General features: G+C 68.6%; 100 protein-coding genes and 1 pseudogene (2 of these 101 running past the window's edge). 31 read left to right on the top strand and 70 right to left on the bottom strand.

Annotation, left to right across the window (positions count from 1 at the left end; all coding sequences use genetic code 11):
* A protein-coding gene (locus E5F05_RS01800; protein ID WP_146719772.1) for a hypothetical protein crosses the window boundary here: on the bottom strand, nucleotides 1–137 show its start. 202 nt of this gene lie to the left of the window's left edge; only the first 137 of its 339 coding nucleotides appear in the window; the start codon lies at nucleotides 135–137; its stop codon lies beyond the left edge, outside the window.
* A 125-nt stretch (nucleotides 138–262) separates the two neighbouring features.
* On the opposite strand from E5F05_RS01800, the gene E5F05_RS01795 reads away from it, so the two are divergent.
* Entirely contained in the window at nucleotides 263–1,774 is a 1,512-nt protein-coding gene (locus tag E5F05_RS01795; RefSeq protein WP_146719771.1) for a hypothetical protein, read from the top strand.
* A 1,015-nt stretch (nucleotides 1,775–2,789) separates the two neighbouring features.
* Nucleotides 2,790–4,493: an NPCBM/NEW2 domain-containing protein gene (locus tag E5F05_RS01790; RefSeq protein ID WP_244944470.1), complete on the top strand. Its 1,704-nt coding sequence runs from the start codon at nucleotides 2,790–2,792 to the stop codon at nucleotides 4,491–4,493.
* A gap of 552 nt (nucleotides 4,494–5,045) precedes the next feature.
* On the opposite strand, the gene E5F05_RS01785 is transcribed toward E5F05_RS01790, so the two are convergent.
* A complete protein-coding gene (locus E5F05_RS01785; RefSeq protein ID WP_146719769.1) occupies nucleotides 5,046–5,306 on the bottom strand; it encodes a hypothetical protein in 261 nt (86 codons plus the stop codon).
* 176 nt (nucleotides 5,307–5,482) lie between these two features.
* Between E5F05_RS01785 and E5F05_RS01775 the strand changes: the two genes are divergently transcribed.
* Both E5F05_RS01775 and E5F05_RS01770 read left to right on the top strand, forming a co-directional pair.
* Nucleotides 5,483–5,818 carry a hypothetical protein gene (locus E5F05_RS01775; protein ID WP_184117669.1) on the top strand — a complete coding sequence of 112 codons (336 nt, stop codon included), beginning with the start codon at nucleotides 5,483–5,485 and terminating at the stop codon, nucleotides 5,816–5,818.
* A gap of 15 nt (nucleotides 5,819–5,833) precedes the next feature.
* On the top strand, nucleotides 5,834–7,468 hold the full coding sequence (locus E5F05_RS01770) for an IS1182 family transposase (protein ID WP_146719768.1): 1,635 nt from the start codon (nucleotides 5,834–5,836) through the stop codon (nucleotides 7,466–7,468).
* Here the strand turns inward: E5F05_RS01770 and E5F05_RS21095 are convergent.
* On the bottom strand, nucleotides 7,458–7,712 hold the full coding sequence (locus tag E5F05_RS21095; protein ID WP_184117670.1) for a hypothetical protein: 255 nt from the start codon (nucleotides 7,710–7,712) through the stop codon (nucleotides 7,458–7,460). The two genes, E5F05_RS01770 and E5F05_RS21095, sit on opposite strands and share 11 nt — an antisense overlap.
* Before the next feature lie 269 nt (nucleotides 7,713–7,981).
* Entirely contained in the window at nucleotides 7,982–9,175 is a 1,194-nt protein-coding gene (locus tag E5F05_RS01760; RefSeq protein WP_146719767.1) for a sigma-70 family RNA polymerase sigma factor, read from the bottom strand.
* Nucleotides 9,176–9,904: 729 nt separating this feature from the next.
* Between E5F05_RS01760 and trxC the strand changes: the two genes are divergently transcribed.
* Entirely contained in the window at nucleotides 9,905–10,324 is a 420-nt protein-coding gene (trxC, locus tag E5F05_RS01755) for a thioredoxin TrxC (protein ID WP_146719766.1), read from the top strand.
* Nucleotides 10,325–10,365: 41 nt separating this feature from the next.
* On the opposite strand, the gene E5F05_RS01750 is transcribed toward trxC, so the two are convergent.
* The 7 genes and pseudogenes from E5F05_RS01750 to E5F05_RS01720 all read right to left on the bottom strand — a co-directional run bounded on the left by E5F05_RS01750 (nucleotide 10,366) and on the right by E5F05_RS01720 (nucleotide 17,599).
* Nucleotides 10,366–11,250, bottom strand: coding sequence for a cytochrome c oxidase assembly protein (locus tag E5F05_RS01750; RefSeq protein ID WP_244944469.1), 885 nt, complete (start codon nucleotides 11,248–11,250; stop codon nucleotides 10,366–10,368).
* Entirely contained in the window at nucleotides 11,211–11,678 is a 468-nt protein-coding gene (locus tag E5F05_RS01745) for a DUF2243 domain-containing protein (RefSeq protein WP_146719765.1), read from the bottom strand. Before E5F05_RS01745 ends, E5F05_RS01750 begins: the two co-directional genes overlap by 40 nt.
* 55 nt (nucleotides 11,679–11,733) lie before the next feature.
* Nucleotides 11,734–13,416: a thiol reductant ABC exporter subunit CydC gene (gene cydC / locus E5F05_RS01740; protein WP_146719764.1), complete on the bottom strand. Its 1,683-nt coding sequence runs from the start codon at nucleotides 13,414–13,416 to the stop codon at nucleotides 11,734–11,736.
* Nucleotides 13,413–14,732 (bottom strand): annotated as a pseudogene (gene cydD / locus E5F05_RS01735) (thiol reductant ABC exporter subunit CydD); the annotation flags it as partial. The pseudogene cydD and the gene cydC, both read right to left, overlap by 4 nt.
* On the bottom strand, nucleotides 14,723–15,058 hold the full coding sequence (locus E5F05_RS01730; protein ID WP_146719762.1) for a 6TM ABC transporter family protein: 336 nt from the start codon (nucleotides 15,056–15,058) through the stop codon (nucleotides 14,723–14,725). The gene E5F05_RS01730 and the pseudogene cydD, both read right to left, overlap by 10 nt.
* Nucleotides 15,059–15,061: 3 nt before the next feature.
* Nucleotides 15,062–16,099, bottom strand: a complete 1,038-nt coding sequence (gene cydB / locus E5F05_RS01725; RefSeq protein WP_146719761.1) for a cytochrome d ubiquinol oxidase subunit II — start codon at nucleotides 16,097–16,099, stop codon at nucleotides 15,062–15,064.
* 69 nt (nucleotides 16,100–16,168) lie between these two features.
* Nucleotides 16,169–17,599 (bottom strand): cytochrome ubiquinol oxidase subunit I, encoded by a 1,431-nt coding sequence (locus E5F05_RS01720; RefSeq protein ID WP_146719760.1) that lies wholly within the window; start codon nucleotides 17,597–17,599, stop codon nucleotides 16,169–16,171.
* A gap of 258 nt (nucleotides 17,600–17,857) precedes the next feature.
* On the opposite strand from E5F05_RS01720, the gene E5F05_RS01715 reads away from it, so the two are divergent.
* Nucleotides 17,858–18,103, top strand: a complete 246-nt coding sequence (locus E5F05_RS01715; protein ID WP_146719759.1) for a LysR family transcriptional regulator — start codon at nucleotides 17,858–17,860, stop codon at nucleotides 18,101–18,103.
* Nucleotides 18,104–18,238: 135 nt separating this feature from the next.
* On the opposite strand, the gene E5F05_RS01710 is transcribed toward E5F05_RS01715, so the two are convergent.
* Entirely contained in the window at nucleotides 18,239–18,967 is a 729-nt protein-coding gene (locus tag E5F05_RS01710) for a type 1 glutamine amidotransferase domain-containing protein (protein WP_146719758.1), read from the bottom strand.
* Nucleotides 18,968–19,029: 62 nt separating this feature from the next.
* On the opposite strand from E5F05_RS01710, the gene E5F05_RS01705 reads away from it, so the two are divergent.
* Nucleotides 19,030–19,638 carry a TetR/AcrR family transcriptional regulator gene (locus E5F05_RS01705; protein ID WP_221274442.1) on the top strand — a complete coding sequence of 203 codons (609 nt, stop codon included), beginning with the start codon at nucleotides 19,030–19,032 and terminating at the stop codon, nucleotides 19,636–19,638.
* Complete coding sequence (locus E5F05_RS01700; RefSeq protein WP_146719756.1) at nucleotides 19,635–20,636, top strand: NADP-dependent oxidoreductase; 1,002 nt, start codon at nucleotides 19,635–19,637, stop codon at nucleotides 20,634–20,636. Before E5F05_RS01705 ends, E5F05_RS01700 begins: the two co-directional genes overlap by 4 nt.
* 311 nt (nucleotides 20,637–20,947) lie before the next feature.
* Here the strand turns inward: E5F05_RS01700 and dgoD are convergent, their stop codons facing one another.
* From dgoD to E5F05_RS01645, 11 genes are all read right to left on the bottom strand, one after another.
* Nucleotides 20,948–22,096 carry a galactonate dehydratase gene (gene dgoD / locus E5F05_RS01695; RefSeq protein WP_146719755.1) on the bottom strand — a complete coding sequence of 383 codons (1,149 nt, stop codon included), beginning with the start codon at nucleotides 22,094–22,096 and terminating at the stop codon, nucleotides 20,948–20,950.
* Nucleotides 22,093–22,740 carry a bifunctional 4-hydroxy-2-oxoglutarate aldolase/2-dehydro-3-deoxy-phosphogluconate aldolase gene (locus tag E5F05_RS01690; RefSeq protein WP_146719754.1) on the bottom strand — a complete coding sequence of 216 codons (648 nt, stop codon included), beginning with the start codon at nucleotides 22,738–22,740 and terminating at the stop codon, nucleotides 22,093–22,095. The genes dgoD and E5F05_RS01690 overlap by 4 nt, the downstream gene beginning before the upstream one ends.
* Entirely contained in the window at nucleotides 22,733–23,779 is a 1,047-nt protein-coding gene (locus tag E5F05_RS01685) for a mannonate dehydratase (RefSeq protein ID WP_146719753.1), read from the bottom strand. The genes E5F05_RS01690 and E5F05_RS01685 overlap by 8 nt, the downstream gene beginning before the upstream one ends.
* Nucleotides 23,780–23,801: 22 nt before the next feature.
* Entirely contained in the window at nucleotides 23,802–24,746 is a 945-nt protein-coding gene (locus E5F05_RS01680; protein ID WP_146719752.1) for a sugar kinase, read from the bottom strand.
* The gene (locus tag E5F05_RS01675) at nucleotides 24,739–25,371 is read right to left on the bottom strand and encodes a bifunctional 4-hydroxy-2-oxoglutarate aldolase/2-dehydro-3-deoxy-phosphogluconate aldolase (protein ID WP_146719751.1); all 633 of its coding nucleotides are present in this window, start codon (nucleotides 25,369–25,371) and stop codon (nucleotides 24,739–24,741) included. The genes E5F05_RS01680 and E5F05_RS01675 overlap by 8 nt, the downstream gene beginning before the upstream one ends.
* Nucleotides 25,368–26,828 (bottom strand): gluconokinase, encoded by a 1,461-nt coding sequence (locus E5F05_RS01670; RefSeq protein ID WP_244944468.1) that lies wholly within the window; start codon nucleotides 26,826–26,828, stop codon nucleotides 25,368–25,370. Before E5F05_RS01670 ends, E5F05_RS01675 begins: the two co-directional genes overlap by 4 nt.
* 20 nt (nucleotides 26,829–26,848) lie before the next feature.
* Nucleotides 26,849–27,670: a carbohydrate ABC transporter permease gene (locus tag E5F05_RS01665; protein ID WP_146719749.1), complete on the bottom strand. Its 822-nt coding sequence runs from the start codon at nucleotides 27,668–27,670 to the stop codon at nucleotides 26,849–26,851.
* A complete protein-coding gene (locus tag E5F05_RS01660) occupies nucleotides 27,667–28,584 on the bottom strand; it encodes a carbohydrate ABC transporter permease (protein WP_146719748.1) in 918 nt (305 codons plus the stop codon). The genes E5F05_RS01665 and E5F05_RS01660 overlap by 4 nt, the downstream gene beginning before the upstream one ends.
* A gap of 4 nt (nucleotides 28,585–28,588) precedes the next feature.
* Complete coding sequence (locus E5F05_RS01655; protein ID WP_146719747.1) at nucleotides 28,589–29,875, bottom strand: ABC transporter substrate-binding protein; 1,287 nt, start codon at nucleotides 29,873–29,875, stop codon at nucleotides 28,589–28,591.
* 28 nt (nucleotides 29,876–29,903) lie between these two features.
* Complete coding sequence (locus E5F05_RS01650; RefSeq protein ID WP_146719746.1) at nucleotides 29,904–30,776, bottom strand: MurR/RpiR family transcriptional regulator; 873 nt, start codon at nucleotides 30,774–30,776, stop codon at nucleotides 29,904–29,906.
* 671 nt (nucleotides 30,777–31,447) lie between these two features.
* Nucleotides 31,448–33,352, bottom strand: a complete 1,905-nt coding sequence (locus E5F05_RS01645) for a glycoside hydrolase family 2 protein (protein ID WP_146719745.1) — start codon at nucleotides 33,350–33,352, stop codon at nucleotides 31,448–31,450.
* 494 nt (nucleotides 33,353–33,846) lie between these two features.
* Between E5F05_RS01645 and E5F05_RS01635 the strand changes: the two genes are divergently transcribed.
* Nucleotides 33,847–35,394: a cation:proton antiporter gene (locus E5F05_RS01635; protein ID WP_146719744.1), complete on the top strand. Its 1,548-nt coding sequence runs from the start codon at nucleotides 33,847–33,849 to the stop codon at nucleotides 35,392–35,394.
* A 211-nt stretch (nucleotides 35,395–35,605) separates the two neighbouring features.
* Here E5F05_RS01635 and E5F05_RS01630 read toward each other — a convergent pair whose 3' ends face one another.
* From E5F05_RS01630 to E5F05_RS01605, 6 genes are read right to left on the bottom strand one after another with little or no spacing between them, the layout of a single operon-like run.
* Nucleotides 35,606–36,280, bottom strand: a complete 675-nt coding sequence (locus tag E5F05_RS01630) for an N-acetylmannosamine-6-phosphate 2-epimerase (protein ID WP_146719743.1) — start codon at nucleotides 36,278–36,280, stop codon at nucleotides 35,606–35,608.
* Nucleotides 36,273–37,193 (bottom strand): dihydrodipicolinate synthase family protein, encoded by a 921-nt coding sequence (locus E5F05_RS01625; RefSeq protein WP_146719742.1) that lies wholly within the window; start codon nucleotides 37,191–37,193, stop codon nucleotides 36,273–36,275. The genes E5F05_RS01630 and E5F05_RS01625 overlap by 8 nt, the downstream gene beginning before the upstream one ends.
* A 31-nt stretch (nucleotides 37,194–37,224) precedes the next feature.
* Nucleotides 37,225–38,103, bottom strand: a complete 879-nt coding sequence (gene opp4C, locus E5F05_RS01620) for an oligopeptide ABC transporter permease (RefSeq protein ID WP_146719741.1) — start codon at nucleotides 38,101–38,103, stop codon at nucleotides 37,225–37,227.
* An 8-nt stretch (nucleotides 38,104–38,111) separates the two neighbouring features.
* The gene (locus E5F05_RS01615; RefSeq protein WP_146719740.1) at nucleotides 38,112–39,065 is read right to left on the bottom strand and encodes an ABC transporter permease; all 954 of its coding nucleotides are present in this window, start codon (nucleotides 39,063–39,065) and stop codon (nucleotides 38,112–38,114) included.
* 59 nt (nucleotides 39,066–39,124) lie between these two features.
* Complete coding sequence (locus tag E5F05_RS01610) at nucleotides 39,125–40,663, bottom strand: ABC transporter substrate-binding protein (RefSeq protein WP_146719739.1); 1,539 nt, start codon at nucleotides 40,661–40,663, stop codon at nucleotides 39,125–39,127.
* 12 nt (nucleotides 40,664–40,675) lie between these two features.
* Nucleotides 40,676–41,407 (bottom strand): FadR/GntR family transcriptional regulator, encoded by a 732-nt coding sequence (locus E5F05_RS01605; RefSeq protein WP_146719738.1) that lies wholly within the window; start codon nucleotides 41,405–41,407, stop codon nucleotides 40,676–40,678.
* 187 nt (nucleotides 41,408–41,594) lie between these two features.
* On the opposite strand from E5F05_RS01605, the gene E5F05_RS01600 reads away from it, so the two are divergent.
* From E5F05_RS01600 to E5F05_RS01590, 3 genes are all read left to right on the top strand, one after another.
* Nucleotides 41,595–42,548, top strand: a complete 954-nt coding sequence (locus E5F05_RS01600) for an alpha/beta hydrolase (RefSeq protein WP_146719737.1) — start codon at nucleotides 41,595–41,597, stop codon at nucleotides 42,546–42,548.
* Between the two features lie 158 nt (nucleotides 42,549–42,706).
* On the top strand, nucleotides 42,707–43,840 hold the full coding sequence (locus E5F05_RS01595) for an N-acetylneuraminate epimerase (protein WP_146719736.1): 1,134 nt from the start codon (nucleotides 42,707–42,709) through the stop codon (nucleotides 43,838–43,840).
* A gap of 74 nt (nucleotides 43,841–43,914) precedes the next feature.
* On the top strand, nucleotides 43,915–45,687 hold the full coding sequence (locus E5F05_RS01590; RefSeq protein ID WP_146719735.1) for an exo-alpha-sialidase: 1,773 nt from the start codon (nucleotides 43,915–43,917) through the stop codon (nucleotides 45,685–45,687).
* A 73-nt stretch (nucleotides 45,688–45,760) separates the two neighbouring features.
* Here E5F05_RS01590 and E5F05_RS01585 read toward each other — a convergent pair whose 3' ends face one another.
* Together E5F05_RS01585 and E5F05_RS01580 are read right to left on the bottom strand one after the other, a co-directional pair.
* The gene (locus E5F05_RS01585) at nucleotides 45,761–46,747 is read right to left on the bottom strand and encodes a Gfo/Idh/MocA family protein (protein ID WP_146719734.1); all 987 of its coding nucleotides are present in this window, start codon (nucleotides 46,745–46,747) and stop codon (nucleotides 45,761–45,763) included.
* A complete protein-coding gene (locus E5F05_RS01580; protein ID WP_146719733.1) occupies nucleotides 46,744–47,661 on the bottom strand; it encodes a Gfo/Idh/MocA family protein in 918 nt (305 codons plus the stop codon). The genes E5F05_RS01585 and E5F05_RS01580 overlap by 4 nt, the downstream gene beginning before the upstream one ends.
* A 259-nt stretch (nucleotides 47,662–47,920) precedes the next feature.
* Between E5F05_RS01580 and E5F05_RS01575 the strand changes: the two genes are divergently transcribed.
* Both E5F05_RS01575 and E5F05_RS01570 read left to right on the top strand, forming a co-directional pair.
* Nucleotides 47,921–49,081: an ABC transporter permease gene (locus E5F05_RS01575; protein WP_146719732.1), complete on the top strand. Its 1,161-nt coding sequence runs from the start codon at nucleotides 47,921–47,923 to the stop codon at nucleotides 49,079–49,081.
* Nucleotides 49,021–49,602, top strand: a complete 582-nt coding sequence (locus tag E5F05_RS01570; protein WP_146719731.1) for a glycosyl-4,4'-diaponeurosporenoate acyltransferase CrtO family protein — start codon at nucleotides 49,021–49,023, stop codon at nucleotides 49,600–49,602. The genes E5F05_RS01575 and E5F05_RS01570 overlap by 61 nt, the downstream gene beginning before the upstream one ends.
* 2 nt (nucleotides 49,603–49,604) lie before the next feature.
* On the opposite strand, the gene E5F05_RS01565 is transcribed toward E5F05_RS01570, so the two are convergent.
* From E5F05_RS01565 to E5F05_RS01465, 21 genes are all read right to left on the bottom strand, one after another.
* The gene (locus E5F05_RS01565) at nucleotides 49,605–51,107 is read right to left on the bottom strand and encodes a phospholipase D-like domain-containing protein (protein WP_244944467.1); all 1,503 of its coding nucleotides are present in this window, start codon (nucleotides 51,105–51,107) and stop codon (nucleotides 49,605–49,607) included.
* Nucleotides 51,104–51,829: an SDR family oxidoreductase gene (locus E5F05_RS01560; protein ID WP_146719730.1), complete on the bottom strand. Its 726-nt coding sequence runs from the start codon at nucleotides 51,827–51,829 to the stop codon at nucleotides 51,104–51,106. Before E5F05_RS01560 ends, E5F05_RS01565 begins: the two co-directional genes overlap by 4 nt.
* On the bottom strand, nucleotides 51,826–52,362 hold the full coding sequence (locus E5F05_RS01555) for a dTDP-4-dehydrorhamnose 3,5-epimerase family protein (protein ID WP_146719729.1): 537 nt from the start codon (nucleotides 52,360–52,362) through the stop codon (nucleotides 51,826–51,828). Before E5F05_RS01555 ends, E5F05_RS01560 begins: the two co-directional genes overlap by 4 nt.
* Nucleotides 52,359–53,261 carry a glucose-1-phosphate thymidylyltransferase RfbA gene (gene rfbA / locus E5F05_RS01550; protein ID WP_146719728.1) on the bottom strand — a complete coding sequence of 301 codons (903 nt, stop codon included), beginning with the start codon at nucleotides 53,259–53,261 and terminating at the stop codon, nucleotides 52,359–52,361. The genes E5F05_RS01555 and rfbA overlap by 4 nt, the downstream gene beginning before the upstream one ends.
* Nucleotides 53,258–54,325 (bottom strand): dTDP-glucose 4,6-dehydratase, encoded by a 1,068-nt coding sequence (gene rfbB / locus E5F05_RS01545; protein ID WP_146719727.1) that lies wholly within the window; start codon nucleotides 54,323–54,325, stop codon nucleotides 53,258–53,260. Before rfbB ends, rfbA begins: the two co-directional genes overlap by 4 nt.
* Complete coding sequence (locus E5F05_RS01540; protein ID WP_244944466.1) at nucleotides 54,318–55,595, bottom strand: glycosyltransferase; 1,278 nt, start codon at nucleotides 55,593–55,595, stop codon at nucleotides 54,318–54,320. The genes rfbB and E5F05_RS01540 overlap by 8 nt, the downstream gene beginning before the upstream one ends.
* A 34-nt stretch (nucleotides 55,596–55,629) precedes the next feature.
* Nucleotides 55,630–56,769: an FAD-dependent oxidoreductase gene (locus tag E5F05_RS01535; protein ID WP_146719726.1), complete on the bottom strand. Its 1,140-nt coding sequence runs from the start codon at nucleotides 56,767–56,769 to the stop codon at nucleotides 55,630–55,632.
* Nucleotides 56,762–57,457 carry a class I SAM-dependent methyltransferase gene (locus E5F05_RS01530; protein WP_146719725.1) on the bottom strand — a complete coding sequence of 232 codons (696 nt, stop codon included), beginning with the start codon at nucleotides 57,455–57,457 and terminating at the stop codon, nucleotides 56,762–56,764. The genes E5F05_RS01535 and E5F05_RS01530 overlap by 8 nt, the downstream gene beginning before the upstream one ends.
* Nucleotides 57,457–58,608, bottom strand: coding sequence for a type III polyketide synthase (locus tag E5F05_RS01525; RefSeq protein WP_146719724.1), 1,152 nt, complete (start codon nucleotides 58,606–58,608; stop codon nucleotides 57,457–57,459). The genes E5F05_RS01530 and E5F05_RS01525 overlap by 1 nt, the downstream gene beginning before the upstream one ends.
* Nucleotides 58,609–58,968: 360 nt before the next feature.
* On the bottom strand, nucleotides 58,969–60,333 hold the full coding sequence (locus E5F05_RS01520) for a hypothetical protein (RefSeq protein ID WP_244944475.1): 1,365 nt from the start codon (nucleotides 60,331–60,333) through the stop codon (nucleotides 58,969–58,971).
* 11 nt (nucleotides 60,334–60,344) lie between these two features.
* On the bottom strand, nucleotides 60,345–61,037 hold the full coding sequence (locus E5F05_RS01515; protein WP_146719722.1) for a VWA domain-containing protein: 693 nt from the start codon (nucleotides 61,035–61,037) through the stop codon (nucleotides 60,345–60,347).
* A 15-nt stretch (nucleotides 61,038–61,052) separates the two neighbouring features.
* Nucleotides 61,053–63,170, bottom strand: a complete 2,118-nt coding sequence (locus E5F05_RS01510; RefSeq protein WP_146719721.1) for a transglycosylase domain-containing protein — start codon at nucleotides 63,168–63,170, stop codon at nucleotides 61,053–61,055.
* A 30-nt stretch (nucleotides 63,171–63,200) separates the two neighbouring features.
* A complete protein-coding gene (locus E5F05_RS01505; RefSeq protein WP_146719720.1) occupies nucleotides 63,201–63,479 on the bottom strand; it encodes a hypothetical protein in 279 nt (92 codons plus the stop codon).
* A gap of 128 nt (nucleotides 63,480–63,607) precedes the next feature.
* Nucleotides 63,608–64,606 (bottom strand): PIG-L deacetylase family protein, encoded by a 999-nt coding sequence (locus tag E5F05_RS01500; RefSeq protein WP_146719719.1) that lies wholly within the window; start codon nucleotides 64,604–64,606, stop codon nucleotides 63,608–63,610.
* A 34-nt stretch (nucleotides 64,607–64,640) separates the two neighbouring features.
* Nucleotides 64,641–65,318 carry a DUF1345 domain-containing protein gene (locus E5F05_RS01495; protein ID WP_146719718.1) on the bottom strand — a complete coding sequence of 226 codons (678 nt, stop codon included), beginning with the start codon at nucleotides 65,316–65,318 and terminating at the stop codon, nucleotides 64,641–64,643.
* The gene (locus tag E5F05_RS01490; protein ID WP_146719717.1) at nucleotides 65,315–66,613 is read right to left on the bottom strand and encodes a sensor histidine kinase; all 1,299 of its coding nucleotides are present in this window, start codon (nucleotides 66,611–66,613) and stop codon (nucleotides 65,315–65,317) included. The genes E5F05_RS01495 and E5F05_RS01490 overlap by 4 nt, the downstream gene beginning before the upstream one ends.
* 11 nt (nucleotides 66,614–66,624) lie before the next feature.
* Entirely contained in the window at nucleotides 66,625–67,296 is a 672-nt protein-coding gene (locus tag E5F05_RS01485) for a response regulator transcription factor (RefSeq protein ID WP_146719716.1), read from the bottom strand.
* Nucleotides 67,293–67,958 carry a phosphatase PAP2 family protein gene (locus tag E5F05_RS01480; RefSeq protein WP_129117265.1) on the bottom strand — a complete coding sequence of 222 codons (666 nt, stop codon included), beginning with the start codon at nucleotides 67,956–67,958 and terminating at the stop codon, nucleotides 67,293–67,295. Before E5F05_RS01480 ends, E5F05_RS01485 begins: the two co-directional genes overlap by 4 nt.
* A 67-nt stretch (nucleotides 67,959–68,025) precedes the next feature.
* Nucleotides 68,026–68,778 carry an ABC transporter ATP-binding protein gene (locus E5F05_RS01475; protein ID WP_129117264.1) on the bottom strand — a complete coding sequence of 251 codons (753 nt, stop codon included), beginning with the start codon at nucleotides 68,776–68,778 and terminating at the stop codon, nucleotides 68,026–68,028.
* Entirely contained in the window at nucleotides 68,775–70,601 is a 1,827-nt protein-coding gene (locus E5F05_RS01470) for a branched-chain amino acid ABC transporter ATP-binding protein/permease (RefSeq protein ID WP_129117263.1), read from the bottom strand. The genes E5F05_RS01475 and E5F05_RS01470 overlap by 4 nt, the downstream gene beginning before the upstream one ends.
* A complete protein-coding gene (locus E5F05_RS01465) occupies nucleotides 70,598–71,647 on the bottom strand; it encodes a branched-chain amino acid ABC transporter permease (RefSeq protein ID WP_129117262.1) in 1,050 nt (349 codons plus the stop codon). Before E5F05_RS01465 ends, E5F05_RS01470 begins: the two co-directional genes overlap by 4 nt.
* Nucleotides 71,648–72,212: 565 nt before the next feature.
* Between E5F05_RS01465 and E5F05_RS01460 the strand changes: the two genes are divergently transcribed.
* A complete protein-coding gene (locus E5F05_RS01460; protein ID WP_129117261.1) occupies nucleotides 72,213–72,530 on the top strand; it encodes a ComEA family DNA-binding protein in 318 nt (105 codons plus the stop codon).
* 265 nt (nucleotides 72,531–72,795) lie between these two features.
* The gene (locus E5F05_RS01455) at nucleotides 72,796–73,593 is read left to right on the top strand and encodes a COG4705 family protein (RefSeq protein ID WP_129117260.1); all 798 of its coding nucleotides are present in this window, start codon (nucleotides 72,796–72,798) and stop codon (nucleotides 73,591–73,593) included.
* A gap of 343 nt (nucleotides 73,594–73,936) precedes the next feature.
* Here E5F05_RS01455 and E5F05_RS01450 read toward each other — a convergent pair whose 3' ends face one another.
* On the bottom strand, nucleotides 73,937–75,268 hold the full coding sequence (locus tag E5F05_RS01450; RefSeq protein ID WP_129117259.1) for a hypothetical protein: 1,332 nt from the start codon (nucleotides 75,266–75,268) through the stop codon (nucleotides 73,937–73,939).
* Nucleotides 75,269–75,894: 626 nt separating this feature from the next.
* Here E5F05_RS01450 and E5F05_RS01445 point away from each other — a divergent pair.
* The 4 genes from E5F05_RS01445 (at nucleotide 75,895) to E5F05_RS01430 (ending at nucleotide 80,246) form a co-directional block, all read left to right on the top strand.
* Complete coding sequence (locus E5F05_RS01445; RefSeq protein WP_164973295.1) at nucleotides 75,895–76,776, top strand: AraC family transcriptional regulator; 882 nt, start codon at nucleotides 75,895–75,897, stop codon at nucleotides 76,774–76,776.
* A gap of 78 nt (nucleotides 76,777–76,854) precedes the next feature.
* Nucleotides 76,855–77,616, top strand: coding sequence for an ABC transporter substrate-binding protein (locus tag E5F05_RS01440; RefSeq protein WP_129117257.1), 762 nt, complete (start codon nucleotides 76,855–76,857; stop codon nucleotides 77,614–77,616).
* Nucleotides 77,617–77,697: 81 nt separating this feature from the next.
* Nucleotides 77,698–78,603 (top strand): dimethylarginine dimethylaminohydrolase family protein, encoded by a 906-nt coding sequence (locus E5F05_RS01435; protein ID WP_129117256.1) that lies wholly within the window; start codon nucleotides 77,698–77,700, stop codon nucleotides 78,601–78,603.
* Complete coding sequence (locus tag E5F05_RS01430) at nucleotides 78,600–80,246, top strand: M20/M25/M40 family metallo-hydrolase (protein ID WP_129117255.1); 1,647 nt, start codon at nucleotides 78,600–78,602, stop codon at nucleotides 80,244–80,246. The genes E5F05_RS01435 and E5F05_RS01430 overlap by 4 nt, the downstream gene beginning before the upstream one ends.
* 101 nt (nucleotides 80,247–80,347) lie before the next feature.
* Here E5F05_RS01430 and E5F05_RS01425 read toward each other — a convergent pair whose 3' ends face one another.
* From E5F05_RS01425 to E5F05_RS01400, 6 genes are all read right to left on the bottom strand, one after another.
* The gene (locus tag E5F05_RS01425; RefSeq protein ID WP_129117254.1) at nucleotides 80,348–81,799 is read right to left on the bottom strand and encodes an NAD-dependent succinate-semialdehyde dehydrogenase; all 1,452 of its coding nucleotides are present in this window, start codon (nucleotides 81,797–81,799) and stop codon (nucleotides 80,348–80,350) included.
* Complete coding sequence (locus tag E5F05_RS01420; RefSeq protein ID WP_129117253.1) at nucleotides 81,796–83,352, bottom strand: amidohydrolase; 1,557 nt, start codon at nucleotides 83,350–83,352, stop codon at nucleotides 81,796–81,798. Before E5F05_RS01420 ends, E5F05_RS01425 begins: the two co-directional genes overlap by 4 nt.
* Nucleotides 83,349–84,035: a GNAT family N-acetyltransferase gene (locus E5F05_RS01415; RefSeq protein ID WP_206732970.1), complete on the bottom strand. Its 687-nt coding sequence runs from the start codon at nucleotides 84,033–84,035 to the stop codon at nucleotides 83,349–83,351. Before E5F05_RS01415 ends, E5F05_RS01420 begins: the two co-directional genes overlap by 4 nt.
* Entirely contained in the window at nucleotides 84,032–85,396 is a 1,365-nt protein-coding gene (locus E5F05_RS01410) for an aspartate aminotransferase family protein (protein ID WP_129117252.1), read from the bottom strand. Before E5F05_RS01410 ends, E5F05_RS01415 begins: the two co-directional genes overlap by 4 nt.
* Nucleotides 85,397–85,603: 207 nt before the next feature.
* A complete protein-coding gene (gabT, locus tag E5F05_RS01405; RefSeq protein ID WP_129117251.1) occupies nucleotides 85,604–86,899 on the bottom strand; it encodes a 4-aminobutyrate--2-oxoglutarate transaminase in 1,296 nt (431 codons plus the stop codon).
* A gap of 104 nt (nucleotides 86,900–87,003) precedes the next feature.
* Nucleotides 87,004–88,554 (bottom strand): PucR family transcriptional regulator, encoded by a 1,551-nt coding sequence (locus tag E5F05_RS01400; protein WP_164973294.1) that lies wholly within the window; start codon nucleotides 88,552–88,554, stop codon nucleotides 87,004–87,006.
* Nucleotides 88,555–88,720: 166 nt separating this feature from the next.
* Between E5F05_RS01400 and E5F05_RS01395 the strand changes: the two genes are divergently transcribed.
* Entirely contained in the window at nucleotides 88,721–90,136 is a 1,416-nt protein-coding gene (locus tag E5F05_RS01395; RefSeq protein WP_129117249.1) for an APC family permease, read from the top strand.
* Between the two features lie 172 nt (nucleotides 90,137–90,308).
* On the opposite strand, the gene E5F05_RS01390 is transcribed toward E5F05_RS01395, so the two are convergent.
* The 5 genes from E5F05_RS01390 to E5F05_RS01370 all read right to left on the bottom strand — a co-directional run bounded on the left by E5F05_RS01390 (nucleotide 90,309) and on the right by E5F05_RS01370 (nucleotide 95,678).
* On the bottom strand, nucleotides 90,309–92,615 hold the full coding sequence (locus tag E5F05_RS01390; protein ID WP_129117248.1) for a xanthine dehydrogenase family protein molybdopterin-binding subunit: 2,307 nt from the start codon (nucleotides 92,613–92,615) through the stop codon (nucleotides 90,309–90,311).
* A complete protein-coding gene (locus E5F05_RS01385; protein WP_129117247.1) occupies nucleotides 92,612–93,592 on the bottom strand; it encodes an FAD binding domain-containing protein in 981 nt (326 codons plus the stop codon). The genes E5F05_RS01390 and E5F05_RS01385 overlap by 4 nt, the downstream gene beginning before the upstream one ends.
* Entirely contained in the window at nucleotides 93,579–94,118 is a 540-nt protein-coding gene (locus E5F05_RS01380) for a (2Fe-2S)-binding protein (RefSeq protein WP_129117246.1), read from the bottom strand. The genes E5F05_RS01385 and E5F05_RS01380 overlap by 14 nt, the downstream gene beginning before the upstream one ends.
* 30 nt (nucleotides 94,119–94,148) lie before the next feature.
* Nucleotides 94,149–94,571 carry a four-helix bundle copper-binding protein gene (locus E5F05_RS01375; protein ID WP_129117245.1) on the bottom strand — a complete coding sequence of 141 codons (423 nt, stop codon included), beginning with the start codon at nucleotides 94,569–94,571 and terminating at the stop codon, nucleotides 94,149–94,151.
* A gap of 510 nt (nucleotides 94,572–95,081) precedes the next feature.
* Nucleotides 95,082–95,678 (bottom strand): BON domain-containing protein, encoded by a 597-nt coding sequence (locus E5F05_RS01370; RefSeq protein WP_241687023.1) that lies wholly within the window; start codon nucleotides 95,676–95,678, stop codon nucleotides 95,082–95,084.
* Nucleotides 95,679–95,874: 196 nt separating this feature from the next.
* Here E5F05_RS01370 and E5F05_RS21090 point away from each other — a divergent pair, with 196 nt between their 5' ends.
* Nucleotides 95,875–96,039, top strand: a complete 165-nt coding sequence (locus tag E5F05_RS21090) for a hypothetical protein (RefSeq protein WP_164973293.1) — start codon at nucleotides 95,875–95,877, stop codon at nucleotides 96,037–96,039.
* A complete protein-coding gene (locus E5F05_RS01365; protein WP_129117243.1) occupies nucleotides 96,036–96,761 on the top strand; it encodes a Clp protease N-terminal domain-containing protein in 726 nt (241 codons plus the stop codon). Before E5F05_RS21090 ends, E5F05_RS01365 begins: the two co-directional genes overlap by 4 nt.
* Nucleotides 96,762–96,833: 72 nt before the next feature.
* Here E5F05_RS01365 and E5F05_RS01360 read toward each other — a convergent pair whose 3' ends face one another.
* The 4 genes from E5F05_RS01360 to E5F05_RS01345 form a co-directional block, all read right to left on the bottom strand.
* A complete protein-coding gene (locus E5F05_RS01360; protein ID WP_244944465.1) occupies nucleotides 96,834–97,715 on the bottom strand; it encodes a carbohydrate ABC transporter permease in 882 nt (293 codons plus the stop codon).
* Nucleotides 97,705–98,658, bottom strand: a complete 954-nt coding sequence (locus E5F05_RS01355) for a carbohydrate ABC transporter permease (protein WP_129117242.1) — start codon at nucleotides 98,656–98,658, stop codon at nucleotides 97,705–97,707. The genes E5F05_RS01360 and E5F05_RS01355 overlap by 11 nt, the downstream gene beginning before the upstream one ends.
* A gap of 81 nt (nucleotides 98,659–98,739) precedes the next feature.
* Nucleotides 98,740–100,026, bottom strand: coding sequence for an ABC transporter substrate-binding protein (locus E5F05_RS01350; protein WP_241687022.1), 1,287 nt, complete (start codon nucleotides 100,024–100,026; stop codon nucleotides 98,740–98,742).
* A gap of 123 nt (nucleotides 100,027–100,149) precedes the next feature.
* Nucleotides 100,150–100,857, bottom strand: coding sequence for a glycerophosphodiester phosphodiesterase (locus E5F05_RS01345; protein ID WP_129117241.1), 708 nt, complete (start codon nucleotides 100,855–100,857; stop codon nucleotides 100,150–100,152).
* Between the two features lie 201 nt (nucleotides 100,858–101,058).
* Between E5F05_RS01345 and E5F05_RS01340 the strand changes: the two genes are divergently transcribed.
* The 8 genes from E5F05_RS01340 to E5F05_RS21085 all read left to right on the top strand — a co-directional run bounded on the left by E5F05_RS01340 (nucleotide 101,059) and on the right by E5F05_RS21085 (nucleotide 110,601).
* Nucleotides 101,059–101,937, top strand: a complete 879-nt coding sequence (locus tag E5F05_RS01340; RefSeq protein WP_164973292.1) for a diacylglycerol/lipid kinase family protein — start codon at nucleotides 101,059–101,061, stop codon at nucleotides 101,935–101,937.
* Nucleotides 101,938–102,166: 229 nt separating this feature from the next.
* Nucleotides 102,167–103,057: an IclR family transcriptional regulator gene (locus E5F05_RS01335; RefSeq protein WP_129117239.1), complete on the top strand. Its 891-nt coding sequence runs from the start codon at nucleotides 102,167–102,169 to the stop codon at nucleotides 103,055–103,057.
* An 87-nt stretch (nucleotides 103,058–103,144) separates the two neighbouring features.
* Complete coding sequence (locus E5F05_RS21815) at nucleotides 103,145–103,267, top strand: hypothetical protein (protein WP_260177014.1); 123 nt, start codon at nucleotides 103,145–103,147, stop codon at nucleotides 103,265–103,267.
* Between the two features lie 586 nt (nucleotides 103,268–103,853).
* Nucleotides 103,854–106,844 (top strand): ATP-binding protein, encoded by a 2,991-nt coding sequence (locus E5F05_RS01330; RefSeq protein ID WP_129117238.1) that lies wholly within the window; start codon nucleotides 103,854–103,856, stop codon nucleotides 106,842–106,844.
* Nucleotides 106,845–107,284: 440 nt separating this feature from the next.
* Entirely contained in the window at nucleotides 107,285–107,578 is a 294-nt protein-coding gene (locus tag E5F05_RS01325) for an antibiotic biosynthesis monooxygenase family protein (RefSeq protein WP_129117237.1), read from the top strand.
* A gap of 73 nt (nucleotides 107,579–107,651) precedes the next feature.
* The gene (locus E5F05_RS01320; protein ID WP_129117236.1) at nucleotides 107,652–108,875 is read left to right on the top strand and encodes a M23 family metallopeptidase; all 1,224 of its coding nucleotides are present in this window, start codon (nucleotides 107,652–107,654) and stop codon (nucleotides 108,873–108,875) included.
* The gene (locus tag E5F05_RS01315; protein WP_129117235.1) at nucleotides 108,872–110,467 is read left to right on the top strand and encodes a serine hydrolase; all 1,596 of its coding nucleotides are present in this window, start codon (nucleotides 108,872–108,874) and stop codon (nucleotides 110,465–110,467) included. Before E5F05_RS01320 ends, E5F05_RS01315 begins: the two co-directional genes overlap by 4 nt.
* Entirely contained in the window at nucleotides 110,464–110,601 is a 138-nt protein-coding gene (locus tag E5F05_RS21085; protein WP_164973291.1) for a hypothetical protein, read from the top strand. Before E5F05_RS01315 ends, E5F05_RS21085 begins: the two co-directional genes overlap by 4 nt.
* A gap of 452 nt (nucleotides 110,602–111,053) precedes the next feature.
* Here E5F05_RS21085 and E5F05_RS01310 read toward each other — a convergent pair whose 3' ends face one another.
* The gene (locus E5F05_RS01310) at nucleotides 111,054–111,716 is read right to left on the bottom strand and encodes a response regulator transcription factor (protein WP_184117626.1); all 663 of its coding nucleotides are present in this window, start codon (nucleotides 111,714–111,716) and stop codon (nucleotides 111,054–111,056) included.
* Nucleotides 111,695–112,602: the 3' portion of a histidine kinase gene (locus tag E5F05_RS01305; protein WP_129117234.1), read on the bottom strand. 1,378 nt of this gene lie beyond the right edge of the window; only the last 908 of its 2,286 coding nucleotides appear in the window; the start codon falls outside the window, past its right edge; it ends in the stop codon at nucleotides 111,695–111,697. Before E5F05_RS01305 ends, E5F05_RS01310 begins: the two co-directional genes overlap by 22 nt.

The following is a 112,602-nucleotide window of genomic DNA, read 5'->3' as shown; positions in this document are numbered from 1 at the left end:
CCGAGGGGAACCAGGGACAGCAGCCGCATGAATCCGCTGGCGAGCTGCTGGAGCAGGTCACTGTTCGCCGTCATCAGTCCGTCGGGGGTGAGCACGTCTACGGCGTGGCCCAGGACATTCAGCGCCAGGCCCGCCACCCCACGGGCAGACGGGCCTGAACAGCCTCAGCACCGCCTTCGAGGACCTGGGCTACAGCTTCGCGGACGGCGCCACCGATACCTTCGGCTACGGCGGCATCGCCTCCTTCAGCAGCACGGGCGGCGTGGGGACCCTGAGTGCCCCGGTCAAAGCCCTGTCCGACCAGCTCAAGCTCAACCCGCTGGACATCAAGCCCGCGCCCTCCCAGGACCTGCCGGTCAATCCCGGGGAGATCAAGCCCGAAGGTAATGCGCCGGGTGGGGTGACGGTCCAGGGGTTGCAGGCGCTCAGCGTCCAACCATTGCAGGCCCCTAAGAGTGTGCTGCCGTCGTCATTGAACACGCTCAATCCACTGGACGTGAAGGGGACGGGCAGCAGCCTGCCGAGCGTGCCGGGGGCGGACACGGTGAAGCGGCCGACGGACGGGGGGATCAAACCGCAGTCGATCATCGTCAACCCGGCCGACACCTACACCGAGACACCGACGGACCTGAGTGGTGCCTGGAGCAGTGACACCGCCGGACAGGCGAGTACCACTGGGAACTATACCTACGACGATCAGTACACCAGCTCCACCAACACGGACTACACTGGTGACATGACGGCCTCTGGCACGGACGCGGACTATTACGCGAGTGCCAACGACACCAGCATGATGGGGGCGAGCAATACGGAGGGGACCTCCACGGCCCGACAGGTGCGCGACGACGTGTACGCGAACGTGCAGTCCGCGTACGCTCAGCGGGGCTTGACCTACACGCCCGATACTGATGTCTCCTCCAGTGAGGCCAACACGGCCATGGGGGCCAATACGGATGTACCGGCGAGCGAGAGCGACACGACGTCTCAGGCAAACCTGGGCGTCAAGTATCAGTACGCTCTGTATCGTTCAGATAAGAGCTATCAGCCGCCGAGCTGGGTTACTGACAACTTATCAAAAATTGGAGGAGATGCAAACGAAGCACTAAGGTACTACAACCAAGGTGAATACGGCAAGGACTGGGGCTTTGGTACAGCTACTACTCCCCTTGGAATATACGAAGATTGGCGGGATGAGAAAGGTCCTGCCGTACAGTTTTATCCACCCGACAGTCCACTGACAGGAGTGGTAAAAAATCTAAGTGGTGTAGGTGTAGCTAGACAGACAGCACAGAAAGGTTCTTTCGGCTCCACTCCACGTCCGTTTGGTCCAGTAGCGTTTACCGACGCAACTCTTGATGTTCTATCAAATTCCCCCGTAAATGTCCAATCTGGCAACTCGCGCTATGAGCAAGGTATGACTGAGCATGTTTTGGGCACTTATACAGTGAGGACCAGCAACCTTGGAAACTCTATAGGATATACCGTGTTCAACAAGACTGGCCAGACATCCTACACGCGCTTCCCATACCCTAGTGGCGATGGGGATCCTATTGAGGTGACCGAGGGACGCGACATGGATCAAGAGTATTATAGTCATCCGTTTGGCCCATTTAATATTGGACTATACTACGGTGATGCATATAGAGTGTATAAACAAACTGGAGTATGGCCCAGATCAGTCCTAGCTGATGAGCCTCGCTCTTCCAGCGGATGCTGCGGCGACATGTACGAGATCTTCTATTGGACAGAGCCAAAGATCGGAGGGGGCAGATGAGTAAGGTCGCTGGCTTTATCGTCATGTGCTCCATTCTGCTTTTTACAACCTCGTGTAAGGATGCTAGTGATTATGCTTCATTAAACGATTTGTACGGCGTATGGTCAACTAAGGGTAACGAAAGAGAACAGATTGTCTTAACTCTAAATAGGGATAACTCATACTCGTGGAAATCACATGATAAAATTGACGGAACCTCCTTCTACGCTAACGGGAAATTTAAATACGAAAAGGACTTAAAGTATGTTATGCTCCAAGATTTTTATTCGAATGGAGACTTCGTAAGGTTAGCCGTAATTTCCGTTCTCTCGAAAAAGAGTTCCCTTAGGTTAATGCGTAATGAGGATCAGCTTTTGGAAAAGATTGAGTAACTGCAAATAGAAATTAACAGGAGTGAGGGAGAGATGGGCAAGGGACAGCGCTCACATGCTGTCCCTTCTTCATCCCCCCCAACCGCGCCCCCGCTCTCCAACCCCAGCCAGGACGGAGGCAGGGGCGTCATCTATTCCATCTCCCCCAAATCGCCCCCTATCCTGCTCCTTCAAGTGGCCTAACCCTCACCACGACCACTGCCGCATCAACCGACTGACCTGCGCCTCTCGCCCTTGCATGAGCACGGCAGGCGGCTGTGCCTATGGATGGTCCTAACTCCCTGTTCTCGGTCACCCGTAAGGGCTTCGCGGTCCATCCTGCCCGAGACGCCAGCTAGACGTCCATTTCTGGCAGCAACTCCCCCCGAAGCCGACGGAAAACCGCGTGTGGACAACTGAATGAGACAACGCTTTGGACTGAATGAAAACTCAGTTCACGAGTGCGCGGCCCATCCTTCTTATGGTCCCCTTAGGACGAACGTTCGTTTGGAACGTGGTCCCCCGCAGCGCGCCCGGTCCCCTGACGCTGCCGGTCCGTTCACAACCCAGCCCCACGAAACGAGGTGACGTCTGCGTCAGCGTTCGGTGCCGCGCCGTGTCCCGCCTGAGTCCTTCCAACACCCGCGAGGATGACCATGCGCCCCATGACTGCCCCGGCCCACCGCTCCACCCTGACCCCCCGCGCCCTGTTCCTGCTCGCCGCCCTCAGCACCGCCCTCTCGGCCTGTGGCAGCGGACCCAGCCCTGCCGCCACCGCCCCCGGTTCGCCCCTCCTGCAACCGCTCTCCATCGACCCGGGCGACAACACCCTCAGCTACGAAACGCCGGTGTCCGCCACCAACGGCTGGGGACCGTACGAGAACAACATGAGCAACGGCGAGAAAGCCGCCGGGGACGGCCGGACCCTCACCCTGAACGGCACGACCTATGCCACCGGCCTCGGTGTCCATGCGAATTCCGACCTGGTGTACAACGTGGGCGCGCAGTGCCGCACCTTCACCGCGCAGATCGGGGTGGACGACGAGGTGGGGGCCAACGGCTCGGTGGTGTTCCAGGTGTTCGTGGACGGGGTCAAGCGCTTCGACTCCGGCAGGATGGACGGGAGCAGCGCGACGCAGGCCGTGAACGTGGACATCGAGGGCGCCGAACGCCTCCGGCTGGTCGTGACGGACGCGGGGGACGGGATCTCGTATGACCATGCGGACTGGGCGGATGCCAAGCTGCGCAACTGCCTCACCTACAGCGCGCCCCTGACCATCACGGCGGGCGGCACCTACAGCGGCAACTGGCGCAGCCTCGACCCGAATGTGCCCGCGGTCAAGGTGGCGACGTCCGCCCCGGTCGTCATCGAGAACTGCACCCTCAGCAGCCGCAACGACAGCGTCAAGGTGTCGTCCGGGAATGCACAGGTGACCATCCGCAATTGCCGGGCGTACGGCCTCAACCCCAACGTGAGCGGCCAGTTCCCGGGGCGCTTCTTCCGGGGCGACTACCTGAAGTCGTTGCGGATCGAGAACAACTTCCTGAACAAGACCGCGGGCATTTCCACCCAGTACTTCCAGGGGTCGCCCTCGGTGGCGGGGGAAACCATCACCATCCGCTACAACCGGGTGAGGAACATCGAGGGCCGAGCCAGCGACGGGGCGGACGGCTGGCAGAGCACCAACGCGGCGGGGACCTTCGACCGGGTGCAGTTCGTGCAGTTCAACAATGTGGACAACATCCAGGGGGCCGAGATCGCCTGGAACCGGGTCGACAACGAGCCGCGCAACAGCCGGGTCGAGGACAACATCAACATCTACGACAGCAACGGCACCGCGACCAGCCCGATCCTCATCCACGACAACCTGATCAACGGCGCGTATGCCACGCCACCGGACGGCGACTACAGCGGGGGCGGCATCCTGCTGGGGGACGGCTGCCACGTCTCGTACGTCGAGGCGTACGGCAACACCGTGCTGGAAACCAGCAACTACGGCATGGCCGTCGCCAACGGGCACCACATGACCATCCGGAACAACACCATCTACGGCCTCGGGAAGCTCTCCGACGGGACGTATCTCGATCAGAACAACGACGCGGGGATTTACCTGCGCAACTACTGCTCGTCCGACACCATTGACCGCACTACGGTCGTCGCGCGGGACAACACCGTGGGCTGGGGGACGCCCTCACCAGGTAACGAGCGCGCCCGCTGGGACATCTCGAACAACGCGGGCACGACGCTCAACAACACCTCGGTCCCCCTCGGGCAGAGCACCCCCATCGATCCAAACCTGATCCAGCAAGCCATCACCGACTGGCAAAACCGGGCGGCCTCGAACGGGGTGGTGGTCGGACCGCGGTAGCGCCCCCCGGGTCAGGCCGCGAGGTGGGGACCGCTGGAAGACCTTGACGCCGCGCAGGCAGGGAGAGCGGGTGGGGGCGCCCCCACCCGCTCTTCTCCCGCCGTGACGGGACCGCTTCCTCAAAGGCCCCGTCCAGGAACTTGGGGGAGAGCGGTGTGGACAGGAACGAGTTGCGGCCTGAAGTGAAAGCCCGCTGCGGAAACAGGCTCAAGGCGGTGGCGAGCGTTGGCATGCGGCGCACGGCGTCCTTCCAGGGTCGGGCTGCCCCGTGCCGCACCGCTGTGGGGAACGGGCAGATGGCCCCTTCGGTCAGGGCTGGTCGCCAGGTCACGGCCACCACCGAAGGGAGGTCCCTCCACCAGGCGGGGCCGGTGAACTTGCCCCCCTCGTTGCTTCCCCGCCTGCTGAGGCCCGGCCACAACGACGAGCCGCGCTGAGCGTGTTCCCGAAAGGCTGTCTGTTATCGAAGCGCGGCCGGGTCCATCCCTCAGCGAAGGAACGGCTGCCGCAATCGGCCTGGCAGGAGCTGAGGGCCCGGGTTTGTCCTGGCTTTCACTGCGGCGGAGTGCCAGGGCAGGTCGACTGGGCCGGTGAGCGCCCGATCCGGCGTTCCTCCAGAAAGCTGTAATCGTCGGCGTAAGCTTCCAGAACGATGTCACCCGGCCAGGTGGTGCTGTCAAGCTGGCTCGCCGTGACGACCGCCAGGTGTTCCTCGCGAAAGATGACGGGGACCGCAGGGTTGGTGGCTTCGGTGAACGGCTTTCCGTTCACCACCAGAACGAAGTACCGAGGGGGGCGCGTCAGAGCCGTCATTTCCTCAAGTCTTGAGAAAGACCTCTCACAACTCTGGCACAGCCTGGGCCAGCATTCCCCGGTCGCCCGTTGTCCCGATGGATCCAGCGTCCATCTCAGGTGGGGGGTGAGGCAAAGGTGCGGCGCAGCCAGTTCAGCAGGTCACGGTCCACCTCGTCCCGGCAGATGTCCAGGCCGTGACCGCACTCAGCCTGAGTTCCTGGCGTACAACTTTTGCAGAATCTTGTAGTCACCCCCTGCGCGGCCTGGCACGGAACCTCAGCCTGCCGGTGGTGGCCGCCCCGGACGTGTGCATGGCCGAAGCGGCGGACTACCCCCTGCTCGACGCGCTGACCTGCGCCCGGCTGGGGATCGACGTACAGACACCGCACCCCGAACGGCCCCGCAACGACGCCCGGCACGTGGGCACACCGGAAGGGTGGGGGGAAGTGTTGCCCTACCCGGACGGGCTGCTGAACGCCCAGAAGGGGATGTGTCAGGGAAGGGATACCGTTGGCGAAGTCGGCGGATGAGGCGCACACTGAGCGATGCTGCGTCCAGACCCACTTGGCCCTATCCCTGAAGACACGCTCCGGATCGCCCGCGCTGCCTTTCCCAAGGGGAACCTCTACCTCAAGCTCCGCGACGAACTGGGCGGGCTGTACGCCGATCAGGACTTTCCCGCGCTGGGTCAACCCGCCTTACCCCCCTGGCGACTGGCGCTGGTCACCGTAGTGCAGTTCCTCGAAAACCTGACAGATCGGCAGGCTGCCGAACAGGTACGGGCACGTCTGGACCTGAAATATCTGTTGGGCCTGGAACTCACCGACCCAGGGTTCGACTTCAGCGTCCTCTCGGAATTTCGCTCACGACTGGTGGCAGGGCAAGCTGAACATCTCCTGCTGGACAGAATGCTCGAACGCTTTCGGGAACAGGGCTTGCTGAAACGGCGTGGCCAGCAGCGAACCGACTCGACCCACGTGCTGGCGGCCATCCGGTACCTGACCCGAATCGAGTTTGTCGCCGAGACGTTCCGGGCCACGCTCAATGCGCTCGGGCGCGTTGCGCCCGAGTGGTTGGCCCCACGACTCGATCCCCGCTGGCGGGAGTGGTATGACCATCGAATCGAGTCGTACCGCTTCCCCCAGGGCAAGGACGCTCGCCTAGCCTACGTCCTGCAAGTCGGCCAGGACGGATTTTCCTTGCTGGATGCCCTCCAGTCCGACCCCAGGGTTGCCCCCTTGCTGAGCTTGCCCGCAGTTCAAACCCTGGCACTGGTCTGGTCGCAGCAGTTCGTTCGCAAGGATGGCGAAGTGCAGTGGAAGCCGGGCACGGCGGTTCCGCCTTCTGCCGAGCGCCCGGAATCGCCGTATGACACCGAGGCGCGCTTCTCGACCAAGCGTGGCCGGGATTGGGTCGGCTACAAGCTGCACCTGACGGAAGCTTGTGAACCCAATCTGCCGGAAGTCATCCTCCACGTTCACATCTCGTCGTCGTGTATCCAGGACATTCAGGTGATGCCCGACCTCCACGACGCGCTCGCTGCCAAGGAGATATTGCCGGGGCAACATCTCGTCGATTCGGGCTACGTCAGCGGGACCCTCCTGGTGGAAAGCCTCGAGCAGTACGGGGTTGAGGTCATCGGCCCCCCACGTTCAGCCACAGGTTGGCAGCAGAAGGACCCGAACGCTTTCAAACCCAGCGACTTCATCGTGCACTGGGACGAACATTACGTGGTCTGCCCTCGCGGTCACCGCTCTTCGAAATGGTGCATGGGGCGAAGTCAGCAAGGGCTTCCATTAGTCAAGGCGACCTTCCGTCGCGGCCTCTGCAACCGGTGCCCAGACAAACCTCGCTGCACCAAGTCAAAGTCCTTGGGCCGGATTCTGATGCTTCAGGACCAGGCAGCCTATGAAGCGCTGCACGCGATGCGGACGCAGCAGGAAACGCCGGAATGGAAGGTCCTGTATCAGCAGCGTGCTGGCATTGAAGGCACCGTGTCAGTCGCGGTGCGTGCCCATGGGGCACGCACCGCTCGCTATCGGGGCAAAGCCAAACTGCGCCTCCAGGGGATGGCCACCGCAGCAGGCATCAATCTGGGGCGCATCTATGCCGGGTGGCAAGGCCGACCCAGAGCGGCGACCAGAACGGCACGTTTCGCTCGTCTTCCGCTCACCGCCTGACTTCGCCAACGGTATCGCTTCCCTGACGCACCCCCTGGTAACGCAGCAGCCCCTCCCCGTCCGAGAAGACCCCCAGGTCTGCCACCAGGCGCCCGTTCACAAAGGCGCCGTACCAGAAGCCCAGCCCCGCGCGCGTCATTGCCCAACGGAGAAATTCACCATGCAGAACGTCGAGACACGGCGGCGGCTCGACGCGGTGGACCGTCTCGCCTGCCGTGGGTGGGCCTCGCCCCAGCGCGCTCATTCAGGGCTCCGGCTTTCTGCGAAGCGGGGAGGCCATCCAGACCTGGCCGGTCCTGACCGTCTGGCACACGCTCTGCTGCTCCAGCAGGAAGGCCAGCATCTCTGCATCAAGCGGTCTGTGAGGTGCATACACCATGAGGCGCACGGTGACGCGCCTGCTCACGGGCGGCTGCGGGGACAGGGCGGTTTCACTCCTCCCCCATTCCCCCCGGCAAAAGGTCAAACCGCCCTCCTGGGAAGGAAGGCGGTTCAGGTTGAGAGGTGTCCTGTTTACTCCAGGAAGTCCCGCAGACCACTGGTGAGGCCTTCCTGGTATTTGAGCCTGCGCAGCGCCTTGCTCTCGATCTGCCGCACGCGCTCGCGGGTGACCTGGAGCTGTTGCCCCACCTCTTCCAGGGTGTGCTCGCGGCCATCCACGAAGCCGTGACGCAGCTTGAGCACCAGGGCCTCGCGCTCGTTCAGGGCACCGAAGGCCCGTTCCAGCGCCTCGCTCAGCAGGGCCTGGCTGGCCGTCTGCACCGGGGAGGCGAAACGTTCGTCCGGCAGGAAGTCCCCGTAGACGCTGTCCCCCTCCTCGCCGATGGGCGTCTCCAGCGAGATCGGTTCCCAGCCGACCTTCTGCGTGTCCTCGACCCTGGCGGCGTCCCAGCCCGGTCCCATCGCCTCGGCGATCTCCCCCGGCAGAGGCTCGCGGGAGAGTTCCATCTCCACCTGGCGGGTGATCCGGGACAGCCGGTGGATGGTCTCGACCATGTGCACCGGCACGCGGATGGTGCGGGACTTGTCGGCGATGGCGCGGGTGAGGGCCTGGCGAATCCACCAGGTGGCGTAGGTGGAGAACTTGTAGCCGCGGCGGTACTCGAACTTCTCCACCGCGCGGATCAGGCCCTGGTTGCCCTCCTGGATCAGGTCCCCCAGCCCCAGGCCGCGGTTCGTGTACTTCTTGGCGAGGCTCACGACCAGGCGCAGGTTGGCCTCGATCATGGCCTGCTTGGCGGCGGCGCCGTCCTCCACCTGGCGTTGCAGGTGGCGGCGGGTGCGGCCCTCGAGGTCCGGGTCGCCGTCAAGGGTCTGGCGGGCCGCCTCGCCTTCCTCGTAGCGGCGGGCGAGGTCCATTTCCTCCACGGGGGTGAGCAGCGGCACCCGGCCGATCTCGTGCAGGTACTGCCGCAGCGAGTCGCCCTGGTACGCGCCCGCATTCGCCTCGAAGGCGAACTCTTCCTCGTCCCGGTCCGTGTCGGCGGGGTCAGGCTGGGCCTCATCGTCCACGGCGAGGTCTTCGTCCAGCTCCTCACTGTCGCCGGGCGACAGGAGCAGGTCGAGGTCGTCGAGGTCCGCAGCAGGCTCCAGCTCGATACGGCCCTCCTGAACCTCAGGCTCAAGGACCGCCGTCTGACCGCCCTTCGGAGCCCGTGTTCGCCGGGACGAAGTCTTCAGGTTGCTGATAATGGATTGGGTTGGCATGGAAAGATCTCCGTTGGCTCTCCGGGCCGCGTTGGCAGTCCGGGCAGTGCGAGGGGGTTGAACACAGCGAGAGGTGGGGAGGCGGAACGCCCCGTTCCCCGCTGCCGCGTCATGGGGTTCAGACCAGAACCTGTTCAGGCTGGCCGAGTTCTTCAATGACCTTTATTTCGGCCTCGATCAGCGCGCGTGTGGCCGGTCCGCCAGGATGGTCCACCGGGTGCTGGTCACAGGCACTCCGAAAGTTCCTGACGTGTTCATGACGCTGGGCACCTGATCAGGGGCTCCAGCGCCGGGGAGGACAGGCTTCAGCCGCGGGAGCCAGAGCACGCGCCTCTGCGGGAAGGCCAGCATGGACCTCCCGCCGGGCGCTCCTCAGAAGAACCCCACTTCTCGCAGCGTTCCCAGAAACCCTCACGTCCCTTGCCCGCTTCAAAGCCGGGCGATCCGGGGCGCACGGGGTTTCCTGCGCGTCATCACCCTGCCCGCCCGCGTGGGGAGGTCCTGGGGTGGCGTGACAGGGGCAAGGCAGGCCAGCGCCTGAAAACTACAGCGGGGGCTGACCCGACCGCAGACCAGGACATGAGTGTCCTACGCGCAGATATACATAGTATAAGAAGCTCAAAAACCTGTCAAGGTCGACATTTGCCAGAACCCTAACGTAGCTGCGGGAACATGACCCTACACACCGCCCCCCGCCAACGTGCGGCTGACCTAAACTGGAGGAACCCTATGAGCGACATCCTGACCTGCCCGAACTGCCACGCCAAGAACCGGGTGCAGAATGTTCCCGCCGGACAGGTGCCGGTCTGCGCCCGCTGCGGTGCCCCGCTGCCCTGGCTGCACGACGGCACCGACGCTTCCTTTGAAGGGGACGTGCAGGCCAGCGTCCCCGTGCTGGTGGACTTCTGGGCACCCTGGTGCGGCCCCTGCCGGGTGATGGGACCCGTGCTGGAGGACATCGCCCGCGAGCAGGCGGGCAAGGTCCGTATCGTCAAGGTCAACGTGGACGAGAACCCGGCTGCTCCGGCCCGCTTCCAGGTGCAGGGCATCCCGACCATGATCCTCTTCAAGGGCGGCCAGCCCGTCGACCGGATCGTGGGTGCGGTCAACAAGAACGCCCTGATGCAGCGCCTGAACAGCCTCGCCTGAGCAGCCTCAATCCCTGAGTGGGGACGGGTGGAAGTCCGCCGTCATCTTCCTGGAGAAGTGACCGCCCTGTTCTGCCCGGCTGATCCCCTGGCCCGCGCCTGCGCCCGCCCACGGCGCACGTACCAGCCCCAGAACACCAGCACGGCCAGCAGCATCTCCGCGAGATCACCCCAGGAGTACATCAGCTTGGCGGCCTGCTGAAGCTGTCCGGGCGGATTTCCCGTGCCGTGCGGCCACCATCCAGCGTACAGCAGCTTGGCGAGCGTGGCGTGGGCCGCCGTGCCGAGAAGCAGCACGGCCACCCGCAGCGCGAAGGGGGCGCGGGCCACCACCGGCTCAATTCCGGCGACGACCACCGTGTACAGCAGGCCAGCCGCGAAGACGTGGAACTGGACCAGGCCATGCACCAGGGGACGGTGCAGCATCAGGGCGTACAGGGGCGTGAGGTACAGCAGGGACAGCCCGCCGACATTCAGCAGCAGGGCCGTCACGGGCGAGGTCAGCAGGCGCAGTGGGGGCGCGTGCAACCAGCCCATCAGCCGCCTGGCCAGCTGCACGGGAAGGTTCCGCAGGAGGAGCGTCAGGGGCCAGGCGAGGGCGAGGGCCAGCGGAGCGAACATCCCGGTCAGGAGGTGCTGCGCCATGTGCGCCCGCACGTCCGCGTGCGCCAGTTCCGTCAGCGCGGGCGAGAACGCCACCGCGAGCAGGAGGCTCCCCAGGGCGAACCATATGCTCCGTGCCGCAGGCCAGCCGCGTCCGGCCCGCACCTGACGGGTGGCCAGCCCGCCGTACAGCATCGCGGCGGCCAGCAGCAGCCCCCAGGGGAGGAGCAGGGGAAGGTCCGCACCCGGTCCGCTGGGCGTGCCCATCCCATGCCCGGCGTGCATCAAGGCCCCGCTCGCCGCCTCCGGCTGGCCCGCCGCCACAGCAGCGCGCCGATCAGCAGCAGCGCCAGCCCGGCCAGGTTCCAGGCCAGGTCATAGAGGAGGATGGGCACCCCGTAGCGCACCTGATGAAGCTGGAGAACCTTGTGGTCCACCACGCCGTCGAACAGTTGAAACGCCGCCAGGCCCAGGAACAGCCCGGCCCAGAAGAAGAGCGGGACGAAGGCCCGGGAGCGCAGCAGGTCCGCCATCATGAACATCCCGGCCACCAGGGCGACCAGTTCCGAAGCGTGCAGCAGCCCGTCACTCAGCAGGCTGACCGCCGGGGTGGAACGGTCGTAGAAGTGGTGCCAGGCGAGAATCTGGTGAAAGACGATCTCGTCCACAGCGGCCATAAAGCCGATCCCCAGCAACACACCGCTCCACAGGGAACGTCCCGGTCCGGTCCGGGTCAGGGCAGGCTGCGCCATCACGTCCTCCTTTCTTCAGGCCTCGTCAAAGCAGGCTTGCCTCTGGGAACCACCTTCACCATTCGGCTTCCCCCAGGACTACCCTGCTCCTGTTTTCCACTTCCAGCCCACCCAGGCGCACCACGCGCCATCCCGGGCCCAGCAGCTCGGGCTGATGGGTGACGAGCAAGGCGGCGCGTCCTGGCGTGCGTTCCTCGACCACGCGCAGCAGCCGCCGGGCATTCGCCGCGTCGAGGTGCGCGGTGGGTTCGTCGAGCAGCAGGATGGGGGCGGCAGGCCGCAGCAGCGCCCGCGCGACCGAGAGCCGGGCCCGCTCCCCCGCCGAGAGCCGCGCCCCGTACTCGCCCACCCAGCCGTCCAAGCCGCCCGGGAGGCGGGCCAGCAGCGCGCCCAGTCCCAGGTCGGCCAGCAGGGCCAGCAACTCGGCATCGGCCACACCCGCGTCGCCCAGACGAAGATTCCCGCGCAGGGTGCCGTCGAACACCTCGGCCTGTTGCGGTGCCCAGGCGAAGCGGGAACGCAGGTCCGCGAGGTGCAGGTCGCGGAGGTCCACCCCGCCCAGAGTCACGTCTCCGCCTGCCGGGTCCCAGAACCGGAGGGCCAGGCCCAGCAGCGTGCTTTTTCCGACCCCCGACGGCCCGACCAGCGCGACACGTGCGCCGGGGGGCAGGGTGAGGTTCACGTCCCGCAGCACCTCGGCGTCATGGTGCGGGTAGCGGAAATGAAGGTGTGCAAAACGCAGGGTGGCGTCGGCGGGCAGGTCGCGCGGTGAGGCGGGGTCCTGTACGGCGGCCTGGAGGAGACGCAGGCCGTCCACACGCCCAGCGGCGGCATGCAGGGCGCCAGACGCGGCCCAGGCGCTCCCCAGGTTGCCGACCGCCTCGAAACTCGCCAGCACACCGAGGGCCGTGGCGGCCAGCAGGGGGCCGGGCGTCTGCCCGCCGGTGACGCCCTGGCCGACCAGCAGCAGGGCGGCGAGCAGACCGAAGCCGCCGAGAGCCTCGCGCGCCGCGTTGGCGCCTGCCGTGACGCGGGCGCGGCGCGTTTCCGCCCCCTCCAGCGTGGCGAGCAGCCCGGCGAAGTGCCGCTCGGCGGCTGGCCCTCCACCGCCCGTCAGGAGGTCGGGCAGGCCGTGCAGGGCCTCCAGCGTGGCGGCCCCGAGTTCGGCGCGGGCGGCATTCTGGACACGCCCGGCGGCGGCAGCGGCGCGCAGGGCGAGCGCGGGCAGCAGCACACCCGCCAGGACGAACAGCGCGAGCAGGAGGAAGGTGAGGCGCGGAGACACCACCCACACCAGCGCCAGCGTCACGAGCGCCACCAGCGCGGCCACCAGCGTTGGGGCGAAGAGGCGCAGGTAGGTGCCCTGCAACTCGTCCACGTCCGAGCGCACCCGCGTCAGAAGGTCGCCGCCCCGTCTTCCCAGCAGCGCGGCGGGCGCGACCTGCGCGAGCCGGGCCAGGACCTCCGCCCGCACCCGTCCCAGCAGCCGGAAGGTGAGGTCGTGCGACACCAGCCGCTCGGCGTAGCGCAGCGCGGCGCGCGAGATGCCGAAGAGCCGCACCGCCGTGATCAGCGGCAGCAGCACCAGCAGCGACTCGGGGCGCAAGGCCGCCCCGGAGATCAGCGCCCCCGACCCGGCCAGGAGGCCCACCGAGGCCAGCACCGTCAGCGTGCCGAGCAGCAGCGAGCCGACCACGCGGGCACGCTGTCCACGCAGCAGGGGCCACAGCCCGTTCACGCCCGCTCCCCCGCCCGTTCGCGGACCCGTCCCCCTGCGAGTTCAACCGTCTGGTCGTGCCCGCCGCGCAGGCCCGCGCGGTGCGAGATGGTCAGCACGGTGCGCCCCTCCCCCAGCCGTTCGAGGGCTCCTTTCACCTGCGCCTCGCTCCCCGCGTCGAGTTGCGAGGTCGGCTCGTCGAGGATCAGCAGCTCAGCGTTCCGCAGGAAGGCCCGGGCGAGCGCGAGCCGCAGGCGTTCACCGCCGCTCAGCCGCGCCCCCTCCGCGCCCACCTCCGTGTCGTAGCCATGCGGGAGGCGCGTGATGAACTCGTGGGCGTTCGCGGCCCGCGCGGCAGCGATGATCTGCTCCTCCGTCGCCTCCGGCTGTCCCAGGCAGATGTTGCCCCGCACCGTGCCGGGAAAGAGGTAGGGGCGTTCGGGCAGATAGGCGACCCGTGCCCGCCAGGCCGCCGGGTCGAGGTCGGTCAGCGGCACGCCGTTCACCCGCACTTCCCCACTGCTCGGTGTCGCGAAGCCCAGCAGCAGGCGCGCGGCGCTCGTCTTGCCCGCGCCGCTCTCCCCCACCAGCAGCGTGCGCGAGCCGGGCGGCAGCCTGAAGCTCACGCCCGAGAGGGCGACCCGCTCCCCGTAACGCAGCGTCACGTCCCGGAATTCGATGTGGAGCGGACCTGCCGGAACGGGGCACCTTCCCCGCGCGGGCACTTCCCGTTCCAGCACCGCGAAGAGGCGTTCGCCCGCCGCCCGCGCCTCCAGGCTGGCGTGGTGGTCGGCCCCCAGGGCACGCAGCGGCGCGAAGAACTCCGGGGCCAGCAGCAGCACGAAAAAGGCCCGCTCGAACGGCAGATCCCCCTCGAACAGCCGCACGCCCACCGTCACCGCCACCAGCGCGGTGCTGAGGGTCGCGCCGAATTCGAGCACGAAGCCGGAGAGAAAGGCCGTCCGCAGCACGCCCAGCGTCACCTGCCGGTAGGCCGCGTCCGCCTCGCGCAGGGCGGCCAGCCGCTCACGGACGCGGCCAAAGACCACCAGCGTCGGCAAACCGCGCAGGGTGTCCACGAAGCCCGCGCTGAGGCGGCCCAGCGTCAGCCACTGCGCCTTCGCCGCCGCGTCCGCCTGCGTCCCCACCAGCCATAAGAGGACCAGCATCAGCGGCCCGGTGAACAGCAGGATCAGCCCGCTGAGGGGGTCGAGCAGCAGCACGGTCACGGCGAGCAGCGGCGGCAGGACGGCGGCGAAGACCAGACCCGGCACGAACCGCCCCACGAACCCGTCGAGCTTCTCCACCCCCTCCCCCACGACCTCGGTCAGTTCGCCGCCCCGCTCTCCGCCACGAACAGCGGGCCGAGGTTCAGCAGATGCGAGAGCAGCCGCCCGCGCATCTCGCGCTTCACGCGGGCGGCGGTCCGCGCGGCGAGGAAGTCACGCAGGCCCGTCAAGGCCGCGCGGGTGAGCCAGATCAGGCCGAGGGCCACGAACGCCGGGAGAAGGGCCGCCGGGGCCTGGCCCCCCAGAAACATCCCGTTCACCAGCCGGGCCACCAGCCCCCACTGCCCCAGCACCAGGCCGAAGGTCAGGAGCGCCAGCCCCGCGCAGGCGAGCGCCAGTGCCCGCACGCCGGGCAAGCGCAGCAGTGGCTTCACGGCTTAGTCGTACCCCTTGTTCAGCCCGCCCTCGTCGGGGCGGACACGCTCACGGAAGACGTAATAGTTCCAGATCTGATACCCGACGATCAGCGGCAGGAAGATGCCGCCCACCCAGGTCATCAGCACCAGCGTGTACGGCTGGCTGGCACTCGCGCGCAAGCCCAGACTGAACGCGGGATCGAGGGTGGAGGGCAAGACGACCTGCCGGGTGTACAGAGCGATGAAGATGGTGACGGTCGAGAACACGATGGTCAGGCTGCTCATCAAAAAGGCCAGCACGTCCCTTTTGGTACTCAGGCCGTACCAGATGCTCCCCAGCGTGAGGGCCGCGAGGATGGGAAAGACCCACGGCAGCACGCCGAACGTCGTGAACAGCCCCTCGACCACGTAGCCCATCACCACGAAGGCCAGGATGGCGACGGTGGCGAGGGCGCCCCAGAAGAGGGCGGCGGCCCGCGCCCGCTCGTACAGCCCGGTGTCCTTGTGGAGCCGCAGCAGCAGGAAGTTCGCGCCGTGCAACATGAAGAGCAGCAGCGTCGCCAGCCCGCCCACCACCGAGAAGGGCGTGAACAGCTGGAGAAAGCCGCTCAGCACCCGCTCGTCGGCGTTGATGGGTAGCCCCTCGATCAGTTTCGCCATCGTGACGCCCCAGAAAAAGGCCGGAATGATGCTGCCCAGGAACGACATCCAGTCCCAGAAGTTGCGCCAGCGTGGCTGGTCCACCTGGTTGCGGTACTCGAACGACACGCCCCGCAGCAGCAGCGCCAGCAGGATGATCACGAAGACCGAATACATGCCGCTGAAGAGCGCCCCGTACCACACCGGAAAGGTCGAGAACATCACGCCCGCCGCCGCGATCACCCACACCTCGTTGCCGTCCCAGAAGGGGCCGATGGTGCCGACCAGCGCCCGCTCCTCCGCCTCGTTCTTCGCCAGGAAGGGCCGCAGGATGTCCACCCCGAAGTCGAAGCCCTCCAGAAAGAAGTACAGCGTGAAGGTCAGCGCGATCAGCCAGAACCAGAGGGCGACGAGGTCCATGTTGTCTCCTTTGAGGGGTTGGGGGTTAGGAATGAGGCGTTAGGGAGGGTTTTTTCTAACGCCTCACTCCTAATCCCTTCTCTCATAGCCCTGGAAGCCCTCGCCCGTGTAACTAGGGGCGGGGGCGGCCAGAATCTGCGCTTCGGGCTTGTCGTGGATGCCCGCCCGCGCCGTCACAGTCAGCAGGTAGATGTCGAGGCCGATCAGGGCGAGGTAGACGACCCACAGGCCGATCAGTCCGACCAGGACTTCAGCGGTCGTGTTGGCGCTGACGCCTTCCTGCACCGTCAGGAGGCCGTAGACCATGAAGGGCTGGCGGCCCATCTCGGTGGTGATCCAGCCGCAGAAGTTGGCGACCCAGGGAAGCGGAATCAGCAGCAGCAGGACGCGCAGGTACCAGCGGGTGCCGTTCAGCGCCTCCCGCTGGCGCCACCACAGGAAGAGGCCGCCGTACGCGGCCAGCAGCAGCAGCGTCCCGATGCCCACCATGATGCGGAAGTTCCAGTACACCCACGGCACGGGCGGGATGTAGTTGCCGGGGCCGAGAGTGCGTTCGTACTGCTGCTGGAGCGGGATGATGCCCTGGTAGTTCCCGTGCAGGCTGTTGTACGCCAGCAGCGAGCCGAGATACGGAATCTCCACCGAAAAGTCGTTGCGCCGCTCGGCCATGTTGATGCTGGCGATGGCGGACCAGGGGGCGGGCGATTCGGAGGTCTGCCACTGCGCCTCCATCGCGGCGAACTTCATCGGCTGGTCATAGCGCGCGACCTGCGCCTCGCGGTGCCCGCTGGAGATGGAAAAGACCGTGCCGGTGGCGGCGAACACCAGCCCGATCCGCAGCGAGCGCGAAAACACGTCCACGTTCTGCCGCCGGAGCAGGTGGTAGGCGCTGATGCCCAGCACGAAAAAGGCCGCGACTGTCCAGGCCGACCCCTGCACGTGCGCGAAGTACAGCCACGCCTTGTAGTTGAAGACGACTGCCGGAAAGCTGGTCAGGAAGGCCTGCTCGCCCACCACCCGGTAGCCGACCGGATGGTGCATCCAGGCATTCGCCAGCACGATCCAGAAGGCGCTGATCTGGGTCCCGATGGCGACCAGCCAGATGCTCCCCAGCCGTGCCCAGGGCGGCAGCCGGTCCTTGCCGAACCACCACAGCGCGATGAAGGTGCTTTCGAGAAAGAAGGCCATCAGCACTTCCAGCGCGAGCGGCACTCCGAAGATGTTGCCCACGAAGCGCGAATACTCGCTCCAGTTCATCCCGAACTGAAACTCCTGCACGATGCCGGTCACGACCCCCACCGCGAAGTTGATCAGGAAGAGGTGCCCGAAGAAGTTGGTCATGTTCCCGTAGAGCCGCGCCCGGTCCTTCCGCACATACGCGAAGGTTTCCATGACGGCGATCAAAAAGGCCAGGCCAACCGTGAGGGACACGAAAAAGAAGTGAAAGATGCTGGTGGAGGCGAACTGGAAGCGGGACAGGCCGAGGACATCCAACTCCATATTTCCCCAGAAACCCGGGCCGGGCCGTTGAAAAAAGGCGAACGCGGGCGACGCTGAAAACACCGTAGCAGTGGGCCGCCCCGTGGTGAATCTCGGAGGTTCACGTGCGCTTGAGCGTTTGTTCACGCGGCCAGGGGATGAAGCAGGCCAGCATAGCGCGAGTGGGAGGCGGCCCCACGTCCGCCAACCAGACCCGGCGCGTGACCGTGTGGCCTTCCGCTCCGTACCAGCAGAGGTTGGGCAGTCAGCCAACCCGCCGTGGATGGGCAACTCCAGGCACCGCAGGAACAGATCGGGCAGCCCCTCTACACCGGGCGGGTGCGGGGGATGGTCCTGAACGACATAGGCGAACGCCTGTTGCCCTACGCGCAGGCCATGAACCGGAACGTGCGGGAGGTCGCTGATCTGTTCAGCGACTTGCGGAAGCGTTCTGCGGGTCGCGTCTCCGTCGCCCTGAGCGCAAGGGCCATCGCTGTGGTTCGTCAGGCCACAAGCGGGTCATAACCACATTCGCCCGAAAGCGTCCGTTAAGGGCATGAATGCTGTCTCAGTCAGTCTCGGATACGGCTCATATCGAAGTGGTAACGCCCAAAGGGGTCGATGTGCTTCCACAGCAGTGGTGTCGTCAGCGCCAGGGCCTCAGCTCAGGTCAGCGACCAGACGCTTGGCAAGCTGTTCAGAGGACGCGGGATTCTGCCCAGTGTAGAGGTTGCGATCCACCACCAGGAAGGGGAGCAGGGGGATGGCGCCCTTGACGTACTCTGCGCCCTCCTCACGCAGGCGGTCTTCCAGGAACCACTTGGCTTTCCAACCAAAGGTGTTCAGGCGCTCCTCGGTGTTCGACAGTCCGGTCATGCGGTAGCCCTCAAACGGCCATGACCCATCGGGATTCCTGGCCGCGAGGGCGGCGGCAGGCGCGTGGCACAGCAGGGCCAGCGGCCTCCCCGAGTTCAGCCTGCGGGTCAGCAGCGCACCCGAAACTTCATCATAGGCCAGGTCTTCCATCGGGCCGTGACCGCCGGGGTAGAACACCAGGTCATAGTCATCGGGATTCACGGTGCCCAGTGACCGGGGATGATCCAACTGGGGTTTGATCGAGAGCAGGTAATCCGCGATTGCGTGCCGTTTGGAGGAAGAACCCGCCGTCCAGTTCATGCTGAGGCGATCCAGCGTGGGGGCCTTGCCGCCCGGTGTGGCGAGGGTGATGTTCCAACCTGCTTCACTGAAAATTTTGTGCGGCATCGCCAATTCTTCGCCCCAGTAGCCGGAAGGGTGGACGGTACCGTCTTTCAGCGTCCAGCGGTCGGCGGCAGTGACGACGAACAGCACCCGTTTCGGTTCGGCGTCTGGGGTATTGGAAGCAGCCATGTGTCCCAATGTAGTCACCGATAGCATTGTTGTCAATGCCTACTTCGCGCTACACTCGCGCCGTGAGCGAAGGACGCCCCTACCATCACGGCAACCTCCGGGCCGAACTGCTCAGACGCGCCTGGGACATCATTGAGCGGGAAGGCGTGGAGAACCTGTCCCTGCGTGCCCTGGCCCGTGAACTGGGCGTCAGTCACGGTGCCTCCGCCCGCCACTTCAAGGACAAACAGGCGCTGCTGGACGCCCTCGCGGTCACTGGCTTTGAACAGCTCAACCAGATCCTCGCCGAGATTTACACCACGACCGAACCCTTTGAAGCGCGGTTTAAGGCCGCCGCCCTTGCTTACGTCCAGTTCGCCGTGACCCATCCCCGCATCCTGCGCCTCATGTACGCTACCAAACACCATCCAGACGCCAGCGGCGCACTCCGCAAAATCAGTTGCTCGACCCTGCAAACCCTCACCACCACCATTGCCGCGGCCCAGCACAGCGGGGAGGTGCAGGCGGGTGATCCCAAACACATCGCCCTGGTGGCGTTCGCCAATTTTCACGGGGTCGCCACCCTCGCCACCGACGACCTGCTCGAAGGCATGTCCTGGCAGGACGCGGCGGCCCTTGCCATCCAGTTCGCCTGGCAGGGAATAGCCCCAGCAAACCGGGAGGAAAAATGAAAGCAGCTTACATAGAACGCTACGGCCCGAACGACGCGGTACAGATCGGCTTTCTGCCTCAACCGCAGCCCGGCCCCCATGACCTGCTGGTGCGGGTGCGGGCCGCGAGTGTCAACCCCATCGACCTCGCTATTCGGAGTGGTCGCCTGCGTCCCATCCTGCCTTACCGGCTCCCCTTGATCCTGGGCAGTGACCTGTCCGGTGAAGTGGTCGCCGTCGGTTCCGCCGTCACCCGCTTTGCCGTCGGTGACGAGGTCTTCGCCCGCCTCGATAAAGACCGCATCGGGGCCTTTGCCGAGTATGCCCTGGTCGGGGAAAAGGAGGCCGCGCACAAGCCCGCACGGCTCACGCACGTCGAGGCCGCGAGTATTCCACTGGTTGGACTGACTGCCTGGCAGGCCCTCACGGAGATTGGACACGTCAGTCCGGGGCAAAAGGTGCTGATTCAGGCCGGGTCGGGTGGCGTGGGCAGCATCGCCATTCAACTGGCCCACTCGCTCGGGGCAGAGGTTGCCACCACCGTCTCAGCGCGCAATGAGGCGCTCGTCCGCGAATTGGGAGCGCAGACGGTGATCGACTACCGCACGCAGCGGTTCGATGAACTCCTTTCAGACCAGGATTTCGTGCTGGATACCCAGGGTGGAGACGTGCTGGCCCGGTCATTCAAGGTGCTGCGCCGGGGCGGAACGCTCGTCACCATCAACGGCGCGCCGACGCCGCAAGCCGTGCGTGAGCGCAACATTGCGTGGCCGGTTCGGTTGGGCCTCGCGGCGACGCATATCAAGGATTACAGGCTGGCCCGGCGTTACCACGTCAAGTTCGCTTACCTGTTCATGCGCCCCGACGGGAAACAACTGGAAGTGCTGGGCGCCATGTTGCAGGACGGCACGATTCGCCCCGTGATTGACCGGGTGTTTTCTCTGGATGAAACACGCGAAGCACTCGCTTACAGCGAAACCGGGCGAGCGACAGGAAAGGTGGTCATCGAAGTGCCGTGACCGGTGATGTTTTTTCTGGCGCCGAGAAAGAATTTCTCCCCAGAATGAGGACCCAAACTGGGCCTCGGGGAATCGCGGAACTGTGCTCATGGCTGGAAATTGACTGACGAACAAAGGCTTCAAGACCTTAACGGGTGTTTTCGGTGGCGGAGGCAGCCTCGCGGCGGTGGGGATCGAGGCCCCTCACGTGTCCGTCTCACATCAGAGTTCGGGGAGTGGCCGCAGGAACTTGATGTGCGGAGCGGGCCGCCGGGCACATCCTGCACGGTAACGTGGCACAACTGCTGGGCCACGGCTGCTGACCTGTGCCGTCACCACTCCGCGACGCTGCCGTCGGCGTGGCGCCAGACGGGATTGCGCCAGCGGTGGCCGGTACGGGCCAGCTCGCGCACGACGTCCTCGTTCACCTGGATGCCCAGCCCCGGCCCCAGCGGCATCTGCACGAAGCCCCCGGCGTATTCAAAAACGGTCTGGTCGGTCAGGTAGTCGAGCAGGTCACTCCCCGCGTTGTAGTGGATGCCCAAGCTCTGCTCCTGAATGAAGGCGTTGTGGGACACCGCGTCCACCTGGAGACAGGCGGCCAGCGCGATTGGCCCCAGCGGGCAGTGCGGGGCGAGGGCCACGTCGTAGGCTTCGGCCATCGTGGCGATCTTGCGGCATTCGCTGATGCCCCCGGCGTGCGAGAGGTCCGGCTGAAGGATGTCGGCCAGGCCCTCCTGCAACACCTGCTTGAAGTCCCAGCGCGAATAGAGCCGCTCGCCCAGCGCAATCGGCGTCGTGGTCGCCCGCTTGACGTCGCGCAGGGCCTCGACGTGTTCGGACAGGACAGGTTCCTCGATGAACATCAGCCGGTAAGGCTCCAGCTCGCGGGCCAGCACCTGGGCCATCGGGCGGTGGACCCGGCCGTGGAAATCCACCGCGATGCCGAAGTCCGGCGCGGTCGCCTCCCGCACCGCCTGCACGCGCGCCAGCACCGCGTCCACCTTGGCATAGGAATCCACGTACTGGAGTTCCTCGGTGGCGTTCATCTTGACGGCGGTAAAGCCCGCCGCGTGTGCCCGGCGCGCGGCTTCCCCCACCTCGGCGGGCCGGTCGCCGCCGATCCACGAATACACCCGGATACGGTCGCGGCACGCCCCGCCCAACAGGTTGTAGACCGGCGTGCCCAGCGCCCGGCCCTTGATGTCCCACAGCGCCTGGTCGATCCCGGCGATGGCGCTCATGAAGACCGCCCCCCCCCGGTAGAACCCACTCCGGTACATCACCTGCCAGAGGTCCTCGATGCGCCCGGGGTCCTGCCCGATCAGGTAATCGGCCAGCTCGTGGACGGCGGCCTGCACCGTATGCGCCCGGCCTTCCACCACCGGTTCACCCCAGCCGACGATTCCCTCGTCCGTCTCGATCTTCAGGAAGCACCAGCGCGGCGGGACAATAAAGGTTTCGATGTTCGTGATGTTCATAAGGTGACTCCAGGGATGAATCCGTCCTGCGCGCTCTGCATCAGTTCTGCGGCCCTGCGCCGCAGTCCGGCCCAGTCGGGATTCGTCCAGTCGGCCCGGGTCAGCGCCCCGCCGACGCCCGCGCCGACCGCCCCCGCCTGGAGGTAGTCCTTCAGGTTCCGGGCGTCCACGCCCCCGACTGCCAGGAGCGGGAGGTGCGGGTACGGGCCGCGCAACTGCCGGAAGTAGTCCGGGCCGAGGCTGCTGGCCGGAAAGACCTTGACGGCGGCGCTGCCCTGCGTGTGGGCCGTGTAAATCTCGGTGGGGGTCAGGGCGCCGCTGAGCAGGCCCAGGCCATGCTCGCGGGCATAGGCATTCACGTCTGGCACCAGATGCGGCGTGACCAGGAAGGTGGCCCCCGCCCCCTGCGCCTGTCGGGCGAGGTCCGGCGTGACCACCGTGCCTGCGCCCAGCGTCAGGTCAGGAAAGGCGGCGCGGATGGCCCGCAGCGAGGGCAAGCCCAGGTCGTCACTCAGGGCGACCTCGAAGAGTTCGGTGCCCGCGCCCCGCAGCGTCTCGACCAGTTTCGGCGCGTGCCGGGCGGGCACGCCGCGCAGGATGGCGAGAATCTTGGTGCGGCGCACCTCGCTGAGCAGGTCAGGCATGGCTCCTCCGTTCCTGCACGGCGTCGATCAGCCCTTGCAGGTACATCGCCCCCAGCGCGCGGTCGTACAGGCCGTACCCGGGGCGGCCCGTCTCCCCCCAGATCATCCGTCCGTGGTCCGGGCGAACCGGCACGTCCGGGCGCAGTTCCTCCAGGCGCATGATGACCGCCGCGAGGTCGGTGCTACCGAAACGGCTGACGTGCGGCACCTCGTCGAAATCGCGGTCGCTGTGGCGCCTCACGTTGCGGGCGTGGACAAAGTGGATGCGGGGCGCGAAGGCTTCGACCATCGCCCGCAGGTCGTTGTCCGGGCGCGCGCCCAGCGATCCCAGGCAGAAGGTCAGGCCGTTGTGCTCGTCCGGCACCGCGTCCAGAATGAAGCGCAGGTCCTCGGCGGTGCTGACCACGCGGGGAAGGCCCAGCACCGGCCAGGGCGGGTCGTCGGGATGAATGGCGAGCTTCACGCCCAGCCGGGCGGCCTCCGGCACCACCGCCCGCAGGAAGGACGCGAGATTCTGGCGCAGCGCCGCCGCGTCCACGCCCTGATACGCCGCGCGCAGGTCCGCCAGTTCGGCGGGCGTATACGCCTCGGCCCAGCCGGGCAGGCTCAGCTCCCCGACCCCGATGCGGAGCTGTTCCACCTCGGCCTGCCGGAAGATCAGGCTGGTGCTGCCGTCCGGCCGGGGGTGCGCGAGGTCGGTGCGGGTCCAGTCGAAGACCGGCATGAAGTTGTAGCAGACGGTCCGGACACCCGCGTCCGCCACCACCCGCAGGCTCTCGGTCCATGCCTCGATGCGCTCGCCACACCGTTCGTTCCCCAGCTTGATGTCCTCATGGACCGGAATGCTCTCGATGACGCTCAGGCGCAGGCCAGCCACCTCGACCCGTTGCCGCAGGTCCTGCATGGCCTGCCGCGTCCACGGCTCTCCCGGCGCGAAGTCGTGCAGGGCGGTCACGACCCCCGACAGATTGGGGACCTGCCGCAATTGCCAGAGCTGCACCGGGTCTGCCGGGCCAAACCAACGCATGGTCAATTCCATTCACAAGCTCCTTGGGACAGGGTCACCGGACAGGTTCGCCCGCGTGACCCGCCTCCAGCACGGCCCACACCTCGGCCTCCGTCGCCTGCAACTGGTCGCCCGGCGTGGTGGTCTTCAGGGCGGCGGTGGCGGTGGCAAAGGCCAGGGCGTCGGCGGCGCTCTCCCCGTTCAGGGAGGCGTGCAGGAAGCCGCCCGCGAAGGCGTCCCCCCGGCCCACCCGCCCCGGCCCGCTGGCGGCGAGAACCGGCTGCGGGAAGGTCTGCCCGCCAGGCATCAGGGCCAGGCTGCCCTCTGCGCCGCGCGTCTGGACGATCAGCGCGTCCGGCGCGAGGTCGCGCAGGCCCGCCAGACCGCCCAGCATGGGGGTGTCCCGCCCGGCGACGAAGATCAGGTCGGCCAGGCGCAGGGCCGGGGCGTAGACTTCCAGGGCCGCATCCTCGGCCAGCAGCAGGCGGCGGTGGTTCACGTCGAAACTGACGGTGAGGCCCGCCGCCCGGGCCTCCCCCATCAGGCGAAGGGCGAGGTCGCGTGGCCCCGCTCCCAGCGCCAGGCTGATGCCGCTCACGTGGAATGCCGCCCGGCCTGCCAGCCACGCGGGATCGAAGTCGGCGGCGGTCAGGTGCGTGAAGGCGCTGCCGCCCCGGTCGTACACGACACGGCTGGGGCGGGGCGGGTGATGGTCTTCCAGGTAGAAGGTCCCCAGTCGGCCCTCACGGGTCAGGGCCAGGTCGTCCACCTTCAGCCCGCGCACATGCCCACGCACCCACTCGCCCAGCGGTCCGGAGGGCAGGGCGCCCACCCAGGCGGCGGGGCGACCCAGGGCGGCCAGCGCGGCGGCGACGTTCAGTTCCGCCCCGGCGCACTGCGCTTCCAGCCTGCTCATCGTCTCCAGCCGCTGCGCCGGGGGCAGGACCAGTTTCAGCAGGGCCTCCCCGAAGGTCAGGACACTGACGGGGGCTTCAGACATGGGTTCCTTCCTGACGGGTGAAGCCGAGGAGTTCCGTCAGCCGGGCCTCCAGCTCGTCCGCGTCCAGCCTGAACAGTCGGCTCCCCAGGCCCACCGCCAGGGCACCTGCGCGCAGCCATTCACCGACGCTCTGGCGGGTCGGCTCCACGCCGCCCGTGACCAGCACGCGGCTCTGCGGGAGCGGGCCGAGCAGCGCCCGCACGAACGCCGGACCCAGCACCTCGCCGGGGAACAACTTGACGACTTCCGCCCCGTCCTGCTGGGCCTCGAACACCTCGCGCACCGTGCCCGCGCCGGGGAGATACGGCAGGCCGCGTTCCCGGCAGACCGACGCGACGGCCGGAACCCGGCAGGGGCTGACGATGAAGTCGGCTCCAGCCTGCGCGAAGGCCTCGGCGTCGGCGGCGCCCAGCACGGTCCCGGCCCCCAGCAGCACCTCGGGAAAACGCTCACGCAGCGCGCGAAAGGCCTCCAGGGTCTGTGGGCTGCGGTGGGTGAGTTCCACCGCCCGGACCCCCGCGCGCGTCAGGGCGGACAGACGCCTGGCGGCCTCCTCCACCTGCCCCGGCGTGAAGAGGGGCAGCAGGCGGTCGGCGGCCAGCACGTCCAGCAGACCGGGGGTCATGCGGGCACCTCCCACGCCTCACGCAGCCCACTCAGCGCGGCCCCCAGAGCCTGCATCCGCCGGGTGGCGGCCCGGTAGAGTTCGTGGTGGTCGGGCACCGGCTCCACCAGCCGCTGCGCGGTCGGCTCGGTGGGGAGGGGATGGCCCTGCGCCTCCAGCGCCAGCAGCGCCGCGCCGCGCGCACTCGCCCCGGTGGGCCGGTCTTCCAGCAGCAGCGGGCGGCCCAGGGCATCGGCCAGCATCTGCTGCCACGGGCGCGAGGCCAGCAGCGCCTTGCCACTGGCGATAAACACGGCGTCTTCCGGGAGGGGGAGGCGCCAGGCCAGGTCGGCCAGGCGGCAGGCCACGCCCTCCATCCCCGCGCGGGCGATCTGCGCGGGCGTGGTGGCGTAGCTCAGCCCGTGGACCGTGCCGCGCGCATGCGGGTCGTAGTCGGGGCTGCGGGTGCCGCCCAGCGACGGAATGAAGGTCAGGCCGTGGCTGTCGGGCACGATGCCCAGCAGTTCCTCTTCCAGCCCCTTGCCGCCCAGTTGCAGGGTGGAGGTCAGCCAGCCGTAGAGGTTGCCCCCCTCGGTCAGCGCGCCGCCCAGCAGGTGCATCGCGCGCGTGATGCGGTACGACCACAGGCCGGGCGGAATCGCCGGGGGCGGGCCGGTGACGGCCATGCGGACCGCGCTGGTGCTGCCGACCGTCAGCGCGAAGCGGCCCGGCAGGATGGCCCCGCTGCCGACGGTGGCCGTCGCGCCGTCGGCAATGCCCAGGTAAAAAGGCACCCCCGCGAGTTTCGGCCAGCGGGCCTGGAACTCCGGGCGCAGGGTCAGTGAGGTGTCGTAGTCGGCCAGCTCGGGCAACTGGTCGGCGGTCACTTCGGCGGCGGCCAGTGCCCCGGCATCCCACGTCAGGCTGAAGCGGTTCAGCATCCCGGTCCACGACGCCAGCGAGTAGCTGGTGAGCCAGGCGCCGGTCCAGCGCAGCAGCAGGTAATCGGGCACGCTGCCATAGCGCGCGGCGTGCAGATCGGGATGCGCCGCCCGCCACCAGCGAATCTGCGCGGGCCAGTAGGCGCTGAAGGCGGGGCACCCGACCTGTTCGGGGTCCACCATCCGCGCCACCGCTGCCACCTCCCCCGCCGAGCGGGTATCGGCGTAGGACAGCACCGGGCCGATGGGCCGGTCGGCGGCATCCAGGACGACCAGGCTGCTCACGAAGCTGGTCAATGCCACCCCCAGCACGGGCCGCTGCCCCAGGCGCTGGTGCAGGCGGTCGAGGATGTCCTCGATGCCCCGGATCAGGGCCGGGAGGTCCACCTCCGCGACGCCGCCCGGCGCGTAGCGCAGTTCGACGGGCGAGTGCGCCTCCAGCCCCGCCAGCGAGCGGCCCAGCGTGTCGAAGGCCGAACCTTTCAGGCCGCTGCTGCCCAGGTCGAGGCTCAGCATCACCGGCGGGGGCGTGCGCATGGGCTGTGGAAAGCGCAAGGTCATCCTTTCACGCCACCCGCGGTCAGCCCCTTGACGATGTACTTCTGCACCGTCAGGGACAGCAGGATGATCGGCAGCGTGATCAGCACGGCGGCGGCGGCAATTGCCCCGTAATCCTGGCTGCCGTAGCTCAGGAAGTTGAACACGGCCACCGGGACGGTCTTGGTGTTGGGTCCCCCCAGAATCAGGCTGAACAGGAACTGGTTCCAGGAAAAGATCATCGCCAGAATCCCGGCGGTCACGATGCCGGGCGCCACCAGCGGCAGGATGATCCGCACGAAGGCCCCGACGCGCGAGGAGCCGTCCACCAGCGCCGCCTCCTCCAGATCGGTCGGAATGTCCTCGAAAAAGGCGATGGTGATCCACACGATGAGGGGCAGGGTGATGATCAGGTGGCTGATGATCAGCGCCGTGTAGCTGCCGATCAGGTTCAGTTTGGTGAACACCAGAAACAGCGGCAGCAGAAAGGTGATGTAGGGGATGATGCGGCTGATCAGAATCCACAGGCTCAGTCCGCGCTGCTTGAACCGCGCAATCGCGTAGGCGGCGGGCAGCCCCAGCACCATGCCGATCAGGGTGGCGCTCAGGGCCACGATCATGCTGTTTTTGGTGAATTGCAGGAAGTTGTTCCGCTCGATCACGTTGCGGTAGTTCTCCCAGGTGGGCGTGAAGAACCACAGCGGAACCGCCGCCGTGTTCTGCACCTGGGTCTTGAGGCTCATCATGATCATCCACACGAAGGGGAACAGCATGACCACGATGGCTATCAGCAGCAGCAGATTGGGCAGCAGGTTGCGCCAGCCGGTCGCGCGCGTGCTCATGCCTGCCTCCGCAACAGGTTCACGCCGATGGCGACCACCGCCACGATGACCAGCAGCAGCGTGAGCAGCGAGGCGGTGTAGCCCACCCGCAGGAACTCAAAGCCGGTGTGATAGGCGTAGACGTTCAGCGTCTCGCTGGCGTTGCCGGGGCCGCCCTGCGTCATCACCTCGATGATGTCGAAGGTCTTGAGGGCGTCGATCAGGCGGATGGTCAGCGCGGCGAACAGCGCGGGCTGGAGCAGCGGCCAGGTGATGTAGCGGAAGGCCTGCCAACTGCTCGCGCCGTCGATGCGCGCGGCCTCGAAGGGATCGTCGGGCATGGTCTGCAACCCCGCCAGCAGGATCAGGGCCACCAGCGGCGTCCACTGCCAGATGTCCACCAGCGCCAGCGCCGGGATCACCAGCCGGGGGTCGGCCAGCCACAGGCTGCGTCCCAGGCCCAGGGTCTGGAGGAAGTAGTTCAGCACCCCGAGGTTGGGGTCCATCATCAGCGCCCAGATCAGGCCCACGGCGACCGGCGTGCTGATCATGGGCAGCAGCACCGCCGCGCGCACCAGCCCCTGCGCCCGCATGTGGCGGTTAAGCAGCAGCGCGAGGCCCAGCCCCAGCAGCATCTGGAGGGGCACCGCGATCAGCGTGAACTCGAACATCAGCTTCGTGGCATTCCAGAAGCGCGGGTCCTGAAACGCCTGCACGAAGTTGCCCAGACCCACGGACCGGCTGGGCAGGGCGTCACTGACCGAGCGGTCCTGGGTACTCAGGATCAGGTTGAACAGCAGCGGCAGGATCGTCAGCGCGAACAGCGCGGCCAGAGCGGGCAGCGGAAACACCCAGCGGATGTTCCGGTCCAGCCAGGAGGAGAAGCTTCCTCCTGGCCGTGGCTGCCCCCGCGTCCGGGTGGGGGCGGAGGTCATGGCCTTACTTTTCCTTGCTGATGATGCTGTTGGTGGTCTGCTCGGCGCGCTTCAGCAAGTCCACGGTGTTGCCGCCCTGGAGGATGCCCACGATGGCCTGCCCCAGCGCGTCCCGCACCTCGCCCACCTGGCTGACGGGCGGGTTCCACAGCGGGTTGGCGCTCGCCAGTTGGCTGAGGTGGGCCTGGGTCCATTCGGGGTTGGTTTCCTGCTTCTTGAAGGCCGGGTCGTTCCACACGCTGCGGCGCACGGCGGGCACGTCCTGGAGCAGCACCCGGAGCTGGTTCTGCCGGTTGGTGGCCCACTGCGTGAAGAGCCAGGCGGCCTCCTTGTTCTTGCTGCCCTTGCTGATGCTGAGCGCCCAGGTGGTCACGTAGGGCTTGCGCCCCGCCGGACCAGCCGGGAACGGCGCGTAGCCGACCTTCCCGGCCACCGTGCTGCTCTTGGGGTCGTCCACGATGCTGCGGAAGAGCGAGGCGTCGGTGAACATCGCGACCTTGCCCTGGGCGAAGAGGCTGGTGACTTCCGGCCAGCTCATCGTCACGGCCGCCGGGGGGCCGTACTTGCGCAGCAGGCCGGTGTACAGGTTCATGGCCTGCACGAACTTGGGATCGGTGAAGTTGGCCTGGCCGTCCCTGGTGAGCCAGGTGCTGCCGTAGGAGAACATGTAGGGGCTGAACTGGCTGGTGGCCGACGCCCCCTTGCCGCGCAGGGCGATGCCGAAGACGCCGTCCTTGCCGTTGAGCGCCTTGGCGGCCGCTTCCATCTGGGCCAGGGTCTTGGGCACCGGAATGTTGTACTTGGCGAACAGGTCCTTGCGGTAGAACAGCATGGGCGTTTCCGTCTGGATCGGCACGCCGGTCATGATGCCGTTGTACTCGGTGGACCTCACCACCGAGGGGAAGAAGTCCGAGAAGCCCCAGTTCCCGGCGGTCAGGTTCTTGTTGCCGATATAGGTCTTCATGTCCTCGACCCAGCCGCTGCGGGCGTACAGCAGCCCTTCCTGGCCGGGCGAGAGCATGAAGGCGTCGAGGTTCTGCCCACCGGTCGAGAGTTCCACCAGAACTTTCTGCCGGAACTGCGCCTCGGGGTAGGTTTCCACGGCCAGCTTGATCCCGGTCAGTTTCTCGAACTCGGGAAAGTAGGGCTGCATGGCGGTCGTCCAGGGGTGCTGGTTGAGCAGCAGGCGCAGGGTGGTGCCCTTGTAGGCGTCCCACTTGACGGTCTGGGCCTGGGCGGGGGCGGCGGCCAGCAGGCCGGTCAGGGCGAACAGCACGGTCAGGTTACGCATCACAGTCTCCTTGTGGGGGCGAGAGAAGTCACGGGGAAGGCTCGGCGTTCAGGGCGCGCCGGGCCGCGGCCGCGCGGGAAAGCCGCTCGGACAGGTAAGGGTCCTGCGCGACGTGCAGGCTGGTGAACAGGGCGTCGAGGACCGCCACCTGGGGCAGCTGCGTCGCCAGACCCTCCGGGCGGTAGCGGTCGCCGGGCGCGGAAACGGTCAGCGTGTGGTGCGCCGCCTTGCTCAGGGGCGTGCGCCCCAGCCCCGTCAGCGCCACGACGGTCGCCCCCGCCTGCCGGGCCAGCCGCGCGGCCTGGACGACCTGCGGCGTCGTGCCGCTGAAGGACACGGCGATCAACACGTCGGTCGGCTCCAGCAGCGAGCAGGTCGGCAGGAAGGTGCCGGGATCGGTTGTGGCCCGGCAGGACAGGCCCAGCCGCAGGCCCCGGTACTGACCACTGAACGCGACCACACCGCTGGCCCCCACGCCGATCAACTCGATATGCCGCGCGAGCGTCATCGCCTGCACGGCGGCGCTGAAGGCTTCCAGGTTCAGGTGTTCCAGCGTGTCGTCCAGCGCCGTACTCGCCGAATCGAAGACCTTCCGCAGGATGGTGACCGAGGCGTCCTGGGCTTCCACGCTCAGGTCGGCTTTCCGGCTGACCGCCAGCGCCCGCGAAAGCTGGAGCTTGAACTCCTGATACCCGCCGAAGCCCAGGTGCTGCACCAGACGGACCACCGTCGCGTCACTGGTGCCCGCCGCCTCGCTGAGTTCCGCGATGGTCAGCGACAGGAACCGCTCCGGGTCCATGAGGATCTGGTCGATCACCCGCACGGTCGCCGCGCCCTGCTCCTCACGAAGGAGGTGCAGGCGCCGCAGGACAGGGGGGAGATGAGCAGGTGGAGTTGCCATAGGAAAGTCACCGCGCTGGGGGAGGAAAACAACCTGAACTGTGGAAACCACCCCAAATCTAACGGGCCGTTTCAGTTTTTGAAAGAGCAGCAGCGCGTATTGTTTCGCTCCATCTTGACAGGCCGTTGCACCCCGAAACTGTCGACCACAACTTCCTCCCGAAAATCCCCATATACCTCGACCTCTGACCGGAAGCGAGAGAAAGGACGGGAAATTTTATTCCACTTTTTTCTACGGTCCGGTGAGTTTCCCTCGAATTTTTAATACCCCGTCATGACAACCTTCCACGGCAGATGTGGGGCTGGAGCCCGCAGGATCGACACGGAGCTTCACCATCCAGGTCAGCGAGGCAGGCGGAGCCCCCACGTCCCCCTGAAAAACAACGTCAAAGGCTTGAAAGCATGGGCCGCCTTGGCCTTCAGCTACCCAGTTCAAAATGGCGTGGTGGATGTGGGACACCGCAGTTCAGTGTCTCCGCCCGGTTCTGGGCGGTGCCTTGACCGGTTTGCCGACCTGCACGTTGTGGAGGATCAGGGCCAGGCACAGTGGCCAGCGATCCCGCTTCATGGCAATACCTTGAGGACGATACTGCGGGTGCCCGTACCGCTCGCGCTGGTTGCACACCCACGCCCCCCCGTTCCCTGTCGACGCAGGCAGGGCAGCTCCCGGCGTCAGTCCTCAGCCATAACCTCCCCCTGGGTCTGGGCGAGCATCTGTGCGCGGCGGCGTTCGTCGGCCAGAGCGTGGATCTCCACCAGCACGTCGTGCTGCACGGCCCGCGAGACACGGCTGGTGACGGCCCGGACACGCTCCGGGTCGAGCTTGGGCGTGCGGTCCTCCCGCAACAGGCCGTTGGTTTCCTGCTCGGTATCGGTGAGCTGGGTGTAGCAGAAGCCCGCGATCACGGGGCTGTCGAGGACCGCCGTGAGGAGTTCCTCGTAGCGGCTCAGCAGCGTATCGCTGTCCGGCAGGGTCCCGTAGCCCCACCAGCGTTCCGACTCGCTGGGCGCGTGACTCAGTCCCCCGAACTCCGTCAGCATCACCGGTTCGCCCTGGCGGTGGTGCCCGGCGAGGTAGAAGTTGCGGCTCGACGGCTGCACCGCCCGCAGCGTGTGTTCCAGCGCCTCTTCGGAACCGTAGCGTTCACGCAGGGTGGCGCCGTCCAGCGCGTAGTCGTGCACGCCGAGAATGTCCCCCTCGACCAGCTCCCACCCGTCGTTGCCGATCACCGGGCGGGTGGGGTCGAGGGACTTGGTCAGGTGGTACAGGCCGCGCACGAAGGCCCGCTGGGCCGGATCCCCTTCCAGGTTGGGGACGCCCCAGCTCTCGTTGATGGGCACCCAGGTCACGATGCAGGGGTGGCTGGCGTCCCGTTCCAGCACCTCCAGCCACTCGCGGGTCAGGCGGCGCTGGGCTTCCGGTGTGAAGACGAAGCTGTTCGCCATCTCGCCCCAGACCAGCACGCCCAGACGGTCACACCAGTACAGGAAGCGTGGATCCTCCACCTTCTGGTGGATGCGCACCCCGTTGAAGCCGAGCGCCTTGATGAGTTCGACCTCGCGTCTCAGGGCCTCTTCCGAGGGTGCGGCAAGGTGGCTTTCGGGCCAGTAGTTCTGCGCGAGCACCAGGCGCAGGTAGTACGCGCTGCCGTTGAGCTGAAATCTCCCGTCACGCACACCCACGCTGCGCAGCCCGGCGTAGCTGCCCACCTCATCCATGACATTGTCGTCCTCGTCAAGGAGGCTGATCCGGGCGTCGATCAGGTTGGGCCGCCGGGGGCTCCACAGCAGGTCCTGGCGTTCGGCCCGGAAGCGTCCGGGGTCGAGCTCGATCTCGCGGCGGACCTCCTGGCCCTCCAGGGCATAGGTGTCGTCCGCCAGGCGCTGACCCCGGATGCTAAGCCGCACCCGCACACGCAGGCCCTGACCCGCATCCCGGTTCAGGCGTAAGACCAGGCCGAGCCGCCCGCGTTCCACGTCCGGGGTCCAGCGCAACGTCTGGATGAAGGTGCGGGGCACATATTCCAGCCAGACCGGCTGCCAGATGCCGGTCGTGCGGTGGTACCAGATCGCGTGCGGCGTCTCCTCCCAGTCCTGCTTGCCGCGCGGCTGCGCCAGGTCCGCAGGATCGTCCTCGGCGCGCACCACGACCACCTGCGTCTCACCCGGTACCAGCGCGGGCGTGATGTCAGCGGTGAAGGGCGTGTGACCGCCCTCGTGCTGGGCGACGAGGCGCCCGTTCACCCACACCCGGGCGCGGTAGTCCACCGCCCCGAAGTGCAGCAGCACGTGCCCGGTCCGGCCCTCAGGAGCCACGCGAACCGTGCGGCGGTACCACACGACCGGGTGGTAGCCGGTCGCCCGCAGCCCGCTGGCGCGGCTCTCCGGCGGGAACGGCACCGTGATCTGCTGGTCGAACACATCCTCGCGCTCGAACCAGCGCCCGTCCAGCCTGCGGTCCTCGTCGTCGTGGGCAAAGCCCCACACCCCGCTCAGATCGTCCCAGCGTTCGCGCGTGAGCTGCGGGCGGGGGTGCAGGGGGGTGGCTGCGGGCGTGGCCGGGAAGGGTTCGTTCATGGGTCCTCCTGAAAAGAGGGTCAACACCCGGGAAGAAGGGTTGGAGTGAGCCCCATGGAGCCGACCGCAGGGCAAGTCACTTCTGGGCCGCAGTGTAACGGGCGGCGAACTCGGTGGGTGGGATGTATCCCAGATTGGAGTGAAGTCTGCCGCCCTGCATCGTCCAGATCGACGTACTCTTGCAGATCAACCTCCCCGGTCTTCAGGGTCTTGTCAAAGCTCTCCATCTTGACGTTGTCGTACGGATTCCCAGTTCTCGATCTGAGTTTCTGACCCAGACCTCGTGAGGTTCAGGGTCTTGCCTCAGCAAGGCCCACTGCGGAGGCCAGCTCACCCTCTGCTGATATTCAAGTTAGATACGCTCATGGCGGGCACGCTGAAGGGTTGTGCCCACCCGTCAGGCACTTCGGCCCGGGAGAGGGGCGAGACGCCGGGACATCGGATCGCCCACCTATGATCATCCTGCCGAGCCCCTCCAGGGAGGCCCCACACGCATGCTGATCTTCGAGACTCTGCTCGGGCTCCTGTTCGGAGCGACCATTCTGTCCGTCCTTGCCCGGCGGCTGAACATCCCCTATCCCACCCTGCTCGCCGTGGGTGGAGCTTGCGTCGCGTTCCTCCCGGGCGCGCCCCGCTTCGAGTTGCCGCCCGAACTGATCCTCGCCCTCTTCGTGGCCCCCGTGCTGGTGGACGCGGCCTACGACACCTCGCTGCGCGACCTGCGGGACAACTGGCAGGCGGTCTTGTCGCTCGTCGTGGTAGCGGTCGGCCTCACGACGGTCGCCGTGGCCTGTACCGCCCGGCTGCTCTTCCCCGAGTTTCCCTGGGCGGCGGCCATTGCGCTCGGTGCCCTGGTTGCCCCCCCGGACGCCGTGGCGGCCCTGGCCGTGTTGCGGCAGGTCAATCCGCCGTACCGCCTCCGCAAGGTGCTGGAGGGCGAGAGCCTCTTGAACGACGCCTCCGCCCTGCTGATCTACACGCTGGCGGTCGGGGCCGTCATGAGTGGGAGCTTCAGTGCCGCCGGGGTCCTGCCGACCTTCTTCCTCACCGTCTTCGGCAGCGCCGCAGTCGGCTGGCTGCTGGCCTGGCCGATCGGTCTGCTGATCGAACACATCGAGGACGCGCCCACCTCGGTCATCTTCCAATTCGTGTTCACCTTCGGCGTGTGGCTCCTCGCCGAGCGTCTGGGCCTCTCCGCCGTGGTCACCACGGTCGTCTTCGGGCTGACGGCAGGCCGACGCTCGGCCCTGTCGGCGCGGCTGAGGGTGCCGACTTTCGCTGTCTGGGACGCGGTGACCTTCGTGCTGAACGTCCTGGCATTCACCCTGATCGGCCTGCAACTGGGGCCGATCCTCGAAGCACTCAGCGGCACAGAACTCCGGCGCTTCCTCGGTGCCGCACTGATCATCCTGGGTGTGGTGATCACCGTGCGCCTGGTCTGGGCCTTGACCTACGCCCTCTCCCAGGGGAGGAAGAGCAACCGCCCGCCGGGTTCCCACTCGGCTCAACCCTCCACGGCCCCGCCAACGGCGAAGGGCGGGCTGGTGATCGGCTGGTCCGGGATGCGCGGGATCGTCACGCTGGCGACTGCCCTCGCGCTCCCGCAGGGCTTTCCCGAGCGGGACTTCATCCAGCTCACCGCCTTCGTCGTCGTGCTGGGCACGCTGGTGATCCAGGGGCTGACGCTGCGCCCGCTGCTGCTGCTCCTCCAACTCCCCCGGGACACGACGGTGGAGACGGAAACCAGCCTGGCACGGGGAGCGGCGCTCAAGGCGGCCCTGAAGGCGCTGGAGGGGGACGACTCCGAGGCCGCGCAGCGCCTCAGATTGGAATACCGGGAGGACCTCGGCCGGGTCCGGAGCGGCGGGGACCCGCACGACACGCCGGACAACATGCTGCGGCAGCGGGTGGTGGGCGCTTCCCGTCGGGCCATCGCTGATCTGCGCCACACCGGTAAGATCGGGGACGACGCTTACCACCGCGTCGAGGAGGAGCTGGACTGGCTGGAGTTGAGCGCCCGGCCAGTGTCAACGCCCGCTTAGCGGCCCGGCGGGGGGAACGGCTGGCTTGCTGCTGGAGAGGGTGCGCCAGGTGATGTTCCTTCCCGGCCCTAAGGGGGCCAGTGGTGATACCGCCGCCGTGAAGCCCTACATCACTCGGCAGGAACCCCGACACCACGAATGCGGCGGCGCCCCCTCCTCAACGCAACGTGGTCGGCCCGCCGATGTCCACCGCGAGGCAGGGGGAAACAGATCAGTCTTGGAGCGCCTGGACGAACCAGCGGGTCACCACGTCCGGGCGGGTGATCGCGCTGCCCACCACGACGAACTGGGCGCCCCGCTTCAGCGCCCGTGCCGCGTCGGCAGGCGTGTTGAGGCGGCCCTCGGCCACGAAGGGCAGGCCCGCCTCCCGCAGTTCGTCCATCAACGCCCAGTCGGGCCCGCTGAGTTGGCGGCTGTAGGGCGTATAGCCGCTCAGGGTCGTGCTCACGATGTCGGCGCCCAGGTCCAGCGCCGCCCGCGCCTCCTCCAGCGTGCTGATGTCGGCCATCACCAGGGCACCCACGGCGTGCACGGCGGCGAACATATCTGCCAGAGGTTCCGGGCGCGGGCGCAGGGTCGCGTCCAGCGCGACGATCTCGGCCCCGAGTTCGGCCAGCCGCACCGCCTCGGCGGCAGTCGGCGTGATGTAGACCTCGGTGTCCTCGCGGTCGGTCTTGGTGAGGCCGATAATGGGGAGGTCCGTCACCGCTCGCACCGCCCGCACGTCCTCGAAGCCCTGAAGGCGCAGCCCGGCCGCGCCGCCGAGTTCTGCCGCGAGGGCCAGGCGGCTGATGATGGAGGGGTCGCGCAGCGGGCTATCCGGGTTGGCCTGGCAGGACACCACCAACTGACCGCGCAGCCGCTCCAGCATGCTGGAATCAGGCATGGGCGAGCAGGCCCTCGGCCGCCAGGATGGCCTCGACGCGGCGGGTTTCCTCGGCGTTCAGGGGGGCATTGGGGCGGTGCATATGGTGGGTCGGGACCAGGCCCAGCAGGTGCAGGGCAGTCTTGAAGCCGCCCACGCCGGAAGCGTTGGGGCTGGTGCGCGGCGTCCCCTGGAGCGCGATCCCGAAGAGGCGGATCAGCCTTTCCTGTAGGCGGCGCGCCTCCGGCCAGTCCTCGCGCCGCGCGGCGCCATACAGCGCCACGTAGCCCGCCGGGTCCACGTTGCCCAGCCCCGGCACGCAGCCGTGCGCGCCCACCAGCAGCGCAGTGTCCACCATCAGCTCGGAGCCGGTGAACAGCCGGAAGTCGGGGTCATCCTGGCACTCCAGCGCCAGCAGGCGGAAGTTGGTGTCGTCGCCGCTGCTGTCCTTGAGACCCTCGATCAGGCCCTCGGCGCGCATCTGCCGCAGTGTGGGGCGTTCGAGCTTGACGTGGACACACACGGGAATGTCGTAGGCCATGATCGGCAGCGGCACGGCCTGACGAACAGCCCGGAAGTGCTCGACGATCTCCGCTTGGCTGGTGCGGGTGTAGAAGGGGGCGGTCACGACCAGGCCGTCCACACCCGCCGCCTGCGCGTCCCGCGCGTGCGCGATCACGCGGTCGGTGGTGGGGTCGATCACGCCCGCCAGCAGCGGCACCCGGCCCGCCACCTCGTCCACCGCGATCCGCAGCACCTCGCGGCGCTGGGGCGCGTCCATAAAGACGACCTCGCTGGTGGAACCGAGGAGAAAGAGGCCGTGGACGCCGCCGTCCAGCAGGTGCCGGAGGACGCGCCGCAGGGCGGGTTCGTCCACCTGGAAGTCGGGCGTGAGGGGCGTGACGACGGGGGGAATGATGCCGTGGAGTTGCATGGAAAACCTCAAAGGAACGTGGGGAGGGGAGTCAGGCTTTGGCCTTGGGGTCGAGGGCGTCGCGCAGGCCGTCCCCGACGAAGTTCGTGGCGAGCACAGTCAGCACGATCAGGGCGCCAGCGGGCATCCACTGCCAGGGATAGGCTTCGAGCACGGTGAGTTCACGCGCGGCGGTGAGGAGGTTGCCCCAGCTCGCCTGCGGGGGCTGCACGCCCAGGCCCAGGAAGCTCAGGCCCGCTTCGAGCAGGATCGCGCTCGCCACACCCAGGCTGACGAATACCACCAGCACGTCCACGACGTTCGGGAGGGCGTGCCTCAGCAGGATGCGGCGATCCGGGGCACCCAGCGCAGTGGCCGCCGTGATGAATTCCAGTTCGCGCACCGAGAGCAGCTTGGCGCGCACCAGGCGGCAGGCCAGCGGCCAGCCCAGCAGCCCGATGATGATGATCGTCTTGTCGATGCCGGGACCGATAATCGCCGCCAGCGTGAGCAGCACGATGATGCTGGGGAACGTCATCACGACGTCCACGCAGCGCATGATCACGTTGTCCACCCAGCCGCCGAAGTATCCGGCCAGAGCGCCCAGCGTGGTGCCGACCACGACGGAGATCAGGGTGCTGAGCAGGCCCACCAGCAGCGACACCCGCCCCGCCGACAGCGTGCGCGCGAAGATGTCACGGCCCGTCTGATCGGTGCCCAGCCAGTGAACGGCGTTGGGTGGCTGATTGCGGGCCAGCAGGTCGATCTGCTCGGGCGTGAAGCGGGCGACGGCGGGGCCGAACACGACCAACAGCACGATCAAGCCGAACAGGACCAGCCCGGCGACGGCCAGCCGGTGGCGCAGGAAGCGGGTGACGGCCATCCGGGCGGGGGTGCGGACGGCGGGGGGAGCAGGAGCGGTGGTGGTCATCGGGGGCCTCAGGTGTAGCGGATGCGGGGGTCGATCAGGCCATACAGCAGGTCGGTGAGCAGGTTTGCCAGCAGGATGACCGCGGCCAGCACCAGCGTCGTGCCCATGATCATGGGGTAGTCGCGGGCGTCGATGGCGTCGAGGTAGAGTTGCCCGGTCCCCGGCCAGGAGAAGATGGACTCCAGAAAGACCGCGCCGCCGATCAGGTTGGCGACGTTGGCGCCGATCACGGTCACGACCGGAATCAGGGCGTTCCGTAACACGTGCTTGCCCACGACCCATGGGTACGCCACACCCTTCGCGCTGGCCGTGCGGACGTAGTCCTGGTGAATGACTTCCAGGATGCTGGAGCGCGTGTAGCGCATCAGGACCGCGATGTAGGTCACCGACAGGATCAGCGCGGGCAGGATCAGGTGTGACAGGATGTCCAGCACGCTGCCGTTCCCCGGCGTCTGGTAGCCCCCGGCGGGAAACCACTTCAGCTTCAGGGCGAAAACGTACAGGCCCAGCAGCCCGGCCAGGAAGGCGGGGGTGGAGATGCCCAGGAACGCGAGCAGGGTCAGCACGTTGTCGGTGAACGTGTAGCGCTTCACCGCAGCCAGAACGCCGAACAGGACGCCCAGCACCACCCCCAGGCCCAGCCCCGCGCCCATCAACAGCAGTGTGGGTGGCAGGCGCCGGGCGAGTTCCCGGCTCACCGGTTCCCCGTTCTTGATGCGGTACCCCAGGTCGCCCTGCACCGCGTGCTGGAGCCAGCGGCCATACTGCACGACCTTGGGCTGGTCAAGGCCCAGATCATGCCGGATGATCGCGCGCTGCTCGGCGGTCACGACCTGATCCGGCGGGATATAGGCGTCCAGCGGATCGCCGGGCGTGAATTGCAGCATCGTGAAGATGATGGCGGTGATGACCAGCAGCAGCGGGATGCTGATCAGCAGGCGCCGCAGTGCGTAGATTCCCATAAGTCACCCGTGTGAAGGGGAGAACGCCGGGGGATGCCCAGACCGCCTTCCCCCCGCGCTCACTTGATGTCCCAGTCCTCGGCGTGGTCGTCGTAGCGGCCACCGCCGGGCGCGGGCGTCCAGATGAAGTTCACCAGGTTCTTGCTGGCCCCCCCGAAACGCTTGGCGACCCACAACGTGTCCCAGGGCAGTTGCGCGTTGCTGACCTGGCACAGGTCCTGGTAGATCGCCACACGCTTGGCCGGGCTGGTTTCCGCCTGGCCCGCCTCGAAGTCCTTGTCGATGGCGGGGATGTTCACGCGCATGCGGTTGGTGCCGTTCGGCGGCATGAAGTCCGAGTGCAGGTTGGCGTACATCACGTCGGGGTCGGGGCCGTTGGCGCTGCCCGCGTACACCATCTCGAAGGTGGGCTTGGCCTTGTCGGTCGTCTGGCCGAAGGTGGGCGGGTCCACGAAACGGGGCGTGACCTTCATGCCGACCTGCGCCAGCATCTGCTGGATGGTCACCAGCACGTCCTTGCTGAGCTGGTCACCGTAGTACGTCAGCAGCTCGACGTTCTCGTTCGGGTTCCACTTGGCGGCCTGGAGCAGTTGCCTGGCCTTGGCAGGGTCGTACCCGTAGGCGTTCAGGCCCTTGGGGACAAACTTGCTGTTGGTGACGACGCAGTTGGCGAGTTCGGCCCCGCCGCCGTAGAGCTGCTTGACGATGGTCGCGCGGTCGATGGCGTACATCACCGCCTGGCGGATGCGGGGGTCCTTGAAGCGTGGGTCGGTCCCGTTGAGGCCGATGTAGTTCACGACCTGCGACGGCCCGGCGATGATGTTCACGTTGTTGCCGACGTTCTTGGTGTCGTCCAGGCTGAGGTACGTGAACTGGATGTCGCCCGACTTGAGGGCCAGCACGGCGGCGGCGGGTTCCTTGAAGTAGCGGTTGACCAGGCGGTCGATTTTCGGCTTGCCCCGGTAGTAGCCCGGGTTGGCCTTGAGTTCCACGTACTGGTCGGGCACGTACTTGCTCCACATGAAGGGGCCGGTGCCGACCGGATTCGTGCGCCACCACGCCGAGTTGCGCAGTTCCTTGGCGGGAATCTTGGCGAGTTCGTGCTGCGGCAGGATCATAAAGTTGGTCAGGCCGTCGAGCAGCGCCGCGTTGGGTTTGCTGAGGGTCAGGATCACCGTGCGGTCGTTGGGCGTCTGGACATTCTTGATGTTGGCGAACTTGGACGCGAAGGGGCTGCCCGAGTCGGGGTTCATTGCCAGGTCGATGGTGAACTTCACGTCCCTGGCGGTGAAGGGCTGGCCGTCGTGCCACTTCACGTCCGGACGCAGCACGAAGGTGTACTTCTTGCCGCCGTCCGCCACCGTCCAGGAGGACGCCAGGTCGCCGCTGATCTTCTTGAAGTTCACGTCGTACAGCACCAGCGTGCCGAAGTACTTGTTCAGCCAGGTGAAGCCCGCCGAGTTGGTCAGGGGGTTGAACGCCTGTGGGGCGCCGCCGGGACCCACATCGAAGGCGCCGGTAATCACCTTGTCGGCAAGGGCACTGCCAGGCAGGGCGGCGCAGGCGAGAGCGAGACTGAGCAGGAAACGCTTGGACATAGACTCTCCTTATCAGGGGTTGGCTGGCGGGGGAGGAAGAATGTCGGTGACGGGGGGCGGGGTGCCCGGTTGGGGTCCCAGCCGTGCGTGGATCTGCTGGAAGTGGGCGTGCATCGCCTCGGTGATGCGCTGGTGGTCCCTGGCCCGCAGGGCGTTGAGAATGGCGAGGTGGTCGTGCGCGGTCTGCTCCAGGTGCCAGGCGGTGACGTTCGCGCTGCCGTGCAGGCGGCGGAACACCTCCCAGAACAGCTCCACGAGCCGGTTGAGAAAGAGGTTCTGGAGCGGTTCGTAGAGGGCCAGATGAAACTCGCGGTCCTCGTCCTCGAAGGTTTCCCCGGCCTGCGCCTTCTGGAGCATCTGCCGGGCGAGCCGTTCAAGGTGGTCGAGTTGCTCGGGAGTCGCCCTGCCCGCCACCATGCCGATCAGCCCTTCTTCCAGCGCGGTCCGCACCTGCAAGAGGTCGCGCAGTGACTTGCCGTCGGTGGCAAAGGAGTAGGGCAGGTTCTCGAAGATGCTGTCGAAGGTAAAGGCTTTCACGTAGATACCCTCGCCCTGCTTGGCTTCCAGAATTCCCAGCGCCTCCAGGCTCTTGACCCCCTCGCGCAGAGAGAGGCGACTCATGCCCATGTCGCGGGCGAGCTGGGCCTCGGGGGGCAGCAGGTCGCCGGGCTTCAGGCCGTGGTCTTCGATATAACGCTTGATCGCCACTTGCGCCTGCCGATATGCGGGAACTCGAGCGGTCATTCCGCCTCCTTCATGTCAGATATCTGATAGGTAAAGCATAGGGAGTCGGAGGGATGGCGTCAAGGGGGAGGAGGTTGCCGCCCATGCCCCGCAGTACCAGAGGCGGGGCGACAAAAACTTGACCCATGGACCCAACTTATCAGATATCTGATACAGTTCGACCAACACTTTGCTCTCAGGAGGTTCTGTGCTTCCCCTCTCCCCCATTGATCCCCAGCTTGCCGAAGCCCTGGCATTGGTCGAGCCGCTGCCCTTCACCCTCGAAGGGTTGCCCGCCCGCCGCGCCGAACAGTTGCGCCGCTACCTGGCAGAAGCGCCGTTGCCCCGCCCCGGCATGCAGACCGAAGAACGCCGCATTCCCCGCACGGACGGAAGCGAACTTCTGCTGAAGCTGTACCGGCCCGCCGATGGAACCGGCGTGCTGCCTGCCCTCCTCTGGTTCCACGGCGGGGGCTATGTGGGCGGCACGGTAGCGCTGGACGACGCCCTCTGCGAGGAACTGGCCCGCGACGTGCCGTGCGTGGTGGTATCGGCCGAATACCGTCTGGCGCCCGAGCACCCCTACCCGGCAGGCCTGGAGGACGCCTTCACCGCCCTCTGCTGGGTGGCGGCGCAGGCCGGGACGCTGGGCATCGATCCCGAAAGAATCGCCATCGGCGGGGCGAGTGCCGGAGCAGGGTTGACGGCCTCACTGGCCCTCCTCAATCGGGACCGGGGCGGCCCGCAACCCCGCCTGCAACTTCTGATCTACCCGATGCTGGACCGCGACACCTCGCGCGATCCGGCGCTGGTGTCGGGCACGGGTGAACATCCCCTCTGGTCGCATCACCAGAACCGCCTGGCCTGGCAGGCGTACATCGGCCACATCGCGGACCCCGCACAGGTTCCCTATACCTCGCCGGTCCACTTCCCCGACCTCACGGCCCTGCCACCTGCCTGGGTGGGGGTAGGTGATCTCGACCTGTTCTATAACGAGGACCGGCGTTATGCCGAGCGCCTGGCTCAAGCTGGCGTTCCCATCCTGTTCCGCCGCTTTCCGGGGGCCTACCACGGCTTCGACCGACTGGTGCCGGAAGCAGCTCTCTCCCGGCAGTTCCGGAGCGACTACACGGGAACCCTGCGCGCGGCGCTTCATCCGTAGGCCAACCCGTTCTGAGCCGATTCACAAGGCATGCATTGACAGGAAACGTCGGGGCGGTTACGCTCTATCTCATCTTCAAATCAGATGTCAGATATCTAAGGTCTGACATCAAACTTTTGGGGCTGTGTGTCCTGCGCCGGAGTCCAGCAAGGAGAACCATGTACAAGACAGGTCTTGCCCTCGCCCTCCTCGCCGCTGCCGCCCTGGGTTCGGCCCAGGCGCAGGTCTACCCGGATTTGCCGGTCGCCATCAAGAACGGCACCGGCGTCATGATCGGCCAGACCATCTACGTAGGCCTGGGCACAGCGGGCAACCAGTGGTTCGCGCTGGACCTCTCGCAGCCTGAGCGGCACTGGGTATTGATCGCCCCCTTCCCCGGCGTGCCCCGCGACCAGTCCATCAGTGCGGCGGTGGACGGCAAACTCTATGTCTTCGGCGGCATCGGCAAGCCCACGCCGACCTCCACGACGACGGTGTTCAACCAGGGCTTCGTCTACGACCCGGCCAAAAACACCTGGACCCAGCTCCCCACCCGTGCGCCCGAGGGCATCGCGGGGGGCGTCGCCGCGACCGTGGGCGATTCGCTGCTGATGTTTGCCGGGGTGAACAAGAACATCTTCGACGGCTACTTCACGGATCTGGCCGCGGGCGAGGGCAACAAGGCCGAGCAGGATCGCATCAGCCGCGCCTACTTCGATCAGCGCCCGCAGGACTACTTCCTGGGCCGCGAGGTGATGAGCTACACCCCCGCTGACAACCGCTGGCAGGAAGTGGACTTCCTGCCCTTCGGCGGGACCGCCGGTTCGGCGCTGGTGGCCCGCGGCAACACGCTGACCCTGGTCGGTGGCGAGATCAAGCCGGGTGTGCGGACTCCCGCCGTGCGCCAGGGGCAGTTGGGGCCTTCGGGCATCACCTGGCGCCCGCTGCCCGACATGCCCGGCCCGGTAGCAGGCGAAGCCCAGGAGGGCCTTGCCGGGGCCTACGCCGGGTACAGCCACGGCGCGCTGCTGGTGGCGGGCGGGGCGAACTTTCCCGGCGCGCGGGCCAGGCTCGCCAGCGGCCTGAACTACGCCCACGAGGGCCTGACCAAGACCTGGCGCAAGGACGTGTACGCGCTGGTGGACGGGCAGTGGAAGGTCGTCGGGGCGCTCCCGCAGGCGCAGGGCTACGGCCTGGCCGTGCCGTACGGGGACGAGGTGATCCTGGTGGGCGGCGAGCTGCAGGGCGGCCAGGCGACCCCGCAGGTGATGTCGCTGGAGTGGCAGGGGGACGCCCTCAAGATCAAGGACTGATTCCGGCTGATCTTGACTGACGCGGGCGGTTCCGGGGCAGCCGCCCGCGTTGCCTTTCCGTCCCTGGAGGCGATATGCACAGAACGCTTTCCCTCACGTCGTTCCTGCTGGCCGGGCTGCTCGCGGGCTGCGGGTCACCCGCCTCGCCGGGCGCGTCCCTGCCGGGCGCCCACCTCGCGCCGCAGACAGTCGGCACCCGCGCCACATACACCGCCAGCAGCGCCCCAACCACCCAGGGCTGGACGGCCTCGCTGACCGGGGCGGGGGGAGGGTCGCTCGTCACGGACCAGGGAGCGAGCTCCTGGCAGGTCAACGGGGTGGGCGGGCGTGCCCAATGGGTCTGGACGCCTGGCGACAGTGACCGCACCGACGCGGCGAACAAGGGCTGGCGGCTGACCAGCACGCTGCGCCTCGCGTCCGGTGGCTACATCACCGACTACTACGCCAACGGCAGTCGCCGCTTTCTGCCGGTCCTCAGCCTGAACAGCAGCGGGCAACTCGTCGCGTCGCTGGAGGGCGGCGGGAGCTACACGCTGGCGTCAGGGACCGCCGCGACCGCCTATCACACCTACACGACCGAGTACGACCCCACCAGCGGCCAGGCCAGCTTCTTCTTCGACGGGGCACGGGTCGCCACCTGGGGCGGGTCGGCCACCACCCAGAACTACGTGGCCTGGGGGGACGGGTCCACCGGCACCGACAGCACGGCGTATTACCGCTCCGTGAAGTTCGAGGTGCTGGCCCCCGGCGAGAGTGGCCGGGTGGAACGCGACGTGTTCGTCGGCGGCCAGGAGGGCAGCCTCGGCACAGCCCATTACCGCATTCCGGCGCTGGCCGTCACCCCGTCCGGCGTCCTGATCGCCGCCAGCGAGGGCAGGCCCAGCGGCTCGGACCCCGGCGTGGCGGGCGATCCCATCAACATCTCCGTGAAGCGGTCCACCGACCAGGGCCGCACCTGGTCCCCGGTCCAGGTGATCGCACAGAACCCCAGCTTCGACTACTCCGACCCCCGCCTAATGGTGGACCAGACGACGGGTGCGGTCTTCCTGTTCTACGTCCAGTGGCCGGACGGCTGCGCGCAGAACGGCGATTGCGTGCCCGCCGGGCTGGGAGACAACACCTCGGTGCTGTTCTTCCGCAAGAGTACGGACGGCGGCGCGACCTGGGGCACACCGGTCAACCTGAACGCGCAGGTCAAGAACCCCACCTGGCGTTCCCTAAATCCCGGTCCCGGCCAGGGCGCGCAGCTTCGGCGGCAGACCGCCGCGCAGGGCGGACACAACGGCCGCCTGCTGTTTCCCGCCATCGTGCGTGACGGCAGCAGCGTCTTCCGCACCGTCACGGTATACAGCGACGACGGGGGCGTGACCTGGCGGGCGGGCAGTCTGACCACCGCACCCGGCACCACCGAGGCCGACCTGGTGGAGCGGAATGACGGCGCGGTACTGCTCTCCGCGCGCAACGACGGCAGCGGCGGCCCCAACCGTTACTACTCCCTCAGCACGGACGGCGGCGTCACCTGGACCGCCCAGCCCGGCCTGGGTGGCGTGAACATCACGCGGGTAGATGTCGGGTTACTGGCGCTCTCCAGCGGCCAGGTGCTGCTCAGTGCGCCCCTCGGCACGCCTCCCGGCAGCGGCAGCGGACGCAGCAACCTGGGCGTCTGGGTGAGTACCGACAGTGGCGACACCTTCCCCACCTTCAAGCACCTGGCCCTGGGGTTCGCGGGCTACTCCTCGCTGGCGGCCCAGACGAACGGCAACGTGGGCCTGCTGTACGAGGCCACCGGCAGCACCCAGATTCACTTCACGAGTCTGCCCGCCTCGTTCTACACCTCGGCGCCCTGAGGGGCTGTTCGCTCAAGAAGAAGAAGAATGGGGATGGGGTGGTGCTGGACGAAGCCTCACCACCCTGACGTGTTCAGGCCTCTGTCAACGCCACCTCACGCTCCATCCGGGCCGATTCCTCCGCAGCAAATACGACCTGCATGACCTGCGCGGCGAATTTCGGCGTCACCTGCGGCACGCGGCCTTCCCGCACCCAGGCGGCCAGGTCCAGCCACTCCAGGCCCAGCGCGTGCAGCGTCACGTCCTCCACCGGGTCGAGGGGCATGGGCGCCCAATCGCCCTGCGTCGCCACCTCCAGATGCTCCGCCCCGACCCGCAAGCCCCCCCGCTCGCACAGGATGTGCGTGGTGTTGAGGGGACCGCCCAGCGCGTACCCGAAGGAGCCGACGAGGCCCGCCGCGCCGCCCTCCATGCGCAGAAAGAGGCTGGCGAGATCGTCCGCGTTCTGGTCGTGGAGGTGGGTTCCCACGCTGGCCGCCACGCTCGCCACCCGGCGGTCCATCAGCCACATCAGGCGGTCCACGACGTGAATCCCGGCGGTCAACAGCATTCCGCCACCCTGGTCCCGGTCCAGGTGCCAGGGGCGCCGGTTGTGTTCTATCCAGAGTTTCTGGAAAACGCCCTGCCCGGCCAGGGGGCGCCCCAGGTCACCGCGTGCCAGCAGCGCCCTGGCGGCCCGGAACCCCGGAAAGTAGTGGCTGGTGAAGCCCACCAGGCAGGGCACCCCTGTCCGCTCGATGCAGGCCAGCACGCGCCGCGTCTCGTCCGGGGTGATGCCCACAGGTTTTTCCAGCAGCAGCGGCTTGCCTGCCTCCAGCACCTGGACGGCCAGGTCCGCGTGTTCGCGGTGCGGCGCGGCGACCAACACGGCGTCCACCCGCGGATCGTGCAGCAGGGCGCCGACCTCGCTGACCACCCGGCCCCCGTGGTCACGGGTAAAGGCCTGCGCGGAGGCCGCATTCGGCTGGTAGACCGCCTCGACCCGGAAGCCCGCGAGAGTTTGCAGGGCCTGCGCGTGCCGGGAGGCCCACCAGCCCGCGCCAATGATCCCGGCCCTCATGTGTTCACCCACGTCGCCACGGCGTAGCACTCGTCGATCACCTGCATCGCCTGCAAGTGGTCAGCCAACGGGTGTGGAGGCGGCTGGTCGGCCTTCAGAGCCTGAAGTGTAGCGGCCGCGAACTGCTCGTAGCGGCGGGCCAGAGGCAGGACGGGTTCCGAACGGACCTGTCCCGCACAGCGGTCGAGAACGTTCAGATGCTGCCCGTCGTCCCGCACGGTGAGGTCACGCCGGTGGCCCGTCAGTTCAAACTCGCTGGCGCTGTCCAGCGCGGCAGTGTACCCCACCTCAACGTGCCCGATCACGCCGCCTGCCGACAGGACCACGCTGGCGTACTCCTCGGCCTCCGTCCAGTACAGGCGGCGGCTCAGCACGCAGGAATGCACCTGCACCCTGCCGGAGGTGGCCTTCAGGAATGCGCTGATCCCGTGGATACCCAGATTCCGCAGGACGCCGCCACCCGCCCGCTGTTCGTCGAGGACCCATGGCACGCCCATCTGCCGGTACCGTCGCGGGGACCCGTTCACCAGACGAAAGCGCAGGTGCGAGAGGGGACCGCCCGCCTCCCCGGTGCAGACGGCCCAGAACCGGTTCTGAAGATGGGGCTGGGCCACGCTGACGAACGCTCCCCACCGCTGTGCCAGCTCGGCCAGGGGCGCCAGCTCCCCCGCAGCCCGTCCGACGGGTTTCTCGAGCACGACCGGGATTCCGGCTTCGAGACAGCGCCGCAGGTCACGCAGCATGTCTCCGGGAGGACCGAGCAAGATCAGCAGTTCCGGTGACTGTGCCAGGGCGGCCTCCAGCGGGTCCTCCGCGCTTTCCGGTGGGAACGAGACAGGCTGACCGCTCGCCGCAAAAGCCTGGAGATGCAGCGGCGCATGCCAGTGCCCCCGGTCAACCAGCAGGATTTGCATATTCGAAGCTATCAGATATCTGATCCATTTTGGTCTTGGTCATGAACTTGCGATCCAACTGTTGAGAGCAGGTATCTGCTCTCGGTCGAAGAGCGCCTCCTCCTGCCGCGTCTTCGTCACCCACGTGAGCATGCAAGGGCCGGAGGAGGCCCAATATTGAAAGCGCCCTGACCTTGACGCTTCTTGCCGTGACCGCCAACCAAGACGCCGGGCTGACCGGCCCTGTCCGGCGCTCAACACTGGGATAGGCTGGCGGCGTATGAGAAGCGCAGAGCGTTGGCACCTCGCCGCCCGGGGACTGCAAAGGCGGCCGGTCCGGACGCTGCTGACCCTCCTGGGGCTGGTGGTCGCGGTGACCAGCATGCTGCTGTTTCTGTCGCTGGGCGAGGGCCTGAAGGGGCAGTTGCGGCAGGAACTGCGGAGCGCCCGGCCCGACCTGCAAGTGGCCCGCCCTGCGGGGGGACTGGCGCTGCTCCCCGGTCCCAACCTCCCCGGGGCGCTGGTCACCACCCTCAAAGCTCAGGCAGGGGAACTGGGCCTGGCCGAGATCACGCCGGTGGCCGCCGAGATCAAACAGGCCCTCGACCCCACCCAGAGCGCCGTGTATTACGGTCTGCCCGCCCGCCAGGGGGTCCAGGCCCTCTTTCCGCGGGCCCGGGCCGCCCAGGGCCGACTGTTGCTGCCGGAAGACGAGGGGCGGGCGGTCGCGGTGCTGGGTGCGAGCGCGGCCAGGAATCTGGGCCTGGGCGTCGGGGGCGAGTTCATGGTGAGCCGCCGTTACCGGGCGCGGATCGTCGGTGTGTTGCAGCCCCTGAACAACCTGACTGACACCTTCACCTTCCTGCCGCTCACCGGGGCACAGCGGGCGTTCGGCACCGGCGATCAGCTCTCCTTCGTGGCACTGAAACTGCGTGACCCCGAGCAGGCCCCACAGATCGCCGCGCAGCTCCGGCGGCAACTGCAACTGGAGGTCAGCACGCGGGACGACGTGCTGCATTCGGCCGGGCAGGTGCTGCGCAGCGCGGACGCGCTCAGCCTGGGCCTCTCGCTGGTCGCTCTGGTGGTGGGCGGGCTGGCAGTCGCCAACACCATGCTGATGACCCTCCACGAGCGCACCCGTGAATTCGCCCTGCTGCGGGCCATCGGGGCCAGACCGCAGTTCCTGCGGCAACTGGTGCTCTCGGAAAGCCTGCTGCTCGCGGGATTGAGCTGGGCGGCGGGGGTGCTGCTCAGCGTGCCCGGTGTCTGGGCGATCAACTGGATGACGCAGCGCGTCGCCGGGATCGACGGCGCGGCCCTCACGCCCCGGCTGCTGGCGCTGACGCTGGGCCTGAGCCTGCTGCTCGGCCTGCTGGCGGGATGGTGGCCCGCCTACCGCGCCGGGCGGACGAGCATCACGCGGGCGCTGGGGCAGCCCTGAACGCGCGCGCCCTGGGGGTCCTGCCTGGCCTGCTCGCCGTGCTGGCCTTGAGTGTCAGCGCACAGCGTCGCCTGGGCTGGCATGGCCTGCCGCTGGCCCTGAGCATGCAGGTGCTGCTGATGTGGTGGGCGCTCTACCTGCTGTGGGCCGTGCCGTTGCCGCTGCGCGCGGGCTGGTTCCGGGTGCGCGCCTGGGAAACGCCGCTCTACCGCCGCCTGGGCGTCTACGGCTACATGCGGCTGCTGCGCGCCGTGGGCTGGGAACGCCTGCGGCGCGGGGCGCAGGGCTTTGACGGCACGCGGGCCACCCTCCGCCACTACGAGCGCCGCACCCGCGAGGCCGAGTTCAGCCACGTCCTGCTGGGGGGCATCACCGCCAGCCTGGTGCTGCTCACCGGCCTGCGGGGGCAGGGGGAGACGGCGGGCTGGCTGCTGGCGACCGGCCTTTTTTTCCACGCCTATCCGGTGATGCTCCAGCGCACCCTGCGTGAGAGGCTCACCCGGCTGGGTGTGTCGGGCTGAGCCTACGGCCGCAACCACCAGGGCAGGGTCACGGGTCTGGCCTGCCGCCACTCGTCCTCGAAGGTCGCCTGCACCGCGCCCACCGCCGCCGGGTCGCTGGTCGCCAGGTCGTACTCGGTCAGGCCGCCGGGGCCGAAGGACGAGAAGTGCAGGTTGGTGCTGCCCACCACCGTCATCGCGCCGTCGATGATGGCCGCCTTGGTGTGCAGGCGGTGCCCCGCCCAGCGGGCTTCCAGGCAGTCCTGCAACCCCAGGGACCGCAGTTCGGCCTGCACGCTGCCCAGCAGGGTCAGCGCCTCGACCTGGAGGACCGGGGTCTGGTCCAGCACCAGCCGGACGTGGACATGCCGCTCGCGGATCGCGCCCACGATGGCCTGCCAGACCGGCAATCCGTGTTGCGCCAGAGGACAGCCGCCCGGAGTGGTCAGGCTCAGGTCGCAGGTCAGGTCGCCGCTCACCTGTGACTGGAGCAGGTCGATGCGCGTCTGGGCAGCACCGAACAGGGCGGTCAGGGCCGTATCGCCTGCCGGAAAGCCGTTGCGGCGGTAGAGGCCATACACCCGCGCCTCTCCGGCCTTCTCCGGCGGGCCGAACCAGACGAGCGGGTAAGCCGGGGCCGGGCCGCCGAGGTGGCAGTCCTGCCGCACGGTTGCCGCCGCCGCGTTCGCCGTGCAGGAAAGCTCTCGGCTGCTCTGCCAGGCGTCGCGGAACGCCGCTGCGGCCTGTCGCGCGACCGGGCCGCGTACCCGCAGGCCCAGGTCGGCCAGCGCCTGCCCGCCCGGCGTGGACGCGGGCAGGTGCATGGTGCTGATGTTGAAGCCGCCGGTCGTCACGTCATCCCCGTCCACCACCAGCAGCTTCATGTGGCTGTGCGGAAAGGCGTAGCGGTAGTTGGCGACTTCGAGCTTCCAGCCCGGTTCGGGTGCGCCGTTCAGCGACAGGCCCGCATCCAGCAGGTCACGGGCCGCGTTGAACACGTTGGCCGTGGGGTCCAGGGGACTGTCGAAGCGCACGCTGTTGCCCAGCAGAAGCCGCACGGTCAGGCCCTGCGGGTAAGCCTCGGGATGTGCCCGAACCCGGCGGTGTAGGTCGGCCAGGGCCTGCGCCAGCAGCGTGCCCGGCGCATTCTGGCCACCGTCCCAGACCATGTTGGCGATCAGGACCTCGCGCCGCGCGCCGCGAATCTGGTCGGCCAGCGCGGGATAACTGCCGGAGCCGGAGGGTTCGTCGCCCGGAAAATGCAGCAGGTTCTCGAAGCGGTTGCCGCAGCTCAGCGCCGCGCCTTCATCAAGCAGGTGGTCATACAGAAGCTGATCGAGGGGAGCAGTGGGCCGGGGACAGTCCTGGGCCGTTCCCAGACCATCCAGCGCCCCGGCATCGGGTGGGGGGAGCGTGCCGCGCAGGAAGCTCAGGCCCGCGACCCGCACCTCACCGAAGGAGGCGGGCTGGGCCGCCGCGGGGAAGCCCAGCAGGGCGGCGGCCAGCCAGCCCAGCACACGGTTCACCGCCCCGACCACTCTGCTTTCAGGCTGGCCCAGCGGGCGGTCTTCAGGCTCACGTCGGCGGGCAGGTGAAGGGAAGTTTCGTCCCGGCGGCCCTCGCGCACCAGGGGGCTGCGTCGCCGGGCGAGTTCGAAGACGCTCTTGCGCTCGGTGACGATGTGGAGGATGGGATCACGGATCTCCAGCGCGTGCTCGACCGCCAGGGCGATCTCCGGGGCGATCACGTCGAGGTAGTCCTGCCCGGTGTACAGGTCGCTGAACGCGGCCGCATGGGGAAAGGGCGAGGGCCGGAAGCTGGTGCGGAGAATCAGATGCGCCGGACTCAGGCGGGCCGCCTCCTCAGCCACCAGCTTGGTCAGGCCGTAGTAGGTCGTGGGGATGCCCGGCGGGTCATCCTCCGCGTAGTCGCCGCGCTGGCCGTCGAAGACGTAATCGCTGCTGAGGTGGACCAGTTTGGCACCCACCTCGCGGGCCGCCTGGGCGACGTGCCGGGTGCCGTTCACGTTCACGTTCCAGCAGCGGGCACGCTCCCGCTCGGCCGCCGCCACGTCGGTGAACGCCGCCGCGTGGACGATGACGGCAGGCTGCACCTCGCGGACCATCCGCAGGACACTCCCCTCATCGGTCACGTCCAGCTCCTGGGAGGTGGGGCAGAGCAGGTCCGGCAGCAATCCCCGCAGCACCCGGCCCAGACGCCCACTCCCGCCCGTGAGCAGCCGCCTCATCCCCGGTCCTCCTCCCACAGCTCGGGGCCGAAAAAGTCCCAGGGCAGACGGCCCTCGTTGGGGTGGGCGGGGTCGAACTGGGCGTCCACGGCGTAGAGCAGGGTGGCGCCCTGCGGCCCGGCACGGAACCCGTGGGCGACGCCGCTGGGAATCATCAGCAGGGTGGGGGCCTCGCCGCTGAGGATCATGGAACGGCGCACGCCGCTACTGGCACTCTCCGCCCGGACATCCACCAGCCACACCAGGAGCTGCCCGGCGAGCACGCACCACAGCTCGTTCTGCTCGGCCAGGGGGTGCAGGTGAAAGGCGTTGAGGCGGCCGGGGGCGGCCCAGGACACACTGAACTGCCGGGGCGTGAACAGTCCCGGCAGGCCCTGCACGCCCTCCTCTCCCAGCCGCAGAACCTCCATGAAGGCGCCGTTCTCGCCGCGCAGCTTACGCAGGGGGAAGGTCCACACCCCGCTGATCTCGGGGGCCGCCGGGTACGTCTGGAAGGTGAGGGCGGCGGCCACCTCGTCCCGCAGACGGCTCACGGCTGACCGTCCCTGTCTGCGCCCTGCACGATCCGGCGCAGGTACTCCGCGTAGGGCCCCGGGCCCAGGCGCCGGGCGCAGGCCAGCACGCCCTCGCGGTCCAGCCAGCCCTGCTGCCAGGCGACCTCCTCGGGGCAGGCGAGTTTCAGGCCCTGGCGGCGCTCCAGCGTCTGCACAAAGGAGGCCGCCTCCAGCAGGCTGTCGTGGGTGCCCGCGTCCAGCCAGGCAAAGCCGCGGCCCAGGCGCTCGACTGTGAGCTGGCCGCGCTCCAGATAACAGCGGTTCAGGTCGGTAATCTCCAGTTCACCCCGCGCCGAGGGCCGCAGTTCCCTCGCCATATCCACCACCTCCGGGCCATAAGCGTACAGTCCGGTGACCGCGTAGTCCGACACGGGCCGCGCGGGTTTTTCCTCCAGCGAGGTGACCTGGCCCGCCGCACCGAAGCCCACCACCCCGTAGCGCCCCGGTTCGCTCACCCGGTAGGCGAAGATGGTCGCCCCTTCCCTTCGGGCGTGCGCGGTATGCAGGCGGCCCGCCAGATCGTAGCCGTAGAACAGGTTATCGCCCAGGATCAGGGTGCAGGCGCGGCCCTCCAGAAAGCGTTCGGCAAGCAGCAGGGCCTGGGCGATGCCGCGCGGCTCGGGCTGCACGGCGTACGTGAGCCGCAGCCCCCACTGCTCGCCGCTGCCCAGCAGTTGCTGAAAGCGCGGCACGTCGGCGGGCGTGGAGATGACCAGAATCTCGCGCAGGCCCCCCAGCATCAGCGTGGTGAGCGGGTAGTAGATCATCGGCTTGTCGTACACCGGTAGGAGCTGCTTGGAGACGGCCAGCGTCGCCGGGTAGAGCCGGGTCCCCAGGCCACCGGCCAGGACGACGCCGCGGCGGGGCGGGAGACTCACGGTTCGCCCTCCGGCTTTCCGGGCTGGGTGAGGCGCTCGGCGTACTGCCGCCGGTAGTACTCACGGAAGTCGCCCTCGCGGATGGGTCGCCACCACCACCCGTTCTCCGCGTACCAGCGGGCCGCTTCCGTCACCGCCTGGATCGGCGTGAACCGGCACAGCCAGCCCAGAGCGCGCACCTTGCCGGTAGCCACCGCATACCGCCGGTCATGTCCGGGGCGGTCCCCGACATGCCGGATCAGCCCCCGGTCCCCGCCCAGGGTGTCCAGCACCGCGCAGGCGAGGTCCAGGTTGGTCAGTTCCGTGCCGGTGCCCACGTTGTAGACCTCGCCGGGCTGGCCGGAGCGCAGAACCGCCGCGATGGCCGCGCAGTGGTCACGAACGTGCATGTAGTCGCGCTGTTGCAGGCCGTCACCGTAAAGGGGGAGCGGCTCGCCCCGCAGGACACTGGTGGCGAACAGCGGCAGAACCTTTTCCGGGTACTGATAAGGCCCCACGGTGTTCGAGCCGCGCGTGACCGTGACCGCCAGCGCGTAGGTGGCGTGGTAGGCCAGCGCCAGGTGGTCGGCGGCAGCCTTGCTGGCCGCGTAAGGGCTGCGCGGGGCCAGCGGGTCCCCCTCGGCGCGGCGCTCGCCTGCGGGCACGTCGCCGTACACCTCGTCGGTCGAAACCTGATGAAAGCGCAGGCCCAGTTCCCGGGCGACCTCCAGCAGCGCGTGGGTGCCCCGCACGTTGGTGTCGGTAAAGAGGAGCGGCGCCGCGATGGACTGGTCCACGTGCGACTCCGCCGCGAAGTTCACGAGGGTGGTCACGCGCTCCTCCAGGCAGGTCCGCCGGACCCGGGCAAGGTCCGCGATGTCCCCCACCATGAGGTGGAGGTCGGGCCGGTCCCACAGCTCCGCCAGGTTCTCGCGGCGTCCCGCGTAGGTGAGTTTGTCGTAGACCACCACCCGCGTTCCGGGGACGTTCTCCAGCCACCAGCGCACGAAATTGCTGCCGATGAACCCGCAGCCCCCGGTGACCAGCAGCACCGCTCCGGCGCCTGTGCCCGCAGCTTCAGCCATGCCGCTCCCCCTTGCGCGCGATCAGGGCCTCCAGCAGGTCCGCCGCCTCCCGCGGGGCGTTGTGGGCGCGCAGCTCCGCGCCCAGCTTCCCGGCCCGTTCGCGAAACCGCCCGTCGTCCAGCAGCGTCCGCACCGCCCGGCGCACCCGCTCCGGCACGGGCCGGTCGGTCCTGAGGTTGAGGCCCACTCCGGTGTGGGCCACGCGGGCGGCCACCTCGGCCTTGTCCTCGCTGCGGCCCGCGACCACGCAGGGGACGCCGCACGTCAGCGCCTGCTGCACGCCGCCGTAGCCGCCGTTGGTCACGTACACGGCGACGTGGGGCAACAGCCGGGAGAAGGGGACAAAGGGCGTCACGCGCGCATTGTGGGGCAAAGGACCGGGCAGGACCTCCTCACGTACCCCCGCCGCGACCACCAGCACGTCCTCGCCCGCCAGCGCCTCCAGCGCCGGGGCGATCAGGTGCCGGGGGTCGGTGGCGAGGGTGCCCTGCGTGACCAGGACCACCGGACGTTCTGCGGCCAGCACTTCCGGCCACCACTCCGGCAGTGGGCGAGCCGGGCCTTCGGGAATCAGGGGACCGATGAAATGCAGTTGCGGGGGCAGGTCGCTCCGGGGGTACTCGAACGCGGGGACCGTGGGTTGCAGCATCAGGCTGGGCGCGACCGGGGGAACGAAGGCCCGTGGCGGCAGGCCCAGACGGCGGCAGATCGCTTCCAGTTCGCGCGAGACGGTGCCGAAGATCACCCGCCGCGTGGCCCAGGCCAGCAAGCCGTTACGAAGATGACCCAGCGGTGAGGCGTCCGGGGCGAGGCCCAGCCCGAAGGGCGCGGTGTCCCGGCTGGGGATGCCCAGCGGCAGCACGCCCAGCAGGGCGCAGGGGGGACCCCCGAGTTCCTCGTGCAGCAGGGCCGCCGCGACCGTCTGGTCGGCCAGCACCAAATCGTACGGCCAGCCGCGCGCCACATCCCGCAGGTCTTGCCGTTGCCCCTCGATCTGCCCCACGAAGATGTGCCGGACATCGAACTGGAGCTGACGCAGGCCGCGCCGCTGGTCCCTTCCCGGGAAGGCCGAGCCGAAGTCCGCGTCGTCGTAGTCGCGGGCGTGGACGAAAGGTTCCCAGGTGGCGCCGCTGCCCTCCACCTGCCGGGCATACTTGCGCCCGGTATACCAGCGCACTCCATGCCCCCGCGAGCGAAGTTCCCGGACAATCGGGACCAGGGGCAGCACGTGTCCGGCGATGGGTTGTGAGGCGATCAGGATGTTTGGCAAGAGAGCCTTTCTCTGGGAGTGCAGTACCTTCCCCTCACAGCCAGCCCATCGTAAAGGCCCGCGCCAGCAGGGGCTGGACGGGAGGCGAGAGGAGGCCACGCAGCGCCTCTTCCCGCACGCGCCGCGCCCCTCCACGGGCCGGGCGTCCGAACAGCATATTGAACTCGGCCTGCCGGGTGGCGAGCCGGGCGAACCGGAGCCGCCGTCGCTCGTAGCGCCGCAGCGCCGGTCCCGCAGCCGCCAGGTCTGCCACGGCCTCTTCCAGCAGCGGCGCGAGCGCGGCCGCGTCCAGCCAGCCCAGGTTCATGCCCTGCCCCCCGATGGGGCTGACCTCGTGCGCCGCGTCGCCGACCAGCAGCACCCGGCCCGCCACCAGCCGGGCGGCCAGGTGGTGCCGCACCTCGAAGGCGCTGAGCATGGTGCACTCCCCTGCCGGAAGGAAAAAGCCGGTGCGGCCCTGCACCAACGTCCCGAGGTCGCGCGCCTGCGCCCCGCCGCGCAGCGTGGCCGTGCGGACGACCCAGCGCCGCTGCCAGCCCGGCAGGGGAAAGGACTCCACCACGCCCGCCCCGGTCAAAAAGATCACCGCCGCGTCACCGAAAGCGGTGGTGTCCGGGAAATCCCCCATCAGGTACTTGTCCGCGTAGGTGCCGCCGGGATAGCCGATGCCCGCCAGTCGCCGGACCAGGCTGCGCCGACCGTCGGCGCCCACCACGAGGCGGGCCTGGACAGTCCGCGCCCGTCCGTCTGCCCGAAAGGTCACGGCCACGTGCGAACCGCAGTCGTGCAGCGCCCGCACCTCGGCCCCCCCCCGCAGGACCCCCGGGGCGAGGTCCTGAAGACGGCGCTCCAGCAGACGCTCGGTGTCCCGCTGGGGCAGCGAGAGGATGAAGGGGTAACGGGGTGAGGCGGCGCGGAAATCCAGTTCGCCCAGCAGGCCCTCCTCGCCGCGCACCAGGCCACGGGTGATGCGGACCCCGGCGTCCAGCAGGGGCTGGGTCAGTCCTGCGGGCTCGAACGCCTCCAACGCTGGCGGATGGATGCCGATGGCGCGCGAGTGGACGCCCGGCTCCGCGCGGCGCTCCAGCACCTGAACCCTCAGCCCCCGCTGCGCCAGCAGGCACCCGAGGAACAGCCCGACCGGGCCGCCCCCCACGATCAGCACGTCAAGCATTCGGCCCCGTGTAGGTCAGCAGGTAGCGAAAGGGAAAGAGGGGCCGGACTGCCCAGCCCGGGGGGACGAGCGCCGCGAGTTCGGCCGCCGTATAGCTGCGCCGGATCGACAGCAGGCCGTCCTCGTGGATGAAGGTGCCGGGAAAGAGCCGCGCCCCCACGCTGAACAGGCGGTAGGCCAGCGGACTGCGGGCCAGGTCGCTGTGGAGCACCCGGACGCGGCACAGCCGCTCGCTGTCGCGCAGCAGGGCGACCAGTTCCGGGTCGGTGAGGTGGTGCAGCAGGTGGTTGGAGGTGACGAAGTCGAACCGCTGGCCCTCCCGCACCAGGTCGCCGCTGAGGGCCTGCCGGAACTCGACGCCGGGCTGAGCAAGGGGCGAGGCGTAGGCGACGGCGCGTTCGTCGGCGTCAATGGCGGTCACCCGCAGCCGCAGCCCGTCGCGCCGTGCCCAGTGGGCCAGCCGGAGCGGCACGTCCCCGCCGCCGCAGCCGATGTCCAGCAGGGTCATGGTCCGCCCGGGGGAGAGCCGGGGCCGCAGTTCCCGCAGGTACACCTGTCGCCAGCCTGCCACCAGCGCGTTAACGGTGGCGAACTGCGCGTAGGTGCGCCTCAGCGTGGGCAGGTCGCAGTCCGGCTCGTCCATGCGCTCATGCAGGTCCGCGGCCCGCCGCGAGAAATCCAGTCCCATCAGTCCAGCCCCGAGAACTTCGTCAGCAGGCCCGATTCGACCGTCAGACCCGGACCAAAGGCCATCGCGCACACGCGCCCCCGGTCCCCCGCCCCTCCTTCGTCAGCACTGCGCAGCAGGTCCGCCAGGATAAAGAGGACCGTCGCGCTGCTCATGTTACCGTAGCGCCGCAGCACCTCGCGCGAGGGCCGGAGCTGGTCGTCACTCAGGCCCAGACTCCCCTGCACCTTGTCGAGAATGCTGCGCCCGCCCGGGTGGATGGCCCAGTGCTCCACCTCGCGGTGCGGCGCCCCTGCCAGGGCGGCTTCGTGGGCCAGCAGCGGCAGCAGCGCACCCTGGATATGCGCCTCGATGATGTCGGGGACGTAGGTGCTCAGCACCATGTCGTAGCCCTGGTCACCGATGGTCCAGGCCATGTCGGCCTCGCCCACCCCCGGCGGGGTGAGGGTCGTCTCGAAGTGGTCCATCCGCAGGGCGGGCGTCCCGGCAGCGGGTGGCCGGGCACTGATCAGGGCGGCGGCGGCCCCGTCGGCAAAGACCGAGTTGGCGATCAGGGTATCCGGGTCGTCCGCCGAGTGCATGTGGATGGTACACAGCTCGGCACAGACCACCAGGACCACTGCGTCCGGGTCGGCCTCGCAAAAGGCCCTGGCCATCTTGAGCGCGGGGAAAGCGGCGTAGCAGCCCATAAATCCGACGTGAAACCGCTGCACGTGGGGGGCGAGCCCCAGCGCCCGCACGACGGCGTAATCCGGGCCAGGGGCGAAGAAGCCCGTGCAGGACACGGTCACGACGTGGGTAATGTCCTGGGCCTTCAGGCCGGGGCAGGCGGCGAGAACCTGCCGGGCCGCCCTCACGAACAGTTCCGCCGCGTGAACCGTGTAAAAGTCGTTGCGTGCCCCGGTGCCGGGCGTGAGCATCCGGCCCGTGGCCGGGTCGTAGAACAGGCCGGGGGCGTCGTCCGGTCCCCCCAGGAAGTCCCTGACCACGCTATGCCGCTGATCGATGCCGGACGCATTGAAGATGGCGGTGGTGAGCCGCTGGCCCAGCCGGTCGAGTTCGGGCTGCGCGCGGATCACGTCGCGGATGACCCGTTGGGGATAAACGGTATCCGGCACGACCGCCGCGATGGCATGGACGAAGACAGGCATAGGCCAGGGTAACGGGGGAAGCTGACGCGGGCCCGTTCGCTTCAGCTTGTATAAGGCCGGTGGGGTGCCGCAGGTGGAGCGAGGGGCTGAGCGCGGTGTGGACCGCTGCCGTTCCCCCAACCCTTGCCGCACTGCGTCCGGGTCATACCGGCTGGCTCTGATTCCAGAACATCCGGAAAAGCGCCGGATGTTCACGTGGTCCCAGGCTCAGGGGCGGCTCCTCGCCTGTCTTGCCGCAGCGTGACGTAGGCCGACCCGCTCATGGTCCATCGCCGCCAGCCGGTAGTGTTTGCTGCTCGCTCTGCTGCGCAGCTTTGCAAGTCCGCTCGGTTGATTCTCGCGAAGGGGCGCAATTTGGTATCACAGGAACCGCAGCAGGCCCGTTCGCCGCTGGGGGTGCTGGGCGGCCTGCACCTGCCGGGCGAACTCCTCCAGCGCGTCCTGAAGGTGCCGCGCGTCGCGGACGAGGCCCGCGCCGATGGTCTGCACCTGCGTCTCACGTTCCTGTTCCCAGTGGTTCAGGACCCGTTCGTTGAGGCGGGCATGGTCGGGGCCGGTCACGTCGCGCGGCGGGGCGAGGCGGTCACGGGCGGCTTCCAGGTAGGCGACGGCGTCGGCGGCGCGGGCGACCTCGGCATAGTCCCGGGTCTGCTTGAGCTGCGCGACCCGGGCGGCCAGGCGCTCACGTTCCAGTACCCCGCGCGCCCGTTCGCGTCCCTGAAGCAGCGCCGCCGCCGCCGCCATCCCCACCAGCGCGAGCGTGAAGGCCAGCAGCGACCAGTGCTGCGGGACGGCGTTCGTGTCGCCCGCCGTGCTGAGGTCCGTCAGCTGGCTCTGCTGCGCGGCGTTGGCGGCGATCTGCTGGGTGACGCGCAGGATGCCGTCCCAGTTCAGGTAGCCCTCGACCCCCAGGTACAGCAGGGTGACCCCGACGATCCCGGCGATGTACCCGGCGGGGCGAGCCATGCCCGGGGTCTTCTGCGCGAGCTTGGCGCGGTAGGCGAGTTCTTCCACCAGCCACAGCAGCAGCACGCTGAACATCACCCCGGCGGTCAGCGCGATCAGGGTCAGGTACAGGCGGCTTTCGGGGTTGAACAGCAGGTTGATGCTCACGCCGCTGAGCAGGCCCACGAAGAACTTGCTGAAGACCGCGAAGGCGTTGAAGACGCGCTTGCTGCCCGTCTGTGTCTCGGGCGGGCGCAGGGGGTGGCCTTCCCGCGCCAGGTCCGCCAGCGCCTGCTGCTGGTAGAAACTCTCGGCGCTGTGGGTGTCGGGCCGGGCGCCGTGCAGGGTCAGCACGTCGAAGCGGGCCTGCCGCGCCTCCTCGATCTGCTCGGTCGCCTGGGTGTACTCGCGCTCCACGTTGCCGCCCGCCTCGTTCATGAAGCGCAGGTGCGCCTCCTGCCGCGCCCAGCTTTCGCGGACCCCCGCGCCCGTCTCGGCCAGCACGCGCGTGAGCCCGGCGCGGGCGGCCGCGTAGTTCACCCGGTACTGCTCCACGTTCAGCCGCAGCACCCGCGCCCGCGTGGTGAGCGCCCCGCGCGCCGCGTCGTCACCGACCAGCGGCAGCTCGCGCGTCAGCTCCTCCAGAAAGGCGGCGAAGTGATCCGGCGGCAGCACCGGCATGAACTGCTCGGCGGTGAGGGGGTCGGGGTGCGGCAGCGCGGCCTCGTACTCGCCGGGCCGTGCGGGGGGCGTGGCCGTTTCCGGGGTGGGCCGGTCCATCTCGTTCACCGCTATTTCCTCGCTTTCTGCACGGCCTGCGCGAAGGTCGGATAGACGTTGCTCAGGTCGTAGGCGCCCGCCATCAGCACGCGCGGGTCGTCCGCGCCTTTCCCCAGAGCCTTCACAAAGGTGTCGCGGATGGAGTCGCCCCCCGCGCCCTTTTCGGGACTCAACCCGGCGAAGAAGACGGTGCGGGTGTCCGGGCCGTTCAGCAATCCCTGCACGGTGCTCCCCAGGGACGCGCGTCTGGGGTCGTCCAGCAACGCGCCGTCGGTGAACAGCACCACCACGTCACGGACCCCCGCCGTGCGCGCCGTCGCCGTTTTGGCCTGCGCGAGCGCCGCCGTGATGGCGCTCCCCTTCCCGGTGCAGGGCTGCGTCAGCGCGGCGGTGTAACGCAGGATGTCGGCCTTGCCCAGCCGCGCCCCGTTCTTGGACTGGAAGCGGAAATCCGCGACGGTCTGCACGCCGCTACATACGCGCAGCAGCGTCACGGTGTCGCCCGAGCGCACCTGGTTGAGCAGGACGCTCTGCGCGAGCAGCCCGGCCTGTTTCGCGTACCCGTAGGCGGGATTCTTGCTGCTGCCGGTCATGTCGGCGGCGACGACGATGTGGAGGGGCGGGGTGCTCAGCCCCAGCAGGGTGGACGCGCTGAGCGGCACGGGCGCCAGCAGCGGGAGGAGGGGGAGGAAGGACACGGGCATTCGGACTCCTTGGAATCAGCGGTTGGGAGAGGGAGGAGGGGGATTCTGCACATTGGCGCCAGGCGCGGGGACGGCCACGCCGCCCACCCGCGTGATGCCCCCCGGCACATCGAGGCTTGTCACTGTATGCGGCAGCTCGCGCAGCAGCCCGATTTCGCGGCAGGCCGCCTGGTCGCGGTAGAGGTCGGCGGGCACGCTCTGCACGCCCTGGGGATCACCGATCCAGACGCCCATCGCGTACTGGGGCGTGACCCCGGCACACCAGGTATCGCGCACGTCGTCCGTCGTGCCGGACTTGGCGCCGAGCGGCACGGCGGTCCCCAGCAGGCGCTGGGACAGGGGCGCGCGCAGGAAGTGGACGTGTCCCGCCGGGTCGTTCACCGCGCCGGTCAACATGTCGAAGGTTTCATACGCGACGGCCCCGCTCCACAGCGGCACGCAGGCCCGGCGTGGCAGCGGCAGGGGACGGCCCGAGCGGTCATACGCTTCCGCGAGCAGGTGCGGCTGGCACAGCTCGCCGCCATTGGCGAAGCTGGCATAGGCGGCCGCCACCCCCAGCGGCGAGGAACGGTAGGTGCCCAGCGCCGGACTGGAGTGGTTGTTGGTGTCCTCGGCGTAGCCGACGCTCTCCAGCACGCGCCGCAGCGCCGCCTCCCGTTCGGTCCCGACCTGCACGGCGACCGTGTTCAGGCTGCGGGCGTTGGCCTCGCGCACCGTCACGGCGCGGTTCAGGAAGGTGCCGGAGTTGTTGCGGATGGCCTGCCCGGCGTAGTTGGTCGGCGCGTCCCGGAAGGTGCTGAGCTGGCTCAACCCTTCCCCGAACGCCGTGGCGTAGAGCAGCGGCTTGACCGTGCTGGCCACCGGACGGCGGGCGGTCGCCGCCCACTGTTTGCCCGGCTGGCTGCTCTGGTCGCCGCCCGTGCTGCTGGCGAGCGCGAGGATGCCGCCCCCCTGCACGTCCACGACGGCGGCCCCCTCGGCCACCCCGGCGGGCCTCTGTCCGGTGGCCCCGTTGCCGGTCACGCGGCGGACCAGCGCCGCCTGCGCCGCGCCGTCCAGCGTCAGCACCACCCGCCCGACGCGCCGGGGGTCCAGCCCCGCCGCCCGCAGTTCGCGCCGGACCAGTTCCTGAATGGCCCACACCGGCTCCGGCTCGCTGCGGTAGTCCGGGTTGCGGGCCGCGCTGACGACCCGCAGGTCGGGACCGCCCCCCGCGTATTCCACGCGCCAGAGGCGGGGCTGGAGCGGCTCCGCTGCTGCCCGCGCGTACTCGTCCTCGCGGATCAGGCCGTGTGAGCGCAGGATGTTCAGCGTGAGGAGCTGCTGCGTCCGCATCCAGCGGAAGCGGGCGGTCGCCTCCTCAGGTGGGGTCGTCTCGGTCACCAGGTAGCGGCCCGGCGCGGGGAGCAGACCCACCAGAAAGGCCGACTGCGCCAGCGTCAGGTCCGCCGGGTCCACGCCGAAGACGCTGCGGGCCGCGTCGTAGATGCCCTTGCGCTGCCCGATGCCCAGCCAGGGCAGGCTGTTCACGCTCATCGCCAGCACCTCGCGGGGGCCGTAACGCCAGGTGACGAGGGGCGCCAGCACGAATTCCGTCGCCTTGCGGGTCAGCACCAGCCCCAAGCCCCGGCGCCCGGTGTCATAGTCGAAGTGGCCCGCCAGCACGTTGTTCTTGAGCAGTTGCATCGTGATGGTGCTGCCGCCCGCGCCGCTCAGGACCGCGCGGGGCAGGCGGCCCAGGTCCACGCCCGGATGCGAGAAGAAGCGCACGTCCTCCTTCGCCACGTAAGCGAGCAGGAACGCCCGCGATACGCCGGTCAGCGGCACGCTCAGCGACTCGCGGCACGGCACCGCGTTGACCGCCGCGTTTTCCCGGCAGTGGTCGATCACGCCCAGCGCCTCGCCCCGGCGGTCCTGCACCTCGATGGGTTGCAGTTCCGCCCGCAGGTTCCAGACCCGCCCGAAAGCGCCGGTGGCACTGGCCCCGGCCACCCCCAGCGCCAGCATCCCCAGCGTCGCCACGCCGACCCCGGCCAGTCCGGCCCGCGCCGCCCGCCGCAGCGTCCAGGGCCGCCGCCCGTGGGTGACGAAGGGGGTACGCGGCCAGGGCGTCAGGCGCCGCCAGAGCTTCAAGCGTTCACCCCGCCGCACGGCGCCCGCCGCTCAGCGGACCGCATCCGCCACACCCGCCGCCGCCGAGCGGAATTGCGCGTCCCGTGAGAGCTGGTTCGCCAGGCCCGACACCCCGACCAGCAGCAGCAGCACGGTGCCCAGCACGGCCAGCGCGGTGACGGCCGTCGCCCAGGGGGACCCGGGCAGGCGGCGGGCCGGGCGGGCCGATTTCTCCCGCTTCTCGCGGCGGGGCGGCGCTGCCGGGGCGGCGGGCGGGGTCAGGGAAGGCAGGCCCGAGGAATACGGTCGGGGCTTGCGGACGAAGCTCATGGCGCGAGTCTAGAGGCGGCAGATGAGTGATGCGTTCAGCCCTGGAAGACGTGGTGGACAGGACCCGGCCGCTGGATGGGGCTGGTGGACGGGCGCGCGTGATGGGAAGCCTGCCTCGGGGAGCGGGGTCACGGCCCGGCGCGTGAACGTTGCGGGGCCTGGCCCTGTTCGGGGAGCGGTTCGGGGCTGAGGAGTTCGTTCTGCCGCACGAAGGCGTGCATGAAGCGGCCCAGCACGCGCGTCTGGGTCCGGTAGGTGCCCACGGCCTCCAGCTTGCGCTGCTCCTGCGCGGCCGTCAGGTCCACCCGTTCCCAGGGGAGCCGTGCAGCGAGAGGAGGCAGCGTCAGCGGCAGATTGGTGTGCAGGCCCTTGGGCAGGGGCCACTCCAGCCCGCCGTGGACCACCCAGAAACGCAGGCGGTCTTCCTGTTGCCGTGCGCTCATCAGGCGCAGCGCGATGAAGGACAGCGTGTGATGATCCGGGTGGAAATCCTGTGGGGCGGGGGCCAGGACCACGTCCGGCCGCACCCGGTCCAGCACCCGCAGCAGATCGGTTTCCAGCGCCCGGCCGGTGTAGGGCGCACCGGGGGTCAGGGCGCCGCGCACGTACACGGCCGACGCGCGGGTGCGCGGCGAGGTGTAGGGTTCGGCGTAGTTGGTGGTGAACAGGCGGAAGAGCCCACCATCCGGGTAGCCCAGCATGAAGGTCCGCGTGGGCGGCACGCCCAGCACGGCGGCGGCCCGCTGGGCTTCCTCCACGCGGAGGTCCCCCAGGCGGCGCATCTGCTGCGGACCGGGACGCAGCGTCTTCTGCGTGAGGACCGCGTCGAACTCGAAGCCGTCCCCGGCGGTGGCCCAGGCGATGAAGACCTGCGCTCCGGCGCTCTCTGCCTGCTGGATCATTCCGGCGCAGCACAGCGTCTCGTCGTCGGGGTGCGGCGAGAGCACCAGCACCCGCTGGCCTGGCCGGAAGGGGGACACGGCGGGGAGAGCGGCGACGCGGTCGGCACTGCGGTCGAACACCCGGCCGACCAGCGGCAGGTTGATCCAGGCGGCCAGCGCGAGCAGAGTCAGGAGCAGCGTGCCCAGGAGGACAGGCCGGGCAGGGGGTCGTCTGAGTCGGGGCATTCGGGATCATCTCTCTTGGGGGCGGTTCACCGCTTCACTTCAGGATATTGACGGCGCGGCTGGCGACCAGCACCACCGTCAGCATGGAGGTCGCGGACTGAATCGTCATCAGCAGCTTGATGCGGCGGGTGAGGGGCATGGTGTCGGTGGGGCTGAACGCGGCGGCATTGGTAAAGGCCACGAAGAGGTAATCGAGGTATTCAGGCCGCCAGGCCGGGGCCAGGGCGGGCGCGTTCGTCTGCGGGAACAGGAAATCCAGCGGTTGCCCACAGCGGCGGCGAAACAGCGGCCCGCCCTGATCCAGTTCCCAGTACCACAGCGAGAAGACCAGCACATTGGTGACCCAGATGTTGAGGGCCCCGGCCAGCAGGTTCACGCCGGACGTGCCCTGCCCGCTGAGCAGGCTGAGGATCAGCAGCACCAGCGAGGCCAGGTTGGTGAAGTGCAGCAGGCCGATCAATCCCAGCGCCAACCAGCGCGTGAGGCGGAACAACGCCACAGGTGGCTGTCCCAGCCGGTGAACCCGCCAGCGTTCCCGGCCCCGCAGGAAGCTGAGGGGCAGCAGCAGCAGCAGTTCCAGACTGGGCAGCAGCCAGGTCGGACCGAAGGTGAGCTGTTCACTCAGCGCCAGGTTCAGGCCGATCACCGCGACGATGACCAGCCGGGCGGGCCACAGCGACTCCGGCGGGGCGGGGGAGTCAGGGAGCGTCATGGGTTCACCTCCGGGAAGTGGAGGGTGACCGTGAAGCCCGGCGCCGCCCACCCCGGCCGCAGGTCCGCCTGCCAGCGCCGGGCCAGCGCGGCGACCACGGCCAGCCCCAGGCCGCTGCCGGAGATGCCCTGTACCCCGGGACCGCGCTCCAGCGGCCGCAGCAACCGCGGCCAGTTCTCGCGCGGCGGGCCGGGGCCGTCATCCGCGACGCTGAGTTCCCGGGGCCGCACCCGCAGCGTGACCTGCGAACCGCCGTACTTCAGGGCGTTCTGGAGCAGATTCACGGTGGCCTGCCGCACCCCTTCCGGCTCGGCCTGGACCCAGCTTTCTTCCACGTCCAGATGCAGGGTCTTCCCCGCCGCGCGGAACTCGGGCCGCAGGTCCTCGGCCACCGCCAGCACCGTCCCGGCGAGGTCCACCGGTTCCAGCAGAGGGGGAGCGTCTGCCCGGGCGAGGCTGAGCAGGCCCTCGCTCAGCGCGCGCAGCGCCCCGATCCGTTCCTGAAGTTGCAGCAACCCGGCCCGGTAGGCCGCCGCGTCGCGGGGCCGGTCCAGCAGCAGTTCCACCCGCCCGGCCAGCGTGGTGAGGGGGGTGCGGAGTTCGTGGGCGGCCATGCGCGCAAAGCTCTTTTCATGCTCGATGGTGCCCTCCAGGCTGCCCAGCATCGCGTTCACGGTGGTGGACAGGCGGGTGAGTTCGTCGCCGCCGGGGGCGACCGGAACGCGCTCCCGGTACGCGCCGCGCCGGGCGATGCTGGCCGCCGCCAGCGCCACCCGGTCGATGGGCTTCAGCGCGCGGTCGGCCAGCAGGTAGCCGCCCAGACAGGACAGCACGATCATCAGCAGGGCCGCGCCGACCAGGACGCGCGCCAGCGTTTCGAGCAGGCCGCTCAGCAGGTCGGTGGGCCGCAGCACCCGCAGCCAGCCCCCCCCGGCCAGGGGCACGGTATAGACCCGCCAGTCCTGCACGGTCTGGAAACCGGGCCGGGGTGAGCCCAGGTTCAGCTTCTCCTTGTCCCCGGCCTGGGCCGTGACCTGCCCCCGGGCATCCAGCAGCTCCAGCGCGAGTTCACTCCGCACCTGGAGATCGGCGGCGAAGCGGGCGGCCCCGTCTTCACGCTCGATGTTGCCGACCACGATGGCGGCGGTTTCCTCCATCGTCGCGTCCAGCGAGCGGGTGAGTTCCGTGGACGCCACCAGATAGATCAGGGCCGCGCCCAGCAGGCTCGCCAGGATGAATACCAGCGCATAGCCCAGGGTGAGTTTCAGGCGCAGGCTGAAGACCGGGAACTTCAAGGCCGTCTCCCTCAAGGCAGGGCTCCCAGGCGGTAGCCCACGCCGCGCACCGTCCCGATCAGCCCCTCTTCCGTCTTGCGGCGGATGGTGCTGACATACACGTCGATCACCTTCGGTTCCACCCCCTCCTCCCCGTCCCAGACCCGCTCGATGATCTCGTCCCGGGTAAAGGTGCGGCCCGGATGGTGGGCCAGCAGTTCCAGCAGGGCGTACTCCTTGCGGGTCAGGTCACAGCGCGCCCCGCTGCGGTAGACCTCCTTCGCCGTCAGGTCGAGCAGAAAGCCGCCGGACAGGGGGAGCGTGTTGTGGGCGTACCCGCCTGCACGGCGCAGCAGGGCGCGAACGCGGGCGCGCAACTCCTTGAAGGCGAAGGGTTTCACGAGATAGTCGTCTCCCCCAGCTTCCAGACCCTCCACCCGGTCCTCCACCGTGCCCCGGGCCGTGAGGTAGAGCACCGGCGCGGTGAAACCCGCAGCCCGGAGCCGCTGGCCCAGGCGGTAGCCCGCGTCGATCCCTTCGGGCAACATCACATCCAGAATCAGCAGGTCGTGCGGGAACAGCCCCGCCAGCGAGAAGCCCTCCTCGGCGCTGCCCGCGTGATCCACCGCGTACCCGTCCTCGCGCAGCCCGTCGCGCAGCAGTTCGGCGATGTGCGGGTCATCCTCGACGAGGAGGAGTCTCATGTCGGCTGCCCTGCTGAAGGCCGTCCCTTAAAGGGCTGAAGCAGGCTATAGACGCCCAGCACCCAGGCCAGCCCACTCAGCCACCCCGCCAGCACATCCGTCGGATAATGCACCCCCAGATAAAGTCTGGAGAAGCCCACCAGCCCACTGAACAGCACCCCCAGCACCACCACCAACCAGCGGTACGGGGTCCGCCAGCTGAACAGAATCAGTGCCGTCACAAAGGCCGCGCTGTACATGCTGTGTCCACTGGGAAACCCGTAGTCCTGTTCCTGCACCAGTCTCGGCCACAACTCCGGGCGGGGTCGCTGAAAGATCAACTTCATGATCAGGTCCAGCACGGCCGCACCCGCCACACTCAACCCCCAGAAGAGGGCCAGGGAACGCTTTTTCAGCCATAGGAACAGCAGGAGCAGGGCGCTGAGGGGGGCGATGACGCTGACGCCGCCGAGGGTGGTGAACAGCAGGGCGAGGTGATCGAGACTGGGGGAGGCGTGGCGGTGGAGGGCGAGGAGGAAGGGGGTTTCGAAGGCGAAGCGCTGCTTTTCGAGGACGTCTTCGGCGATGAAGCCGACGATCAACAACGGGAGGAGGATACCGAGGAACAGGCGCAGCAGGGCAAGGGGGCGAACCGAACGGCGGTGAGACAGCAGGGTGCTCATGCCCTCAGCCTGCCCCCAATAGGTATAGCCTCGGTATACCCCCCAGGCCGCACGCTGGTTCTCCTCCCTACGCCCCCAGATAACTGGCGCCGAGGGTCTGATCGCGGGCGAGTTCGGCGGCGGGACCGTGCCGTTTGACCTGTCCGGTTTCCAGCACGTACGCTTCGTCACTGATCGCCAGACTCGCCCGGGCGTTCTGTTCGACCAGCAAGACGGTCACCCCGTCCGCCTTCAACCCCTGCACGATCCGCAGAATGTCGCGCACGATCAGCGGCGCCAGGCCGAGGGAGGGTTCATCCAGCAGCAGCAGCCTGGGTTTGCCCATCAGGGCGCGGCCGATTGCCAGCATCTGCTGCTCCCCGCCCGAGAGGGTGCCCGCCAGTTGCGTGCGGCGCTCCAGCAGCCGGGGAAACCGGGCATAGACGTTCTCCAGGTCCGCGCGCCAGTTCTCGCGGCGGCGACTGTAGGCGCCCAGTTGCAGATTGTCCTGAACGGTCATCGAGGCAAACAGGTCGCGCCGTTCGGGAACGAGGCTGATCCCCCGGGCCACCCGCGCTTCGAGGGGCACCCCCTTCAGGGACTGACCCCGGTAAATGATCTCTCCGCTGGAGGGCAGGACCCCCATGATGGAGTTCATCAGCGTGGTCTTGCCCGCGCCGTTCGCCCCAATCACGCTGACGATGTGTCCGGCGGGCACCTGAAGGCTTACGCCGTCCAGCGCCTCCACCCGTCCGTAGCGGGTGTGCAGGTCACGCACCTCCAGCAGCAGGGGCGCGTCCTGCGGGCGGAGGGGCCGCGGCTGGGGCTCTGCCCCCGTCATGCCGCCCCCCCGGCCAGGTCCTCGGTCAGGTCCACCCCCAGGTAGGCCTCGCGGACGGCGGCATCGGCGCGAATCTCGGCGGGGGTACCTTCGGCCAGTTTCTCGCCGTAGTTCATCACCACCAGGCGGTCCACCAGGCTCATCACCAGGTCCATGTCGTGTTCGACGATCAAGATGGTCACCCCCTCGTCCCGCAGCCTTTTGAGCAGCGCCACCAGTTCCATCTTCTCGCCGTAACGCAGTCCGGCCGCCGGTTCGTCCAGCAGCAGCAGCGTGGGATCGGCGACCAGGGCGCGGGCCACTTCCAGAATGCGCTGCTGGCCCAGCGCGAGGTTCCCGGCCAGCGTGAAAGCCTGATCCCCCAGCCCGACGCGCCGGAGTTGCCGCAGCGCCTCGTGTTGCAGCGCGGCTTCCTCGCCCCGTTCGAGGTGCAGCAGGCTGGCGACCATCCCGGCCTGCCCGCGCGCGTACCCGCCCATCATCGTGTTCGCCAGCAGGGTGAGGTCGGGCAGCAGGTGAACATGCTGGAAGGTGCGGGCGACCCCCAGCCGGTGAATCTGGGCCGCGCTCAGCCGGGTGATGTCCTGCCCGGCAAAGACCACCCGGCCGCTGGTGGCCGGATTGACGCCGGTGATCAGGTTGAACATCGTGCTCTTGCCCGCGCCGTTCGGCCCGATCAGCCCCAGGATTTCCCCGGCCCGCAGCTCGAAGGACACGTCGTTGACCGCGCGCAACCCGCCGAACTGCTTGACCGCGTGTTCGACCTGCAACAGGGGGGCGCCCGGCTGAGGCATCGCGCGTTCGGGCAGCCGCACCCGTTCCGGCAGCAGCCGCACCCCCTCCGGCGGCAGCAGCCGTTCCAGCAGGGGCCACAGGCCGCGCCGGGCGAATTGCAGCGTCAGGATGATCAATACGCCGAAGACGATCACCTCGAAATTGCCCTGGGCGCCGATCAGGGCGGGCAGCAGGTCGCGGAGCCACTCCCGCAGCAGCGTGATCAGGGCCGACCCCAGCACCGCCCCCCAGACGTACTGAGAGCCGCCCACCACCGCCATGAACAGGTACTCGATGCCCGCTTGCAGGCTGAAGGGCGTGGGGTTCACGAACCGCTGGCTGTGGGCGTACAGCCAGCCCGCCAGCGACGCCATCAGCGCCGCCAGCACGAACACCTGCACCCGCAGCCGGAAGGCGTTGACGCCGAAGGCTTCCGCGACCACCGGCCCGCTCCGCAGTGCCCGCATCGCCCGCCCGACGCGGCTGGAGAGCAGGAACTGCGCCCCCAGCGCGACCAGGCCCAGCGCCACCAGCGCAAGGTAGGCGAAGGTGCGCGGCGAGGTGAGACTCAAACCGAAGAGACTGATCGGGGGAATATCGGTGATGCCGGTGAACCCGCCCAGCGCCGGGGTGTTGCCGAAGATGTAATACAGGCTGATGCCCCAGGCAATCGTCGCCAGCGGCAGGTAATGCCCCTGCATCCGCAGCGTGATCAGCCCCAGGAAGAGGGCGATCAGCGCCGTGACCGCGAAGCCCGCGAAGAGGGTCAGCCAGGGCGTCCAGCCCGCCTGGGTGGTCAGGACCGCCGTCGTGTAGGCCCCGAGGCCCATGAACGCCGCCTGCCCGAAGGAAGTCAGGCCCAGGATGCCCGTCAGCAGCACCAGACCGATGGCGACGATGGCGAAGATGGCGATATTCACCAGCAGCGTGACCTGAAAGAGCGGCAGCACCAGCGGCAGCAGCAGGGCCACCACCACCGCCAGCCCGGTCAGCAGCATGCGGACGGGGAAGCCGGAACGGGCGGGGGCCGGAGAGTCGCTGCGCGTCATTCTTCATCCTCCGGGATGTGCCGGGTGGTCAGCGACCGCCACAGCAGCACGGGCAGGATCAGCGTGAACACGATCACTTCCTTCCAGGCCGACAGGCTGAAGGAAGCAAAACTCTCGATCAGACCGACCAGCAACGCCCCCGCCGCCGCGAGCGGATAACTCACCAGCCCGCCGATGATCGCCCCGATAAACCCCTTGAGGCCGATCAGGAAGCCGGAGTCGTAGGTCATGGCGACGCTGGGACCGATCAGCACGCCGCCCAGCCCCCCGATCAACGCCGCCAGCGTGAAGGTCAGCATCCCCGCCGAGGAAGGGCTGATGCCGACCAGCCGTGCCCCCAGCCGGTTGACGGCGGTGGCGCGCAGCGCCTTGCCCGGCATGGTGCGCTCGAAGAAGAAGTACAGCCCCAGCATCAGCAGGGCCGACACCAGGATCACCAGCAGGCTCTGCTGACTCAGGGTGACCTGCCCGAGGGTGACGTTCCCGGGAGCGAAGGGCGGCGTGCGCGAGCCTTCCGGCCCGAAGAACACCAGCGCCAGCCCGGTCAGCACCAGATGCAGCGCCACCGAGGCGATCAGCAGCACCAGCACGGTGGCGTTCTGGAGCGGCTGGTACACCGTGCGGTAGACCAGCGGCCCCAGGGGGGCGACCAGCAGCAGCGTCAGGAGGACCTGCACCCCCAGGGGCGGTTTGAGCGGGACGATCCAGCCCGCCAGGGCCCAAAGGGCGGCCCCGAGCAGCGCCGCGCCCAGCAGGGTCAGCAACCCCCGGCCGGTCTGGCCGCGCCTGGCCTGCGTGAAGGCTTCCATCAGCGCCGCGACACCCAGCAGCACCAGCAGCAGGGACAGGGTCCCCGGCACCTTGCCCAGTTGCAGGGAGGCGAGCGTCAGCGTGCCGAAGACGACGAACTCGCCCATCGGGATGAAGATGATGCGCGTGACGGCGAACACCAGCACCAGCGCCAGCGCCAGCAGCGCGTACACCGCTCCGTTGGTCAGCCCGTCCGCCGCCAGAATCGGAAAAATCGTGGGGTCGAAGATCTGCATATACCTGAAGCCTTTCCCTCCGGTGAGGCCTGCCCGGAACCGGCGCGGAACGCGGTCCGGTCGAGAAACGGGCGAACGTGAGAACTCTGGTCAAATGGACGGCGAACTTCTCCCGGTGTCGCGTGTCGCCCGGGTACGGACGACCCCCGACCTTCTCTCCTTTCGGCAGAGGCGCCGGGCCTGATGGACTTGCGGCACACTCTGGACATACTTCTCGGTCGGTTGCTCCAACAGTCTGCGGCATGAGGTGAGGAGAAGGCGCGCCCGCAGCCTAACCCAGTCCGGAAGCCGGGCGGGGCGGGACACGCGCGGGGGGCGCGGGACCTGGCGTTCCGGGCACAGGCGGTTGCCCGGGGACTCACTGCCCACCCGGGCTTCAACGGTGCTGCGGCCCGCCTGCTCCTGCCGGTGCAGCCGCCGGTTGGCCGCGCCGGGAGGCGTTCCTGCGGGTCAGCGACCGGCTCAGGTCAGCGGACGCTATACCGCTCTTTAACCTTTCCGTCTCAGAGTGCGCCGCAGCGGTTCCCCTTTCCGGGACAGCCACGAACCGCACCTGGAGGTCACCATGAAGCGTTTGCCGTCCCTTGCCCTGCTCGTTGCCCTCGCCGCTGCCGGTCTGGCTGGTGCCCAGAGCAGCCACACCGGGAAGGCTCCGGCCAAGCCCATGACCGGGATGAACCACTGCGCCCAGGTCCTGAACGCCAAAGTGAACCTGAACCGGGCGAGCCTGGCGGACCTCCAGTGTCTCAAGGGCGTGTCCCTGACCGTCGCCAAGGACATCGTCGCCAACCGGCCCTTCAAGGACGGCAACGACTTCGCCCGCAAGATCGAAGTGATCGGCCACCGACTCTGGCAGGACAACCAGGCCAGCCTCACCTTCTAAGGCATTTGTCGTAAAGACCCCCTCACCCCTTGCGAAGCAAGGCCCTCTCTGCTTCGCAATCGTCGTGAACGGACGCCCCCGGGGACGCCACTCCTCAGCTTTGCAAGTCCCACCTGGGGAGAGGGTCGAAAAACGGAGCCATCCTTACGACAAAGGCTCTAAAGCCAGAAGGGAGGACTGAACAAAAAAGGGGAGCTGACACCCTCCCTTTTGTTCAGTCCCAGCCGCTGCCGGACCTCCCCACAGCCGCAGAAAGGGTGAACGCATGACTTCCAGCCTGACCACCGATCCGGCCCAACCGACCCGGACTTTCTGGAGCAAGGTTCCCGAGGTCACGGCCCTGTTCTGGATCGTCAAGATCTTCTGCACCACCATTGGCGAGACGGCCGCCGACTACCTGAACATGAAGCTGCATATCGGGCTGACCGGCACCACGCTGATCATGGGCGTCCTGCTGATCGCGGCCCTGATCTGGCAATTCCGCACGCCCCGCTACGTCCCCCCCGTGTACTGGCTGGCCGTGATGCTGATCAGCGTGGTCGGCACCCTGATCACCGACAACCTCACCGACAATTTCGGCGTCAGCCTCTGGATCAGCACCGGGGTCTTCAGTGTCGCCCTGATCGCCACCTTCCTCGCCTGGTACCGCAGCGAGGGCACCCTCTCGATCCACAGCATCTTCACCCCGAAGCGCGAAGCGTTCTATTGGCTGGCGGTGCTCTTTACCTTCGCGCTGGGCACGGCAGCGGGCGACCTGATGGCCGAGCAGCTCCAACTCGGGTACCTGCCCTCGGCGCTGATTTTCGGCGGAATGATCGCGCTGGTCGCGCTGGCACACCGGCTGTTCGGAATGAACGGCATCCTGACCTTCTGGGTGGCGTACATCCTGACGCGGCCGCTGGGAGCCTCCATCGGGGATTACCTCTCGCAGGGTCGGGATGTGGGGGGGCTGGGGTTGGGGACCACGACCACCAGCCTGATCTTCCTGGTGGGGTCGGTCGCCATCGTCGCTTACCTGACCGTGACCCGGCAGGATCAGATCGCCGTCCGGGAGGCGGCGTAGCGAAGAACAGCAGACCGATGCTTCACCCGGTTTCTGACTCACGGGAGCCGGGTGATGTTCTCGTTCAGACGCCGCTTGAACGGGCAGGGCGAGGGGTCACCTCCAGAGTCTTGAAAAGACAAGGCGGCTAACGTCCGGCTGCGTCGCCGTCACGCCCTCCCCTTTCAAAGGGACTCGGGAGGGCGGGGAGGCCTGGGCTGGAGTAACGGACAATCCACCCAGCCCAGGCCCCTGCTGCGGCTCGCCTCCCTGGCCTCGCAGGGGCCACGGCCGCGCGCTTCCCTGCGTCGCCCCTGCTGACCGGGCGACCTCTTCCCGCCCCGCGCGCAGGAGCATGACCCGCTCAGTGCACGTGGCCCTTACCCCGGCCTTTGGGCAGCTTGTCCTTCGTGAGGATGTCCCTGAGGTCCTGAGCGCGGAGGGGCAGCTCCTGCTGGGTCAGGAACGCCGACAGGGTGGACGCCTGCCCGGCGGCCCGGCGACGGACGTGCAGGAAGAAGGGGAAGCCCGTCTCGTTCGCGTTCTCGTTGAGGTGGCAGCCGCTGCACGTGGCGAGCGCGAAGGCGCGACGGGTCGCCTCGTCCACGCCGTTCACGTTCCACCGGAGATCGGTGGGCGTGAGGGCCGAGGCACCCAGGAACTGGGCCGGGACCTGATGCTGTCCGGCGAGGATGGCCGCCGCGTTGGCCTTGACCCAGGCGTCGAGTTCGGGGCTGCCGTTAAAGCGGGCGTCGGGGGTCTGCGCGACGGGCGCGAGGTGCAGTTGCCCGTCCGTGCCCAGGTGGAATTCGCGCATGTCCCAGAGCTTGCCGCTCGACAGGTTGAGGGGGTCGCTCCCGGGGAGCGCGAGGGCCGCCTCGTTGGTGCGGAGCTGGTCGAGGCCGCTGCCGTTGGGGCGGTCCGGGGCCAGACCGCGCCCGGAAAAGATGTCGGTGAGGTTTTGCAGGGCGGCGTTGTACGTCTCCCCGAAGGGCAGGCTGCCCAGCGCGTGCCAGGCTTTCGCCCAGAGCCGCACGTCGTCCTCGTTGCGGGCCACCTGCCGGAACTCGAAGATCACGCTGAAGCCCTGCACGTTTCCGCTGGCGTTGAGCGCGAAGAAGATAAAGCGGCCCTCGCCCGCGTCGAGGGGCTTGCCCTGCGCGTCCTCCTGGCGCAGATCGAGGCGGGTGTTGATCGAGCCGAGGCGGAAGGGCGCCCGGCTGAAATCGAGCTGACATTTGACGGCGTCGGGCGCGCAGCCGCTCGCGATCAGCCACGGCTCGATGATCAGGCTGCGGATGGTGGGGCGGGCGAGCGCGGTGAAGCCGTTCACGTGCTGGTCGGTTTCCCAGGAGCGCAACCAGTTCAGCGTGAAGGCCGAGGGGTCCTGATTCCCGGCCAGGTTCTCCATCAGCCGTCCGAAACTCCAGGCCCCCGCCGCAGGACGAGCAGGCTGGCGCGGGGCATAGTTGGTCCGCAGCGGGTCCTCCACGACGCTGAGATCGGTGACGAACAGCTCTTTCTCGGGCACGACCGGGACGGGCACCGCAGCATCGGTGTTGCCAGCCTGCGGCTTGACGCCCTGGGCGCCGAGCGGCGAATCGGCCGAACCGGGCGCAGAGCCGCAGCCTGCGGCCAGCAGCAGTCCGGTCAGGACGACGAACACCTGGCGGGCGGGGAGCAGGAGTCGGTGCATACGTTCCTCTTGCGACGGGACCGCGCCGATACCAGCGAGTGGACCGGGGTGGAGCGGCCAGGTGGGACGTGCCTCCGTGAAAACGTGCGGGTAGCCCAAAGTATAGGGGGATTGAACATGGAAGAAGATGAGTGAAGGCCACCGGCGAGTCAGGGCCACCGCAAAGTGGCAAGGTTCGCACAGGCTCGTTTGACCCCTCTGCTGCGCAGCTCTGCAAGTCTGGCCCTTACCCCTTCGGCCCTGCGGGCCACCTCCCCTCAAACGCTTGATGTGCATTACAGGGCTGGCGGGTAGGACAGGCAGGAGTGTTTTTCTCGTCTGACACGAGGGCGAGCTTCGCCCGCCACCCCTCTCCCCAACCCTCCGCTTCGCGGCTCTGCGAGTCACCCGCAAGGGGAGAGGGAGCAAAAAGTCCATTCTAGACAGCAACATTGCACATTAAGCGTTCAAGGGGAGGCAACAACCCAGGTTTCCTGGAGGGCAAAGGGCGTCCCTGGCTCCCTTTGAGGGGAGCTGTCAGCGAAGCTGACTGAGGGGTTGACTGTGGCGAGTCCTTCCGGACCTTGCGGTTGCCCTGTCGTCGGAATGGCCCTCTCCCCCGAGCGCGCACTATGCTGGAGGCCAGCATGAGGGGAAGAACAGCCGCGCTTCCAACCGGAGCGGTGCGGGGCGACGAAGGGTTGCCCGAACGGCAGGAATCGGCCCAGTTGTGGCGGTTGCCGAACCTGCCCGACCTGACGCTGTTCGCGGCGAGTTTCGTCCGCCACACCTTCGTGCCGCACGCCCACGAGCATTACGTCATCGCGGTGCATGAGGCGGGACTGGACCGGGGGACGGTCGGCCGCCGCACAGTAATCGTCCGTCCGGGGACCCTCAGTTTTCTGCATCCGGGTGAGGTTCACGCGGATCAGCCGGGGGATCAGAGCGGCTTTGCCTACCGGGCCTTTTACCCTGAACCGCGCCTGCTCCAGCACATCTGGCGCGACCTCACCGGTCAGGACAGCCTGCCGCACTTCAGGACGAATCTCTGCGAGGACGCCGCCCTTTTCGCGCGGCTTCAGGACCTCCACCGCCGCCTCCAGCAGTCGCGGGACCTGCTGGAGCAGGAGAGCCTGCTGGTTTCGACCTTCGCGCACCTGCTCCTCCAACTGGCGGTCCCGGCGGCGCGGCCCCTGAGTCTGAGGCCGGAGAAGGGGGGCATCCTGCGCGCCCGCGACCTGCTGGAAGCCGACCTCAGCGCCAGCCCTTCGCTGGAGGTGCTGGCCGGGGTCGCCAACCTGAGTCCCACTCACTTTCTGAGGGCCTTCCGCGAAACCTGCGGCCTGACCCCCCACGCCTACCTGGTACAGCGCCGCGTCCAGCAGGCGGCCCGACTGCTCGAAGGGGGCGAACGGCCGGGGCAGGTCGCGCAGAGCGTCGGGTTCGTGGACCAGAGCCACCTGAACCGCCACTTCAAACGCCTGCTGGGCGTCACGCCCGCCCATTACCGCCGCGCCTGGCATTCCTGAACCCCGGTGCGGAAGTCCGCAATTTTGTCCTAGCTTCTGCCGGGCGGGGCTGGCAGGCTGGGGGGCAGGAGGACGACCATGTTCAAGTGGAAGCGGGCGATATCGCTGCTGTCTCTGGGCGCGCTGGGGTGGGCGGGGGCCGCGGCCATTCCCACGCTCCTGACCCCGGGCAGCCTCACCATCGGGACCGACCCGACCTACGCGCCCTTCATCTACCTCAAGGGCAAGACGCTCACCGGGTTCGAGGTCGAACTGATGAACGAGGTGGCCCGCCGCCTGGACCTCAAACCCGTGTGGAAGTACCAGCCCTTCGACAACCTGCTGATCGGGCTGAACCAGAACCGCTTCGACATCGTGGTGGGGTCGCACGGCATCACTCCTGAGCGGCTCAAGGCGGTGGATTTCAGCACACCGGACTACTGCTCGGGCGGCGTGATTCTCAGCCGCGCGGGCGGTCCCCGGACGGTCGCGGACCTCCGGGGCAAGGTGGTCGCCGTGCAGGTGGGCACGACCTACTACCAGCGGCTGCGCGCCGTGCCGGGCGTGGGGGAAATCCGCACCCTACCCGGCGACCCGGAGGCGCTCCAGCACCTGCTCTCCGGCCGCTCCGACGCCTTTGTCACCGACCGCTTCGTGGCGCTGGCGGCGCAGGCCAAGGCCCCGCCCGGCAAGCTCCAACTGGGGTCCATGCTGTTTCAGGAAAAGATCGGCTTCGCGGTGAAGAAGGGCAATACCGCCGTCACCAACGCGGTTGACGGTGCGCTGAAAAGCATGATGCAGGACGGCACCTACGAGAAGATTTCCCGCAAGTACTTCAACACCGACATTCGCTGCAAGTAACGGCCCCGGCGCCGACCGACCCGGACGGAATCGGGCCGTTCTCTCACGCCGTCCTCTCCCCTGACTTTCCCGGAGGTTCCCATGACCCAGACCACCCCGCCCCAGACCGACCAGCCCCAAACCAACCAACCCTTCCACCAGAGCATGACCGCCCCCCTTCGCCGCGTGCTGGTCCGGCGGCCCGACCAGGCCTTCGCCGTCGAGGACCCGGAAGCCTGGCACTATGCGGCCCGGCCCGACCTGGCTGCCGCGCAGGCCGAACACGACGCCTTCACCGACATCCTCCGCAAGCACGGGGCCGAGGTCGTGTATCACGACATGGAGCAGCCGGGCCGGGCCGACTCGGTGTTCGTGTACGACCCGGCCCTGATCACCCGCGAGGGGGCCATCCTCCTGAACCCCGGCAAGGCGCTGCGCCAGGGGGAACAGGACGCGCTGGGCCGCCGCCTGGAGGAGCTGGGGGTGCCGGTCCTGGGCCGCCTGACCGGCGAGCAGTATGCCGAGGGGGGCGACATGTTCTGGCTGGACGACCAGACGCTCGCCATCGGGCGGACCTTCCGCACCACCCAGGCGGGTGTGGACGCCCTGCGCGCCCTGCTGGAGCCGCGCGGCGTGGAGGTCCAGGTGTACGACATGCCGGTGGGCGACGGGGCGGACGCCTGCCTGCACCTGATGTCGGTGATCAGTCCGGTCGCCCCGGACGCGGCGGTGGTCTATCCCCGCCTGATGCCCGTCCCGCTCTGGCAGGAACTCCAGCGGCGCGGCCTGCGGCTGATCGAGGTGCCCGATGCCGAATTTCCCACCCAGGGGTCGAACGTGCTGGCGATCACGCCTGCGGTCTGCCTGATGCTGGCGGGCAACCCGGTCACCCGCACGCGCCTGGAAGACGCCGGATTCACCGTCGAAAGCTACGTCGGCAACGAGCTTTCGCTGAAGGCGGAGGGCGGCCCCACCTGCCTGACCAAGCCCCTGGTGCGCCGGGCATGACCGCCCGCACCACTGGGCGCTGGGCGCAGTGTGCGGAGGACTGGACCCGGATGCTGGTCCGGCAGGGGAGCATCACCAACTCGGCCGGGGAACGGGACTTCGCGGCTGCGCTGGAACGGCGACTCCGGCAACGCCCGGCCTTCGCGGATCACCCCGAGTACGTCCGCTGCCTCCCCACCCGGGACGATCCCTACGCGCGCGCCAACGTCTACGCGCTGGTGCGGGGACGGGGCCGCCAGACGGTGGTGCTGACCGGCCATTACGACACGGTCAGCACCTCCAACTACGGCCTGCTGGAATCGGCCGCGTGCGACCCGGACGCCCTGCTGCCCCGGCTGATCGCCCACCTGGAGCAGCACGGCCGGGGCGCCGCCGACGCCCGCGCCCTGCAAGACCTGAAGACGGGGCACTTTCTGCCCGGACGCGGGGCGCTCGACATGAAAAGCGGCCTGGCCGCAGGGCTCGCCGTCGCGGAGCGGTTCGCGGCGGGTGACCATGACGGCAACCTGCTCTTTCTGGCCGTGCCGGACGAGGAGGAGAACTCCCACGGGATGCGCAGCGCCGCCGGGCAACTGCGCGAGCTGGCCCAGGAATGGGACCTGGACCTGGAGGCGGCCATCAACCTGGATGCCAGCATCGACCACGGCGCGGGCGAGGTGGGGCAGGCGGTGTATCTGGGCAGCGTCGGGAAGGTGCTGGTAGGCGTGCTGTTCGTGGGGCGGCCTACCCACGCCGGGGCACCCTTCGACGGGATCAACCCGACGCTGGCGCAGGCGGAATTCATTCGCCTCACCGAGGGCCAGGGGCACTTCAACGCCACGCCCGAATCCAGCCCGCCGCCCCCGACGGTCCTCCAGGCCAGCGACCTCAAGCCGCACTACGACGTGACCACACCCGAGTACGCCTGGTGCGCCCTGAACGTGCTGCTGCACCACAAGCCGCCCGAGGAGGTGCTGACCGGCATCCAGGAGGTCGCGCGGCAGGCGATGGAACGGGCCGCCCGGCGCCAGCGGGACAACGCGGCCCGGCTGGGCGTGACCCTGGCGGCAGACGACGCGGCGCCGGAAGCCCTGACCTATCAGGACCTGCTGGCCCGGGTGCGCGCGGAGCAGGGGGAGGAAGCGCTGCACACCTGGCAGGCCCAGGTCCGCGAGTGGGCGCAGGACCCGGCCCTGGACGTGCCGACCCTGACCCGCCGCGCCTTGCAGGCCCTGGTGCAGTTGTCCGGCCAGCCGGGGCCGCTGGCGGTGGTCACCTTCGCCTCCCTCGCGTACCCGGCCGTTCACCTGGGCGAGGACGCGCCGAGCCGACGGCTGAGGGCCGCCGTCGAGGAAACCGTCCATGACCTGCGAACCCGCCAGAACGTAAAGATGAACGTGCAGGAGTTCTTCCCGTTCATCTCCGACATGAGCTTTGTCGGGCAGGCGGTCCATCCCGGGAGCGCGGCCCTGGTCGCCGCCCAGTCTCCGGCGGCGGTTCGCTTCGCCGCGACCGGGGAGGCGATGGTCCTCCCGACCGTGAATCTGGGGCCGTGGGGCCGGGACTACCATCAGCAGAACGAGCGGGTCTACACCCCCTACGCCTTCGAGGTCCTGCCGGAAGTGCTGTGGCAACTCACCCGGCGGCTCCTCAGGAGGACGTGACGGGCGAAGGGCGGTAGCACCCGGGGCCGCTTGGAACTCGATGAAGGCCGGTGGAACAGTTCCTGTCCCTGTTCCACCGGCCTTCAGGTACGTTTCAGCCCTCAGTCGAGGCCCATGCTGATGAACTTGGTTTCCAGATACTCTTCGAGGCCCCAGTGCCCGCCCTCCCGGCCCACACCGCTGTTCTTCATTCCCCCGAAGGGCACGTTGGGCGCGGAGGCACTCGGCACGCCGTCGTTGATGCCGACGATGCCGTATTCCAGAGCCTCGGCCACCCGCCAGGCGCGGCCCAGGTCGCGGGTGTAGGCGTAGGCGGCCAGGCCGTACTCGCTGTCGTTGGCGAGGCGCAGACCTTCCTCCTCGGTGTCGAAGACCACGACGGGCGCGACCGGGCCGAAGGTTTCCTCGCGCAGGATCAGGCTGTCGGGGGCCACGTCGGTCAGCACGGTGGGGTGGAAGTACAGGCCCTCCTTCACGCTGCCGCCGACGGTGGCTTTCGCACCCCGGCGCAGCGCGTCCTCCACCTGCGCCTGAACCTTGTCCAGGCCCGCCTGCTCGACCACCGGGCCGACATTCGTGGTGTCCAGCAGCGGATCACCCAGAACCAGTTGGGCGGTCTTCTCGGTGAGGATGCGGGTGAATTCCTCGGCCACCTCGCGCTGCACGTACACGCGGTTGGTGCTGATGCAGGTCTGCCCGGCGTTGCGGAACTTGGAGCCGATCACCTCGCGCGCGGCCCGTTCCAGGTCCGCGTCCGCGAAGATCAGGAAGGGCGCGTGGCCGCCGAGTTCCAGCGAGACGCGCTTGATGGTCTTGGCGGCCTGGGTGTACAGCAAGCGGCCCACGGCAGTGCTGCCGGTGAAGGTCACCTTGCGGACCCGCTCGTCCTCCATGAAGGGGGCGGTGAAGGCGGCGGCGTCGCTGGTAGGCAGGACTTGCAGGGTGTTGGCCGGGCCGCCTGCTTCCAGCCACAGTTCGGCCAGGTACAGGGCGGTCATGGGACTCTGCTCGGCGGGCTTGAGAATCATCACGCACCCGGCGGCCAGGGCGGGCGCGGCCTTGCGGGTGATCATGCCTGCGGGGAAGTTCCAGGGGGTGACGGCGTAGACGATGCCCACTGGCTCGCTGCTCGTCAGGCCGCGCTTGTGGTTGAAGCGCATGTTGATGCGTTCGCCGCTGATGCGCCCGGCCTCCTCGGCGCACCACTCGATGAAGGAGGCCGCGTAATGCACCTCGCCGCGCGTCTCGGTGATCGGCTTGCCCATCTCCAGCGTCATCAGGCGGGCGAGCTGCTCCTTGTGCTCGAACATCAGGTCGTACCAGCGGCGCAGGATCAGGCCGCGCTGGTAGGGGTTGACCTTCCGCCATTCCCCCAGGGCGACCTCGGCGGCGTCAATCGCGCGGCGGGCGTCCTCGGGCGTGCAGTCGGCCACCGCGCCGATACTCTCCAGGGTACCGGGGTGAATGACCTCGAAGGTCTTCGGGGTGCTGCGCCATTCACCGGCGAAGTAGGCCTGGCTGCGGGTCACGGGATCGTTTTGCAGGGTGGTCATACGGGCTCGCTTTCTGCGGGCGCCTGGGAAGGGGCGGGAAAGGCGCCGCGCACCGGAATCTCCGGCAGGTCTTGAGGATCAGTATGAAACGGGTCGCCGCCCAGCAGGGTGAGGTCGGCGAGGAAACCGGGGGCCAGGGCGCCGCGCTCGTGTTCGTCGCCGTGGGCGACAGCCCCGCCACGGGTGTAGGCGCCGAGGGCCTGCGCCAGCGTCACGCCCATGCCGGGCACGTAGGGTTCGGTCACGGCCGCCCGCACGCCCGCCAGGGGGCGCAGCTCGCGCACCACCGGGCCGTCGCTGGAAAAGGCCACGTCGAGTCCGGCGTCGAAAAAGGCGCGCAAGGGGAACACCTGCCCGGCGAGTTCCTCCGGCACGAAGCGGTCATAGTTGGCGCGCAACTCGTGCAGGAAAACGGGTTGCGGTACGGCGATCACCCTCAGCTCGCGGGCAAGGCGCAGGTGTGCAGCGGAGGGCAGGCCGAAATGCTCGATCCGGTGGCAGGGGCCACCGGGATATTCCCGTTCCAACCGCGCGTACACGCCGAGGAGCTGGTCCAGCGCCAGATCTCCGATAGCGTGCGCACCGATGCGGAACCCGGCGACATGTGCCTCACGGGCCAGCCCGTAGAGGTCTTCCGTCTCGAAGCGCAGCACGCCCCGGCTGGGCGGCTCCATGTTGCGGTAAGGCACGCTGACCGCCGCCGTCGCGCCGCTGAGGCCGCCGTCCCCGAAGAACTTCACGCTGTCGCAGCGCAGCCGGGGCGAGAAGTGCTTCTCGGGGAGGGGCAACGTCTCCGTCCCGCCGTCCGGGCGGCGGATATACAGCAGGTTCACGCGGATGGGCAGTTTCCCCGCTGCGTCAAGCGCGCGGTAGGCGGCGTAGAGGGGTGCGTCCACCGCCGGGTCGGTGACCGCCGTGAAGCCGAGGGACTTCAGGTAAGTCAGCCCCGCCAGAATCCATTCCTCGTACTGCGCCTGCGTGGGGGCGGGCATCGCGCCGAAGACCAGCCCGTACGCCGTTTCGGTCAGCCGTCCGCGTTCGTAGTCGATCTCGCCGCCCGGGGGGGCGGGCGTGTCGGGGAGGATGGCCGCGCGGTCCAGGGCCGCCGTGCTGACCGCGTGGATGTGCGCGCAGGTGCGGGTGAGCAGGACGGGCCGCCCCGGTGCGAGGGCGTCCAGCAGCGCCCGGTCCGGTGTACCCCCCAGCCGCGTCTCGTTCCAGCCGCGCCCCCACAGCCAGGCACCGGGGGGCAGTTCGGCATGGCGCTGCTGGACCTGCCGGGCCAGGTCGTCCAGCGAGTTGGCCTCCCGAAGGTCGAGCAGGGTCGTGCGGAGTTGGCCGACTTTCCAGACGTGGACATGGGCGTCGGTCAGGCCGGGGAGCAGGGTGTGACCGCCCAGGTCGTGCACCCCCGCTCCTCTTCCCGCCACCGCCCGCGCATCTTCCAGCGTCCCGGCATGCAGCACGCGCCCGCCCCGCACGGCCAGCGCCTCCACCGCCCGCCCGTCCGCGTGGGGGTAGATCGGGCCGCCGGTATAGACGGTGGTGCTCACCCCGCCTCCGGGCGGTAATCGGGGTTGCGCCACACGATGAAGACGCCATGGTTGCGGCAGGAGTCGTCCTCCAGGTAGTCGGGGATGATGCCCCACACGCCGTAGCCGCGCTTCAGTTGCACGCTCAGCACCGGGTCACGCCTCTCGCCGCGGATCACTTCCAGCACATACTGTTCGATGGGCATGTCATGGGCCACGGCCCCATACCCCTTCGGCATCGCCCCGGCCACGTGCCCCCTGAGATTCAGGCGGCGGATCAGGTCGTGCCGCGCGCCGTACAGCAGCGTGGCGAGGCCCTGCCCGCGCGCATCGGGGTGGACGCCGATGTCCGCGCCGTACAACCAGTCGCCTTCCGGGTCGTGCGTGGTGAAGAGGTTGTCGCCGGTTTCTTCGAGGTACGGGTGCGCGTAGTGGGCGAAGTCGACCTTCAGCCGCAGGTCGCTGCTGGAGGCCACCAGCCGCCCGGTGTCGGTGTCCAGCACGGCGAGCTGCCCTTCAGGGAAGTGCGCCTGATGAGAGAGGAAGTGCCCCGCAGTGGCGATCTCCTCCTCGCTGAGGTCGGGGAAGCAGGCGCGTTGCACGGCTTCCAGGGCTGGGGCGTCGTCCGCGGGGGCCTGCACCACCACGTAACGGCCATCTTCCCGCGTAGCGAGGACCTGGCGGCCGATGAAGGTGGCCGTCACGCGGGGACCACCTCCTCGGCCGCCTTCGCCGCACGGTACGCCTCGCGCACGGCGTCCGCCACGGCGGTCAGACCCTCGCGCAGCATGTCCTCGGGGATGTCGAGGGCGGGCAGGAAGCGCAGGCAGTTGGAGTACAGGCCCGCGCGCATCAGCAGCACGCCGCGCTGCACGGCCAGCGGCACGGCGGCGGCCACCAGGTCCATCCAGGGCGTCTTGGTGACCGGGTCCTTCACGAACTCCACGGCCATCATCGCGCCGATGCCGCGAATGTCCCCGATGGGCAGCTCGCCGCGCAGCGGTTCCCACACCTCGCGCACCACGCGCTCCACGGTCTGCCCCCGTTCCAGGAAGCCGGGTTCGGTGAGGATGTCCAGCACGGCCAGCGCTGCGGCGCAGCTCACCGGGCTGCCGCCGTAGGTGCTGCCCACGCCGCCCAGGTGCGGGGCGTCCATGATCTCGGCGCGGCCCGTCACGGCGCTGATGGGCATCCCGGCGCCCAGGCTCTTGGCGCTGACGATCATGTCGGGCACCACGCCCGCGTGTTCAATCGCGTACAGCCGCCCGGTCCGTCCGCTGCCGCTCTGAATCTCGTCCGCGATCATCACGGCGCCGGTGCGGTCACAGATTTCGCGGATTTTCCGCAGGAACTTCACGGGCGTGGGGATAAAGCCGCCTTCCCCCAGCACCGGCTCGATCACGATGCAGGCGAGCGCGGAGCCGTCGATCTGGGCTGTCAGCGCGTTTTCCAGGTTCCAGCAACACCAGTTCACCCACTGCTCGCCCGTCATCCCTTCGGGGGCGCGGTAGGGGTTGGGGAAGGGCAGGCGGTACACCTCGCTGGCGAACGGCCCGAAGCCCTTCTTGAAGAGGCCGTACTTGCTGGTCATGCTCATGGTGAGGTTGGTGCGCCCGTGGTAGCCGCCCTCGAACACGATCACGCCCGCCCGGCCCGTGTAGGCCCGCGCGATCTTGACCGCGTTCTCCACCGCTTCCGCGCCGCCGTTGGCGAGCAGCGTCTTCTTGGGGAAGTCGCCAGGCGTCAGGGCGTTGAGCCGCTCGGCCAGCGCCGGGTAGCCCCCGAAGTTCACCACCAGCGCGCAGGGGTGGATCAGCTCGGCGGCCTGCTGCTGGATGGCCTCCACCACTTTCGGGTGGTTGTGGACCACCGCCATCATGCCGATGCCGCCCGCCAGGTCGATGAAGGTGTTTCCGTCCACATCGGTCACCAGCGAGCCACGCGCCGACTTCACGGCCACGCCGTTCGACTGGGCCAGCGCCCGGCTGACCGCCTCCGCCCGCCGCTGCTGGAGGGCGACGCTCTGGGGGCCGGGGATTTGGGTCTTGAGGTTGATGTAGGTCATGGGGGTTCCTCCTTCAGGGGACCATGTAGGGCTTACGCGAAACTCTGACTTGGACTATCGGGGCGTTGTGAGAGAGGGGCACTGGGCCGCTCTGCCGGTTCACCCCCTCTGCAAGCAGCTCTGCGAGTCCCGGCCTCCCCCCTCAAGGGGGAGGAGCAAAGGACGCCGGAACTCTGAGTGGCTTTCTCATCCCTCAATCTCATCACTTCAATCCTGCGTCGCCTCGCGCACTGCGGCGCGGAACAGGTCCAGGCCCTCGTCCAGCTCGGCGTCCGTCACCGTGATGGGCACCAGTACGCGGATCACGTTGGCGTACATCCCGGCCTTGAGCAGCAGCAGGCCCCGGCGGCGGGCCGCCTCGACGACGCGGGTCGCCATCTCCGGGTCGGGTTCCTTCGTCCCCCGGTCCTTCACGAATTCCATCGCCACCATCGGGCCGAGGCCACGCACGTCCCCGATGCCGGGGAATTCCGTCTGGAGGTCGCGGAAGGCTTCGTGCAGCCGCTCGCCCACATGCCGCGCCTGGGCGAGGAGCGTGCCGTCCTCGAAGAGGTCCAGCACGGCCAGGCCCGCCGCGCAGGCCAGCGGATTGCCCGCGTAGGTGCCGCCCAGGCCGCCCGGCGCGGGCGCGTCCATGATCTCCGCCTTGCCGGTCACGCCGGAGATGGGGAGGCCCCCGCCGATGCTCTTGGCGAAGGTCAGCAGGTCGGGTTGCACGCCGCTCTGCTCGATGGCCCAGAAGCTGCCGGTGCGCCCCACACCGCTCTGAATCTCGTCCGCGATGAAGACGATGCCGTGCTGGTCGCAAATCTCGCGAAGGGCGCGCAGGAACGCGGGCGGCGCGGGCAGGAAGCCCCCCTCCCCCAGCACGGGTTCGAGGATGATCGCCGCCACCCGCGAGGGGTCCACCGTGGTGCGGAACATCTCCTGAAGGCCCGCCAGCGCCGCCTCCACGCTGACGCCGCGGTACTCGTAGGGAAAGGGGGCGTGGTATACGTCGGGGGCGAAGGGGCCGAAGTTCTGCGCGTAGTACGCCTTTTTCCCGGTGAGGGTCATACCCAGCAGGGTGCGCCCGTGGAAGGAATGCGTGAAGGAGATGACGGCGGGCCGCCCGGTGTAGGCGCGGGCGATCTTGACCGCGTTCTCGGTGGCCTCCGCGCCCGTGGTGAAGAAGAGGGTCTTGACGGGGCCGCCGCCCGGAAAGCAGGTGTTGAGGCGCTGCGCGAGGCGCAGGTAGGGTTCGTACATCGCCACCTGGAAGCAGGTGTGGCTGAACTGTTCCAGTTGGGCGCGCACGGCCTCCAGCACGCGGGGGTGGTTGTGCCCCACGTTCAGCACGCCGATGCCGCCCACCCAGTCGTGGTAGACGCGGCCCTCCACGTCCCACAGGCGCACGCCCTCGGCCCGCGCGGCGACGATGGGGTGCCCGTTGCTGACCCCACGGGGAACCTCGGACAGACGCAAGGCCAGCAGCTCGTCCGTCTTGGACGCCGAAATGGTCATAGAAACCTCCCTGTGCCGTCAGGGTAGCCCCGCCGGGGGAAGGGGGCATGGGGGGAAGCGCACAAGTGGGCAATAAGTTCTTTGTGGCTTCCCGACAGGGGCTTTCAGGGATTCATCGCGTCGAACTGGAGGGCCAGCCACCACAGCGAGCGGGTGCCCGCGTCACCCAGCGTCCGCCCGGTCAGCGCCTCGATGCGGTCCATCCGGTAACGCAGCGTGTTGCCGTGAATGCCCAGCCGCGCGGCGGCCTCGGCCTGGGCAAAGCCCGTCTCACAGAGGGCCTGCACGGTCGCCACCAGCGCCTCACCGCCGCGCGCTTCCCGCAGGGGGGCCAGCAGGCTGCGGACCAGATCGGCCTGCGCGTCGCGGTCGCCGCTGAGGGCGCGCGGGACCAGCACCTCGGCGTAGGAGCGCAGCTCGCCGGGGCGGGCGTAGGCCGCGAGCGTCAGCACCTCGGCGCGGGCCTGGGCCACACCCTCCGCGCCGGGCCTTGCCCTCCCGTACACCAGGCCGCCCGGCGGCTCCACCCCGCTACCCGTTTCCCAGCCCAGGCGCGCCCACACCCGCTCGGGGTTCACGTTCTCCGGCAGCAGGAACCACACCTGATTCAGGCTGACGGTGACCAGCGGGGCCGCGCCCAGGGAGGCCAGCACCTCGCGGACCTGATGGGCCGCCCGCTCGCGCCGCGCGAAGCCCTCCGGGGAGAGGGGGAGCGCGTCGGACAGCACCAGCAGCGCCACGCGGTAGGTGCCCTGCGGATCGAAGCCCAGGCGCAGCGCCCGCTCCTGAGAGGTGGGGTCGGCGGTGAAGTGTCCTTCCAGCAGGGTGTCCACGAAGGCGTAGCCCAGCCGGGCCTCGCGCACCTCCAGGTCGCGCTGGGCCAGCATCAGCAGGGCGGCCACCGTCGCGGCGTGTTCGGCGGCCCGCACCTCCAGGTCGGTCACCTGCCCGGCCCCGCCCTCCACCCAGACACCGCCCTCGCGCTGGCCGCGCAGCAGCACCGGCACCAGGATGCCGCCCGCCAGGAGACGCGGGGCGCTGCCGGGACGGTCCAGGGCCTGGCGCGCCTGTAGGGAGTCCGGGGCGGGGCCGGGCGTGAGGGAGGTGCCGTCGCGGGCCAGCAGCGCCGCCGCCCGGCCCAGTTGCCCGGAGAGGGTGCCCGCCACGTCGGCCAGGCTGCCGCCGAGGGCCGCGCGGGTCAGGGCACGGTGGATCGCCTCGCTGCGTTCCAGCACGTCGGCCTGGGCGCGCAGGATGAACTCGTGGACCTCCTGCACCACCTGCACGAACGGCACCTCCCAGGGCAGTTCCAGGGCGGGGACGCCACGGGCGGCCAGCGGCGCGGCGATTTCCGGCGGGAACGCGGTGAAGAAGCGCGGCACGGCCAGCAGAACGCCTGCCGGTTCCTGCCGGGCCAGTTCCTCCCCGAAGTGGGCCAGGGCCAGCGGGTCACGCGGCCAGGAGAGGCCGGTGGTCAGCAGCAGCGTACCGGGCCGCAGCCAGCGTTCCGGGTCAGGAATGTCGATCACGTGCGCGAGGCGAACCTCGCGGGACAGGTCGGCATCCGGAATGACCAGCCGGGCTGCCCGGCACGCGGGCAGCGCCAGCACGTCCCGGACGCGCATGTTGCCCTGCTCGCGCACGCTGGCGGTCATGGCAGCAGCATAGCGGAGAGCCTGTATTGTGGGAACCTCCCAGTCCAGCGGGCGGAATTTCGTTGCACTCTCACAGGGCAGGGGAAGGGTCCAGCTTCTACCATGCGATGCGCAGATTACAACCCGGTTTCGGCGTCTCCCCTTTCCCTTTCCGCGTGAGGTTCCCATGACGGTTTCTTCCAGCAGTTCGGTCCCGGCGCGTCCCAAGCTCGGCTTGTGGGGCGTCATCATGGTCATCTATTTCACGGTGGCGGGCGGGGCCTTCGGCATCGAGGGCCTGATCAGCGGCAGCGCGCCGGGAATGGCCATCGCGCTGATCCTGATCACGCCTTTCATCTGGAGTATCCCCACCGTCCTGATGGTGACGGAACTCTCCACCGCGATGCCCGTCGAGGGCGGCTATTACGTGTGGGTCAAGCGCGGCCTGGGCCGTTTCTGGGGCTTCGTGCAGGGATGGCTCGCCTGGCTGTACGGCCTGGTGATCGCCGCGAGCTTCAGCGCCCTCTTTACCGATTACACCAGCAGCTTTTTGCGGCTCACCTTCGGCGTGACGCTGCTCGACGACCACCCGCTCGCCCGCTGGGTGGTGGCGGCCCTGCTGATCGCGGGCTTCGCATGGCTGAACATCCGGGGCGCCAAGGCGGTCGGGGACAGCAGCAAGGTCTTCGCGGTGATGGTGTTCGCGCCCTTCATCACGATGTTCGTGCTGGCGCTCGCGCACTGGGCCGCGCACCCCACGCCCTTCTGGCAACCCTTCACGCCGCCGCATACCGGCATCTTCGGCGCGTTCGGCCTGGGCCTCTTCATCGTGATGTACAACTTCTTGGGCTGGGACGGCGTCAGCACGATCCTGGGCGAGATCGAAAATCCGCTGAAGGTCATCCCGCGCGCGATGCTGATCGCGGTGCCGCTGATCATCCTGGCGTACCTGCTGCCGGTGCTGGCGGGCCTCACGGCGGGGACCGACTACAGCAAGTGGGGGGACACCGTGTTCTTCCCCGAACTCGCCACCGCCATCGGCGGGCGCTGGCTGGGCATCTGGGTGGCGGTGGGCGGGATGTTCTGCGCGGCAGGCCTCTTCAATGCGATGGTGCTGTCGAACAGCCGCCTGCCGTTCGTGCTGGCCGCCGACCGGTATCTGCCGTCCGCCCTGGTCGCGCAGCACCCCAGATACGGCACGCCGATGGTGTCCATCCTGATCTGCTCGGCCATCTACGCGCTGCTGGCCTTCGGGCCGTTCCAGACGCTCGCGGTGACGACGGTGCTGCTGTACGGCGTGAGCCTGCTGCTGCAATTCGCGGCGCTGATCGCCCTGCGCGTGCGGGCGCCGGGGATGCCGCGCCCCTTCCGGATTCCCGGCGGGCTGCCCGGCGTGCTGCTGGTCGCGCTGCTGCCCGCCCTGATCATCGTGCTGGCCGTCGTCACGACCGTGCGCGACGAGGGCCTCAGCTTCCTGACGCTGGCGCTGCCGCTGCTGGCCTCAGCGCCGCTGGCGTTCCTGATCACCAGCGCCCTCTTCAAGCGGGGCGCCCCCGACGGCGTGCAGCACGAGGCCCTTCCTTCCGAGGTGGCGGAGGCCTGACTGGCACACAGCGGCCAAGCTGGGATGAGCGGGCAGACGGCGTGAGGGTTCAGCCGTCTGCCCGCTCTCTCCTCGACGACGCCGAGCCCTTCCGGCGCGTCTTTTTCGGTGGTCCCGGTTCGGTCGCGTGACCTGAGACGACTGCGCGGGCCGTCCGCCGGGCACGGCCCCATCACAGCAGCTTGTCGAGGGTGATCGGCAGGTCGCGGATGCGCTTTCCGGTCGCGTGGTAGACCGCGTTGGCGACGGCGGCGGCCATACCGACGATGCCGAGTTCGCCCACGCCCCGCGCACCGAGGGCGCTGGCGTGGGTGTCGGGCACGTCCAGCATCGTCACCTCGACTGTGCCGATGTCGGCGTTGATGGGCACCAGGTACTCCGCGAGGTCGTCGTTCAGCACCAGGCCGGTGGTAGGGTCCACCTCGGTCTGCTCGAACAGGGCCATGCTGGCGCCCCAGATGATCCCGCCGCTGAGCTGGCTCTCGGCAGTCTTGCGGTTCAGGACCCGCCCCACGTCGAAGACCCCCACCACCCGCGACACGCGCGGCGTCATGAAGTCGGGGTCCACCCGCACCTCCACGAAGACCGCGCCGAAGGAGTGGCGGGCATACCCCGCCGCGTCCGCCTCCACCGAGGCGTTCTGGGCCTGCATCATGGCGTCCAGTTGCTCACGCTTCCCGCCGATGGGCAGCACCTCGCGGTACACCTCGATATGGTTGCGGCCCGCCCGCGCCAGGATGTCCTGGAACGTCTCCCCGCGCGAGGGGTCGGCCTTCAGGAAGAGGCGGCCTCCCCGCGCGTCGAGGTCGTGGGGATTCAGGCCGTGCAGCGGTGAATGCTCGTCCCCGGTGGCGAGCAGCGCGAGTTCCTGCCGCGCCCCCAAGGAGGCGGCCATCACCACGTCGCCCACGCTGGCCGCCGTGCGCGAGCCACCGGAGTAGGCATTCTTGGGGTAGTTGGTGTCACCCAGCAGCACCTTCACGCAGTTCGGCGCCACCCCGAAGCCGTCGGCGGCGATCTGGGTCAGGATGGTGTAGGTGCCCGTGCCGATGTCCTGCGACCCCGCCTCGATCTCGGCGCGGCCGTCCTCGAGGATGCGGGCGCGGGCGGTGGCGGGGCTGGCGTAGACGGGATAGGTGACGGTCGCCATGCCCCAGCCCAGCAGCGTCTCGCCGTCGCGCATACGGCCCGGTTCCGGGTTGCGCTTCTCCCAGCCGAACTTCGCGGCGGCCTGCCGGTAACACTCGCGCAGGTGCTTGCTGCTGTACGGATGACCGCTTTTGGGGTCCGTCTCGGCGTAGTTGCGCAGGCGCAGTTCCAGCGGATCGAGGCCGACGACGTAGGCCAGCTCGTCCACCAGGCTCTCCAGCCCGAAGGACCCGCTGGCCTCGCCGGGTGCGCGCATCATGATGCCGTCGCCCGCGTGGGTGCGCCAGAGCGTCTGGGACACCTGCATGTTCGGCACGGCGTACAGCATCTCGGTGACGTGACTGACCGACTCGACGAAGTCGCCGTTCATGCCCGCCTGCGTGTCGGCGTGGAGGGAAATGGAGGTGATCTTGCCGTCTCTGGTCGCGCCGAGTTTGTAGTGCTGGACGGTGGCGGGGCGGTAGCCCACGCCCGCGAATTCCTGCGCCCGCGTGCGCGACAGCTTGACCGGGCGCTTCACCAGTTTTGCGGCGAGTGCCGCGATGGGCAGGTGCGACCACGTCGCCGCCTTGCTGCCGAAGCCCCCACCGATGTAGGGCGACACCACCCGCACCTGTTGCGGCTCCAGCCCAAAGTGATGCGCCAGCGTGTGCTGCGGCGCCAGAATCCACTGGCTCGGTTCGTACACCGTGAGATGCGTGTCGCTCTCCCAGAAGGCGAGGGTGGCGTGCAGTTCCATCGGATTATGGTTTTCCTGCGGGGTGGTGTACGTGAGGTCGAGCTGCACCTCGGCGGCCTGATACGCCTGCTCGGCGTTCCCGCGCTGATAGGCCTCGTCCTCCACCGGCTTCTGGAGGTCCTCGCGCCCGCTTTCCAGGCTGCCTTGCAGCGTGCCGATGAAGGGTTCCTCGTCGTACTCGACCTCGACCAGCAGGGCCGCGTGCTGCGCCTGCTCCAGCGTCTCGGCCACGACGACGGCGACGACCTGCCCGCGCTGCTCGATCCTGTCGGTCTGGAGGGGGAGCAGGGCCGTGCCCGACGTGCTCTTGGGGAAGGGCTGCTCCACCGGCTTGAGCTTGACGCCTTCCGACTCATGGGTGAGGACCGCCAGCACGCCTGCCACCGCGCAGGCTGCCGCCGTATCGATGCGCCGCACCCGGCCACAAGGGATGGAGGACGTGACCAGCACGGCGTGGGCGACGTTCGGCAGCTCGTATTCGGCGGCGTAGGTGGCGTGGCCCGTCACCTTGTCGGGGCCGTCCACCCGGTTCATCCGCCGTCCGATGGCTCCGCCGGGGACTTGCAGGGGGGCGGGTCGGGTGCCGGTCATGCTTTCTCCTCGTTCCTGGTGACCCGTTCCAGAGCGCGGACGATCACGCTCTGCGCCAGCCCCACCTTGTAGGCGTTCTGCTGGAGGGGCCGGGCGTCTTGTAAGGCGAGCCGGGCGGCCTGCTCGAAGGCTTGCCGGGTCGCGGGCTGGCCTTTCAGGGCGTCCTCCGCCTCACGTGCGCGCCAGGGCACCGTGCCGACGCCACCCAGGGCGATCCGCACATCACGCACGGTATCCCCGTCCAGATCGACCGCCACCGCCGCCGAGGCCAACGCGAAGGAGTACGACTCGCGCTCGCGGACCTTGATGTACGTGCTGTTCACGGCCCACGGCAGGGCGGGCAGGTTCAGGCTCACGATCAGCTCGCCGGGCCGCAGGTCGTGTTCGAGGTCGGGATGGTTTTCCGGCTTCAGCAGGAAGTCCGTCAGCGCCACCTCGCGCTCGCCTTCCGGGCCGTGCAGGGTGAGGGTGCAGTCCAGCGCGACCAGCGGCACCGCCGCGTCGGAGGCGTGGGTGGCGATGCAGCAGTCCGAGGTGCCCAGAATCGCCTGCTTGCGGCTGTCACCCTCGATGGCGCCGCAGCCACTGCCAGGGTCGCGTTTGTTGCAGCTCGGAAAGTCCAGGTTGCGGAAGTAGGGGCAGCGGGTGCGCTGCATCACGTTGCCGGACATCGAGGCCATGTTGCGAATCTGCTGGGAGGCTCCGGCGCGGATGGCCTCGCTCAGCAGCGGATAACGCTGGCGCACCAGCGGATGCTCGGCCACGGCGGTGTTGCTGGCGAGGGCGCCGATCCGCAGCCCACCCCCCGCGTCCTCGACCCCGCGCAGCGGCAGGCGGGTGATGTCGGTCACGCGCTCCGGGCGTTCCACGTCCAGCCGCATCAGGTCGATCAGGGTGGTGCCGCCCGCCAGGAACCGGCCCCCCAGCGCCAGGGCCTGCGCCTCGTCCCCCGCACGCCGGTAGTCAAAGGGCCGCATCGCTCGCCTCCCCGCTCGCTCCTGGTGCGGCTACGCCCTGGGCGGCCACGCTCTGAATCGCCTTCACGATCTGGGGATAGGCGGCGCAGCGGCAGATGTTGCCGCTCATGAAGTCCTTGAGGTCGCCCTCGTCCCGGTCATGGCCGGTCTGGAGGCAGGCGATGGCCGACATGATCTGTCCCGGCGTGCAGTACCCGCACTGAAAGGCGTCGTGTTCGATAAAGGCCTGCTGGACCGGGTGCAGCGCCTCGCCGTCCGCCAGCCCCTCGATGGTCGTCACGGAACGCCCCTCCAGCGTGGCGGTCAGGGTCAGGCACGACAGCACCGCCTGGCCGTCCACATGGACGGTGCAGGCCCCGCACTGCCCGTGGTTGCAGCCCTTCTTGCTGCCGGTCAGCCCCAGGCGCTCACGCAGCACGTCGAGCAGTGTGGCCTGGGACGGAATCCACACCTCGCGCGCCTCGCCGTTCACGTACAGCGAGACACTCAGTTCCTGTCCGGTTTGCGGTTTCTCGGCCGTTGTCATCGTGATCCCTTCTGAGAACGTCCAGCCCGGTCAGGCCGCCATGCTGCCCAACAGGTTCTGGCAGGCCTGCTCGCAGCCGCGGCAGGACTCGGCACAGATGCGGCAGTGTTCCATGTTCATCTCGCGGGCGTGCCGCTCGCACTCGTCCCCGCAGGCGCGGCAGGCGGCTACGCAGGCTTGCAGTTGGGTCCGCAGCACGTTCTGATCGGGCTGCGTCAGCCGCGACAGCACCCGGCCCGTCGTCCCGCACACGTCCGCACAGTCGAGGTTCAGGCGGATGCAGTGAACGAGGTGCATCAGGTGCTCCCGCTCGCCCAGACAGGCGTCGGCGCAGGAAGTGCACACCTGCGCGCACTCGAAGCAGGCGTCGATGCACCTGGCCAGGGCGTTCAGGTCGAACACGCTGGCGGGGTTGGGGTGCGTTTGGAGCATCTGGAGGGTGTTCTGGGGCATGGTCAGTCTCCTTTGGGATGCGTTCCAGGGACGGGGGGAGCAGGTAGCCTCCGGCAGACGCTCCTCCTGCGCGGGGCGGCTAGGTCGCCCGCAGCAAAGCTCTTTTCCACGGTACAGGGCGCCTGGCCGCCTGGAGCATGAGCACCTCAAGGACACGCTTACGCCAGTTCTCATCTGCTGGGCTGCCCAGGCCGGGCGAACCGTCAGCATTCAGGAGAGGCCAGACCATGACTGATCGCGGCCAACTCCGGTCCATCGCCGCCTTTCACGCAGGCAGGCCGGGGAGGGCGCCATGAGCGCCGCTTCCCATACGAGATTCAACTGAGTCCTTTGCCTCTTGGAGGCGGGCAGGCCGCTACGTCGCCCCCTCTCCCCAGCCCTCTGTTTCGCAGCTTTGCAAGTCTCCCGCAAGGGGAAAGGGGGTAGGCAATTCATCTTGATGTCAACAAATCAGCTCCAGAGCAAAAAGGGCCGCCGCGCGTTTGCCCGGTCGTGCGGCGCGCGGTAAGGTCAGGGCTCCTGGTTGGAGGTGGTGTTGCCCGTGCCCGCCGTGATGACGGTGGTGCTCCCGGCCCTGTCGCCAGTGCTCATGCCCGTGCCGCCCTGCTGCACGCGGAGCCGGTTGTGGACATCCTTCACGCCGCGCACCCGCTCCACGCAATCTTCGGCCATGCGCTTCTGGTTGCGGTCGTTCACCGTGCCGGTCAGGGTCACTTCCCCATTCTGCACCTGCACCTCGATGTCGCTGGCGTCCACGCCGTGCTCGTCTTCCAGCGCGTCGTTCACCTGTTCCCGGATGCGGTCGTCGCTGCGCTGGTAGCCCCTGGGCCCCTTGCCCCGGTGGCTCTCCATGCCCGACTGGCCGGACATATGGCGTTCCCGATAGTCGGGGCCGTAGATGCGGCCCGAAGAGCCGTACTCGTAGCCCATACCACTGCCGGAGTCGGCGCCGTAAACCCCAGCGCCGCTGCGGTCGTAATCACGGTCAAAGGAATCGCCGTAGGAATCCTGGCTCATCGGGCCGCGGTCCATTTCCCAGCGGTCGTTGTCGCGCATCCAGCCGTCGTCCGTCCAGCGGTCGTCGCGGTCATCACCGTAGCGGGTCATGTGCTCCTCCAGGTGAGTGAAGAAGGCCGCCACCCGGTCCATCCGGGCGTCGCGACTCCTCCACCGGTCTTGCCTCCCAGTCATATCCGGCCGGGTCCCCCAACAACGTGACATTGCCTTTAAGGGCCGAACACCGAATCGCTCATGAAGAGTGGGGGACTTCACCGCCCCGTTGCCACACCTCCTGCGGCCCAGAATGACTTCGGCTTCCTCATCCCTAATACTGCTCGGCAAGGAGGCCAGCATGCGCGTGATCGCCAGGATGACCCACAAGGGACAGGAGCCCATCCCCCTGGTGCCGCGCCGGGAGGCGAACCCCTTGGGCGCCCTGATCGGCCTCCTGCCGCTGGTCACGCCATGAACCTCTACGACGACGCGGCCCGGCTGACCTTTCACTATGCGCGTGAGGAGGCAAACGCCCTGGGACACGCCCAGGTGGGGCCGGAACACCTGCTTCTCGGTCTGATGCGGGCCGAGGGTGGCGGACGCGACGTGCTGACGGCTCTGGGGGCCGATCTGGACCGGATGCGCCAGCAGGTCAGGGAGTTCAGCCCCCTGGGAAAGAGTTCATCCCCCCAGGGCAACAGTGTTCGTTTGGAGACGCCTTCCATCACCCCCCTCGGGCGCCGCGTCATGGAGATCGCCTCGCAGGAGGCACGGGCGCTCGGCGTCTCCGTCACGTCCACCCCACATATCCTGCTCGGCATCGTGCGTGCCCAGCATCCCGTCGCCCAGCGCGTCCTGGCCTCGCTTCAGGCCGATCCCGAGGTCATCATGGAGCGTGCGCGGGCCGCAGCTCCACCCTCTTCTGCAGAGACTCGACGCCAGGCCCAGGAGAGGGCGGCCCAGGTGCAGGCCCTCCGGCATCTGCTCGAAGAAACCCTTCAGAGAGACGGCACACCCCCGGCGGGAATGACGGAAGACGAACTGGTGGCCCTGATCCTCGGGGGCGGGGATGAGAGCCTGGTTTCTCTCTTCGAGGACGTGGTGTACCGCTGGCTGACGGAAGACCGGCTGTCCGGGAACCGGAAGCACGCCGTCCTGCTCCACCTCATCCATCACGCGATGCAGCGCCGGGGCTGAAGGCGTTCCACTCCCCGCTTTGATGCTTCACCCGGCCTGAGCCATACCCATCGCCGCAAGTTGGCAGGAGGCTCACTTGTCCTGGCCGAGCGCGAAGCCCTTGCTGAACTGTTCCTGGAGGAACGTGAACACCAGGAGGGGCGGCAGCAGGGTCACGATGGCGCCCGCCATCACGGCGCCCCAGTCGGTCTGCCCGCCCACGTCGATCAGCTTGCGCAGGCCGACCTGCACCACCTGGCGCTCGTCACTCTGCATGATCACCAGCGGCCAGAGGTACTGGTCCCACACGTACACGAACTGGATGACGGCCAGGGCGCCGATGGTATTCACGCTCAGCGGCAGCAGCACGTGACGCAGGAACAGCAGCGGCCCGCAGCCGTCGATGCGCGCGGCGTCGGCCAGCGAACTGGGGATGTTCAGGAAGTGCTGGCGGAAGAGAAAGGTCCCCGTCGCGGAGGCCAGGAACGGCACGATGATCGCCAGGTACGAGTTCGCCCAGCCCAGCCGCGTGGACACCAGATCGAAGAGCGCCACGATCAGCAGTTCGGTGGGCAGCATCAGGGTGAACAGCACCAGCGCGAAGGCCAGCGAGCGCAGCGGAAAGCGGAAGTACACGAACGCCAGCGCCGCCAGCACCGACAGCACGGTCTTGCCCACCACCACCGCGACCGTCACGATCAGGGAGTTGAGCATGTAGCGCCCGAGGTGCGCCTCGGTCCACACCCGCTCCAGGTTGGAGAAGAACGCCCCGCCGGGCAGCAGGCTGGGCGTGACGACCTGATCGCCGGGCTGCGTCGCCTTGATCAGCGCGAACAGCAGCGGCACCCCGACCAGGAACACCGCCACGATCAGCGCCGCGTGCGTGAGCGCGTGGGAGAGACGCCTGCGCCCCGTGATGCCCCGGGCCGGGCGGGTCACCTCCGCCGTATTGGTCCTCACCGTGTCAGCCTCCATAGTGCACTCTCCGGCTGCCGAAGCGGAATTGCAGCAGGGTGATCGTGCCCACCAGCACCAGCATCAGCACCGCCTCCGCCGCCGCGAGGCCCGTGCGGAAGTTGCGGAAGGCGTCCTCGTAGAGCTGATACACCAGGAAGGTCGTCACGCCCGCCTGCCCCTCGATGGGCCCCCCGCGCGTGAGGATGTCCACCAGGCCGAAGGAGTCGAACAGCGCGTAGACCACATTGGTAAAGAGCAGGAAGAACGTCATCGGGGACAGCAGCGGCACCACGATGCGCCAGAAGCTCTGCATACCATTGGCGCCGTCGATCTCGGCGGCTTCCAGCACTTCCCGGGGCAGGTTCGTTAGGGCCGCCAGGTAAAAGACGACGTTGTACCCCAGGCCCTTCCACACGGCGGCGGCCGTCACCAGGCCGAACGCGAGGGCCGGGTCGTCCAGCCAGCGGGGCCGCAGGCCGAAGAGCGACCCCAGCAGTTGGTTGACCGCGCCGACCTCGGGATTGAACAGAAACAGCCACAGCGTCCCGGCCACCGCCGGGGACAGCGCGTAGGGAAAGATCAGCAGCAGCCGGTAGATGCGCCCGCCGCGAATCGGGCGGCTCGCCAGCCAGGCCAAACCCAGGCCCAGGCCCAGGCCCAGCACCACGACCAGCGCCACGAAGGCGAGGGTCTGCCCCACCACCTGGCGGTACACGGGGCTGCCCAGCAGGTCCGCGAAGTTCGAGAGCCCCACGAACTGCCGGGTGCCCAGGACGATGTTGCTGCGGTAGCCGCTGAGCTGGAGCGTCTGCACGGCGGGCAGGTACAGGAAGACGGCCAGCACGATCAGGGTCGGCGCGAGAAACAGCCACGGCAGCACCCGGCTGCGAAAGGCGGGCGCCACCTCGGTTTCGCGGGCGGCCGGGGCGGCCTCGGGGGGCGCGGTGGGTAGGGCGGTCATGGGTCCTCCAGGTCGGGCGGAAAGGAGAAACGCGCGGCGCACGCCCCACCTTTCGGGGGTGCCGCGCCACGCGGGCAGCCTTCAGCGGAAGTTCTGGTTGTACTCGCGCAGCGCGGCGTCCACCCGCGCCTTGGTGTCCTTCATGGCAGCGTCCACGCTCTGGCCGCCCAGGACTTTCTGGAGGCCTTCTTCCATGATCTTGCGCGTCTGGATGGCGGTGCCGTTCAGCGCGCCCGCCGAGGCGAGATCGGGCGTCGTCTGGAGGAGCTGGTTAAAGGCCACGAGTTGCAGCGGCGTCTGGGTGAACCAACCCTGCTTGCGCAGCAGCGCGATGGAACTGTTGCGGACCGGGTAGTAACCGGTGAGCTTGTGCCAGTCGGCCATGTTCTTGGTGTTGGTCATGTACAGCGCGAAATCGAGCGCCGCCTCGGCCTGCGCCTTGCTGATGTTCTTGGCGACCCACAGGCTGGCGCCGCCGATCACCACACCGTTGCGTTTGGTGCCGTCGGGGATGGGCAGCACGCCGATCCCGAGCTGGAACCCTGCCTTTTTGGCCGCGTCGCTCACGTTGCCGATGTCGGCGGTGGAGTTGATGTTGAACACCGCCTTCTGGTTGCTGAAGATGGCGTTGCTGCCGTCGGTGTCCGCCAGCTTACCGGTATAGGTGTAGTACCCTTTGTCGTTCACGTCCTTCATGAACTGGAAAATGTTGCGCGCCGCCGCCGAGTCGAGGTTGCTCTCGGTCGCGCGGGCCTGCCGCCCGTTGCCGTTGTTCAAGAGGAGCGCATTCTGCTCGCTCATCCACTGCTCCACGAACCAGCCGTACACGGCCGCCGTGAAGCACTTGGCGTCGATGCCCGCGGCCTTGATCTTCTCGCAGTCCCGCATCAGGGCGCCGAAGGTGGTGGGCGGCCGCCGGGGGTCCAGGCCCGCCTTCTGCATCAGGTTCTTGTTGAAGTACAGCACCGGACTCGACGAGTTGAACGGCAGCGAGTTCACCTTGCCGCCGATGGTGTAGTAGTTGATGACCGGCTTGATGTAGTCGCTGAAGTCCACGTCCTTGATGCCGCTGACCGGCTGGAAGGCCCCCGAGTCGAGGGCGAGCTGGCTGCCGACCTCGAAGATCTGGACCAGGGCGGGCGGCTTGCCCTGGCGCGCCGCCAAGATGGTCGCCTGCAAGGAGTCGTTGTAGCCGCCCTTGTAGGCGGGCACGATCTTCACGTCGGGGTGCGTCTTGTTGTACTCGTCGGCGCGGGCCTGAATCCAGCCTGCGCGCTTGGCGTCGCCGAACGAGTGCCAGAAATCCACCGTGACGGTCTGGGCAGAGGCCGTTCCGGCCAGGGCGAGCGTGAGCATCCACTGTTTCATATGTCCTCCTGGGGGCCGCAGGGCAAGCGCAAGCGTAAGGGGCCGGGGTCAGGCCGCCGTCAGGCAGAATGGGGGCGCCAGGCAGCACAAGGCTGTGGACGGCCATCACGTCTCACGTCGATCTCAGATTGATTTTTGTGCCCGCAGCATAACATCCGCTTCGCGGCTTGTGAGCAAGACCCCCGGATCGTCTCCGATCAGCCCGTCCACGCCGAGCTGGAGCAGGTGCCGGGCAAACTCCGGGTCGTTCACGGTCCAGACGTTGACGCGCCAGCCGCGCGTTCTGGCCGTCTCCACCAGCGCGGGGGTGACCAGATGCCAGCGCGGGTGAAGGGCGCTCACGCCAAGCCGGGCGGCGACGTGCGGCATCACGTCCGGCGCGCGGTCGAACAGCAGGCCCCGCTCGACTTCGGGCGCCGCCTGCCGCAGGGCCGCGAGCACCAGCGGGTTAAAGCTCGACACGACCGCCGAGGGCAGCAGGCCATAGCGCCGCAGCAGCTTGGCCGTGCGTGCCGCCCGGTCGTCGGGCCACCACGACTCGTACTTGAGTTCCACGTTGAGGTAAGCGCCGGTGTCCGCCGCCCAGGCCAGGACCTCCTCCAGCGTGGGTACGGGATGCGGTGCCAACTGCCCCCGCGTCAGGTCGGCCAGCCGCCACCCGTCGAAGAGCCTCTCGTCGTGATGCACGACCAGCGTGCCGTCCGCGAGGCGCCGCACGTCGAACTCCACCCCGTCGAGGCCTCCGTCCAGGGCGGCCTGAAAACTCCGCAGGGTATTTTCACGGTGCTGGCGGGGCGAGCCACGGTGGCCGAGCAGAAGGGGACGGGACATGCCCGCATCGTACCGGGCGGCGCGGCCGTGATTATGGCGATGCCCGCCTCCGGGCCGGTGAACAAGCCGGTGGAAGGCGCTTACAATGCCTCCCGTGGACGTTCATGGAACCGCCCTCCCTGGCGCCGCGACGCCAGATCACGCCGCTCACGCCCTGGCCGGTACGGACGGGACGGGTCCGGCCTTGTTCGCGGGCACCCCGTGAAGGCAGGTCGCCCGCTCGAAGTGATCGTCAATCCACTCGCGCGGCGCGGGACCGCCTACCGGGAGGCCCTGGCCGTCTTTAGGGCGGCGGGCTGGGTTCCGCGTGTCCACGACTGCCGGGAAGAGGACCCCGAAGAGGTGGTGACGGCGGCGGTGCGGGCCGGGGCCGGGCGGGTCGTCGTGGCGGGGGGCGACGGGACGCTGGCGCAGGCCGCGCGGCCTCTCCTGTACAGCGGGACGGCGCTGGGCATCCTGCCCCTCGGGACCGGCAACACCTTTGCCCGCAATATGGGCGTGCCCCGCGACGTGGTGCAGGCCGCGCGGGTGATCGTCTCGGGGAGCGAGCGGCGCGTGGACGTGGGGGAGGTGAATGGCCGGGTGTTCCTGAATTCCGTCACGCTGGGCTTCTCGGCCCAGATCGCGGCCAACCTCACCCCGGCGCTCAAGCGCCGCCTGGGCTGGCTGGCGTACCTCCCGGCGGCCTGGCCGGTGGCCCGACACCCCCCGTCCCTGCGGCTCACCGTGACGGCCGACGGCGTCCCCTCCCGGCTGCACACGCCGCAACTGGTGATCGCCAACGCGCGTGACGTGGCGGCAGACCTGCTGGTGCCCGGCGCCGACTATCAGGACGGGCGGCTGGTGCTGCTCGCGCTTCCCGCCGGGTCCCCGCTCGCCACCCTGGCGAATCTCGTCCGCTGGAAGCTGGGCGACACGTCGCGGCTCCGGGTGCAGCGGGTGGGCGAGGTCGGGGTGATGGGCGTGGGCGAGGCGCTACATGCCAACGTGGACGGCGACCTGACCTGGGAAGTCATGCTGAGCGTGCAGACCCACCGCACAGCCCTCACGGTCTGCGTCCCGCCCGCTCCCCGGTCATGAGTCGCGGGGAGAGGGCCGGGCGGGGACTCATACCAACTTAAGGTGAGTCGTAGACGAACCCGAGCGAAGCGAGAATAAGAAAATACCGGCTTGCGGCGATGGAAGAACCTCCGGTGTTTTTCCCGGAGGTTCTGAAATCAGAGCAAGTCGGTATCAGGCGGCCCGTTCGTATATCCTGAACCCAACCGAACGCTTCCCGAGGCCGCCTCTCCCCTGCCCTGAGAAAGACATGCTGCATACCGTCGAGAAGGCCGGTCAGGTTCTGAACCTGTTCACCCCCGAGCGTCCCGAGTGGGGCGTGAGTCAGGTCGCCGCCGAGCTGGACCTGCCCAAGTCGAGTGCCCACGCCCTGCTCAGCTCGCTGACCCAGGTGGGCCTGCTCTACCGCATGATGACGGGGCGTTACCGCCTGGGCTTCCGCATCCTCACCCTCAGCCAGGCGCTGCTGCACAACACGCCCTGGCGCGAGGTCGCCCGCGAGGAGATGGAACGGCTGCGCGCCCGCTTCGGGGAGACGGTGCATCTGGGCGTGCTGGCGGGGGGCGAAGTGGTCAGCGTGATCCGGCTCGGCGGCACCCGCGCCGACGCCGCCGAGGTGATGCCGATGGGCAGCGTGCTGCCGCCGCATTGCAGCGCCCACGGCAAGATTCTCCTGGCCGAACGGCCCTGGACCTTCGTGGAAGGCGTGCTGGAACGGCACGGGATGTCCGCCTACACGCCCAACACCATCACGGCCCCCGACGAACTGGCCTCCGAACTCGCCCGGGTGCGCGAGCGGGGCTATGCCTACGACATCGAGGAGGTGCGCTCCGGGCTGTGCTGCGTGTCGGCCCCGGTTCGCAACCACAACGGGGAAACCATCGTGGCGGTCGGTGTGGCGGTCCCGCCCGGCCGCTTCCACCAGCACAAGACGCGGCTGCGCGAAGCGGTGATCGAGGCGGGGAAGCACATCTCGGAACGCATCGGCTACAACCCCGAGTTTGCCGAGGCCGGGCGCTACTGGTGGGCCTCCATCGACGGCCGCGACGAACTGCAACCCGCCCGCCAGAACCGCCGGGACGCGCCGCGCCGCAAGCCGCGTCAGAAAGCCGCGCGGCCCCAGCCAGACCCTCTGAAGTGAGCCGCGAGTGGGGGCGGCAGACTCTCCCCCGCCTCGTTGCAACCGGGATGGACCGAGAACCGGGGGTCACGTCACAGCCCGTCCCCCGTGCGCCACCTGGGGGTGTACTACGCGCGGCACGGCGTGCTTCAGGTGATGCCCATGCGGGACCTGTTCCGGTCCGGCCTCTTGCTCGTGAGCTGGTTCGACGACAGCCTGCCCAGGGCCTGACGAATGGCCCCGCTGCCGAGCATGAAGGGCCTGCGCCACCAGGCAGATGCCGTTCTCACCTGCGGTCACGCACACTGAACGCACCCGGTTCCAGGCCTGCCGATGGTGCGGGCCAACGCAGTGAACCAGCCTGCCCTCAGCACGGGGGAGTGCAGGTGGACGGGCAGGGAAGGCCCCGTAGAACCTTCACCCTGCCCCCCCGACTTTCGCCCCTCCACCCTCGCCAGGGTCCTCCAGATTCTGGCCCTTGAAGAGTGGCCGATCCTGGTGGCGGAGTCCAAAACACCACAGATCCCCGCAGAACTCCAAGTCGCGGTGGACCAGGGTGAGGTGGATCATCAAGCTGCTCCAAGTGGGCCACCAGCGCGGGGACATGGCCCTCCATCTCGTTCGTTGTCCGCCGGGCCGACCTCCCACGACTTTGCGGTGGCCCTGGGCGGCGTTTCCGGTCATGGCGACCTCCGGGCCATTCCAGGTAGAGTATGATCAGGCGTCTTCGTTCCAACCCAAGTCCTGCACTCCCTCCAACGAGGAGGTTCCTGTGGCCCATCTGAAACGGCTTGCCCTCAGCGGGTGAGGGCGCGAGGTGGCCACGACCCTGTTCCTGTTCGGCTCCCCACGTCTCCAGGTGGATGGGCACGACGAGGCGTGGCTGCCCGACCGGTGTTCTCAACTTCTCACCTATCTCGCCTGCCGCACCGGGTGGGTGGGCCGCGAGCAGCTCCAGTACCTCTTCTGGCCCGACCACGCCCCGGACATGGCCCGGGGCAACCTGCGCCAGTTGCTGAGCCGGGTGCGTGCCCGGAGCGTCCCGGGGCTGGAGGTGGAACGTGAGCGGCTGCGCTGGCGGGTGGAGACAGACCTGGCGGCCTTCCTCCGTGCCGTGTCGGAACACCGCTGGGCAGAGGCCCTCACGCACGCCAGCGGCCCATTCCTGGCAGGCTGGGAAGGGACTGGAACGGGCGAGTTTGCCGCCTGGCTGGAACGGGAACGCGAGCACCTGTGTCAGGCCACCCGCGCCGCCCGCTTGGGGCGGGCCCACGAGCTGGAAGAGGAGGGCTGCCATCTGGAGGCCGCCGACCTCCTCCAGCCCCTGCTGGAGGGAGATGAATTTGACGAGGCGGCGCTGCGGGTGCAGGTGGCCGCCCTCCTGAAGGCGGGTGGGCGCGAGCGGGCGCTGCGAACGTGCGGCACCTTTGTCCAGCGCCTGCGGGCCGAACTCGGCCTGGAGCCGACGGCCGAACTCGCCGGGCTGATCCGGACCCTGCAAAGCCCGGAGGCGGCCGCCCCGCCCGCGCCTGCCGCCCGCCTCTCCGGGGTGGGTCTGCCCACCAGCGCGGCCTCCTTCATCGGGCGCAGCCTCGAACTCGCCGAGATCGCGCGGCTCCTCGCCCGGCCGGATGTCCGCCTGCTCACCCTGACCGGTCCCGGGGGCATCGGCAAGACGCGCCTCGCCGTGGAAGCCGCCCGGGGCCTCGCCCCCAGCTTTCCGGACGGCGTGGCCTTCGTGTCCCTGGCGGCGCTGAGCGACCCGGCCCTGGTCGCGCCGGGCATCGCCGAGGGTCTGGGCCTTCCGCTGGAGGACCGGGCTGACCCGCTGGGCCAGGTCGTGCGCTTCATCGGCGCGGGTCGGCGGCTGCTGGTGCTCGACAATTATGAACACCTGCTGGGCGGGGTGACGGTCGCCCTCAAACTGGTGCGGGGATGCCCGAACCTGCGCCTGATCGTCACCTCGCGCGAACGCCTGGGGCTGGAGGACGAGTGGCTGCTGCCGCTCTCCGGCCTGGATCACCCGCAGGAGGCGGAGGTCGGCGAGGTGGAGGGCCGCCACTTCGACGCGGTGCAGCTCTTTCTTGACCGGGCGCGGCGGGTGAGGCCGCAGTTCACTCCGGGCGGGGACCTGCACCGCCTCTTCGAGCTCTGCCGTCTGGTGGAGGGTTCACCGCTGGCCCTCGAACTCGCCGCCGTGTGGACGCGGTCGCTGCCCCTCGCCGAGATTGTGCGGGAGATCAGGGAGAACCTGGATTTTCTGACCAGCCGGAACCCGGACAAGGCGGGGCGGCACCGCAGCCTGCGGGCGGTGTTCGAGTCCTCCTGGGGGCGGCTGACCCCGCTGGGGCAGGAGACGCTGCGCAGGCTCGCGGTGTTCCGGGGCGGCTTCCGGCTGGAGGCGGCACGGGTGGTCACCGGCGCTTCCCCGGCGGTCCTGGCCGCGCTGGTGGACGCCTCGCTGCTGTGGCTGGGGCCGGGGGACCGTTACTTCCGGCACGCCCTGCTGCACCAGTACATGCGGGAGAAGCTCGCCGGGCACCCCCGGGAGCAGCGGGAAACCGAGCGGCGGCACGCGCACTATTACCTCGCCCTGCTGGGAGAGCGGGGAGACGCGATCCTCGGCCCGGAGGGCGGGGCCGCGCTGGCCGCCCTGGACGGGGAACGGGAGAACATCCGGGCGGCCTGGGACCACGCGGCGGCGGCCTGGCCCGGGGACCTGCGCCCCGCCGTGGTCCAGGCCGCGCTGTACTACGACCGCCGGGCGCGCTTTCAGGAGGGATTCACCGCCTACGGGCGGGCCGCCCGCACACTGCGCGGGGACAGCCCCAGCCAGCGGGCGTTCCTGGGCGATGTGCTGGTTCGCCAGGGCTGGTTCGCCATGCGTCTGGGGCAGCACGGCGAGGCCCGGGAGCTCGCGGCCCGGGGCCTGGCGCTGGTGCCGCCGGGAAGTGTCTCGGCCATGCACGGGCACAATGCCCTGGGCACCATTGCCGAGCACACCGGCGACTATGCGGAGGCCGGGCGACACTTCCGGGAGGCCCTCCGGCTGGCCGGGGAACACGTCCTTCCGGCGCGGCAGGCCGACCTCTCGACCCACCTCGCGGCGGTGGAGGCGGCCCAGGGCCACTACCGGGAAGCCGAGGCACACCTGCGGGAAGCCCTGGTCCTCTACCGGAAGATCGGCTACCACGTCGGCCTGGCCTTCGGCCTGGCGCAGCAGGGCAACCTGCTGCTGGCCCTGGGCCGCCCCGAGGAGGCCGGGGCCGCGTTCAGGCAGGGTCTGACGCTCGCGCAAGACCTCGGCGTCCACCAGCGGGTGCCGCCCTTCCTCCAGGGCCTGGCCGAAGTCGCCTATGCTCGGGGGGCCTACGAGGAGGCCAGGCAACTGGGCGAGGAGGAACTGGAGCGCGGCCGGAAGGAGGGAAGCCGGAGCACCCAGATTGCCGCGCTGGGCCTGCTGGGCCGGGTGAGCGCGGCGCAGGGGAAGGGCGCCGCTGCGGGCTTGCACCTCGGCCAGGCCCTGCACCTCGCCTGGTCTGCCGGGGAGACGCCGAGGGTCCTCGAACTCCTGACCGCCCTCGCCGGGTGGCAGCTCACCCGGGGCGAGGCCCGGGAGGCGCTGCCCCTGCTCCTGCTGGTAGAGTGCCATCCCGCCGCCGAGGAGCGGGTCAAGGAACTCGCCCGGCGGCTGCGGCGGACTCTGGAAGGCCAGCTCCCGCCGCAGGCTCTCGCCCAGGCACAGGCTGACCCCGCGAGCCTGAATTCCGTGGTGACCGAGGTGCTGGCCGGGCTGGATTCCGCCTGACCCTGGACGGCTCCGGCCAGGCCGAACGTGATCCCGCCGCCCGCGTCGAGGCCCAACGGGCGGATCAAGTCCAGTTGGACACTCTGGTGTCGCGCACCCCCGGTTTCCCCCGGTGGCGGGCGCGGCAAGGAGGAAACCGTCTGCTGGCGATGAGCACAGGAGCCGCCCTGCTGACCCCCTTCCTGGCAGTTCCGGGAGCAGTCGGTCCCCTCCCCTCTCCGGTTGCCCCCGCGTGATACGGACGCCCACTTTGGACCTCTTCATGTAACGCACTTATCACGTTCCTTTTCGCACACTGACCCGGAGCGTCAAGCCGGGCGGATGCCGCCGCCCGCCGCAAGGGAGGGAGGTGACAGCACGGTTCGCGGCTCCCGCCGGGGTGGCCGGACGGCAGCCCGGGAGCGGGGAGGAGCTCGCCCGTCCCCACCAGGAGGCCAACGATGTACGCCAGGGTAGTGATGGTCATGATTCGGCAAGGCAAGACGGAGGGCACCGTCGAGATTTTCCAGGACGCGCTGATCCCGGTCCTGCGGGAACAGGCGGGCTTTCGTGGGGCGCGGCTTCTCACCGACGCGAATTCAGGCAAGGGCCTGATGATCACCCTGTGGGAGAGCGAGGCGCAGATGCGGGCGAACGAGGCCAGCGGCTTCTTCCGTGAGCAGCTCGCGCGCTTCGCGCCGGTGCTCAGTGCGCCGCCCAGCGCCGAGCACTACGAGGTGAGCGTGTCGGTCTGAGTGCGGGACAGACGGCCCTACGGCGAAGCACCGTGAGCCCGCCGACCAATTGCCCATGACACGTGGAGGGATCATGACGGCTCTTCTCTTCCGACTCGCGGCCCGGACGGGTGTGTGGGCCGCCAGCGTGCTGGCCGTGCTCGGGTCTGTGGCCCTCACGCAAGGCACCCTGGCCGGGGCGGGCGAGCGCTACACGCCGGTGGTCCAGTCGGTGCCCTCACCGCCACGCTGGTTTCTGGGGACGGACGGCCAGGTGCACCTGGTGTACGAGCTGCTGCTGACCAACGCCTTTCCGGTGCCCGTCACGGTGACTTCGGTCGAGGTGCTGGGGACCGCGCCCAGCCGCCCGCTTGCCAGGTTCAGCGGCGACCGCCTGAGTGCGGCGATGTCGCTCCTGGCGACCGGCAGTGTGCCCACGACAACGCTTCCACCTTCTGGCGTGGGGGCGGCGTGGCTGGATGTGCCTCTGCCCACTCCGCAAGCGCTTCCCGGTGAGGTGCTGCACCGGGTCACGGTGAGCGTGCCACCCGGCCTGCCGGTGCCCACCACCATCACCGACACAGGCGGAGCCGCCAGGGTGGACCTCAGGCCGCCGACGGTACTCGGCCCGCCCCTGCTCGGTTCCGGCTGGGCCGCCATCGGGAGTTGTTGCGACGGTCCGCATCGCCGGGCCATCCAGCCCATCAACGGGCGCCTGCACCTCAGCCAGCGCTTCGCCATCGACTTCAACCGGCTTGGTGAAGCCTCGCGGATCGTGGTCGGTGACCCCTATCTCAACGTGAGCTATCCAACCTATGCCCAGCCGGTGCTGGCGGTCGCCGATGCCACCGTGCTTGAGGCGGTGGACCGGTACCCCGATCAGGTTCCCAATCACCCACGCCCGGTGGGGATCGAGGAGGCCGATGGCAACCACGTGATCCTCGACCTGGGCGGTGGGCGTTTCGCGTTCTACGCTCACCTCAAGCCCGGCAGTGTGGGCGTTCGCGCGGGTCAGACCGTGCGGCGGGGACAGATGATCGCCCAGGTGGGCAACTCGGGCAGCTCGAGCGGCCCCCACCTGCACTTTCAGGTGATGGACCGTCCCTCGGCGCTGGCCGCCGACGGCCTGCCGTATGTCTTCGACTGTTACGAGATCAGTGGGCGGACGCCGCCCCTGGACGTCCTGCTTCAGTCCGACCCGCGCACGCCGGTCCCGGTTGACCCGCAGACGGCCGGGCCGCAACGGGCGAGCCTGCCGCTTGGCCGCGATGTGCTCACCTTCCCCCCGGTTCCGACACCCTCAAGGAGTTGCCCATGAACACGAAACCCGTTGTCGCCCTGCTGGCCCTGCTGGCTCCGCTGACTCTGGCTCAGACCAGTTCCGCCGCGCGAGCGGGTACTCCTGCCGGTCAGCTCGCCCTGCTGACCCAGGCCACCCCCGATGCACGGGTCAATGCCGCCCTGGGTCAGCTCGACGCCCTGGCCCGGCAGACCCTGGAACGGACCCATATCCCCGGTATGGCCATCGCGGTCGTGTACAAGGACCAGGTGGTGTACCTGAAGGGCTTCGGGGTGCGCGAGGTCGGCAAAGAGGGTTCCGTGGACCCGGACACGGTGTTCCAGCTCGCCTCGATGTCCAAACCCCTGGCCTCGACGGTCGTGGCGCGGCTGGTGGGCGAGGGGGTGGTGGGCTGGGACGATCCGGTGGTGTGGCACGACCCTGGCTTCGAGCTTTCCGAACCGGCCGCCACGCGCGAGGTGACGCTGCGCGACCTGTTCTCGCACCACAGCGGCCTCCCCGAAGTCGCCCCCGACCTGCTGGAAGACCTGGGCTTTGGCCGCGACGAGATCCTGTACCGTCTGCGCTATCTGCCGCTCCCCAAGGGCTTCCGGGGCCAGTACGCCTACTCCAATTACGGCATCACCGAGGGCGCGGTGGCGGCGGCGAAGGCGGCCGGACAGTCCTGGGAGGACCTGTCCGCACAGAAGCTGTACGAACCCCTCGGGATGACCTCCACCAGTTCGCGGTTGTCCGATTACCTCGCCGCGAAGGACCGCGCCTCGCTGCATGTGCTGGTGGGCGGGAAGTATGTCGCCAGGTATCAGCGCGATCCCGATCCCCAGTCTCCCGCCGGGGGCGTGAGTTCGACCGTCCGTGACCTGGCCCAGTGGCTGCGGCTACAGTTGGCGGGCGGCAAATTCAATGGGCGGCAGCTCATTTCCACGGACGCCCTGCGCGAAACCTACGTGCCCGAGGCGCGGCGGGCGTCTCCGGGGAATCCCGCCACCGACCGAACAGGCTTCTACGGCCTGGGCTGGGACATCGACTACGACTCGGCGGGTCGCGTGCGGATCGGCCACTCGGGGGCCTTCATGCTGGGGGCGTCCACCACCGTCACGATGGTGCCGTCGGCGGACCTGGGCATCGTCGTCCTGACGAACGCCGCGCCCGTCGGCGCTTCGGAGGCCGTGGCCCAGACCTTCATGGACACCGCGCTGGATGGGAAGCCCCAGCGTGACTGGGCGGCTCTGTACCAGCAGGCGTTCGAGGCCATGTCCGCCGGTGTGCTGGCGAGCAGCGACTACAGCAAGCCCCCGCAGCCCGTCGCGCCCGCCCTGCCGCCCAGCAGCTACGTGGGCACCTACACCAGCGACTTCTACGGCAACGTGCAGATCGTGGAGCGTGGCGGTGGGCTGACCCTGGTCATCGGACCCAGGCAGCTCCAGTATCCGCTCACGCACTACGACCGTGACGTGTTCACCTTCGCGCCCACCGGGGAATCGGCCAGGACGATCAGCGGTCTCACCTTCCAGATCGGCCTGGATCAGAAGGCCTCCAGCCTGAACATCGAATCCCTGGACGTGGCGGGGCAGGGGACGTTCACGCGTGTGGTGGGCGGCGCACCATGAAACCCGGTCTTCGAAACCACCTGCACGCGCTCAGCACGAGGACACGGGTGAATCTGAACCCAGAGGAGCGGCGGCGTCGGGCGGTGGCGGCCATCGCCAAGCAGGAAGTGACGACGCTCCTCGACCTGTTGTAAGTGGGCCGATGACCGGCTCAAGGAGCACATGCGCGGAAGTTGACGCTCTGCACTGGTGGAACTGGAGTTTACATATACGCCAGCAGATGTGCCTCACCGAGGGTCGTGGCAAGTTGTTGGCTTTAAGGAAAGCCGGGAGCCGGAGAACCTCAGGCGGCCTGCTGCACTCCTTTGCTCCAAGTCTTGAAGGCTTCTGCCCAGGGAGGTCTGGGTGCCGTTTTTCGCCTTTCTTGACAGTGTGGACGCTGTGACAGGCAGGACACTCGGGCACTCCACCATCGCATCACTTTCGGTAGCCACCACCGAGGAGGGAACCCATCAGCCCCTCCCCGGATGGACCATCAACTGGCATCCGGCGGCCCACGTATCCCGTCCTATCCTCAAGTGAACGGGACCCACAGCGTTCACGTATCCACCGGCTTCCCGACCCACACCGGGGATCACGCACGTCTTCACCCCCCGCCGTCCGTACCCCCCAGGCCCGCCTCCCTGGCCTTCACGATGGCCTGCGCCCGGTCGGCCACCTGCAATTTGCTGAAGATGTTCGAGATGTAATTGCGCACCGTTTTGGAACTGAGGGCCAGCCGCTGCGCAATCTCCCCGTTGTTCAGCCCGCCCGCGATCAACTTCAGGATGTCCAGCTCGCGCCCCGTCAGTTCCGGGAAGGCGCTCACCGGCAGGGCGGACTGGGGCGTCTGGAAAAAGCGCAGCACCCGCGCCGCGATACTGGGGCTGAACAGCGCCTCCCCGCTCGCCACCGCTTCCACCGCGCGCAGCAATTCCGTCTGATCCGCGCCCTTCACGATGTACCCGCGCGCCCCCGCGCGCATCGCCATGAACACGGATTCGTCGTTGTCGAACATGGTCAGCACCAGAATGCCCACATGCGGCCAACGGGACAAGGCGGCGCGGGTCGCCTCGATGCCGTTCAGGCCCGGCATCTGAAGGTCCATCAGGATCACGTCCGGCATGGTATCGCCGGTCTTCTCCAGCACCTCCTCCCCTGTGGCGGCCTCGGCCACGACCTCCACCGTCGGCAGGGAGGCCAGCAACACCTTCAGCCCCTGACGGAAGAGGCGGTGGTCATCCGCGATCAGGAGGCGGATGCGTTCCATGTGAGCCCTCCTCCCGCCCGTACCGGCAGGACCGCGTGCAAACGTGTGCCGCCTGCGGACGATACCAGCGTCAGGCTGCCGCCGAGTTCCTCCGCCCGTTCGCGCATGGACCGCAACCCCACTCCACCCGGAGCGTGCGCCGGGAAGCCCAGCCCGTCATCCTGCACCTCCACCGTCACCTGATCCGCCACGTGGACCCTCAGTTCGCAGTGGGAGGCGTGCGCGTGCCGAACGACGTTCGCCAGGGCCTCCTGCACGATTCGGTAACACGCGACTTCCGTCGCGGCGGGCAGGTGCGTCAGGTCGCCCGTCAGGGTCAGCCCGACGCGAAGGGCGCCGTCGTACCCCCGGGCCTGCTCACGGAGCGCGCCCTCCAGGCCCAGCTCATCCAGCGCGGGCGGGCGCAGGGCATACACCAGACGCCGGATGCCCGCCAGAACGTCCTGGGTCTGGCCCTTGAGTTCCAGCAGCAGGTCGTCCACGCGCGTGACGTCGCTCCCCAGCAGGTTTCTGGCGGCGTCGAGCTTCACCGCCAGCGTGGCCAGTTCCGGTCCCAGCCCGTCATGCAGGTCACGCCGGATGCGCCGCCGCTCCTCCTCGCGGGCCGCGACGAGCGCCTCGCGGGACCGCTGCAAGTCGAGGTACTGCCGCACGACGAACACGGCCACACTCGTCTGCTGCGCCACCGTGTCGAGGAGCTTCCGCTCCATGGGTTTGAAGGCGTCTCCCACGCGGGGGGCGAGGCGCAACTCCCCCACCGTCTCCCCCTGGTGGACGAGCGGCCAGGTGAGCACCTCCCCAGCGGGCGTGCCCGCCCAGGCCACTACCCGGGCCTGCTCCCCCGAGTCGAGGGTGATGGCGACGTACGGCAACTTCAGCGTTCCCG

It is taken from the genome of Deinococcus metallilatus, assembly GCF_004758605.1.
Classification (GTDB): Bacteria; Deinococcota; Deinococci; order Deinococcales; family Deinococcaceae; genus Deinococcus; species Deinococcus metallilatus.
This window is presented reverse-complemented; position numbering and strand designations above follow the sequence as displayed.

Bases quoted from the DNA above. Each gene is read 5' to 3' on its own strand.
- E5F05_RS01350 (WP_241687022.1), bottom strand. From the start codon at position 100,026: ATGAAACAGTGGATGCTCACGCTCGCCCTGGCCGGAACGGCCTCTGCC.
- E5F05_RS01770 (WP_146719768.1), top strand. From the start codon at position 5,834: ATGCTGCGTCCAGACCCACTTGGCCCTATCCCTGAAGACACGCTCCGG.
- E5F05_RS01315 (WP_129117235.1), top strand. From the start codon at position 108,872: ATGAACACGAAACCCGTTGTCGCCCTGCTGGCCCTGCTGGCTCCGCTG.
- E5F05_RS01560 (WP_146719730.1), bottom strand. From the start codon at position 51,829: ATGAGGCGGCTGCTCACGGGCGGGAGTGGGCGTCTGGGCCGGGTGCTG.
- E5F05_RS01375 (WP_129117245.1), bottom strand. From the start codon at position 94,571: ATGCCCCAGAACACCCTCCAGATGCTCCAAACGCACCCCAACCCCGCC.
- E5F05_RS01355 (WP_129117242.1), bottom strand. From the start codon at position 98,658: ATGACCGCCCTACCCACCGCGCCCCCCGAGGCCGCCCCGGCCGCCCGC.
- E5F05_RS01635 (WP_146719744.1), top strand. From the start codon at position 33,847: ATGCTGATCTTCGAGACTCTGCTCGGGCTCCTGTTCGGAGCGACCATT.
- E5F05_RS01675 (WP_146719751.1), bottom strand. From the start codon at position 25,371: ATGACCCCCGGTCTGCTGGACGTGCTGGCCGCCGACCGCCTGCTGCCC.
- trxC (WP_146719766.1), top strand. From the start codon at position 9,905: ATGAGCGACATCCTGACCTGCCCGAACTGCCACGCCAAGAACCGGGTG.
- E5F05_RS01530 (WP_146719725.1), bottom strand. From the start codon at position 57,457: ATGGGACTGGATTTCTCGCGGCGGGCCGCGGACCTGCATGAGCGCATG.
- E5F05_RS01585 (WP_146719734.1), bottom strand. From the start codon at position 46,747: ATGAGGGCCGGGATCATTGGCGCGGGCTGGTGGGCCTCCCGGCACGCG.
- E5F05_RS21095 (WP_184117670.1), bottom strand. From the start codon at position 7,712: ATGAGCGCGCTGGGGCGAGGCCCACCCACGGCAGGCGAGACGGTCCAC.
- E5F05_RS01435 (WP_129117256.1), top strand. From the start codon at position 77,698: ATGACCCAGACCACCCCGCCCCAGACCGACCAGCCCCAAACCAACCAA.
- E5F05_RS01460 (WP_129117261.1), top strand. From the start codon at position 72,213: ATGAAGCGTTTGCCGTCCCTTGCCCTGCTCGTTGCCCTCGCCGCTGCC.
- E5F05_RS01500 (WP_146719719.1), bottom strand. From the start codon at position 64,606: ATGCCCCGACTCAGACGACCCCCTGCCCGGCCTGTCCTCCTGGGCACG.
- E5F05_RS01660 (WP_146719748.1), bottom strand. From the start codon at position 28,584: ATGACCTCCGCCCCCACCCGGACGCGGGGGCAGCCACGGCCAGGAGGA.
- gabT (WP_129117251.1), bottom strand. From the start codon at position 86,899: ATGACCATTTCGGCGTCCAAGACGGACGAGCTGCTGGCCTTGCGTCTG.
- E5F05_RS01655 (WP_146719747.1), bottom strand. From the start codon at position 29,875: ATGCGTAACCTGACCGTGCTGTTCGCCCTGACCGGCCTGCTGGCCGCC.
- E5F05_RS01670 (WP_244944468.1), bottom strand. From the start codon at position 26,828: ATGCGCACGCCCCCGCCGGTGATGCTGAGCCTCGACCTGGGCAGCAGC.
- E5F05_RS01425 (WP_129117254.1), bottom strand. From the start codon at position 81,799: ATGACCACCCTGCAAAACGATCCCGTGACCCGCAGCCAGGCCTACTTC.
- E5F05_RS01525 (WP_146719724.1), bottom strand. From the start codon at position 58,608: ATGCCTGTCTTCGTCCATGCCATCGCGGCGGTCGTGCCGGATACCGTT.
- E5F05_RS01720 (WP_146719760.1), bottom strand. From the start codon at position 17,599: ATGGAGTTGGATGTCCTCGGCCTGTCCCGCTTCCAGTTCGCCTCCACC.
- E5F05_RS01495 (WP_146719718.1), bottom strand. From the start codon at position 65,318: ATGACGCTCCCTGACTCCCCCGCCCCGCCGGAGTCGCTGTGGCCCGCC.
- rfbB (WP_146719727.1), bottom strand. From the start codon at position 54,325: ATGGCTGAAGCTGCGGGCACAGGCGCCGGAGCGGTGCTGCTGGTCACC.
- E5F05_RS01485 (WP_146719716.1), bottom strand. From the start codon at position 67,296: ATGAGACTCCTCCTCGTCGAGGATGACCCGCACATCGCCGAACTGCTG.
- E5F05_RS01605 (WP_146719738.1), bottom strand. From the start codon at position 41,407: ATGACCGCTCGAGTTCCCGCATATCGGCAGGCGCAAGTGGCGATCAAG.
- E5F05_RS01595 (WP_146719736.1), top strand. From the start codon at position 42,707: ATGTACAAGACAGGTCTTGCCCTCGCCCTCCTCGCCGCTGCCGCCCTG.
- E5F05_RS01520 (WP_244944475.1), bottom strand. From the start codon at position 60,333: ATGGACCGGCCCACCCCGGAAACGGCCACGCCCCCCGCACGGCCCGGC.
- E5F05_RS01590 (WP_146719735.1), top strand. From the start codon at position 43,915: ATGCACAGAACGCTTTCCCTCACGTCGTTCCTGCTGGCCGGGCTGCTC.
- E5F05_RS01570 (WP_146719731.1), top strand. From the start codon at position 49,021: ATGGTGGCCCGCCTACCGCGCCGGGCGGACGAGCATCACGCGGGCGCT.
- E5F05_RS01685 (WP_146719753.1), bottom strand. From the start codon at position 23,779: ATGGAATTGACCATGCGTTGGTTTGGCCCGGCAGACCCGGTGCAGCTC.
- E5F05_RS01625 (WP_146719742.1), bottom strand. From the start codon at position 37,193: ATGCAACTCCACGGCATCATTCCCCCCGTCGTCACGCCCCTCACGCCC.
- E5F05_RS01325 (WP_129117237.1), top strand. From the start codon at position 107,285: ATGTACGCCAGGGTAGTGATGGTCATGATTCGGCAAGGCAAGACGGAG.
- E5F05_RS01580 (WP_146719733.1), bottom strand. From the start codon at position 47,661: ATGCAAATCCTGCTGGTTGACCGGGGGCACTGGCATGCGCCGCTGCAT.
- E5F05_RS01380 (WP_129117246.1), bottom strand. From the start codon at position 94,118: ATGACAACGGCCGAGAAACCGCAAACCGGACAGGAACTGAGTGTCTCG.
- E5F05_RS01450 (WP_129117259.1), bottom strand. From the start codon at position 75,268: ATGCACCGACTCCTGCTCCCCGCCCGCCAGGTGTTCGTCGTCCTGACC.
- E5F05_RS01475 (WP_129117264.1), bottom strand. From the start codon at position 68,778: ATGACGGGGGCAGAGCCCCAGCCGCGGCCCCTCCGCCCGCAGGACGCG.
- E5F05_RS01320 (WP_129117236.1), top strand. From the start codon at position 107,652: ATGACGGCTCTTCTCTTCCGACTCGCGGCCCGGACGGGTGTGTGGGCC.
- E5F05_RS01690 (WP_146719754.1), bottom strand. From the start codon at position 22,740: ATGCCTGACCTGCTCAGCGAGGTGCGCCGCACCAAGATTCTCGCCATC.
- E5F05_RS01465 (WP_129117262.1), bottom strand. From the start codon at position 71,647: ATGCAGATCTTCGACCCCACGATTTTTCCGATTCTGGCGGCGGACGGG.
- dgoD (WP_146719755.1), bottom strand. From the start codon at position 22,096: ATGAACATCACGAACATCGAAACCTTTATTGTCCCGCCGCGCTGGTGC.
- E5F05_RS01745 (WP_146719765.1), bottom strand. From the start codon at position 11,678: ATGGCGCAGCCTGCCCTGACCCGGACCGGACCGGGACGTTCCCTGTGG.
- E5F05_RS01385 (WP_129117247.1), bottom strand. From the start codon at position 93,592: ATGCGGCCCTTTGACTACCGGCGTGCGGGGGACGAGGCGCAGGCCCTG.
- E5F05_RS01470 (WP_129117263.1), bottom strand. From the start codon at position 70,601: ATGACGCGCAGCGACTCTCCGGCCCCCGCCCGTTCCGGCTTCCCCGTC.
- E5F05_RS01505 (WP_146719720.1), bottom strand. From the start codon at position 63,479: ATGAGCTTCGTCCGCAAGCCCCGACCGTATTCCTCGGGCCTGCCTTCC.
- E5F05_RS01440 (WP_129117257.1), top strand. From the start codon at position 76,855: ATGTTCAAGTGGAAGCGGGCGATATCGCTGCTGTCTCTGGGCGCGCTG.
- E5F05_RS01345 (WP_129117241.1), bottom strand. From the start codon at position 100,857: ATGTCCCGTCCCCTTCTGCTCGGCCACCGTGGCTCGCCCCGCCAGCAC.
- cydB (WP_146719761.1), bottom strand. From the start codon at position 16,099: ATGGACCTCGTCGCCCTCTGGTTCTGGCTGATCGCGCTGACCTTCACG.
- E5F05_RS21090 (WP_164973293.1), top strand. From the start codon at position 95,875: ATGACTTCGGCTTCCTCATCCCTAATACTGCTCGGCAAGGAGGCCAGC.
- E5F05_RS01790 (WP_244944470.1), top strand. From the start codon at position 2,790: ATGACTGCCCCGGCCCACCGCTCCACCCTGACCCCCCGCGCCCTGTTC.
- opp4C (WP_146719741.1), bottom strand. From the start codon at position 38,103: ATGACCACCACCGCTCCTGCTCCCCCCGCCGTCCGCACCCCCGCCCGG.
- E5F05_RS01365 (WP_129117243.1), top strand. From the start codon at position 96,036: ATGAACCTCTACGACGACGCGGCCCGGCTGACCTTTCACTATGCGCGT.
- E5F05_RS01575 (WP_146719732.1), top strand. From the start codon at position 47,921: ATGAGAAGCGCAGAGCGTTGGCACCTCGCCGCCCGGGGACTGCAAAGG.
- E5F05_RS01515 (WP_146719722.1), bottom strand. From the start codon at position 61,037: ATGCCCGTGTCCTTCCTCCCCCTCCTCCCGCTGCTGGCGCCCGTGCCG.
- E5F05_RS01455 (WP_129117260.1), top strand. From the start codon at position 72,796: ATGACTTCCAGCCTGACCACCGATCCGGCCCAACCGACCCGGACTTTC.
- E5F05_RS01630 (WP_146719743.1), bottom strand. From the start codon at position 36,280: ATGCCTGATTCCAGCATGCTGGAGCGGCTGCGCGGTCAGTTGGTGGTG.
- E5F05_RS01700 (WP_146719756.1), top strand. From the start codon at position 19,635: ATGAAAGCAGCTTACATAGAACGCTACGGCCCGAACGACGCGGTACAG.
- E5F05_RS01480 (WP_129117265.1), bottom strand. From the start codon at position 67,958: ATGAGCACCCTGCTGTCTCACCGCCGTTCGGTTCGCCCCCTTGCCCTG.
- E5F05_RS01400 (WP_164973294.1), bottom strand. From the start codon at position 88,554: ATGACCGCCAGCGTGCGCGAGCAGGGCAACATGCGCGTCCGGGACGTG.
- E5F05_RS01785 (WP_146719769.1), bottom strand. From the start codon at position 5,306: ATGACGGCTCTGACGCGCCCCCCTCGGTACTTCGTTCTGGTGGTGAAC.
- E5F05_RS01665 (WP_146719749.1), bottom strand. From the start codon at position 27,670: ATGAGCACGCGCGCGACCGGCTGGCGCAACCTGCTGCCCAATCTGCTG.
- E5F05_RS01610 (WP_146719739.1), bottom strand. From the start codon at position 40,663: ATGTCCAAGCGTTTCCTGCTCAGTCTCGCTCTCGCCTGCGCCGCCCTG.
- E5F05_RS01680 (WP_146719752.1), bottom strand. From the start codon at position 24,746: ATGTCTGAAGCCCCCGTCAGTGTCCTGACCTTCGGGGAGGCCCTGCTG.
- E5F05_RS01310 (WP_184117626.1), bottom strand. From the start codon at position 111,716: ATGGAACGCATCCGCCTCCTGATCGCGGATGACCACCGCCTCTTCCGT.
- E5F05_RS01370 (WP_241687023.1), bottom strand. From the start codon at position 95,678: ATGACCCGCTACGGTGATGACCGCGACGACCGCTGGACGGACGACGGC.
- E5F05_RS01335 (WP_129117239.1), top strand. From the start codon at position 102,167: ATGCTGCATACCGTCGAGAAGGCCGGTCAGGTTCTGAACCTGTTCACC.
- E5F05_RS01650 (WP_146719746.1), bottom strand. From the start codon at position 30,776: ATGGCAACTCCACCTGCTCATCTCCCCCCTGTCCTGCGGCGCCTGCAC.
- E5F05_RS21085 (WP_164973291.1), top strand. From the start codon at position 110,464: ATGAAACCCGGTCTTCGAAACCACCTGCACGCGCTCAGCACGAGGACA.
- E5F05_RS01710 (WP_146719758.1), bottom strand. From the start codon at position 18,967: ATGGCTGCTTCCAATACCCCAGACGCCGAACCGAAACGGGTGCTGTTC.
- E5F05_RS01615 (WP_146719740.1), bottom strand. From the start codon at position 39,065: ATGGGAATCTACGCACTGCGGCGCCTGCTGATCAGCATCCCGCTGCTG.
- E5F05_RS01410 (WP_129117252.1), bottom strand. From the start codon at position 85,396: ATGACCTACATCAACCTCAAGACCCAAATCCCCGGCCCCCAGAGCGTC.
- E5F05_RS01535 (WP_146719726.1), bottom strand. From the start codon at position 56,769: ATGCTTGACGTGCTGATCGTGGGGGGCGGCCCGGTCGGGCTGTTCCTC.
- E5F05_RS01760 (WP_146719767.1), bottom strand. From the start codon at position 9,175: ATGCCAACCCAATCCATTATCAGCAACCTGAAGACTTCGTCCCGGCGA.
- E5F05_RS01445 (WP_164973295.1), top strand. From the start codon at position 75,895: ATGAGGGGAAGAACAGCCGCGCTTCCAACCGGAGCGGTGCGGGGCGAC.
- E5F05_RS01390 (WP_129117248.1), bottom strand. From the start codon at position 92,615: ATGACCGGCACCCGACCCGCCCCCCTGCAAGTCCCCGGCGGAGCCATC.
- E5F05_RS01360 (WP_244944465.1), bottom strand. From the start codon at position 97,715: ATGGAGGCTGACACGGTGAGGACCAATACGGCGGAGGTGACCCGCCCG.
- E5F05_RS01395 (WP_129117249.1), top strand. From the start codon at position 88,721: ATGACGGTTTCTTCCAGCAGTTCGGTCCCGGCGCGTCCCAAGCTCGGC.
- E5F05_RS01645 (WP_146719745.1), bottom strand. From the start codon at position 33,352: ATGAACGAACCCTTCCCGGCCACGCCCGCAGCCACCCCCCTGCACCCC.
- E5F05_RS01430 (WP_129117255.1), top strand. From the start codon at position 78,600: ATGACCGCCCGCACCACTGGGCGCTGGGCGCAGTGTGCGGAGGACTGG.